Annotated in this window: 103 protein-coding genes, 1 tRNA gene and 1 other RNA gene (2 of these 105 cut by a window edge); 53 read left to right on the top strand and 52 right to left on the bottom strand. The window is 67.6% G+C overall.

Annotation, left to right across the window (positions count from 1 at the left end; all coding sequences use genetic code 11):
- The 4 genes in view from IB278_RS19940 to IB278_RS19955 are tightly spaced (at most 54 nt apart) and all read left to right on the top strand, a layout consistent with a single transcriptional unit that may run on beyond the window.
- On the top strand, nt 1-146 hold the 3' portion of the coding sequence (locus IB278_RS19940) for an AAA family ATPase (protein WP_192324992.1). The gene continues 1,006 nt to the left of window position 1, outside the view; only the last 146 of its 1,152 coding nucleotides appear in the window; its start codon lies beyond the left edge, outside the window; it ends in the stop codon at nt 144-146.
- Between the two features lie 54 nt (nt 147-200).
- The gene (locus IB278_RS19945) at nt 201-1,574 is read left to right on the top strand and encodes a CpaF family protein (RefSeq protein WP_192324994.1); all 1,374 of its coding nucleotides are present in this window, start codon (nt 201-203) and stop codon (nt 1,572-1,574) included.
- Between the two features lie 9 nt (nt 1,575-1,583).
- The gene (locus IB278_RS19950) at nt 1,584-2,576 is read left to right on the top strand and encodes a type II secretion system F family protein (RefSeq protein ID WP_192324996.1); all 993 of its coding nucleotides are present in this window, start codon (nt 1,584-1,586) and stop codon (nt 2,574-2,576) included.
- 12 nt (nt 2,577-2,588) lie between these two features.
- Nucleotides 2,589-3,497 carry a type II secretion system F family protein gene (locus tag IB278_RS19955; protein WP_192324998.1) on the top strand — a complete coding sequence of 303 codons (909 nt, stop codon included), beginning with the start codon at nt 2,589-2,591 and terminating at the stop codon, nt 3,495-3,497.
- Nucleotides 3,498-3,513: 16 nt separating this feature from the next.
- Here the strand turns inward: IB278_RS19955 and IB278_RS19960 are convergent, their stop codons facing one another.
- The 3 genes from IB278_RS19960 to IB278_RS19970 form a co-directional block, all read right to left on the bottom strand.
- Nucleotides 3,514-4,203: a response regulator gene (locus IB278_RS19960; RefSeq protein ID WP_192325000.1), complete on the bottom strand. Its 690-nt coding sequence runs from the start codon at nt 4,201-4,203 to the stop codon at nt 3,514-3,516.
- Nucleotides 4,204-4,221: 18 nt separating this feature from the next.
- Nucleotides 4,222-5,910: a sensor histidine kinase gene (locus tag IB278_RS19965; protein WP_145741651.1), complete on the bottom strand. Its 1,689-nt coding sequence runs from the start codon at nt 5,908-5,910 to the stop codon at nt 4,222-4,224.
- Between the two features lie 323 nt (nt 5,911-6,233).
- Nucleotides 6,234-6,309: transfer RNA gene (locus IB278_RS19970), tRNA-Ala, on the bottom strand.
- A 94-nt stretch (nt 6,310-6,403) separates the two neighbouring features.
- On the opposite strand from IB278_RS19970, the gene IB278_RS19975 reads away from it, so the two are divergent.
- Complete coding sequence (locus IB278_RS19975; protein ID WP_192325002.1) at nt 6,404-7,270, top strand: alpha/beta hydrolase; 867 nt, start codon at nt 6,404-6,406, stop codon at nt 7,268-7,270.
- A 12-nt stretch (nt 7,271-7,282) separates the two neighbouring features.
- On the opposite strand, the gene IB278_RS19980 is transcribed toward IB278_RS19975, so the two are convergent.
- Nucleotides 7,283-8,260, bottom strand: a complete 978-nt coding sequence (locus IB278_RS19980) for a GMP reductase (RefSeq protein ID WP_145741655.1) — start codon at nt 8,258-8,260, stop codon at nt 7,283-7,285.
- A gap of 343 nt (nt 8,261-8,603) precedes the next feature.
- On the opposite strand from IB278_RS19980, the gene azu reads away from it, so the two are divergent.
- Together azu and IB278_RS19990 are read left to right on the top strand one after the other, a co-directional pair.
- On the top strand, nt 8,604-9,065 hold the full coding sequence (gene azu / locus IB278_RS19985; protein WP_192325004.1) for an azurin: 462 nt from the start codon (nt 8,604-8,606) through the stop codon (nt 9,063-9,065).
- 58 nt (nt 9,066-9,123) lie between these two features.
- Nucleotides 9,124-11,553, top strand: a complete 2,430-nt coding sequence (locus IB278_RS19990; RefSeq protein ID WP_145741657.1) for a UvrD-helicase domain-containing protein — start codon at nt 9,124-9,126, stop codon at nt 11,551-11,553.
- A 23-nt stretch (nt 11,554-11,576) separates the two neighbouring features.
- Here IB278_RS19990 and IB278_RS19995 read toward each other — a convergent pair whose 3' ends face one another.
- Genes IB278_RS19995 through IB278_RS20005 form a run of 3 tightly spaced genes read right to left on the bottom strand, consistent with a single transcriptional unit; the run spans nt 11,577 to nt 13,867 of the window.
- Complete coding sequence (locus IB278_RS19995) at nt 11,577-12,401, bottom strand: BPSS1780 family membrane protein (protein WP_145741659.1); 825 nt, start codon at nt 12,399-12,401, stop codon at nt 11,577-11,579.
- Between the two features lie 10 nt (nt 12,402-12,411).
- Nucleotides 12,412-13,458, bottom strand: coding sequence for a homoserine kinase (locus IB278_RS20000; RefSeq protein WP_192325006.1), 1,047 nt, complete (start codon nt 13,456-13,458; stop codon nt 12,412-12,414).
- 43 nt (nt 13,459-13,501) lie between these two features.
- Complete coding sequence (locus IB278_RS20005) at nt 13,502-13,867, bottom strand: hypothetical protein (RefSeq protein WP_145741663.1); 366 nt, start codon at nt 13,865-13,867, stop codon at nt 13,502-13,504.
- Between the two features lie 97 nt (nt 13,868-13,964).
- Here IB278_RS20005 and polA point away from each other — a divergent pair, with 97 nt between their 5' ends.
- Genes polA through IB278_RS20020 form a run of 3 tightly spaced genes read left to right on the top strand, consistent with a single transcriptional unit; the run spans nt 13,965 to nt 19,017 of the window.
- A complete protein-coding gene (gene polA, locus IB278_RS20010) occupies nt 13,965-16,787 on the top strand; it encodes a DNA polymerase I (RefSeq protein WP_192325008.1) in 2,823 nt (940 codons plus the stop codon).
- A gap of 33 nt (nt 16,788-16,820) precedes the next feature.
- Complete coding sequence (locus IB278_RS20015; RefSeq protein ID WP_192325010.1) at nt 16,821-18,107, top strand: M20/M25/M40 family metallo-hydrolase; 1,287 nt, start codon at nt 16,821-16,823, stop codon at nt 18,105-18,107.
- A gap of 7 nt (nt 18,108-18,114) precedes the next feature.
- Entirely contained in the window at nt 18,115-19,017 is a 903-nt protein-coding gene (locus IB278_RS20020; protein ID WP_124957001.1) for a LysR family transcriptional regulator, read from the top strand.
- A gap of 18 nt (nt 19,018-19,035) precedes the next feature.
- On the opposite strand, the gene IB278_RS20025 is transcribed toward IB278_RS20020, so the two are convergent.
- Nucleotides 19,036-20,256, bottom strand: a complete 1,221-nt coding sequence (locus tag IB278_RS20025; protein WP_145741670.1) for a D-amino acid dehydrogenase — start codon at nt 20,254-20,256, stop codon at nt 19,036-19,038.
- 251 nt (nt 20,257-20,507) lie between these two features.
- On the opposite strand from IB278_RS20025, the gene IB278_RS20030 reads away from it, so the two are divergent.
- From IB278_RS20030 to IB278_RS20050, 5 genes are all read left to right on the top strand, one after another.
- Nucleotides 20,508-21,395 (top strand): transporter substrate-binding domain-containing protein, encoded by an 888-nt coding sequence (locus IB278_RS20030; protein ID WP_145741672.1) that lies wholly within the window; start codon nt 20,508-20,510, stop codon nt 21,393-21,395.
- Between the two features lie 112 nt (nt 21,396-21,507).
- Nucleotides 21,508-22,245: an aspartate/glutamate racemase family protein gene (locus IB278_RS20035; RefSeq protein WP_145741675.1), complete on the top strand. Its 738-nt coding sequence runs from the start codon at nt 21,508-21,510 to the stop codon at nt 22,243-22,245.
- A gap of 109 nt (nt 22,246-22,354) precedes the next feature.
- Nucleotides 22,355-23,254: a dienelactone hydrolase family protein gene (locus IB278_RS20040; protein ID WP_192325012.1), complete on the top strand. Its 900-nt coding sequence runs from the start codon at nt 22,355-22,357 to the stop codon at nt 23,252-23,254.
- Between the two features lie 105 nt (nt 23,255-23,359).
- A complete protein-coding gene (locus IB278_RS20045) occupies nt 23,360-24,238 on the top strand; it encodes a ZIP family metal transporter (protein WP_192325014.1) in 879 nt (292 codons plus the stop codon).
- A 139-nt stretch (nt 24,239-24,377) separates the two neighbouring features.
- Nucleotides 24,378-24,590, top strand: coding sequence for a hypothetical protein (locus IB278_RS20050; protein ID WP_145741681.1), 213 nt, complete (start codon nt 24,378-24,380; stop codon nt 24,588-24,590).
- Nucleotides 24,591-24,596: 6 nt separating this feature from the next.
- Here IB278_RS20050 and IB278_RS20055 read toward each other — a convergent pair whose 3' ends face one another.
- The 8 genes from IB278_RS20055 to IB278_RS20090 form a co-directional block, all read right to left on the bottom strand.
- Nucleotides 24,597-26,057 (bottom strand): N-acyl-D-amino-acid deacylase family protein, encoded by a 1,461-nt coding sequence (locus IB278_RS20055; protein WP_192325016.1) that lies wholly within the window; start codon nt 26,055-26,057, stop codon nt 24,597-24,599.
- Between the two features lie 12 nt (nt 26,058-26,069).
- On the bottom strand, nt 26,070-27,068 hold the full coding sequence (locus IB278_RS20060; protein ID WP_145741685.1) for an ABC transporter ATP-binding protein: 999 nt from the start codon (nt 27,066-27,068) through the stop codon (nt 26,070-26,072).
- The gene (locus IB278_RS20065; RefSeq protein WP_192325018.1) at nt 27,065-28,093 is read right to left on the bottom strand and encodes an ABC transporter ATP-binding protein; all 1,029 of its coding nucleotides are present in this window, start codon (nt 28,091-28,093) and stop codon (nt 27,065-27,067) included. Before IB278_RS20065 ends, IB278_RS20060 begins: the two co-directional genes overlap by 4 nt.
- A gap of 8 nt (nt 28,094-28,101) precedes the next feature.
- Nucleotides 28,102-29,010: an ABC transporter permease gene (locus IB278_RS20070; protein WP_225613028.1), complete on the bottom strand. Its 909-nt coding sequence runs from the start codon at nt 29,008-29,010 to the stop codon at nt 28,102-28,104.
- Nucleotides 29,011-29,018: 8 nt separating this feature from the next.
- The gene (locus IB278_RS20075; RefSeq protein ID WP_192325020.1) at nt 29,019-29,954 is read right to left on the bottom strand and encodes an ABC transporter permease; all 936 of its coding nucleotides are present in this window, start codon (nt 29,952-29,954) and stop codon (nt 29,019-29,021) included.
- Between the two features lie 21 nt (nt 29,955-29,975).
- Nucleotides 29,976-31,556: an ABC transporter substrate-binding protein gene (locus IB278_RS20080; RefSeq protein WP_192325022.1), complete on the bottom strand. Its 1,581-nt coding sequence runs from the start codon at nt 31,554-31,556 to the stop codon at nt 29,976-29,978.
- Between the two features lie 137 nt (nt 31,557-31,693).
- The gene (locus IB278_RS20085; RefSeq protein WP_192325025.1) at nt 31,694-33,139 is read right to left on the bottom strand and encodes a M81 family metallopeptidase; all 1,446 of its coding nucleotides are present in this window, start codon (nt 33,137-33,139) and stop codon (nt 31,694-31,696) included.
- Nucleotides 33,140-33,172: 33 nt separating this feature from the next.
- A complete protein-coding gene (locus tag IB278_RS20090) occupies nt 33,173-34,333 on the bottom strand; it encodes an NAD(P)/FAD-dependent oxidoreductase (RefSeq protein WP_192325026.1) in 1,161 nt (386 codons plus the stop codon).
- A 203-nt stretch (nt 34,334-34,536) separates the two neighbouring features.
- On the opposite strand from IB278_RS20090, the gene IB278_RS20095 reads away from it, so the two are divergent.
- The 3 genes from IB278_RS20095 (at nt 34,537) to IB278_RS20105 (ending at nt 38,018) form a co-directional block, all read left to right on the top strand.
- A complete protein-coding gene (locus IB278_RS20095; RefSeq protein ID WP_192325028.1) occupies nt 34,537-35,265 on the top strand; it encodes a helix-turn-helix domain-containing protein in 729 nt (242 codons plus the stop codon).
- 164 nt (nt 35,266-35,429) lie between these two features.
- Nucleotides 35,430-36,632 carry an MFS transporter gene (locus IB278_RS20100; protein WP_145741700.1) on the top strand — a complete coding sequence of 401 codons (1,203 nt, stop codon included), beginning with the start codon at nt 35,430-35,432 and terminating at the stop codon, nt 36,630-36,632.
- A gap of 114 nt (nt 36,633-36,746) precedes the next feature.
- Nucleotides 36,747-38,018: a M20/M25/M40 family metallo-hydrolase gene (locus tag IB278_RS20105; protein WP_192325030.1), complete on the top strand. Its 1,272-nt coding sequence runs from the start codon at nt 36,747-36,749 to the stop codon at nt 38,016-38,018.
- Between the two features lie 24 nt (nt 38,019-38,042).
- Here IB278_RS20105 and IB278_RS20110 read toward each other — a convergent pair whose 3' ends face one another.
- The 8 genes from IB278_RS20110 to IB278_RS20145 form a co-directional block, all read right to left on the bottom strand.
- Entirely contained in the window at nt 38,043-39,872 is a 1,830-nt protein-coding gene (locus IB278_RS20110; protein ID WP_192325032.1) for a DUF3300 domain-containing protein, read from the bottom strand.
- A 155-nt stretch (nt 39,873-40,027) separates the two neighbouring features.
- Nucleotides 40,028-40,675, bottom strand: coding sequence for a DUF3299 domain-containing protein (locus IB278_RS20115; protein ID WP_192325034.1), 648 nt, complete (start codon nt 40,673-40,675; stop codon nt 40,028-40,030).
- Between the two features lie 3 nt (nt 40,676-40,678).
- A complete protein-coding gene (locus tag IB278_RS20120) occupies nt 40,679-41,941 on the bottom strand; it encodes an ABC transporter permease (protein ID WP_192325036.1) in 1,263 nt (420 codons plus the stop codon).
- A gap of 1 nt (nt 41,942) precedes the next feature.
- Nucleotides 41,943-42,692, bottom strand: a complete 750-nt coding sequence (locus tag IB278_RS20125; protein ID WP_192325038.1) for an ABC transporter ATP-binding protein — start codon at nt 42,690-42,692, stop codon at nt 41,943-41,945.
- Between the two features lie 4 nt (nt 42,693-42,696).
- Complete coding sequence (locus IB278_RS20130; protein ID WP_145741711.1) at nt 42,697-43,275, bottom strand: DUF2796 domain-containing protein; 579 nt, start codon at nt 43,273-43,275, stop codon at nt 42,697-42,699.
- Complete coding sequence (locus tag IB278_RS20135; RefSeq protein ID WP_192325040.1) at nt 43,272-44,180, bottom strand: sulfurtransferase; 909 nt, start codon at nt 44,178-44,180, stop codon at nt 43,272-43,274. The genes IB278_RS20130 and IB278_RS20135 overlap by 4 nt, the downstream gene beginning before the upstream one ends.
- Nucleotides 44,181-44,218: 38 nt before the next feature.
- Complete coding sequence (locus tag IB278_RS20140; protein ID WP_192325176.1) at nt 44,219-45,136, bottom strand: DMT family transporter; 918 nt, start codon at nt 45,134-45,136, stop codon at nt 44,219-44,221.
- Nucleotides 45,137-45,161: 25 nt separating this feature from the next.
- Nucleotides 45,162-46,304, bottom strand: coding sequence for an aromatic ring-hydroxylating oxygenase subunit alpha (locus tag IB278_RS20145; RefSeq protein ID WP_145741716.1), 1,143 nt, complete (start codon nt 46,302-46,304; stop codon nt 45,162-45,164).
- A gap of 212 nt (nt 46,305-46,516) precedes the next feature.
- On the opposite strand from IB278_RS20145, the gene IB278_RS20150 reads away from it, so the two are divergent.
- From IB278_RS20150 to IB278_RS20165, 4 genes are all read left to right on the top strand, one after another.
- Nucleotides 46,517-46,783: an exodeoxyribonuclease VII small subunit gene (locus IB278_RS20150; RefSeq protein WP_012746712.1), complete on the top strand. Its 267-nt coding sequence runs from the start codon at nt 46,517-46,519 to the stop codon at nt 46,781-46,783.
- Nucleotides 46,780-47,697 carry a polyprenyl synthetase family protein gene (locus tag IB278_RS20155; protein ID WP_145741718.1) on the top strand — a complete coding sequence of 306 codons (918 nt, stop codon included), beginning with the start codon at nt 46,780-46,782 and terminating at the stop codon, nt 47,695-47,697. The genes IB278_RS20150 and IB278_RS20155 overlap by 4 nt, the downstream gene beginning before the upstream one ends.
- Before the next feature lie 38 nt (nt 47,698-47,735).
- Nucleotides 47,736-49,592, top strand: coding sequence for a 1-deoxy-D-xylulose-5-phosphate synthase (dxs, locus tag IB278_RS20160; protein ID WP_192325177.1), 1,857 nt, complete (start codon nt 47,736-47,738; stop codon nt 49,590-49,592).
- A gap of 111 nt (nt 49,593-49,703) precedes the next feature.
- Entirely contained in the window at nt 49,704-50,786 is a 1,083-nt protein-coding gene (locus IB278_RS20165) for a TRAP transporter substrate-binding protein (protein WP_192325042.1), read from the top strand.
- A gap of 114 nt (nt 50,787-50,900) precedes the next feature.
- On the opposite strand, the gene IB278_RS20170 is transcribed toward IB278_RS20165, so the two are convergent.
- Together IB278_RS20170 and IB278_RS20175 are read right to left on the bottom strand one after the other, a co-directional pair.
- The gene (locus IB278_RS20170; RefSeq protein ID WP_192325044.1) at nt 50,901-52,694 is read right to left on the bottom strand and encodes a TRAP transporter large permease; all 1,794 of its coding nucleotides are present in this window, start codon (nt 52,692-52,694) and stop codon (nt 50,901-50,903) included.
- Between the two features lie 13 nt (nt 52,695-52,707).
- Nucleotides 52,708-53,304, bottom strand: coding sequence for a TRAP transporter small permease subunit (locus tag IB278_RS20175; protein WP_192325046.1), 597 nt, complete (start codon nt 53,302-53,304; stop codon nt 52,708-52,710).
- A gap of 198 nt (nt 53,305-53,502) precedes the next feature.
- On the opposite strand from IB278_RS20175, the gene IB278_RS20180 reads away from it, so the two are divergent.
- Nucleotides 53,503-54,795 (top strand): SUMF1/EgtB/PvdO family nonheme iron enzyme, encoded by a 1,293-nt coding sequence (locus IB278_RS20180; protein WP_192325048.1) that lies wholly within the window; start codon nt 53,503-53,505, stop codon nt 54,793-54,795.
- A 99-nt stretch (nt 54,796-54,894) separates the two neighbouring features.
- Here the strand turns inward: IB278_RS20180 and IB278_RS20185 are convergent, their stop codons facing one another.
- The 3 genes from IB278_RS20185 to IB278_RS20195 all read right to left on the bottom strand — a co-directional run bounded on the left by IB278_RS20185 (nt 54,895) and on the right by IB278_RS20195 (nt 58,903).
- Nucleotides 54,895-56,334 carry an MFS transporter gene (locus IB278_RS20185; protein WP_145741732.1) on the bottom strand — a complete coding sequence of 480 codons (1,440 nt, stop codon included), beginning with the start codon at nt 56,332-56,334 and terminating at the stop codon, nt 54,895-54,897.
- A 35-nt stretch (nt 56,335-56,369) separates the two neighbouring features.
- Entirely contained in the window at nt 56,370-57,482 is a 1,113-nt protein-coding gene (locus IB278_RS20190; RefSeq protein ID WP_192325051.1) for a substrate-binding domain-containing protein, read from the bottom strand.
- Between the two features lie 65 nt (nt 57,483-57,547).
- Entirely contained in the window at nt 57,548-58,903 is a 1,356-nt protein-coding gene (locus IB278_RS20195; protein WP_012746721.1) for an aspartate aminotransferase family protein, read from the bottom strand.
- Between the two features lie 108 nt (nt 58,904-59,011).
- Here IB278_RS20195 and IB278_RS20200 point away from each other — a divergent pair, with 108 nt between their 5' ends.
- Nucleotides 59,012-59,959, top strand: coding sequence for a LysR family transcriptional regulator (locus IB278_RS20200; RefSeq protein ID WP_192325053.1), 948 nt, complete (start codon nt 59,012-59,014; stop codon nt 59,957-59,959).
- Nucleotides 59,960-60,235: 276 nt separating this feature from the next.
- Here the strand turns inward: IB278_RS20200 and IB278_RS20205 are convergent, their stop codons facing one another.
- Complete coding sequence (locus IB278_RS20205; protein WP_192325055.1) at nt 60,236-61,021, bottom strand: FadR/GntR family transcriptional regulator; 786 nt, start codon at nt 61,019-61,021, stop codon at nt 60,236-60,238.
- Nucleotides 61,022-61,216: 195 nt separating this feature from the next.
- On the opposite strand from IB278_RS20205, the gene IB278_RS20210 reads away from it, so the two are divergent.
- The 11 genes from IB278_RS20210 to IB278_RS20260 all read left to right on the top strand — a co-directional run bounded on the left by IB278_RS20210 (nt 61,217) and on the right by IB278_RS20260 (nt 71,518).
- On the top strand, nt 61,217-62,422 hold the full coding sequence (locus IB278_RS20210; protein ID WP_192325057.1) for an ABC transporter substrate-binding protein: 1,206 nt from the start codon (nt 61,217-61,219) through the stop codon (nt 62,420-62,422).
- A gap of 126 nt (nt 62,423-62,548) precedes the next feature.
- The gene (locus IB278_RS20215) at nt 62,549-63,409 is read left to right on the top strand and encodes a branched-chain amino acid ABC transporter permease (protein WP_145741744.1); all 861 of its coding nucleotides are present in this window, start codon (nt 62,549-62,551) and stop codon (nt 63,407-63,409) included.
- Nucleotides 63,410-63,417: 8 nt separating this feature from the next.
- Complete coding sequence (locus tag IB278_RS20220) at nt 63,418-64,380, top strand: branched-chain amino acid ABC transporter permease (RefSeq protein WP_145741747.1); 963 nt, start codon at nt 63,418-63,420, stop codon at nt 64,378-64,380.
- The gene (locus tag IB278_RS20225; RefSeq protein ID WP_145741748.1) at nt 64,377-65,147 is read left to right on the top strand and encodes an ABC transporter ATP-binding protein; all 771 of its coding nucleotides are present in this window, start codon (nt 64,377-64,379) and stop codon (nt 65,145-65,147) included. The genes IB278_RS20220 and IB278_RS20225 overlap by 4 nt, the downstream gene beginning before the upstream one ends.
- The gene (locus tag IB278_RS20230) at nt 65,144-65,857 is read left to right on the top strand and encodes an ABC transporter ATP-binding protein (RefSeq protein ID WP_145741750.1); all 714 of its coding nucleotides are present in this window, start codon (nt 65,144-65,146) and stop codon (nt 65,855-65,857) included. The genes IB278_RS20225 and IB278_RS20230 overlap by 4 nt, the downstream gene beginning before the upstream one ends.
- 34 nt (nt 65,858-65,891) lie before the next feature.
- Nucleotides 65,892-67,148, top strand: a complete 1,257-nt coding sequence (locus IB278_RS20235; protein ID WP_192325059.1) for a Zn-dependent hydrolase — start codon at nt 65,892-65,894, stop codon at nt 67,146-67,148.
- Nucleotides 67,145-68,617 carry a M81 family metallopeptidase gene (locus IB278_RS20240; protein ID WP_192325061.1) on the top strand — a complete coding sequence of 491 codons (1,473 nt, stop codon included), beginning with the start codon at nt 67,145-67,147 and terminating at the stop codon, nt 68,615-68,617. Before IB278_RS20235 ends, IB278_RS20240 begins: the two co-directional genes overlap by 4 nt.
- Nucleotides 68,618-68,711: 94 nt before the next feature.
- On the top strand, nt 68,712-69,467 hold the full coding sequence (locus tag IB278_RS20245) for an ABC transporter permease (RefSeq protein ID WP_192325063.1): 756 nt from the start codon (nt 68,712-68,714) through the stop codon (nt 69,465-69,467).
- Entirely contained in the window at nt 69,464-70,183 is a 720-nt protein-coding gene (locus IB278_RS20250; RefSeq protein ID WP_192325065.1) for a phosphate ABC transporter ATP-binding protein, read from the top strand. Before IB278_RS20245 ends, IB278_RS20250 begins: the two co-directional genes overlap by 4 nt.
- Entirely contained in the window at nt 70,180-71,040 is an 861-nt protein-coding gene (locus tag IB278_RS20255; protein ID WP_192325067.1) for a substrate-binding domain-containing protein, read from the top strand. The genes IB278_RS20250 and IB278_RS20255 overlap by 4 nt, the downstream gene beginning before the upstream one ends.
- A 100-nt stretch (nt 71,041-71,140) precedes the next feature.
- Nucleotides 71,141-71,518: a nuclear transport factor 2 family protein gene (locus tag IB278_RS20260; protein ID WP_145741762.1), complete on the top strand. Its 378-nt coding sequence runs from the start codon at nt 71,141-71,143 to the stop codon at nt 71,516-71,518.
- Between the two features lie 7 nt (nt 71,519-71,525).
- Here the strand turns inward: IB278_RS20260 and IB278_RS20265 are convergent, their stop codons facing one another.
- On the bottom strand, nt 71,526-72,662 hold the full coding sequence (locus IB278_RS20265) for a helix-turn-helix domain-containing protein (protein WP_192325069.1): 1,137 nt from the start codon (nt 72,660-72,662) through the stop codon (nt 71,526-71,528).
- Nucleotides 72,663-72,842: 180 nt separating this feature from the next.
- On the opposite strand from IB278_RS20265, the gene IB278_RS20270 reads away from it, so the two are divergent.
- From IB278_RS20270 to IB278_RS20300, 7 genes are all read left to right on the top strand, one after another.
- Entirely contained in the window at nt 72,843-73,340 is a 498-nt protein-coding gene (locus tag IB278_RS20270) for a (2Fe-2S)-binding protein (RefSeq protein WP_124956916.1), read from the top strand.
- Nucleotides 73,341-73,353: 13 nt separating this feature from the next.
- On the top strand, nt 73,354-75,738 hold the full coding sequence (locus tag IB278_RS20275) for a xanthine dehydrogenase family protein molybdopterin-binding subunit (protein ID WP_192325071.1): 2,385 nt from the start codon (nt 73,354-73,356) through the stop codon (nt 75,736-75,738).
- Between the two features lie 21 nt (nt 75,739-75,759).
- Nucleotides 75,760-76,551 carry an FAD binding domain-containing protein gene (locus IB278_RS20280; RefSeq protein ID WP_145741767.1) on the top strand — a complete coding sequence of 264 codons (792 nt, stop codon included), beginning with the start codon at nt 75,760-75,762 and terminating at the stop codon, nt 76,549-76,551.
- A 67-nt stretch (nt 76,552-76,618) separates the two neighbouring features.
- Nucleotides 76,619-77,521 carry an AAA family ATPase gene (locus IB278_RS20285; RefSeq protein ID WP_145741769.1) on the top strand — a complete coding sequence of 301 codons (903 nt, stop codon included), beginning with the start codon at nt 76,619-76,621 and terminating at the stop codon, nt 77,519-77,521.
- Between the two features lie 26 nt (nt 77,522-77,547).
- Nucleotides 77,548-78,762, top strand: coding sequence for a vWA domain-containing protein (locus tag IB278_RS20290; protein WP_145741770.1), 1,215 nt, complete (start codon nt 77,548-77,550; stop codon nt 78,760-78,762).
- A gap of 31 nt (nt 78,763-78,793) precedes the next feature.
- Complete coding sequence (locus IB278_RS20295; RefSeq protein ID WP_145741772.1) at nt 78,794-79,402, top strand: CoxG family protein; 609 nt, start codon at nt 78,794-78,796, stop codon at nt 79,400-79,402.
- A 14-nt stretch (nt 79,403-79,416) separates the two neighbouring features.
- The gene (locus IB278_RS20300) at nt 79,417-80,439 is read left to right on the top strand and encodes an XdhC family protein (protein WP_145741773.1); all 1,023 of its coding nucleotides are present in this window, start codon (nt 79,417-79,419) and stop codon (nt 80,437-80,439) included.
- A 13-nt stretch (nt 80,440-80,452) separates the two neighbouring features.
- Here the strand turns inward: IB278_RS20300 and mnhG are convergent, their stop codons facing one another.
- The 21 genes from mnhG to gyrA all read right to left on the bottom strand — a co-directional run bounded on the left by mnhG (nt 80,453) and on the right by gyrA (nt 102,854).
- Nucleotides 80,453-80,809 carry a monovalent cation/H(+) antiporter subunit G gene (mnhG, locus tag IB278_RS20305; RefSeq protein ID WP_145741775.1) on the bottom strand — a complete coding sequence of 119 codons (357 nt, stop codon included), beginning with the start codon at nt 80,807-80,809 and terminating at the stop codon, nt 80,453-80,455.
- Nucleotides 80,806-81,084, bottom strand: coding sequence for a K+/H+ antiporter subunit F (locus IB278_RS20310; RefSeq protein WP_021006334.1), 279 nt, complete (start codon nt 81,082-81,084; stop codon nt 80,806-80,808). Before IB278_RS20310 ends, mnhG begins: the two co-directional genes overlap by 4 nt.
- On the bottom strand, nt 81,081-81,572 hold the full coding sequence (locus IB278_RS20315; RefSeq protein WP_145741777.1) for a Na+/H+ antiporter subunit E: 492 nt from the start codon (nt 81,570-81,572) through the stop codon (nt 81,081-81,083). The genes IB278_RS20310 and IB278_RS20315 overlap by 4 nt, the downstream gene beginning before the upstream one ends.
- Entirely contained in the window at nt 81,569-83,227 is a 1,659-nt protein-coding gene (locus tag IB278_RS20320) for a monovalent cation/H+ antiporter subunit D (protein ID WP_192325179.1), read from the bottom strand. The genes IB278_RS20315 and IB278_RS20320 overlap by 4 nt, the downstream gene beginning before the upstream one ends.
- 44 nt (nt 83,228-83,271) lie before the next feature.
- Nucleotides 83,272-83,625, bottom strand: coding sequence for a Na+/H+ antiporter subunit C (locus tag IB278_RS20325; protein ID WP_145741780.1), 354 nt, complete (start codon nt 83,623-83,625; stop codon nt 83,272-83,274).
- Nucleotides 83,625-86,579, bottom strand: a complete 2,955-nt coding sequence (locus tag IB278_RS20330) for a monovalent cation/H+ antiporter subunit A (RefSeq protein ID WP_145741782.1) — start codon at nt 86,577-86,579, stop codon at nt 83,625-83,627. The genes IB278_RS20325 and IB278_RS20330 overlap by 1 nt, the downstream gene beginning before the upstream one ends.
- Before the next feature lie 90 nt (nt 86,580-86,669).
- On the bottom strand, nt 86,670-87,047 hold the full coding sequence (gene crcB / locus IB278_RS20335) for a fluoride efflux transporter CrcB (RefSeq protein ID WP_192325073.1): 378 nt from the start codon (nt 87,045-87,047) through the stop codon (nt 86,670-86,672).
- Nucleotides 87,048-87,078: 31 nt separating this feature from the next.
- Nucleotides 87,079-88,380, bottom strand: a complete 1,302-nt coding sequence (locus IB278_RS20340; RefSeq protein WP_145741786.1) for a TRAP transporter large permease — start codon at nt 88,378-88,380, stop codon at nt 87,079-87,081.
- Complete coding sequence (locus tag IB278_RS20345; protein WP_145741788.1) at nt 88,373-88,882, bottom strand: TRAP transporter small permease; 510 nt, start codon at nt 88,880-88,882, stop codon at nt 88,373-88,375. The genes IB278_RS20340 and IB278_RS20345 overlap by 8 nt, the downstream gene beginning before the upstream one ends.
- A gap of 21 nt (nt 88,883-88,903) precedes the next feature.
- Nucleotides 88,904-89,872 carry a TRAP transporter substrate-binding protein gene (locus IB278_RS20350; RefSeq protein WP_145741790.1) on the bottom strand — a complete coding sequence of 323 codons (969 nt, stop codon included), beginning with the start codon at nt 89,870-89,872 and terminating at the stop codon, nt 88,904-88,906.
- A 212-nt stretch (nt 89,873-90,084) separates the two neighbouring features.
- Nucleotides 90,085-90,549, bottom strand: a complete 465-nt coding sequence (locus tag IB278_RS20355) for a ComEA family DNA-binding protein (RefSeq protein WP_225613029.1) — start codon at nt 90,547-90,549, stop codon at nt 90,085-90,087.
- 27 nt (nt 90,550-90,576) lie between these two features.
- On the bottom strand, nt 90,577-91,755 hold the full coding sequence (gene lapB / locus IB278_RS20360) for a lipopolysaccharide assembly protein LapB (RefSeq protein ID WP_145741791.1): 1,179 nt from the start codon (nt 91,753-91,755) through the stop codon (nt 90,577-90,579).
- Nucleotides 91,745-92,083 carry a lipopolysaccharide assembly LapA domain-containing protein gene (locus IB278_RS20365; RefSeq protein ID WP_145741793.1) on the bottom strand — a complete coding sequence of 113 codons (339 nt, stop codon included), beginning with the start codon at nt 92,081-92,083 and terminating at the stop codon, nt 91,745-91,747. Before IB278_RS20365 ends, lapB begins: the two co-directional genes overlap by 11 nt.
- 45 nt (nt 92,084-92,128) lie before the next feature.
- Nucleotides 92,129-92,443 (bottom strand): integration host factor subunit beta, encoded by a 315-nt coding sequence (locus IB278_RS20370; protein WP_012746756.1) that lies wholly within the window; start codon nt 92,441-92,443, stop codon nt 92,129-92,131.
- A 71-nt stretch (nt 92,444-92,514) separates the two neighbouring features.
- Nucleotides 92,515-94,203, bottom strand: a complete 1,689-nt coding sequence (gene rpsA, locus IB278_RS20375; RefSeq protein WP_012746757.1) for a 30S ribosomal protein S1 — start codon at nt 94,201-94,203, stop codon at nt 92,515-92,517.
- Between the two features lie 230 nt (nt 94,204-94,433).
- A complete protein-coding gene (locus tag IB278_RS20380) occupies nt 94,434-96,446 on the bottom strand; it encodes a bifunctional 3-phosphoshikimate 1-carboxyvinyltransferase/cytidylate kinase (protein ID WP_192325075.1) in 2,013 nt (670 codons plus the stop codon).
- A gap of 1 nt (nt 96,447) precedes the next feature.
- On the bottom strand, nt 96,448-97,329 hold the full coding sequence (locus IB278_RS20385) for a prephenate dehydrogenase (RefSeq protein ID WP_192325077.1): 882 nt from the start codon (nt 97,327-97,329) through the stop codon (nt 96,448-96,450).
- Between the two features lie 14 nt (nt 97,330-97,343).
- The gene (gene pheA, locus IB278_RS20390; RefSeq protein ID WP_145741799.1) at nt 97,344-98,465 is read right to left on the bottom strand and encodes a prephenate dehydratase; all 1,122 of its coding nucleotides are present in this window, start codon (nt 98,463-98,465) and stop codon (nt 97,344-97,346) included.
- 24 nt (nt 98,466-98,489) lie between these two features.
- A complete protein-coding gene (serC, locus tag IB278_RS20395; protein WP_192325079.1) occupies nt 98,490-99,623 on the bottom strand; it encodes a 3-phosphoserine/phosphohydroxythreonine transaminase in 1,134 nt (377 codons plus the stop codon).
- 1 nt (nt 99,624) lies between these two features.
- Nucleotides 99,625-100,212 (bottom strand): DUF2059 domain-containing protein, encoded by a 588-nt coding sequence (locus tag IB278_RS20400; protein WP_124956859.1) that lies wholly within the window; start codon nt 100,210-100,212, stop codon nt 99,625-99,627.
- Nucleotides 100,209-102,854 (bottom strand): DNA gyrase subunit A, encoded by a 2,646-nt coding sequence (gene gyrA, locus IB278_RS20405; protein ID WP_145741802.1) that lies wholly within the window; start codon nt 102,852-102,854, stop codon nt 100,209-100,211. Before gyrA ends, IB278_RS20400 begins: the two co-directional genes overlap by 4 nt.
- Nucleotides 102,855-103,079: 225 nt before the next feature.
- Between gyrA and ompA the strand changes: the two genes are divergently transcribed.
- From ompA to IB278_RS20460, 11 genes are all read left to right on the top strand, one after another.
- Nucleotides 103,080-103,733 (top strand): outer membrane protein OmpA, encoded by a 654-nt coding sequence (gene ompA, locus IB278_RS20410; protein WP_192325081.1) that lies wholly within the window; start codon nt 103,080-103,082, stop codon nt 103,731-103,733.
- A gap of 126 nt (nt 103,734-103,859) precedes the next feature.
- Nucleotides 103,860-104,588 (top strand): bifunctional 2-polyprenyl-6-hydroxyphenol methylase/3-demethylubiquinol 3-O-methyltransferase UbiG, encoded by a 729-nt coding sequence (ubiG, locus tag IB278_RS20415; protein WP_145741805.1) that lies wholly within the window; start codon nt 103,860-103,862, stop codon nt 104,586-104,588.
- Nucleotides 104,585-105,253 carry an HAD-IA family hydrolase gene (locus IB278_RS20420; protein ID WP_145741807.1) on the top strand — a complete coding sequence of 223 codons (669 nt, stop codon included), beginning with the start codon at nt 104,585-104,587 and terminating at the stop codon, nt 105,251-105,253. The genes ubiG and IB278_RS20420 overlap by 4 nt, the downstream gene beginning before the upstream one ends.
- 12 nt (nt 105,254-105,265) lie before the next feature.
- Nucleotides 105,266-105,650, top strand: a transfer-messenger RNA (tmRNA) gene (gene ssrA / locus IB278_RS20425).
- Between the two features lie 81 nt (nt 105,651-105,731).
- Nucleotides 105,732-107,387, top strand: a complete 1,656-nt coding sequence (locus IB278_RS20430; RefSeq protein ID WP_225613030.1) for a class I SAM-dependent methyltransferase — start codon at nt 105,732-105,734, stop codon at nt 107,385-107,387.
- 41 nt (nt 107,388-107,428) lie between these two features.
- Nucleotides 107,429-109,165 (top strand): gamma-glutamyltransferase, encoded by a 1,737-nt coding sequence (gene ggt / locus IB278_RS20435; protein WP_192325083.1) that lies wholly within the window; start codon nt 107,429-107,431, stop codon nt 109,163-109,165.
- Nucleotides 109,166-109,223: 58 nt separating this feature from the next.
- Nucleotides 109,224-109,973, top strand: coding sequence for a pseudouridine synthase (locus tag IB278_RS20440; protein ID WP_192325085.1), 750 nt, complete (start codon nt 109,224-109,226; stop codon nt 109,971-109,973).
- An 81-nt stretch (nt 109,974-110,054) separates the two neighbouring features.
- Nucleotides 110,055-111,062, top strand: coding sequence for a YncE family protein (locus IB278_RS20445; RefSeq protein ID WP_192325087.1), 1,008 nt, complete (start codon nt 110,055-110,057; stop codon nt 111,060-111,062).
- Nucleotides 111,046-111,861: a polysaccharide deacetylase family protein gene (locus tag IB278_RS20450; protein WP_192325089.1), complete on the top strand. Its 816-nt coding sequence runs from the start codon at nt 111,046-111,048 to the stop codon at nt 111,859-111,861. The genes IB278_RS20445 and IB278_RS20450 overlap by 17 nt, the downstream gene beginning before the upstream one ends.
- 10 nt (nt 111,862-111,871) lie before the next feature.
- Nucleotides 111,872-112,846, top strand: coding sequence for a sterol desaturase family protein (locus IB278_RS20455; protein ID WP_145741815.1), 975 nt, complete (start codon nt 111,872-111,874; stop codon nt 112,844-112,846).
- A 38-nt stretch (nt 112,847-112,884) separates the two neighbouring features.
- Nucleotides 112,885-113,207 carry the 5' end (the start) of an EI24 domain-containing protein gene (locus tag IB278_RS20460; protein WP_145741817.1) on the top strand. 562 nt of this gene lie beyond the right edge of the window, so the window shows 323 of its 885 coding nt (coding positions 1-323); it begins with the start codon at nt 112,885-112,887; its stop codon lies off the right edge, out of view.

The raw sequence follows: 113,207 nt of genomic DNA on the forward strand, positions 1-113,207 counted from the left end.
ACGCCTCGATCAACCGCGGCGTGCCGCTGGCGGAAATGTCACGGGGCAGCGCGCTCTGCAAGCGGCTCGAGGAAATATCTCACACGCTCAGCCCACGTCCGAAGGAAGCGCCAGGCTTCATCGGCCGGCTCTTTCGCCGCGCCTGACTCCCGCGCTGCGCCCCGACGCATCTTCTTCCTCCAACAGCAAGGCAGGTCCACATGTCATTCAGAGAACAGCTCAATGCGATCGAAGCCGCGCCGGTGGCGCGCTCGCCGGCGCCGCCTGTGGCCGACGCGGCGCTTTCCTCCTTTGCCTCGGACTCCTACAAGCTCCTGAAGGAGCGAATGCACCTGAAGCTGCTCGACAGATTCGACCTGGCAGTGCTCGAAACCCTGAAGCCCGAAGTGCTGCGCCACGAGATTTCAACCATGATCGCCCGGCTGCTGCAGGAAGAGCCCGAGGCGTTGAACGACATCGAGCGGCGCACGCTGATCCGCGACATCCAGCACGAGATGCTCGGCTTCGGGCCGATCGAGCTGTTGATGGCCGACCCGACGGTGTCGGACATCCTGGTCAACTCGCACGACCAGGTCTACGTCGAGCGCCGGGGCCGGCTGGAGCTCACGGACGTGAGTTTCACCGACGAGAAGCACCTGCTGCGCATCATCGACAAGATCGTCTCACTGGTGGGGCGGCGCATCGATGAATCCAGCCCCATGGTCGATGCGCGGCTGCCGGACGGATCGCGCGTCAATGCGGTGGTGGCGCCGGTGGCGCTGGACGGTCCGATGATGTCGATTCGCCGCTTCGCGAAGATCCCGCTGAAGATGGAGAACCTGGTGAACGACCTGAAGACGCTGACGCCGCAAATGGGGCTGATGCTCGAAGGGCTGGCCGGCGCGAAGATCAACATGCTGATCTCCGGCGGCACCGGCGCCGGCAAGACGACCCTGCTGAACATTCTCTCGGGCTTCATTCCCGCCACCGAACGCATCATCACCATCGAGGATGCCGCCGAGCTCCAGCTCCAGCAGCCTCACGTGGCGCGCATGGAAACCCGGCCGATGAACATTGAAGGCAAGGGCGAGATCACGCAGCGCGCGCTGGTGCGCAATGCATTGCGCATGCGGCCCGACCGCATCGTGATCGGCGAGGTGCGCGGCGCCGAGGCGGTCGACATGCTGCAGGCCATGAACACTGGCCACGAAGGCTCGCTGACCACCATCCATGCCAACAGCCCGCGCGACGCGCTGGCACGGCTGGAGAACATGATCAGCATGGCCAATCTGAACCTGCCGCACCACTCGGTGCGCCAGCAGATCGCGTCGGCCATCACGGTCGTGATCCAGGTCCTGCGCCTGGTCGACGGCCGGCGCAAGGTCACCAGCATCCAGGAGATCACGGGCATGGAAGGCGAGGTGGTCACGATGCAGGAGATTTTCGCGTTCCGCCAGACCGGCATGGGCCCCGACGGTCGCGTGCGCGGCTACTTCCATGCCACCGGCGTGCGGCCGAAGTTCGTCGAGCGCTTGCACTCCTTCGGCGTGGTGCTGCCCGACACCATGTTCGATCCCGACAAGCACTACGAATAGGAGGCCGTCATGTTCGACAACCTGGTTGGTGACACGCTCATTACGCTGTCCGTGCTGGTCTTCGTGACGGTGCTGATGGTGATCGAGGGCCTGTACATGCTGTGGCGGTCCTACAGGGCCCCCGGGGTGCAGAAGATCGGCAAGCGGCTGCAGGCGCTCTCGGCCGCCACCGACCGCATCGCGCAGGCGCGGCTCGTAAAGGATCGCGTGCTCAGCGAGGCACCATGGATGCAGCGCGTTCTGCTGAAACTTCCTCGTGCCCACCGCCTCGACCGCTTCATTCTCCAGGCCGGGCTGGAGTGGACGGTGTCCCATGTGCTGCTGGCCTGTGCGCTGTCCGGCATGCTTGTTTTCTTTGCGACGGCGTCGCTTGCGAACCAGCCCGCGTGGATCGCCTTGCTGGTGGGAGCCACAGGAGCGGCGGTGCCGCTGCTCTACCTGAGCCACCGGCGCAGCCGCCGCCTGGCGCATCTCGAGAGACAGTTGCCGGACGCGCTGGACCTGGTGACGCGCGCGCTGCGCGCCGGCCATTCGTTCGCGAGCAGCTTGCAGATGATCGGCGAGGAAATGTCCGAGCCCATTGCGGGCGAGTTCCGCATGGTGGCCGACGAGGTCGGCTTCGGCGTCTCGCTGCAACAGGCGCTCACGAACATGAGCGAACGTGTGCCGCTCACCGACATGCGCTACTTCGTGGTGTCGGTGCTGATCCAGCGCGACTCCGGCGGCAATCTGACCGAGGTGCTCGGCAACCTGAGCCGGCTCATCCGCGACCGGCTCAAGCTGCTGGCGCGGGTGCGGGTGCTGTCGGCGGAAGGGCGCCTCTCGGCCTGGATTCTCGGCCTGATGCCCTTTGCGCTGACGGCGCTCATGAATGCCTTCAATCCGGCGTTCATGTCGCCGCTGTGGACCGACCCGATCGGTATCACGGCCGTCAAATACATGCTGGGCCTGATGGTGGTCGGCGTGCTGATCCTGCGCAAGATCGTGAAGATCCGTGTCTGAAGGAGAAATGCCATGTTGTTTCCCATCCTCGTGTTCGTGACCGTGTCCCTCGCCATCGGCGGATTCGCGATCTGGATGCTTCCCACGCGAACAGCGCAGCGCCTACGGGCTGTGGCTCCTTCGTCCGGCAAGTCAGCCTGGGTCGAGACCGCCGTCAAGGTCGTGGGCCCCTTTGCCCAGTTGTCGTCACCCACCGGCGAAGGCGAGACCTCGCCGCTGCGCTTGAAGTTCCTGAACGCGGGCATCCGTCACCCGGATGCGAGCCTGTTCTACTTCGGCCTGAAGACGCTGCTGCCGCTCGGCCTGGCCGGTCTGGCCTTTCTGTCCATGCGCATCGCCGGGGCGAACGAGGGGCTCACGACCCTGCTGTGGCTGGCGGTGGCTGCGCTGCTCGGCTGCTACCTGCCCAACATCGTGCTGCGCATGATGATCAAGGGGCGCCAACGCGAGATCTTTGAAAACTTTCCCGATGCCGCCGACCTGATGCTGGTGTGCGTCGAGGCGGGCCTCGGGCTCGATGCCGCCCTGGTCAAGGTCACCGAGGAGATCCGCGTCAACAGCGAGGCCCTGGCGCAGGAACTGCACTGGACCAATCTCGAGATGCGCGCGGGCGGCACGCGCGAGAAGTCGCTGCACAACCTTGCGCTTCGCACCGGCGTGGAGGAGATCGGCACCTTTGCCACCATGCTGACGCAGGCCGACCGCTTCGGCACCAGCATCGGCGAATCGCTGCGCGTGTTTTCCGACGACCTGCGCCACAAGCGCCAGGTCCGCGCGGAAGAGCTGGCCGCCAAGGTGCCCACCAAGATGCTTCTGCCCCTGGTGATTTGCATCTTTCCATGCATCTCGATGGTCATCCTCACGCCGGCGGTCATTCGCATGGTTCGCGTCATCGCGCCGATGCTCGTCGGAGGGCACTGAGCCCCGGCGCCCGCGCTCAATGGGCCGCGGCGTCGAGCTGGTGCTTGATCGCGTAGATGTAGAGCTCCAGCCGGTTCGCCACGTCGAGCTTCTGGTAGATCGACGTGAGGTGGTTGCGGAAGGTGTGCTCGGTCACGAACAGCCGCGAGGCGAGCGTCTTGTTCGCGGCGCCGCTGCCTTCCACCACGGCGCGGATGATCTGCCGCTCCTTCTGCGTCAAGCTCGCGATCCTGGCCGCTTCGGGGTCGGCCTTCACCGGCTTCTTCGGTGCGGTCAGTTCGGAGAACACGCGGCCCATGGCCTGCGCGTCGATGCACAGTTCGCCGTTGTGCACGCGCGCGATCGCATCGAGCACCTCTTCGGCGGACGCGTCCTTGCACAGCACGCCCCTGGCGCCGCGCAGCACGGCAAGGTCCAGCGTCTGCTGCTTGCGCTCGGCCGTGAGGATGAGCGCGCGCGAGACGTCGTTCGACAGCAGCTTGGGGAGAATGTCGAGGGAGCATCGGCCTCCCAGGTCCAGATCGAGCAGGATGACGTCGGGCACCACGTGCTCGGTCTGTTCCAGCGCCTGCTCGAAGCAGTTGGCGGTGGCGACGACCTTCATGCGCGGCTGCTCGCCGTCGATCAGCTTCGACAGGCCCCACAGCATGGTCTGGTGGTCGTCCACGAGCATGACGCCGATGGGGTGCGTTGTTGTGGCTTGCATGTTGACACCTTCGCCTTCCTAGATGGGTATTTCGATCAGTACGGCCGTGGCGCCGCCCGCGCCTTGGCCGACTTGCGCATGCCCGCCGAGGGCGGCTGCGCGTTCGCTGATGGAACGTGGGCGGAAGTCCGAGAAGTCCATGCCGCAGGACTCGTTTTCGATCCTGATCTGCAGCTTGCCGTCCGTGCAGCCGATGCGGATGCAGCCGCGGTGCGCGTGGGTGTGCTTGCAGATGTTGTTCAGCCCTTCGCGCACCAGCTGCAGCACTTCGGCCGTCATCCGGTCGTCCAGGTGGACGTCGCCATCGACCAGGATCTCCATGTCGATGCCGTAGAGCGTCTTGATGCGCGCGGCCTGGCGGTGCAGGTGCGGAAGAATGAACTCGCAGTGGCTTTCTCCGCCATGCTTGACGATGCCCGCATAGTGGCGCAGATCGGCCACCACACCCTCGGCCATGCTGGCGAGCTTGTCCAGGTCTTCGACCAGCGGGTTGTCGGCGCCTGCCTTCTTGCGCAGCGCGCTCAGTCCCAGCTTCAGGCCGATGTAGGGCTGGATCGCCGTGTCGTGCAGGTCCAGCGAGATCTTCAGGCGCTCCTTCGAGGCGGCCTCCGAGGCCATCCGGTCGAGCACCCCGATCGTCTCGATCACCGGAAAGACCTGGCTCATCATGTGCGAAAGGAACAGCGCATCGGACTTGCGGAACAGCCCTTCGTTCGTCGACACGTAGATGCGTCCCTCTCCCTGGCGCATCGGCAGCGGTGCGCTGATGAAGGAGCGCGCCTCCAGCATGGCGGCAACCGCAGCGCTGCGCCGAAGGCCCGGCTCGTCTTGCGGGTACCAGCGGCGCAGGCGCAGGTCGAAGGCATGGCCCTGCACGCACAGCCGGCTCAGCGGCCACGGCAGGCGGTTGCGCAGCACGATGTGGCCGGGGTTCAGCGCCATCAGCGGCAATTCGAAAGCCTGGTCGATGGTCTCGACGTCGACCGCCTCGCCCGCGTGGCTTTGCCTGAGCGTACGCATGACCCAGCAGCCATTGGCCGTGTCGCGCGTCAGGAGCACGCAGTGGCTTGCCTTGTAGAAGGCCAGCGTCTTCTCCAGGGTGCTGGCGATGGTGCGGGCCACGCCGAAGCGGGGGTTCGACAGCCGGCTCACCTGGCTCAGGAGGGACAGGCGCCGCCGCAGTTCGACCTTCGAGCCGCCCCAGTGCCCGATCATGTGGCCCAGCGCCAGCAGGAAGGTGGTGCGCATCAGCAGCTGCGGCGTGTCGTTTGCGAGGTTCGTTCCCAGGCCGCAGACGGCAAAAGAGGCTACCGAGGCCATGGTCACCCGGGCGCCTTCCTCGTATCCCCACCTGAAGGACGAGGTGAGGATGGCAAAGAAATAGAAGAGGAAATACAGGCTGCCACTGCCGCCGCTCGCGAAGACGATGAGCGTGAACCACAGCACGTCGAACCAATGGATGGCCTTGCCCTGGAAGTAGGGCTGGCCCTTTCGCGTGCAGATGTACACGCCGAGGCTGTAGAGCGCGTAGCAGGAGAACGTGAGCCAGACGGCGCTGCCTACGCGCAGTTGCGGATCGCGAAGGTCAACCGCAACCGCCAGCAGCGCCGACACCGACAGCACCAGCCGCATCCGCGACACCATGAGCGCATCGGCGGTGAGGCTGGAGTCGGTCCCGTAATCGGGGTCGATGGAATGGGCTTGCATGGCGCTTTTTTTTCAAGTGCATAGAGCGGCTCATGCCCTGCCAGCCAACCACGAAAAAACGCCCATGCCCCTGGGAAGGAAGCTGTGCGACGTAACACCTTGGTTCACTTTTGCGCCAAAATTAATATCTGCGAGGATTTCACATTACTACTTTTGTAGTCGAAAGCAATACTTTTCGGTTAACCCCGTTTGCAATGTGTACTTTTGTTACCGAATGATGCAAATTGCGGCCACCGGCCAGCAGATGTATCGGTGCCCAAGGGAGTGCCCATCGGCCGGGCAAAGAAAAAGGGCTCGGAAAGATCCGAGCCCTTCTGATGGGATGGTGGAGAGGAGGAGGATCGAACTCCCGACCTCCGCATTGCGAACGCGGCGCTCTCCCAGCTGAGCTACCCCCCCAACGCAAGCCGGATTTTAACCAGAACCCGCCCGGGAACGCATGGCCCGCATGCCAAGATGCGCGCTTCGAAAAAAGAAGGAAAGCACAACCCGCATGGCCTCGTACGAACCCGCCTGGCTGGAAGGCATGTACAACAATCTTGCGCGCGTGAAGGAGCACCCGGCGTACTTCGCCCGCTGGGGCCGCGACTCGCAAGCCGTGCGCGAAACCCTGCCCGGCCGGATCGACGTGCCCTACGGCCAGGGCGTGAACGAGACGCTCGACATCTTTCCGGCACCCGTGCCCGGCGCACCGGTGCTGGTGTTCATTCACGGCGGCTACTGGCGCGCGATGGACAAGCGGGACCATTCGTTCATTGCGCCCGCGTTCAACGACCGCGGCGTGTGCGTGGTGATGCCCAACTACGCGCTGTGCCCCGGAACGGCGGAAGCGCCCGTGACCGTGCCGGGCATCCTCATGCAGATGGTGCGCGCGCTCGAGTGGACCTGGCGCCATGCCGCGAGCTTCGGCGCCGACCCCTCGCGCATCACCGTGGCCGGGCACTCGGCCGGCGGCCACATGGCGGCCGCGCTGCTGGCCTGCGACTGGAAGGCAGTCTCGCCTGATCTGCCGGTGCGGCTGGTGCGCAATGCGCTGTCGATCTCGGGCCTCTACGACCTTCGCCCGCTGCAGCGCACGCCGTTCCTGGAAAACGTCCTGAAGCTCTCCGATGCGGATGCCCTGCGCGCCAGCCCGGCGCTGTGGCCGGCCCCAGCGCGCGGCCAGCTGCACGCGCTGGTGGGCGGCGACGAAAGCAAGGAGTTCATCCGCCACAACGCGCTGATCCGCGATGCGTGGGGCCGCAACGCCGTGCCCGTGTGCGAATCGCTGCCGGGGCTGAACCACTTCAGCATCGTCGACGCGCTGGCGGACCCGGCCCACAGGCTGCATCGCGGCGCGGCGCAGCTGCTGGAGGCCTGACCCGGCGAGGGCCTACATCAGCAGGTGCTCGCCTGCGTTGTCGCCGCCGAGCGTGACGTAGTTGACCTTGCGGATGTCCATCAGCGCGCGGCCGCCCGCGTAGCTGATGGAGCTCTGCACGTCCTGCTCCATCTCGATCAGCGTGTCGGCCAGCTTGCCCTTGATGGGCTCGAGGATGCGCTTGCCCTCGACGTGCTTGTATTCGCCCTTGTTGAAGTCGCTGGCGGAGCCGTAGTACTCCTTGAAGAGCGCGCCGTCGACCTCGACGGTGCGGCCCGGCGATTCCTCGTGCCCCGCGAACAGCGAGCCGATCATCACCATCGAGGCGCCGAAGCGCACGCTCTTGGCAATGTCGCCGTGGTCGCGGATGCCGCCGTCCGCGATGATCGGCTTGGTGGCCACGCGCGCGCACCACTTGAGCGCGCTGAGCTGCCAGCCGCCGGTGCCGAAGCCGGTCTTGAGCTTGGTGATGCAGACCTTGCCCGGGCCGATGCCGACCTTGGTGGCGTCGGCGCCCCAGTTCTCCAGGTCGATCACCGCTTCGGGCGTGCCGATGTTGCCGGCAATCACGAAGGAGCCCGGCAGCTTCTGCTTGAGGTAACCGATCATGTTCTTCACGCTGTCGGCATGGCCGTGCGCGATGTCGATGGTGACGTATTCGGGCACCAGGCCCTCGGCCGCCAACTGGTCGACGGTGTCGTAGTCGGGCTTCTTCACACCCAGCGAGATCGAGGCGAACACGCCCTTGCCGTGCATCTGCCTGACGAACTTCACGTTGTCCAGGTCGAAGCGGTGCATCACGTAGAAGTAGCCGTTCTGCGCCAGCCACAGGCAGATCGGCTCGTCCACCACCGTCTTCATGTTGGCCGGCACCACCGGCAGTCGGAAGCTGCGTGCGCCGAGCGTCACGCTGGCGTCGCACTCCGAGCGGCTTTCCACGCGGCACTTGCGCGGCAGCAGGAGGATGTTGTCGTAATCGAAGATTTGCATGAGAAACCAAGCTTCCTGTGAAGGGTGCGCCGCCGAACGATTTCGGCGGCGTGGGCGCTTGGTCCCGGCCCGGTCATTGGCGCCATGCAGGCACAAAAAAACCGGGCGACAAGAAACTTGGGCCCGGTGATTGATTATAGGGAGGTGGTGCTCCGCCTTCCTGCGCGCTTTCGTATAGACCTTATTCGCCGGCCGGTCTGCCCGGCCGGGCCGCGGCGGCGATGCGCAGCCCGCGGCAGTACCATTTGATGCAGATCAGTGCCGCGCGGCGGGCGCGCTCGACAATGCCGCTGGCGCAGCACGTCCTGCGCCCCGTTCATTTCTTCTTCTGGAGATCGTTCCCATGCTTCGCCGCCACCTCGCCGCCACCGCCGTTCTGGCGCTCGCTTCTCTCGCCGCTTCCTCCGCCTTCGCTGCCGACTGCAGCGTGGAGATCGAAGGCAACGACGCGATGCAGTTCAACAAGCCTGCCATCGAGGTGAGCAAGAGCTGCAAGGAATTCACCGTCAAGCTCAAGCACGTCGGCAAGCTGCCGAAGCAGGCCATGGGCCACAACTGGGTGCTTGCCAGGACGGCCGACGTGCAGGCGGTCGCCGCCGACGGCATCGCTGCCGGCCTGCCGCAGAACTATGTGAAGGCCGGCGACGCGCGCGTCGTGGCGCACACCAAGATCATCGGCGGCGGCGAAAGCGACAGCGTGAGCTTTCCGGTCGCCAAGCTGGGCGCGGCCGACAGCTACACCTTCTTCTGCTCCTTTCCGGGCCATTCGTCGATCATGAAGGGCACGCTGAAACTCGCGAAGTAAGAGGGCGCGGGCAACCCCGCCGCCGCGTCGGGACGCCCCGGCTTCCTACAATGCCGGGATGTCTCTTTTCGGCTCGTACGACGCCACTGCCGGCGCACCCCCATCCCCAGCGGCCGATTCGCCCCTGCTCGCCAACCTCAACCCGGAGCAGCGCGCCGCGGTCACCCTGCCTGCGGGCAATGCCCTGATCCTTGCCGGCGCCGGCTCGGGCAAGACGCGGGTGCTGACCACCCGCATCGCCTGGCTGCTGCAGACCGGCCAGGTCTCCGCCGGCGGCATCCTGGCCGTGACCTTCACCAACAAGGCCGCCAAGGAAATGATGACGCGGCTCACGGCGATGCTGCCCGTGAATGTGCGCGGCATGTGGATCGGCACCTTCCACGGCCTGTGCAACCGCTTCCTGCGCGCGCACTGGAAGCTGGCCAACCTGCCTTCCACCTTCCAGATCCTCGACACGCAGGACCAGCTCTCGGCCATCAAGCGGCTGATGAAGCAGTTCAACGTCGACGACGAGCGCTTTCCGGCCAAGCAGACCCAGTGGTTCATTGCCGGCGCCAAGGAAGACGGCCTGCGCCCGAAGGACGTGGAGATCCGCACCGAGGACGACCGCAAGAAGGTCGAGCTCTACCAGCTCTATGAAGAGCAGTGCCAGCGCGAAGGCGTGGTCGACTTCGGCGAACTCATGCTGCGCAGCTACGAACTCCTGCGCGACAACGACGCGGTGCGCGAGCACTACCAGCGGCGCTTCCGCCACATCCTGATCGACGAGTTCCAGGACACCAACCGCCTGCAGTACGCGTGGATCAAGATGATCTCGGGCAGCACCGCGGCGGGAGGCCAGTTCGTGCCGGGCCAGAACAACAGCGTGATCGCCGTGGGCGACGACGACCAGAGCATCTACGCCTTCCGCGGCGCGCGCGTGGGCAACATGGCCGACTTCGTGCGCGAGTTCGACGTGCAGCACCAGATCAAGCTGGAGCAGAACTACCGCAGCTACAGCAACATCCTCGATTCGGCCAACGAGCTCATCAGCCACAACAAGAAGCGCCTGGGCAAGAACCTGCGCACCGACCAGGGGCCCGGCGAGCCGGTACGCGTGTACGAGTCGCCCACCGACCTGGCCGAGGCGCAGTGGATGGTCGAGGAAATGCGCCAGCTCGTGCGCGACGGCTTCGACCGCAAGGAAATGGCCGTGCTCTACCGCAGCAATGCGCAGAGCCGGGTGATCGAAACGGCGCTCTTCAACGCCTCGGTGCCGTACCGCGTGTACGGCGGCCTGCGCTTCTTCGAGCGCGCCGAAATCAAGCACGCGCTCGCCTACCTGCGCCTGCTCGAGAACAAGGACGACGACACCAGCTTTCTGCGCGTGGTCAACTTTCCGCCGCGCGGCATCGGTGCGCGCACGCTCGAGCAGCTGCAGGACGCGGCGCGCACGGCGGGCCGCTCGCTGCACGACGCGGTGCATGCCGTCGGCGGCAAGGCGGGCTCGAACCTCACGGCCTTCGTCGCCAAGATCGACGTGCTGCGCGAGCAGACGCAGGGCGCCAGCCTGCGCGAGATCATCGAACTGGTGCTCGACCACAGCGGCCTCGTCGAACACTACAAGGCCGACCGCGAAGGCGCCGACCGCATCGAGAACCTGGAAGAACTGGTGAACGCGGCCGAGAGCTTCGTCACGCAGGAAGGCTTCGGCCGCGATGCGGTGGCGCTGCCCATCGACGAGCTGCGGCAGTCGCCCGCGAGCCAGGGGCTCGATCCGAACCGGCCCGTCATCGACGAGCCGCTCGCGCCCGATGCCGAAACCGGCGAAACGCTGAGTCCGCTGGCCGCCTTCCTCACGCATGCGGCGCTCGAATCGGGCGACAACCAGGCGCAGGCCGGGCAGGACGCGGTGCAGCTCATGACCGTCCACGCCGCCAAGGGCCTGGAGTTCGACTGCGTGTTCATCACCGGCATGGAAGAGGGCCTGTTCCCGCACGAGAACTCGATGAGCGATTTCGAGAGCCTCGAGGAAGAGCGCCGCCTGATGTACGTCGCGATCACGCGCGCGCGCAAGCGCCTCTACCTGAGCCATTCGCAGACGCGCATGCTGCACGGCCAGACGCGCTACAACGTGAAGAGCCGCTTCTTCGAGGAGCTGCCCGAAGGCGCGCTCAAGTGGCTCACGCCGAAGAACCAGGCCTTCACGCCCTCGGCCTTCGGCTATGGCGGCGGCTATGCGAGCACGCGCGGCGGCGGCGGCAGCTACAGCAGCGGAGGCGGCTACGGCGGCAGCAAGGACACTTTCGCGAGCCCGCCAGTGCCGCCGCAGAAGGCCGCGCCCTCGCACGGCCTGCGCTCGGGCATGCAGGTGTTCCACAACAAGTTCGGCGAAGGCACGGTGCTGTCGCTCGAAGGCACCGGCGACGACGCGCGCGCGCAGGTCAAGTTCGCGCGCCACGGCGTGAAGTGGCTCGCGCTGTCGGTGGCCAAGCTCACGCCGGTGTGAACGGGCGCCGGCCCTGAGGTCGATCAGCCCGGATCGAAGCTGTCGCGGAAGGTGAACCAGGTGGAGCTCAGCGACATGGCCGCGAGCACCAGTGCCGATCCCACGATCAGCACGTTGCCGATGAGGGCCGCGCCGCCGGCCGCCGCGCCCACGCCGATCAGCACCGTGGCGATGAGCCCCATGCCGATGCCCGCGAGAAGGAACACGCCGAACCACGCCAGCACGAAGAGGGCGTAGGCGCCGAAGTTGCGGAACAGCGCCACCACGCTGAAGAAGATGCTCTTGACCGGCTCCACGCCGTGCCAGTGCACGAGCGCCGGGGCGTGCCACATCGCCAGCGAGAGCGGCAGGTTCAGGCACATCAGGAACATGCGCGCCACCTGGAAGTCGCTGCTGGCCATGGTCTCGGCCGACGGCATGTCGTCGAGCAGGTAGGCGCGTGCCAGCTGGCCGCCGTCGATGAAGCTCGTGAGCAGCACGGCCACCACGAAATACGCCGCCGAGATCACGCCGAGCTTGACCAGCGAGCGCCACTCGGTGCGCATGGCGCCGGCCACCGCCACGAACATGGCGGAGCCGGTGGGCCGCTGCGCGTGGCCGGCGGTGCCGACGCCCTCTGCGTTGTCGGTGTAGGCCACCGAAGTGGCCACCATCAGTCCCAGCGTCATGAAGGGCAGCAGGACCGGCGCCAGCACGCTGCCCACCAGCGGCAGCAGCGACACCGTCGAAATCAGCGCCATCAGCAGGAAGAACAGCGAGATGAAGGCGAGCGGCTGCCGCCAGAAGGTCTTGAGCCCGAGGCGGACCCATTCGGCGCCGGTTCGCGCCGGCACGATGTGGAGTTTCATTTTTGAAGGGTCAGGCGGGCAGCGGCTCGAGCGACTGCGCCATGGCATGCGGATGGTTGGCGCGCTCGCGCAGCACGCGCTCGAAGTGCGCCGGGTCGTGCGGCTTGAGCATGCTGGCTTCGCGCGGCAGGTGGAAGTCCCACAGCCGAGAAATCCAGAAGCGCAGCGCCGCGGCCCGCAGCATGGCGGGCAGCAGGGCGCGCTCTGCCGCATTCAGCGGGCGCACGCTTTCGTAGGCCGCAAGCAGCGCGTCGGCGCGTTCGGCATCGTGCCGTCCGGTCGAGAGATCGACGGCCCAGTCGTTCAGGCACACGGCCAGGTCGAACAGCCAGGTGTCGGTGCCCGCGAAATAGAAGTCGAACACGCCGGTGAGGCGCGGCGCCGTGCCGGCCGTCTCGCCGGTGGCGAACATCACGTTGTCGCGGAACATGTCGGCATGCACCGGGCCGCGCGGCAGCGCCGCATAGGCCGAGGATTCGGCGATGTGGTTCTGGTAGGCGAGCTCGGCGCGCAGCAGCGCGGCCTGCGATTCGTCGACGTAGGGCAGCACCACCGGCACGGTGTCGTTCCACCAGGCGAGGCCGCGCAGGTTCGGCTGGATGCGCGGAAAGTCGCGCGCGGCCAGGTGCATGCGCGCGAGCAGGGCGCCCAGTTCGGCGCAATGGGCCGTGCCCGGCGCCAGTTCGCTGCGGCCCGAGAGCCGCTGCACCAGCGCGGCCGGCTTGCCCGCCACCTGGAGCAGCAGTTCGCACGGGGCGTTCGCGGGAATGGTCAGCGCATGGCCCGACGGCGGCTGGATGGCCGGGTCGGCCACCGGCTCGGGCACCGGCAGGCCGCGGCCCGCCAGGTGCTTCATGAGACAAAGGTAGTAGGGAAGCTGCTCGGCGCTCAGGCGTTCGAACAGCGTCAGCACGAACTCGCCGCTTTCGGTGGTCGCGAAGTAGTTGGTGTTCTCGATGCCGCCCTCGATGCCGCGCAGTTCGCGCAGCGGGCCGAGACCCAGGCGCTGCACGAGCGCGTCCGCCTCGCCGAACTCGACTTCGGTAAAAACTGCCATGGCGATGCTCAGCGTCTTGCTGCAGATGGAAGGCGCGGCACGGTCAGAACTTCATCACGTTCCAGACCCGGGCGCCGTTGCCGTTCGAGTTGGCATCGCCCGAACCCGCACGGGCGCCTGGATCGTTGGGCCGCACCTCGTAGCCCGGCACGTTGGCCTTGGGCTTCACGTTGATGCTCTGCGTGCGGCCGCCGTAGCGCACCTCGTCGACCGAGGCGCCGCTGTCTTCCGTGTGGATGTGCTCGACCTTCTGGTTGCGGCGGCCGTCGGCCTGCTCCTGATTTTGTAGCGGCTCGGCCGGCGCAGGCGTTGCGGCGGGCGCAGGCTGCGCCTGGACGGCGGCAACGGGGACGGCAAAGGCCAGCGCCAGCAGGATGCGGCGGGCGACCAGGAGTGTGGGGCTAGGCATGCAGGGATTGTAGGCGCGGGGGCGCTTTCGGGGTGTCGGCCGGCGGCGCTTGCCGGCGTGGTTCGGGATGCCGGTCCGGGCACGGCAAAATGGCCCGATGACCGACAAGAAAACGCTGCTGCTCGTCGATGGCTCGAGCTATCTCTACCGCGCCTTCCATGCCATGCCCGACCTGCGGGCCGTGCCCGGCGACCCGAAGAGCCCGGCGACCGGCGCCATCCGCGGAATGATCAACATGATGACGGCGCTGCGCCGCGAGGTGCGCGCCGACTATGCGGCCTGCGTCTTCGATGCGCCCGGCAAGACCTTCCGCGACGACCTGTACCCCGAATACAAGGCCAACCGCTCCCCGATGCCCGACGACCTGCGCAGCCAGATCGACCCCATCCACCAGGTGGTCAAGCTGATGGGCTGGCCGGTGCTCTGCGTGCCCGACATCGAGGCCGACGACGTGATCGGCACGCTCGCCAAGACGGCGGCGCAGCAGGGCATCGAAGTCATCGTGTCGAGCGGCGACAAGGACCTGAGCCAGCTGGTGGACGAGCACATCACGATCATCGACACGATGAACGGCAAGAAGCGCGACGTGGCGGGGGTCACGGCCGAATTCGGCGTGCCGCCCACCTTGATGATCGACTACCAGACGCTGGTGGGCGATGCCGTCGACAACGTGCCCGGCGTCGAGAAGGTCGGCCCCAAGACAGCAGCCAAATGGCTGCTCGAATACGGCTCGCTCGACGCACTGATCGAGCGCGCCGCCGAGGTGAAAGGCCAGGCTGGTGAAAACCTGCGCAAGGCCCTGGACAAGCTCCCGCTGAGCCGTCAGCTCGTCACCATCCGCACCGATTGCGACCTGGCCGCGCATGTGGCCGGCCTGCCTTCGCTCGAAGGCCTGCCGGTGGGTGCACCGCAGACCGCGGAGCTCAAGCCCTTCTACGAGAGGTTCGGCTTCAAGAGCCTGGTCAAGTCCCTCGAGGCGCTGGAAGTGCCGCCCGAGCTGATCGAAGAGAACATCAAGAAGCAGTTGGCCCGGGGCGCCGCGGCGAGCGCCGACCAGGGCGGGCTGTTCGACGAATCGGCCGAGCTCGGCGCGCTGGAGGCCGCTGCGCCCGCGAGCAACCTCAAGTACGAGACGATCACCACCTGGGAGCAGTTCGATGCCTGGCTCGCCAAGCTCGAGGCCGCCGAGCTGGCCGCCATCGACACCGAGACCACCTCGCTCGACGAAATGGTCGCGCGCATCGTCGGCGTGAGCTTCAGCATCGAGCCCGGCGCGGCGGCCTACGTTCCGCTCGCGCACAACTATCCCGACGCGCCCGCGCAGCTGCCCATCGACGAAGTGCTCGCCAGGCTCAAGCCCTGGCTCGAAAACCCCGCGAAGAAGAAGCTCGGCCAGCACATCAAGTACGACCGCCATGTGTTCGCCAACCACGGCATCGAGGTGCAGGGCTATGCGCACGACACCATGCTGCAGAGCTACGTGCTCGAGGCTCACCGGCCGCACGGGCTCGCGAGCCTGGCCGAACGGCACCTGGGCCGCAGCGGCATCTCGTACGAAGACCTGTGCGGCAAGGGCGCGCACCAGATCTCGTTCAGCCAGGTCGACATCGCCAAGGCCGCCGAATATTCGTGCGAGGACAGCGACCAGACGCTCGACGTGCACCTGGCGCTGCGGCCCCAGATCGAGCGCGACGAGAAGCTGCGCTTCATCTACCAGCTCGAGATGGATTCGAGCGAGGCGCTCTACCGCGTCGAGCGCAACGGCGTGCTGATCGATGCGCCCACGCTGGCCGCGCAGAGCCACGAACTCGGCACGCGCATCATGGCGCTCGAGCAGGAGGCTTACGAGATCGCCGGCCAGCCCTTCAACCTGGGCTCGCCCAAGCAGATCGGCGAGATCTTCTTCACCAAGCTGGGCCTGCCGGTGGTCAAGAAGACGCCGAGCGGCGCACCCAGCACCGACGAGGAAGTGCTCGAGAAGCTGGCCGAGGACTATCCGCTGCCGGCCAAGATCCTCGAGCACCGCGGCCTGTCCAAGCTCAAGGGCACCTACACCGACAAGCTGGGCCAGCTCGCCAACCCGCGCACCGGCCGCGTCCACACGCACTATGCGCAGGCGGTGGCGGTCACGGGGCGACTGTCGAGCAACGATCCCAACCTGCAGAACATCCCGATCCGCACGCCCGAAGGCCGCCGCGTGCGCGAGGCCTTCATCGCGCCGCCCGGCAGCGTGATCGCGAGCGCCGACTACTCGCAGATCGAGCTGCGCATCATGGCCCACATCAGCGGCGACGAGTCGCTGCTGCGCGCCTTCAGGGAAGGCATCGACGTGCACCGCGCCACCGCGGCGGAGGTGTTCGGCGCCACGCCCGACCAGGTGTCGAGCGAGCAGCGCCGCTATGCCAAGGTGATCAACTTCGGGCTCATCTACGGCATGAGCAGCTTCGGCCTGGCGCGCAACCTGGGCATCGAGACCAAGGCCGCGGCCTCCTACATCGACCGCTACTTTGCGCGCTATCCGGGCGTGAAGGCGTACATGGACGAGACCAAGGCGCTGGCCAAGGAAAAGGGTTATGTGGAGACCGTGTTCGGACGGCGCCTCTACCTGCCCGAGATCAATTCGCCCAACGGCCCGCGCCGCGGCGGTGCCGAGCGCGCCGCCATCAACGCGCCGATGCAGGGCACGGCGGCCGACCTGATCAAGCTCAGCATGATCAAGGTACAGAACGTGCTTGACGAGGAGAAGCGCGCCACCCGCATGATCATGCAGGTGCACGACGAACTGGTGTTCGAGGTGCCCGAAGCCGAGATCGAATGGGTGCGCACCGAAATCCCGCGCCTGATGGCCGGCGTGGCCGAGCTCAAGGTGCCGCTCCTGGCCGAGATCGGCATCGGTCCCAACTGGGACAAGGCGCACTGATCCCCACCCACTGAAGAAAGAAGAAGCACGCACATGACATTCCAGCCCCGCAAATTCTTGCTCGCCGCCGTTTGCGCCGCATGCCTTGGCACCGCGTTTGCCGCGCCCGATGCCCGCATCGCCTCGCTGGCCGCCAAGGAAAAGCCCGCGCTGCTCGAGACGCTGAAGGAGCTGGTCTCCATCGAATCCGGCAGCCGCGACCTCGAAGGCCTCGAGAAGATCTCCGAGCTCATCGCCGCAAAGTTCAAGGCCATGGGCGGCGAGGTCGAGCTGGTCGACACCAGCGCCGAGGCCTACCGCATGGAAGACACGCCCGAGAAGATCGGCCGGGCGGTGCGCGCCACCTTCAAGGGCACGGGCAAGAAGAAGATCATGTTGATCGCGCACATGGACACGGTCTACACCGTGGGCATGCTCGACAAGCAGCCGTTCCGCGTCGAAGGCGACAAGGCCTATGGCCTGGGCATTGCCGACGACAAGCAGGGCGTGGCCGTCATCACGCACACGGTGGCGATGCTGCAGGCGCTGAAGTTCAAGGACTACGGCACGCTCACGGTGCTGATCAACGGCGACGAGGAAATCAGCTCGCCGGGTTCGCGCGCGCTCATCACGCGGCTGGGCGGCGAGCACGATGCGGTGCTGTCGTTCGAGGGCGCCTCGGTCAAGGAAGACAAGCTCTCGCTGGCTACCGCGGGCATCGCCTCGGTCACGCTGAACGTCACGGGCAAGGCCTCGCACGCGGGTTCGGCGCCGGAGCTGGGCGTGAACGCGCTCTACGAGCTGTCGCACCAGATCCTGCAGATGCGCGACCTGTCCGATCCCGCCACCGGGCTCAAGATGAACTGGACCATCTCGCGCTCGGGCAGCAACCGCAACGTGATTCCGGCCAGCGCCACCGCGGGCGCCGACGTGCGCGTGCTCAAGGTGAGCGACTACGACCGCATCGAGCAGCAGGTGCAGGAGCGCGTGAAGAAGCAGCTGATCCCGGAGGCCAAGGTCGTGATGAAGTTCGAGCGCCGCCGTCCGCCGCTCGAAGCCACCGATGCCTCGCTGGCGCTTGCGAAGCACGCGCAGCAGATCTACAAGGACGAGCTCGGCCGGCCGCTGGGCGCCGACGACAAGGTGGCCGGCGGCGGCACCGATGCCGCCTTTGCCGCGCTCAAGACCAAGGCGCCGGTGGTCGAGCGCTTCGGCCTGCAGGGCTTCGGCGCGCATTCGGCCGATGCCGAGTACGTGCTGGTCGACTCCATCGAGCCGAGGCTCTATCTTGCAACCCGCATGGTGATGGACCTCTCGCGCAGCAAGGTCGCAGGCAACTGAGCCGGCCATGCGCCTGCGCCACATCGAGGTCTTCAACGCGATCATGCTCACGGGCAGCGTGAGCGCGGCGGCGCGGCTCATCAACATCACGCAGCCGGCCGTGAGCCGCACCTTGCAGCATGCCGAGCTGCAACTTGGCTTTCCGCTGTTCCAGCGCGCCAAGGGCCGGCTCACGCCGACCACCGAGGCGCTCACGCTCTATCCGCACATCGAGCGGCTGTTCGCGCAGCTCGACGAGGTGCAGCGCCTCGCGGCCAACCTGCGGGCGGGCAGCGACACCGGCGAGCTGCGCATCCTGAGCGTGCTGGCGCTGAGCTACGAGGTGCTGCCGCGCGCGCTCAAGGCCTTCCGCGAGAAGCATCCGGGTTATGCGATCACGGTGGAGTCGCTGCATTCGCCGCAGATCATGTCGGCGCTGCTGCTGCAGGAGGCCGACGTGGGCTTTGTCTTCAGCCCCGCGGTGCATCCCTCGCTCACGCAGGAGACGCTGGCCGACACGCGCATGGTGTGCATCGCGCCCAAGGGCATGCTGCCGCGCGCACTGGTGCGCAACGGCTCGGTGGCGCTGCACGACCTGGTCGACCGGCCGGTGATCGGCCTGGACAGCCGTGACCCGGTGGGCACCAGCCTGAGCCAGGCCTGCCGCCAGGCGGGCGTCGGCTTCCAGCAGGCGGTGGTCACGGTGCAGACCTACCACGCGGCGCTGTCGATGGCGCACCACGGCCTCGGCGTGGCGCTGGTCGACGGCTGCACGGCGCGCTCGGCGGACGCCGCCAAGGTCGACGTGCTCGCGCTGGAGCCGCACATCCCGGTGCCGGTGCGCGCCTTGCGTTTTGCGGGCAAGCCCGATTCGGTGGCGGTGCGTGGCATCACGCGCTGCATGCGCGAGGCGATCGAACAGGCGGCCTGAGGGCCGCAGCGGGGAAACTCAGGAGTCCGCGGACTCCAGCGCCTCGGCAATCCGCTGCGCCGAGCCGAAGGCCAGCGTGAAGCCCAGCGCGCCGTGCCCGGTGTTGAACAGCATGTTGGCCGGCGCGCTCGCCAGCCGCCCGATGATCGGCAGCCCCTTGGGCGTGGCCGGCCGCATGCCAGTCCACGGGTGCAGTTCCTCGAGCCGGCTTGCATGCGGGAAGACGGCGCGCGTGGCCGCGGCCAGCGTCTCGATGCGCGTGGCCGGAATGCTCGCATCGTGCCCCACCAGTTCCGCCATGCCCGCCACGCGCAGCCGCGAGCCGATGCGCGCGAACACCACCTTGCGGGCGCTGTCGGTCACGTTCACCGTGGGTGCGGCGCCCGGCGAAGGATCGACCTCCACCGTGATGCTGTAGCCCTTGAGCGGATACACCGGCAGGTAGGCGCCCAGCGCGCGCCCGAGCCGGTGAGAGGCCGAGCCCAGCGCCATGACGAAGGCATCGGCCTCGATGCTGCCGGCACTGGTGTTCACTGCCGCCACCCGGCCCTTGCTGCGTGCGAAGCCATGCACGTCGGTGCCGAGCAGAAAGCGCACGCCGCGTGCGCCGAGCACCCGCTGCAGTTCGGCGCAGACCTTGAGGCAGTCGGCCGCGCATTCGCTCGGCGTGTAGACCGCGCCCGCCATCTGGCCGCGGTAGCCCGCGAGTGCGGGCTCGATGGCCACGCACTCGTCGGGCGAGACGATGCGCTGCGCGCTGCCCATGGTGCGCTGCAGTTCGAGCTGCGCGCGCGCCCCGTCGAGCGAGGCCGCGCTGGCGTACAGCACCAGCTTGCCGGTGGCGGAAAAGTCGCAGTCGGGTGCCACGTCGGCTTGCATCGCCTCGAACCCGGTGCGGCTCAGCGCGGCCAGCGCGAGCAGCTGGGCCGTGGTGCTGCGGGAGGTCTGCGCATTGCAGGCAGCCATGAACGCCAACCCCCAGCGCCATTGCAGCGGATCGAGCTGGGGCCGCAGCTTGAGCGGCGACGAGGGCGAGAGCAGCAGCTTGGGCAGCTGCTTCCAGATCGACGGGTCGGCCAGCGGCTGCACGTACGAGTAGCTGAGCTGCGCGCCGTTGCCGCCGCTGGCGCCCGCACCGGGGGCTGCGCGGTCGACGACCGTGACTTGGTGGCCCCGGCGTTCGAGCTGCCAGGCGGTGGCCAGGCCCACGATGCCGGCGCCCAGCACACACACATGCATGAAGGCAACTTTCCGGGAGGGAGTGAAGAGGGGACGGCATCGACTGTAGGTGCACGCCGCGCCGGCCGGAAATGCCAAAAGCGTGGTGGCCCATAGCCAAAGCGCATGCCTTGCCGACTGCGTTTTCCTGGGGCGTTAACAGGCCCTACCCATAACCTTTGGGTATGGCCTAGGGTTCAATTGGAATTGTCGCGCTGTGTCACTCCTTCTTACACTGGCCGTTCTGTTCAACCAACCTGAAGAAGGCTCGCATGAAACTCTCCGCATTGATGGCCGCCGCTGCCGTGGTGCTGCTTACCGCCACCGGCGTCCAGGCCGCCGACACGCTGGCCAAGATCGCCGAGACCGGCAAGATCACGCTCGCCTACCGCGAGTCGTCGGTGCCCTTCAGCTACCTGGACGGCCCCAACAAGCCGATCGGTTTCTCGGTCGAACTCTCCAACGCCGTGGTCGAGGCGGTGAAGAAGAAGCTCAACAAGCCCAGCCTGCAGGTGCAGCTGATGCCGGTGACCTCGCAGAACCGCATTCCGCTCATCACCAACGGCACCATCGACCTGGAGTGCGGCTCCACCACCAACAACAGCGCGCGCGGCAAGGACGTGGCCTTTGCCGTCAACCATTTCTACACGGGCACGCGCCTGCTGGTGAAGAAGTCCTCGAAGATCAAGGACTACGCCGACCTCGCCAAGAAGACGGTGGCCAGCACCACCGGCACCACCAATGCGCTGGTCATGCGCAAGTACAACACCGAGAAGAACCTCGACATGGACATCGTGCTCGGCAAGGACCACGCCGACGCCTTCCTTCTCGTGGAAAGCGACCGCGCCATGGCGTTTGCCATGGACGACATCCTGCTGTACGGCCTGATCGCCAACGCCAAGAACCCTGCCGACTACGAGGTGGTGGGCGAGGCGCTGCAGGTCGAGCCCTATGCCTGCATGCTGCCCAAGGACGATCCGGCCTTCAAGAAGCTGGTGGACGACACCTTCATCGGCATGATGAAGAGCGGCGAGTTCGAGAAGCTCTACACCAAGTGGTTCATGTCGCCGATCCCGCCGAAGAACGTGCCGCTGAACCTGCCCATGAGCCAGCAGCTCAAGGACAACATCAAGGCGCCTTCGGACAAGCCAGCTACTTGAGCTCGCCCCCAGGCTGCGCGCACTTCGTGTCGCTTCGCCCACCCCCTACCGGGGGCAATACCAGCGGCCCGGCAAAGCCGGTTCCGCGGTATTCCTGAAACAGAGAAAGATCATGGCTTCCACGAACGTAGTTGGCATTCTGGGCGGCATGGGCCCCGCGGCGGGGGCCGACTTCGTCCGGCTGTTCGTGCAGGCCTGCGCGCAGCAGATGCGCGCGCGCGGGGAGCCGGTGCGGGACCAGTCCTTTCCGGAACACTGGCTCGCGCAGGTGCCGGTGCCCGACCGCACCGACGCGCTGGGCTCGGCCGAAAACGGCGCACACCAGCCGCTCGAGCCGATGCTGCAGGCGCTCGGGCGCCTGGCCGCGCTGGGCAGCCAGGCCGTGGCCATCGCCTGCAACACCGCGCATGCCTGGCATGACCGCCTGCAGGAGCGCTTTCCGCAGATCGAGCTGCTGCACATGGCGCGCGAGGTGGCGCGGCATCTGGCCGCGCAGGGCACGGGCAGCGTGGCGCTGATGGCCACCGAAGGCACCTACCGCGTGCGGCTCTACGAACAGGCGCTGGCCGAGGCAGGGCTCGACTGCCATGTGCCGCTGGCCGAAGAGCGCCGCATCATCACGCGCGGCATCTTCGACGGGGTCAAGGCCGGCAACATGCAGCTCGCCGAGGCCTGCTTTTCGCAGGTGGCGCTGCAGCTCGCGCAGCGCCACGGGCCGGTCACCATCATCATGGGCTGCACCGAGGTTCCGCTCGGGCTCCAGGGCTCGGCCGCCGTGGCCGGGCTGGACCTGGTCGACCCGGCGCAGGTGCTGGCCGCCGCACTGGCGCGCCGCGCCTACCGCGACTAGTCCGGCAGCAACCCTGCCGGCAGACGGGCCGGGCTGGTTTCGCCTACATTGCGGCGTGCGTTTTTCGCGCATGCCCTCCTTGTCCGACGATTCAACTGGAGCCCTACCCATGTCCCTTCGCGACGACAGCCGTTCCGATTTCGATTCGCTTCGCCCCGGCCAGAGCACAGAGCAGGGTGCCACGCGGCGCACCGCGCTCAAGGCCGCCATTGGCGTGGGCTACGCAGCCGCGGTCATGCCGGTCATGGCGCAGACCGCCATCAGCACCTCGGCCGAAGGCCTGAAGGCCGGCCCCGTCAAGTACACCGTCAATGGCTTCGAGGTGCCGGCCTATGCGGCCGCTCCGGCCGGCGAGACCGGCCTGCCCGTGATCCTGGTGGTGCAGGAAATCTTCGGCGTGCACGAATACATCGCCGACACCTGCCGCCGCTTCGCCCAGCTCGGCTACCTGGCGATCGCGCCCGAACTCTATGCGCGGCAGGGCAATCCGCGCGGCTATACCGACATCCCGAAACTGCAGGCCGACATCGTGAGCAAGGTGCCCGATGCGCAGGTGCTGGCCGACCTCGATGGTGCACTTTCGTATGCATCGGCCAATGGCGGCAACGTGGCCAAGGCCGGCATCACCGGCTTCTGCTGGGGCGGGCGCTTCGTGTGGCTCTATGCGGCCACCGGCAAGGTCAAGGCCGGCGTGGCCTGGTACGGCCGGCTGGTTGGCCAGCCGAGCGAACTCACGCCCAGGCACCCGATCGACATCGCGGCCAGCCTGCAGGCGCCCGTGCTCGGGCTCTACGGCGGCAAGGACCAGGGCATCCCCCTTGACACGGTTGATAAGATGAAGGCGGCCCTGGCCACCGGAACCCCGGCTGCCAAGGCTTCGAGCTTCGTCGTGTATCCCGAAGCAGGCCACGCGTTCCATGCCGACTACCGCCCGAGCTACGTGAAGAGCGCGGCCGAAGACGGATGGCAGCGCGCCACGGCCTGGTTCAAAGCCAATGGCGTCGCCTGACGACAGCCTGTAGCCATCCACCGCCGAAGGCCGTCCCCGTGACGGCCTTTCTCTTTTTATGAACGGTATCGGGCATCAATGCCCATCGACATTGCGCAAGCAGCTATGAATTTGATAGTGATCATCGTGGCGACCCTGGTTGCCGGCATCGGAAGCGTATGGCTGGCCGCATTGCTCTTGCGCGTGGGCGTTCGCAACGGTTCGGGCGGCGTGAATTCGCAGCACCTGCTGAGCCTGGCCGCGGGCGCGCTGCTGGCCACCGCATTCATGCACCTGTTGCCCGAAGCCTTCGAGAGCCGCATCGAGCCCGCGCTGCTGTTCGGCGTGCTGCTGTTCGGCCTGGTGTTCTTCTTCCTGCTCGACAAGGCCGAGCTCTGGCATCACGGGCACGAGCACCATCACGGCGATCACGGCCATGCCCACGATCACGGCCACGATCACGGCCATGCGCATGCCCACGCGCCCCGCATGGGCGGCGGCTGGGCGGTGCTCACCGGCGATAGCGTGCACTGCTTCGGCGACGGCATCCTGATTGCGTCGGCCTTCATCGCGGACATCCGCCTGGGCCTGGTGGCGGCCGTGGCCGTGCTCGCGCACGAGGTGCCGCACCACATCGGCGACCTGGTCGTGCTGCGCCAGAGCTCGGCCAACCAGCGTGCGGCGCTCGTCAAGGTGTCGCTGGCCGGCACCATGACCATGCTCGGCGGCATCGTGGGATGGTGGCTGGTCGACCAGCTGCACGGCTGGCTGCCGTACTTCCTGGTGCTGGCCAGCAGCAGCTTCGTCTACGTGGCGCTGGCCGACCTGATTCCCCAGCTGCAGAAGCGGTTGCCCGCGCGGCAGACCGCGGCGCAGATCGTGTGGCTGGTGGTGGGCATTGCGCTGGTCTCGCTGGTGAGCCGGCTCGCGCACGGCGAGCACGGGCATGACGGCCATGGCCTCGACGAAGGCCATGGGGAACACGGCCACGTCCACAAGGACTGAGGGCAGTGCCCGGCAAGTCAGGCGGCGCCGGGCGAGAAACTTTCCGACACCGACGCCGCGCCTCAGGTGAAGCGGAACGGCCGAAACAGGCGCACTATAGGGGTTCGTTCAGTCCAGTATCCAGTCTGAGGAGCCGATCATGATCAACGTCGACGCCACCGCGCGTTCCGCCTCGTTGCCCGACGAAGACGACGACAACACGCCAGCCGACGATTTCGAGGAAACCGACAGCGAAATCTCCGACGACCTGTCGGAGGAAACGGGCATCGATCTCACGGATGCGAGCGAGCTCGACGCCGACAACGTTCCGGCCGACGAGGAGTTCGACCGCGTGATGAACGCCCCCGACTGATTCTCGTCAGGCCGCCGTTTCGCGCCGCACGATCACCTGCCCGTTGCGCGCGCCGCTGTGCGCGCCGTGCTGCCAGGTGAGGGCGCCATTCACGATCACTGCATCGATGCCTTCGGCCGCCCGTGTCGGCGTCTCGTAGTTCGCGGTGTCGCGTACCGTGGCCGCATTGAAGATCACCACGTCGGCGTGGTGGCCCGGCTTCAAGGTGCCGCGCTCGTGCAGCCCGAAGTTGCGCGCGGTGAGCCCGGTCATCTTCCACACCGCCGTCTCCAGCGGAAACAGGCCGACGTCGCGGCTGTAGTGGCCGAGCACGCGCGGGAAGGTGCCCCAGAGGCGCGGATGCGGCTTCTCGCCGAGCGGGATGCCGTCGGAGCCGATCATGGTGTCCTCGAAGGCGAGGATGCGCTGCACGTCGTCCTCGTCCATCATGAAATAGATCGCGCTGCCGGGCGACAGCCGCTTCGCCGCCTCTTCGCCGGAGACGCCCCATTCGGCCGCGATGTCCTTCAGGTCGCGCCCCGCGCACTCGGGGCGCGGCACGCTCGACGCGATCAGCACCCGGCCGTCCATCATGCCCCGGTCGGTGCGGATCATGGTGGAACCCGCGGTGTAGGGATAGCAGTCGAGGCCAATGCACTGGTGGCGCATCGCTTCCTTGATGAAGGGCAGCGTCACCTTGCTCTTGCCGAAGTTCTGCGCGTTCTGCACCTTGTGGTGCGACACCACCACCGGAATGCCGAGCGCGCGGCCGATGTGGAAGGTTTCCTCCAGCGACTCCATCACGCGGTCCGCCTCGTCGCGCATGTGCGTCACGTAGAGCGCCTTGCGCGCGCTGAGCGGGCGGCCGACTTCGATGATCTCCTCGGTCGTCGCCTTGACGGCCGGCGGATAGAAGGTGCCGGTCGACAGGCCGATGGCGCCGGCCTGCATCGCCTCTTCGACCAGCGCCTGCATGGCGGCGATCTCGCTGTCGTTGGCGGGGCGGTCGAGGTCGGACATGGTCACGGCGCGCAAGGTCGAATGGCCGACCATCGCCGCCACGTTCACCGACGAGGGCGTGGCGCGCAGCGCATCGAGGTAGGCCGCGAAGGTCGTGAACCGGTCCTCCGGCGGCGTCTCGAGCAGGCTCAGCGGCATCGGCAGTTCCATGTCTTCGCGCAGCGGCGCGGCGCTGATGCCGCAGTTGCCCGCCACCACCGTGGTCACGCCCTGCGACACCTTGAACGGCATCTGCGCCTGCGAAAGAACGGCCTGGTCGTCATGCGTGTGCGAATCGATGAAGCCCGGCGCGACGATGCGGCCGGTGGCGTCGAGCGTTTGGTCGGCGGTGTGGCCAGCGAGATTGCCGATGGCCGCGATGCGGCCGCCCGAGATGCCCACGTCGGCATCGAAGCGCGGCGCCTTGGTGCCGTCGATCACGGTGCCGCCGCGGATCAGCAGGTCGTAGTGGGGTGTCTTGTCGCTCATCGGTGGGATCTTTCAGCGGAAGTGGCAGGCGACCCAGTGGCCGCCGATGGAAGACGAAGGCCGCTCGCTCAACTCGGGCGCTTTTTCCTTGCACACGGCCTGCGCCATCGGGCAGCGCGTGTGGAAGCGGCAGCCCGAAGGCGGATTGGCGGGGCTCGGTGGATCGCCCTGCAGCAGCATGCGGCGCGCGGGGGTGCGTGGATTGGGCACGGGTACCGCCGAGAGAAGGATCTCGGTGTAGGGATGCAGCGGCGCGGAGAACAGCGTGTTGCGGTCGGCAATCTCGACGATGTGGCCGAGATACATCACCGCTACGCGATGGCTGATGTGGCGCACCACCGCAAGGTCGTGCGCGACGAACAGGTAGGCAATGCCGAATTCGGCCTGCAGGTCCATCAGCAGGTTCACCACCTGCGCCTGCACCGACACGTCGAGTGCCGACACCGGCTCGTCGCAGACGATCAGCTTGGGGTTGAGCGCCAGCGCGCGCGCAATGCCCAGCCGCTGCCGTTGGCCGCCCGAGAACTCGTGAGGGAATTTCTTCGCCGCCTCGGGCCTGAGGCCCACGCGCGAGAACAGCCACTGCACGCGCTCGCGCCGCTCGGCGGCCGTGCCCGTGCCAAGATGGCTGAAGTTGCGCATGGGCTCGGCTACGATGTCGCCGGCCGTCAGGCGTGGGTTCAGCGAGGCATACGGGTCCTGGAAGATGATCTGCAGCTGGCGCCGGCGCAGCCGCATCTCGTTGGCGGAGAGCGTCAGCAGTTCCTCGCCCTCGAGCTGCACCGAGCCCGAGGTCGGCTCGACCAGCCGCATCACCGACTTGGCGGTGGTCGTCTTGCCGCAGCCCGATTCGCCGACCAGCGACAGCGTCTCGCCGCGCGCCACCGAGAACGAGACTCCATCGACCGCCTGGATCGCGGGCCTGGCCGGCCGCAGCCAGCGCTTGGGCGAGAGGTAGTGCTTGCGCAGGTTGCGCACCTGGAGCAGCGGCGCTGCGGTTGTCGTGGTCATGCGCTCACCTCGGCGGCCTTGGCCCATTGTTCTTCGACCGCGAAGCAGGCCACCACGTGGTCGTTGCCCTGCAGCGTGAGCTGCGGCGCCTCGGCGCGGCAGCGTTCGCGCGCCTGGCTGCAGCGCGCCGCAAAGGCGCAGCTGCGGCCCAGCTCGTGCGCGGCCGGCACCAGCCCCGGGATCTCGGCCAGCCGCGTGCTCGCGGTGTTCATCGACGGCATCGAGGCCATCAGTGCGCGCGTGTAGGGATGCAGCGGCCGGTCGAACAGGTCGACCACGTCGGCCTCTTCGACCTTCTTGCCGGCATACATCACGACCACGCGGTCGCAGCTCTCGGCCACCACGCCGAGGTCGTGCGTGATCATCACCACGCCCATGCCCAGTTCCTTCTGCAGCCGCTTGATGAGGTCGAGGATCTGCGCCTGGATCGTCACGTCGAGTGCGGTGGTGGGTTCGTCGGCAATCAGCACCTCGGGGTTGCAGGCCAGGGCCAGCGCGATCATCACGCGCTGGCGCATGCCGCCCGAAAGCTGGTGCGGATACTCGTTCACGCGCCGCTCGGGCTCGGGGATCTGCACCACGCGCAGCATTTCCACCGCGCGCTGCAGCGCTTCGCCGCGGCTGGCCTTCTGGTGCAGCTGCACTGTCTCGGCGATCTGCCGGCCCACGGTGAGCACCGGGTTCAGCGAGGTCATCGGCTCCTGGAAGATCATCGAGATGCGGTTGCCGCGGATCTGCTGCATCTCGTGTTCGCCGAGCTGCATCAGGTCGGTGCCGCGCAGGCGCACGGCGCCCATGTGGCGACCCGGCGGCGTCGGCACCAGCCGCAGGATCGAGAGCGCGGTCACGCTCTTGCCGCAGCCCGATTCGCCGACCACGCCGAGCGTGCGGCCCGCGCGCACGGTGTAGGACACGCCATCGACCGAGCGCACCACGCCGGCCAGCGTATGGAAATGGGTGCGCAGGTTGTCGACTTCGAGCAGGGGCTCGCCGGGCGCGAGCGCAAGGTGGGACATCGGTGCCATGGCGGGCCTCACAGCTGCCGCGCCAGGCGCGGGTCGAGCGCATCGCGCAGGCCGTCGCCGAGCAGGTTGATCGCCAGCACCGTGGCCGCCAGCAGCAGGCCCGGGTACAGGATGATGTGGAACGCCACTGCCACGAAGTTGCGGCCCTCGGCCATCATGTTGCCCCAGCTGGGCGTCTGCGCCGGCACGCCCACGCCGAGGAAGGACAGCGCCGCTTCCGTCAGCACCGCGGCGGCGGCCACGAAGGTCGACTGCACGATCAGCGGCGCCACCATGTTGGGCAGCACGTGCCGCAGCAGGATCACGGGCAGCCGCGTGCCCACCGCATGCGCCGCCTCGACATACAGCTGCTCGCGCAGGGTGAGCGCGAGCGAGCGCACCAGCCGCACCACGCGCGGAATCTCCGGCACCGTGATGGCGACGATCACCGTCGTGAGGCTGGCGCGCGTCACCGCCATGAGCGCAATGGCCAGCAGGATGCCGGGAATGGCCATGAGCCCGTCCATCACGCGCATCACCGGCCCGTCGGCCCAGCGCACGAAGCCCGCGATGAGGCCGATCAGCACGCCGAAGAAGGTGGCGAGCAGCGCGACCGAGGCGCCGACGATCATCGACACCTGCCCGCCCCACACGGCGCGGCTGAACACGTCGCGGCCGAGCGCATCGGTGCCGAACAGGTGTTCGGCCGAGGGCGGCTGCATGCGCGCGAGCGGGTCGATGTCCTGCGGATCGAAGGTGGCGATCCAGGGCGCGCCGATGGAGACCGCGGCCACTGCAACCAGCAGCAGCCCGCCGACGATCAGCGTCGGATGCTTGCGCACCCAGCGCCAGCGCGGCGGCACGAAGGGCGCATCGTCGGCCGCGGCAACGGGCGGCGCGGGCAGGGGGCTTTCACTCATCGGAAGTACGGTAGACATGGGGTCATCTAGTACGTGATGCGCGGATCGAACAGCCGGTAGCTCAGATCGATCAGCAGGTTGATCAGCACGTACACGCCGGCCGACAGCAGCAGCACGCTCTGGATCACGGGATAGTCGTGGCGCTGCACCGAATCGATCACGAGCCGGCCCACGCCCGGAATGGCGAACACCGTCTCGGTGACCACCACGCCGCCGATCAGGAGCGCGATGCCCACGCCCACCGTGGTGGCGATGGGAATGGCCGCATTGCGCAGCGCATGGCCCAGCACCGGCAGCACGCCCAGGCCCTTGGCGCGCGCGGTGCGGATGTAGTCTTCATGCAGCACCTCGAGCACGGTGGCGCGCGTCATGCGCGTGACGAGCGCGATGTACACCAGCGCGAGGTTCACGCAGGGCAGCACCAGGCCGCGCAGCCATTGGCCGGGGCTGTCGGAAAAGCGCACGTAGCCCTGCACCGGAAACCACGGCAGCTGGATCGCGAAGGCGTAGATCAGCAGGTAGCCCACCAGGAACACCGGCACCGAGAACGCGAGCACCGCGAACAGCATCACGAGCCGGTCGATCCAGCTGCCCGCGCGGTAGGCCGCGAGCGTGCCCAGCGGCACCGCCAGAACGAGCGTGATGGCCATGGTCAGCACCGCGATCGACACCGTGGGCTCCAGCCGCTGCGCGAGCAGCTGCGCCACCGGCACCTGGGTGAAGATCGAGGTGCCGAGATCGCCCGTGAAGAGCTTGCCCAGCCAGATTGCGAACTGCTGCCACAGCGGCAGGTTGAGGCCCAGCGCGGCGCGCAGTTTCTCGATGTCCTCGACCGAGGCGAGGTCGCCCGCGATCAGCGCCGCGGGGTCGCCCGGCGACAGGTGGATCAGCAGGAACACCACCACCGCCACCACGGCCATCACCGGCAGCGTCGAGAGAAATCGTCGGAGGATGTAGCCCATGGTGCCGCCGTGCGATGCCGCCTACTTGTCGAGCATCCAGACCGTCGGCATGCCGGCCCAGAGCTTGTCCGTGCCCTTGAGGCTCGCGCGCGCGGCAAACGCGGCCGTGTACTGGCCGGCGTTGATGTAGGGCACCGTTTCGTAGGCGCGGGCCTGGAAGGCGTCGAGGATCTCGCGGCGCTTGGCCTGCACGGTCTCCTTGAGCCAGGCGTTGCGCAGGTCGTCGAGCGGCTTGTCGCAGGGCCAGCCGGGCAGGGTGTTGCCGCAGGCCGCGCTCAGGTAGGCGTTGGTGATGGGGGAGTTGACGTCGAACTCGCCGGCCACCGTGACGTACATGTTCCAGCCGCCGGCCTCGGGCGCATCGCGCTTGGCGCGGCGCGCGCCGATGGAGGCCCAGTCCATGGTCTGCGCATCGACGTTCATGCCGATGCTGCGCATGGTCTGCGCGGCCATCAGCGCCTCGGCGTTGAGGTAGGTGACGTCGCTCGGCACCAGGATGGTGACCTTCTCGCCCTTGTAGCCGGCGTCCGCGAGCATCTTCTTGGCCTTGGCCACGTCGGCCTTGCGGTAGGGTTCGGCGCCCGCGGCGGTGTCGTTGGGGCTGCCGCAGATGAAGAAGGTCTGGCAGTAGCTCATGCGCATGTCCAGCGGATAGCCCATGGCCGCGACGATGCGTTCCTGGCTCACGGCCTGCAGCAGCGCCTGGCGCACCTTCGGGTTGTTGAAGGGCGGCAGCAGGTGGTTCATGACCAGGAAGCCCTGGTAGGTGCCGCCCGAGCCGATCTTCACGCCCGGGTCGGTGCGCAGCGGCGCGATGTAGTCGGGCGGCACTTGCTCCACCAGGTCGACCTCGCCGCGCTTGAGCGCCGCGATGGCGCTGTTGGCGTCGGGCAGGTAGAGCCATTCCACGCGATCGAAGCTGGTCTTCTTGCTGCCGGCCAGGCCGCTCGGCGCTTCGCTGCGCGGCAGGTAGTTGGGGTTGCGCACGAACACGGTCTTGTTGCCCGGCACCCATTCGTCGCGCTTGAAGATGAAGGGGCCGGAGCCGATCACCTCGGGCAGCGGCGCGGTGGCGGGCATCTTCGCGAGCCGCTCGGGCAGGATCACCAGCGGAAAGCTCGAGGGCTTGGCGAGCCCCTCGAGCACCAGGCCGAAGGGCTCGGCGAGCGTGAGCGTGAAGGTGCGCGCATCCACCGCCTTCCACTCGGCGCCGCCCGCCACCATGGCGCGGCCGATGCTGTCGCGTGCGGCCCAGCGCTGCAGCGAGGCAATCGCGTCGGCCGAGGTCACGGCGCTGCCGTCGGAGAACTTCAGGCCCGGGCGCAGCGTGAAGCTCCACTGTTTGCCGTCCTTGGAGGAGGTGTACTTCTCGGCCATCTGCGGCTGCGGCTTGCCGTTCGCATCCTGCGCGAACAGCGTGTCGTAGACCATGTAGCCGAAGTTGCGCGAAATGTAGGCGGTGGTGAAGGTCGGGTCGAGGATCTTCAGGTCGGCATGCGCCACCACCTTGAGCGTCTTGGGCGGCGCCGTCTGGGCGAGCGCCGGCAGGTACGCGGCCGAAAGCGCCAGGGTGGCAAGGGCTGCAAGCGTTCGTCGTTTCATCGTCGGTACTCCGATAGAGGCTGAAAAGAAGCGGGCCAGATTCATTCGCGAAACACCGCGGAACCGGCTTTGCCGGGCCGCTGGTGTTGCCCCCTGGAAGGGGGTTGGAGGCCACACGAAGTGGGCAAGCCTGGGGGTCATGCCGTGATCGGCCACTTGGGCAGGCGCGCCTTGCGGTAGGGCAGGGTGTTCAGGTCGAGCGTCACGGCGCCGGGAGCGCCGGCGTAGATCACGTGCTTCGCAACCTTCGAGTAAGAAGCGTAGAAGTGCTGCGACGACTTCACGACGATGATCTTCCTGGCCGCCAGGTCGCATCCGAGCTGCGTGAACAGGTCGGTGCCCATGGCCTGGTTGCGCAGCGTGACCAGCACGATCTCGATGCCGTTGGCCTCGACCAGCGCGCTGTCGCCCATGAGCGTGGGCGTGCCCGCCAGGCCCGTCATCACCAGGTCGTGCTTGAGCGCCTTCACGGTGCAGTCGAGGTCGATCGGGTCGCCCGAGAGCGGGCTGATCTTGCCGCCGATACGCATGGCCAGCTTCGCGCCCACGCCGGCATCGAAGGCGATGCGCACCGCGATCGGGTCCCACATCGGACCGATGGCCGCGTTCGCGATGCCGCGCTCGACCATGCGGCGCAGGATGAAGGTGGAGTCGCTGGCCGCGCCGCCGCCGGGGTTGTCGGCGCCGTCGGACAGCACTACCGGGCCACCGTCGAAGGCCAGCGCCTGGTCGAGCGAGGCGTCGATGCCCGGGTAGTCGATCGTGAGCCCGTCGCGCATGGCGATGACTTCGTCCGCGAGCTGGCGGGCGAGCGCATCGGCCTTGGCCTGGTCGCCGTCGGTGTAGACCAGCACCTTGGTGCCCATCTCGGCAACGTCGCCCCATGAGAAGCCGTGCGTGAGCGAGATCGACAGCACGCCGTCCCTGCCCTCGAGCGATTGCATGCGTTCGACGAACCCGCGCGCCGGCTCGCGCGAGGTGTGAACGGTAACGATCATGTCGCAGTCGACCATCGCGGCCACCGGCTTCACCTTGCCTTCGACCATTGCGGCGCAGATGTCCACCAGCTCCAGTCCGCGTTCGAGCACGTCGGTGTGCGGGTATTCCTTGAACGAGATCATCAGGTCGGCGTTGTCGACCATCTGGGGCGTCAGGTGGTTGTGCGGATCGAGTTCGGCGCCGATCACCACGCCGGGCCCGACGATCTGCCGCACGCGCGCGAGCAGATCGCCCTCGCAGTCGTCGTAGCCGTCGGCCACCATGGCGCCGTGCAGGCCGAGCAGCACCATGTCGACCGGCAGCACCGCGCGCAGGTCGGCCAGCAGTTCGTCGCGCAGCGTTTCGTAGGCGTGGCGCGTGGTGGTGCCGCTGGGCTGCGCGCCGGCCACCATGCCTTCGAACAGCTCCCAGCCGCGGTCGGCGCCGCGCATGCGCGCGGCCCACAGCGGGCCCGAGAACAGCGTCATCGCGTCCGGATGCTGGCCGGCCGGGAAGTAGCCGCGGTCCCTGAAGGAGGCGAGGCCGGTCGGCATCGGGCCGAAGGTGTTGGTTTCGGTGGCGAGGGAGGCGCTGAAGACACGCATGGGTTTGTCTCTGTGGTGGTGGGAGTGTTCTTGTCAGCCGGCTGCGACAGTGCGCAGCCGCTGCGGCCCGAGCATCTCGGCCGTGAGGCCGAAGCCCGCGATGCGTTCGGGCAGCGGCAGCCCGCGTGCCAGCGCGGCGCAGGCCTCGCCCATGGCCGCCGAGGTCTGGATGCCATAGCCGCCCTGCGCCGCAACCCAGAAGAAGCCCGGCGCGTCGGGATCGAAGCCGCCCACCAGGTCGCCGTCGGCCACGAAGGAGCGCAGGCCGGCCCAGGTGCGCGTGGGCCGGCGGATGGTGAGCGTGGTCGCTTCCTCGATGCGGTGGATCGCGAAGGCGATGTCCAGTTCTTCGGGCTGCACGTCCTGCGGCTCGACCGGGTCCGCATTGGCCGGCGAGCCGAGCAGCATGCCGGCATCGGGCTTGATGTACCAGCCTTCGTCGGCGCCGAAGACCATGGGCCAGTGTGCGACGCTGCTGCCTTCGGGCGGCGCGAAGATGAAAGCCGAGCGCCGGCGCGGCTCGATGCCGATGGGCTGCACGCCAGCCAGCTGCGCGATGGTGTCGACCCAGGCGCCCGCGGCATTGAGCAGCACCGGCGCTTCGTACACGGCGCCGCCAGCGGTCACGCGCCAGCGCTCGCCGATGCGCTCGATGGCCGTCACGCCGGCATCGCACACCAGCTTGCCGCCGGCCTGCCGCATGCCGCGCAGGTAGCCCTGGTGGATGGCGTGCACGTCCATGTCGGCGGCATCGGGTTCGTAGACCGCGCCGGCGACCTGCTCGGGCCGCAGGGCCGGCACCATCGCGAGTGCCTCTTCGCTGCCCAGGCGCGTGGCGCCGGTGTTCATGGCGCGCAGCACGTTCCAGTGGGCTTCGAGCTCCGGCAGGTGCTCGGTGCTCGCGACCATCATCGCGCCGCGTGGCGTGAGCAGCGGGTGTTCGGAAAAACCTTCGGGCGGATGCTCGAGAAAGGCGCGGCTCGCCATGGTGAGGGCGCGCACCTGCGCCGTGCCGTAGCTTTCCATGAAGAGCGCGGCCGAGCGGCCGGTGGAGTGGTAGCCTGGCTGGGCTTCGCGTTCGAGCAGGATCACGCGGGCGTGCGGCGCGAGCCAGTGGGCCACCGAAGCCCCGGCAATGCCGCCGCCAATCACAAGGTAGTCGGCCACCGTGGGTGCTTTGGAATTTGCAGTCATCGGCGAAAAGTGTAGGTAGAAATTTGCGGATACGCAAATAAAATAGAGGGCACCAAGGGGAAACCATGGTGCACCTGGTCGGTGAAATTTGCGTCAACGCAATTTGCGTATACGCAACTTCCGGGCCTGCACCGCCCGGGCCGCAAGGAACGGCGCGGCACCGGGCTGGCAGAATTGCGCTGCACCACAAGAGAAAGCCAAGCGTGAATCCACACACAGGGACCAAGCCGGGGACAAGGCCGAAGGACGAGGCGCCCACGCTGGACCGCACCACCTTCGGCCATCGCCTGCGCGCCGCGCGCAAGCGCTTCGGCTGGACGCTGGCGCAGCTGGCCGAGCGCTCGGGCGTGTCGATCACCACCATCTCGCGCGCCGAGCGCGGCCAGCTCGCGCTGGGCTACGAGAACTTCACCGCGCTCGGCCGTGCGCTGGAGATGGACATGAACGCCATGTTCGCGGGCGCCGGCGTCAAGCCCGCGCAGCTCGACGGGCCGGTCGTCACGCGCGCCGGCAAGGGCGTGGTGTACCGGGGCCTGTCGATCGCGTATGAATTCCTCGGCACCACGGCGGCCGGCAAGCAGATGAGCCCCATCGTGGGCACCGTGCATGCGCGCCGCATCCACGGCCCGGAAGACTTCGTGCGGCACTCCGGCGAGGAATTCGCCTACGTGCTGTCAGGCGAGATCGAGGTGCACTTCGACAACGGCGAGGTGGTGCGCCTGGCGCGCGGCGACTCGCTGTACTTCGACAGCCGCATCGGCCACGCCTATGTGAGCGTGAGCCGGCAGCTCGCCAAGATCGTGGGCATGACCACCGCGGAGAGCGGGCACATGAGGTCGGCGCGCGAGGCGCCTGAGCCGGGGCCGGAGCCGGAGCCGGAGCCGAAGCGCAAGGCCGCGGCAAGGAAGACCCGCCGCGGCCGGAAGGATTGAAAGGACGGCTCTTGCAAGGTGTTGACTGCGGCGCGGTGCCAACGCTATAGTCGCGGCCGCAGTCGCCCACGCGGCGCTGCCGTAAGCGTTACCGTCATCCAACGCGTCCTTTGTCGAGAGGATCCCAGCGGGGAATATCTCGATTCATAAAGACGCGCCTTGGCATGACATCACTTTTCTCATCCGCTTCCGTTCGCCCCCTCGAGACCCGTTCTGCTTTCACGGGGCTCGCCCCGGTGGTGCTGGCGGTCTTCCTCGGATTCCTTGCAATCAGCGTTCCGCTGGCCGCGCTCGCGCTCCAGGTGCGCGACCACCTGGGATTCGGCACGGCCACCGTCGGCTGGGCCATCGGCCTTCAGTCGCTCGCCACCTTGCTGACCCGCCACCAGGCCGGCACGCTCTGCGACCAGCGCGGCCCGCGGGCCGCTGTGCTTCTCGGCCTTCCGCTGGCCGCCTGTTCGGGCCTGGCCTATGGCTTGTCGAACGCCCTGCCCATCGATCCCGCTGCGAAGCTTGCCGTCCTGCTGCTGGGCCGGCTGTTGGCGGGCATTGGCGAAAGCCTGTTTCTCACCGGCTTGATGAGCTGGGGCATTGCACGCGTGGGCGCCGCCCGCACCGGACAGGTGATGTCATGGACGGGCATTGCCATCTACGCCGCGCTCGGGCTCGGCGCGCCGCTCGGGCTGGCCGTGCAGGCGTCGCATGGCTTCACCGGTGTGGGCGTGGCCGCGCTGCTGGCACCGATGCTGGCCTGGGCCATCGCGGCGCGCCTTCCGGCGGTGGCCGCGGCAGGCGGGCAGCGCGTGCCCTTTCATCGGGTGCTCGGACTGATCTGGCGGCCAGGTCTCGTGCTCGCGCTGGCGACCGTGCCCTATGCCGCGATGGCGGCCTTCCTGACGCTCGACTACGCCGCCCACGGCTGGCCGCATGCCGGCACGGCGCTGCTCGGCTTCGGTGTCGCCTATGTCTTCGTGCGGCTGGCCGGTTCGGGCCTGCCGGACCGCTTCGGCGCGACGCGCGTGGCCGTGGGTTCGTTGATTTTCGAGGCCGTGGGGCAGGTGCTCGTCTGGTGCGCCGCCACGCCCGCGATGGCCGTGTGCGGAGCCACGCTGACGGGGCTCGGCTTTTCGCTCGTGTTCCCGGCGATGGGCGTGCTGGCGACCCGGTCGGTGCCGCCGCAGCAGCGCGGCCGCGCGGTGGGCAACTTCATTGCGTTTGCGGACATCGCAATGGGGGTGACCGGACCCGCGGTCGGCATTGCGACGCAGTGGCTCGGGATCACGGCAGCTTTCCTCGTGGGTGCCGGCGCGACCTGTGCCGCGCTGTGCCTGCTGCCTTCCTTGCGGCTCGGCCGCAGCAGCGGCTAGCGGCGCGAAGCGCTACCGCATGGGGCCGCCATGGCACTGTCGCCGATTTGCAGCGCGCCGCGCTTCGGCTCGCTATGCTGGCGCCCGCCATCCACTCCAACAAAGAGAACCTTCATGACCATGCGCTCCTCGCCTTTCTTCGCCCTGCGCTCCATTGCACTGGCCTGCGGCCTCGTGTTCGGTGCCGCCGCCGCCGCGCATGCCGCGCCCGATGCCAAGCTGCTCGCCGCCGCTGAAAAGGCGCAGCCCGCGGTGATCGACAACCTCAAGGAAATGGTGCTGATCGAGTCGGGCAGCCTCAACGTCGACGGCCTGCTCAAGATGGCCGACGTGGTGGAAGCGCGCCTGAAGGCCGCCGGCTTCAAGACCGAGCGGCGCAAGGCCACATCCGGTGCGGGCGCCGACATCGTCATCGGCACCCTCAAGGGAACCGGCAAGCGCAAGATCATGCTGCAGGGCCACATGGACACGGTGTACGCCGCCGGCATCCTGAACAGCCAGCCCTACAAGGTCGACGGCAAGCGCATCTACGGACCGGGCATCGCGGACGACAAGGGCGGACTCGCGGTGATGATGGCTTCGCTGAAGATCCTGGCCGACGCGGGCTGGCGCGACTACGACACGCTCACGGTGCTCATGAACCCCGACGAAGAGGTGGGCTCGGTCGGCTCCGGCGAACTCATCGCAACCATGGCCGATCAGCACGACACGGTGCTGTCCTTCGAGCCCACCGCGGCCAAGTCGGTGGCCAAGGGCGAATCGCTGCTGCTGGGCGCGGCCGGCATCGCGCAGGCCACGCTCGATGTGAAGGGCCGCGCATCGCATGCAGGTGCTGCACCCGAGCTGGGCCGCAACGCCCTGTACGAGCTGTCGTACCAGCTGCTGCAGACCCGCGACGTGGCAAAGGACATTCCCGGCGTCGCACTCAACTGGACCGTGGCTCGCGCCACCGGGCCGATCAACCAGATCACCGAAAAGGCGCAGGCGCTCGGCGACATCCGCATCACGCAGCCTGGCGCCGAGAAGAAGCTCGAAGCCGCGCTGCAGGCGAAGATCGCGAGCGGCAAGCTGGTGCCCGACACCGAGACCACGCTCAAGGTGGAAGTGGGCCGTCCGGCTTTCGTGGCGGGCGAGAAGGGCCGCGCGCTGGGCGAGAAGGCGCAGGCCATCTACAAGGAGATCGATCGCGAGCTCGCGCTCACGCCAATGACCGGCGGCGGCACCGATGCCGGCTATGCAGGCCGCTCCGGCAAGGCCACCGTGGTCGAGAGCTTCGGCCTGGCGGGCTTCGGCTATCACGCGCGCGACGAATACATCGAGGTCGACTCGATCGTGCCGCGCCTTTATCTCGTCACCCGGCTGCTGACCGAAATCGGCAAGCAATAGCAGCGCGCGCCGCGGCGCTGCTTCTCAGGGTTGATCCTTGGGAGGTTCGCCGGGGCGGCCGGGTGGCCGGCGATGGGCGGCTGCGGCTGCGGCCGCATGCTGCTGGGCCTGCTGTTGGCGCTGGGCCGCCTGTTGCTGCTGCTGTTGTTGGTGGAGCTGGGCCTGTTGCTGTTGGCGCTGCTGCTGCATCGCCTGTTGTTGTTGCTGGCGCGCGGCTTGCGCCTGCTGTTCCTGCTGCCGGTGCATCTGCTCTTGCTGCTGCTGGCGGGCATGTTGCTGCGCCTGCTGCCGCTGCATCTGTTGCTGCTGCGCCTGCTGCTGCTGGAGCACGCGGGCTTGTTGCTGGGCTTGCTGCTGCTGTGCCTGCTGGCGCCGCGATTGCTCCTGCTGTGCCGACTGCCTTTGCTGCTGGCGCTCCTGCATGGCCTGCTGCTGTTGTTGAGCCTGCTGGCTGGCGGCGCGCGCCTGTTGCTGCTGGGCCGCCTGCTGCCGCCGTGCCTGGTCCTGCTGCTGTTGTTGAAGCAAGGCCTGCGGCGCCTGCGTGGGCGCGTTGTGTGCCTGCTGCCGTGCCTGTCGTTGCGCCTGCCGTTCTTGCTGTTCCTGCTGGCGCTGGCGGGCCTGCAACTGCTGGGCTTGTTGCGCGGCTTGCTGCTGTTCCTGCTGCTGGCGCATGAAGACTTGCTGCTGCCGTGCCTGCTGCTCCCGTTGTTGTTGCTGTTGCTGCGCGAACTGGGCGTTCTGTGGCGGGGGCAGGCTCGGCGCGGCCGCGAAATTGGGCGCGGGAGCGCCTGGCGGCAGGCTGCGCGGTGCGTTGTTGTAGACATTGCGCACGTTGTTGACCACGGTCGTCGAACGCGAGATGTAGGTGCTGTTGTTGTAGATCACGGCAGGCCGCGCATAGGCCGGCGGCACCGCGCGGTCGCGATCGCTATCGCGGTCACGGTAGCGCGGCGCACCCCAGTTCACATCCCAGGAGCGCCAGCCCCAGTCGTGCCGCTGGAGCGCGGCGCCCACGACCACGCCGAGCCCGAAGGTGAACGCGCCTGCCGCCGCCACCTGGCCGCGGCTGTAGCCAGGCGCAACCTCGACGGGCGGGGTGTACGCATAGCCGGGGTACACGGGCACGGGTTCGCCGTAGATGCGCTGCGGGTCGTAGCTCGGTACGTAGACCACGTCGGGCTGTGCGGGCTCGATGGTGATGAACTGCGGCGGCGGCTCGACCACGGCGGGGCCCGCGTAGACGGGCTGCATGTCAGGCGCCGGTGCGTAGTTGCGCGGTGTGGCGGCGCTGGCCACGCGCAGCTTGTCGTTGTTCTTGAGCCGGCCCGCCGCCGATGCGCGCTGGCGCATGACCTGGATCGCGTTCATCACGTCGGCCGGATCGTTGTAGTAGGCCTGCCCCAGCGCTTCGGTCCACGCGATGTTGCCGGCCATCTGGTCCAGCACCGGGCGGAATGCGGTGAGCGCCTTGACGCTCGGGTCCCAGGGCTGCTGGTTGGCCGCGTCGGCGAGCGCGCCGCCCTTCAAGGCCGCGTTCTGCACGAGCCAGCCGTGCGCCGCAGTGATCTGCTCGGGATAGGTGGCGCCGGCCAGCACTTGCGCCACCAGCTTGTCGGGGTACAGCGCGACGGGTGCGACCAGCTGGTAGAGCTGCTCGGCCGGGGGCGGCGTGTAGGCCGCGGGTGCGGGGGCAGCCGGCGCTGGTGTGGACGCCGCAGCCGCTGGAGGCGAGGGCGCGGGTGCCGGCACCGAAGGCGTGTCGGTCCTGTTGCAGCCAGCGATGGCGAGCGCGCCGGTGCACAGCGAGATCGTCAGGAGCCGCGCGAGCGGTGTGCGGCGCAGTGATGTTGTCATCTGGAGTTCCTGTGGGCGCAGAAGTCACGCCTTCGAAACTCTTCAACGGCGCGCTACCTGTAGCGACGACGCCAGCGTGCATCGTCGATGCAACGGTCTGTGTCGGTGTTGCGCCGCCTGTGCTGTCGGCGCAGAACCACAAGTCGCCAGAAACCCTACTTGGCCCCGCCCGTGTATTTGCTGACGCTCGTTGCGTTCACGTGGTAGCCGCTCACGCCCATCATCGAATCATTGCGCAGGGTCTGCAGCTTGCCGGTGACCCACACGGTGTCCATGGCGCGGAACTTGGCGCCCTTGGGCGTGACCACATGCAGGATCTGGTTGGCCGGCGGCGGCGGCGTATGGATGCAGGCGCCGAAGTAAGGCACGAGCAGGAACTCGGTGACTTCGCCCTTGGCTTCCTCGAGCGGCACGATGAAACCCGGGATCTTGATGTCCGCGCCGTTCATGGCCGGGTTGGTCGGCGCGTTGTTCGACACTTCCTGCATTTTCATGAGCAGCTCGTTGGCGCGCGGGTCGCCGTCGTTGAGCGCGCTCAGGTCCATGCCCTTGAATTCCTTGGCCGGGTCCCAGTCCTTGGGCACGAGTTCTTCCCAGGTGATCTGGCGCGGCTGGCCCGGCGCGGCCTTGGCCGCTGCGGCAGGTGCGGCAGGTGCGGCCTTTCCGCCGAGCGGGTTCGATGCGGTCGTGTCCTTGGGCGCCGGCTCGGCGGCCCATGTGGCGGCGGCCAGGCCGGCGCCGGCCAGCAGCATCGAAAGCCGCGTGAAAGCCTTGATCGTGGGGTTCTTCTTTGCGATGCGCATGGTTCAAATCCTCGGTGAGAGGCCGTCGGCAAGAGAGAGTCGGTAGGCCCGGATGCCGGGCAAGAGGCTCGCCAGCCAACCCGCGACCAGCAGGCTCGCCATCAGCAGCCATTCGTTCAGTGTAGGTGGCGAAAGGGTCAATGTCAGCCCGAACTGCGCCTGCAGCCATGGCGCGAGCAGGGCGATGCCGAGCACCGCCATCAGCACGCCGAAGGCCACGCCCAGCACTGTGACCATGGCGCCTTCGAGCGCAAGCAGCGCCAGCACATGGCGCAGGCCGGCGCCCACGGCGCGCAGCACGGCCAGCTCGCGCCGCCTTTCGTTGAGCCCGGCCATCACCACCGAGACCAGGCCCGCAAGGCTCACGAGCGCGACCAGTGCCGACATCAGCAGCAGGGCGTTCTCGCCGATGCCGATCACGCTCCACAGCTCGTCGAGCGCCACGCCCGGCAGGATGGCCATCAGCGGCTCGCCGGTGTAGGTGGAAATCCAGCGCTGCACGCCGAACACGGCGGAACGGTTCTTCAGGCCCACGAGCGCGGCCGTCACGTTCTTGGGCGTGAGATCGAACTTGCGCACCTGCTCGGCCGGGATCTTCACGCCCGGCATCGGCGCGCCGCCCACCCACTCGAGATGGATCGCTTCCATCGCCTCGAGGCCGATGTGCACCGTGCGGTCGACCGGCGTGCCGGTGCGCGCGAGCACGCCCACCACGGTGAAGGGCTTGTCGGCATGCTCGGACGCGTTGAGTTCGCCGCTGCCGTGCGCGAGCGTGATCCTCTGACCGACGTGGTAGCCGAGCTTGTCGGCCACTTCGGCGCCCACCACCGCATCGAACAGCGCGCTGAAGGGCTTGCCCTCGCGCAGCGCGAGCGGCTGGCGGTTGCCGTAGCGAAAGCGCGTGAAGTATTCGGGCGAGGTGGCGAGCACCGCGAAGCCGCGGTGCGAATCGCCCAGCGAAAGCGGCACCACCCAGTCGACGCCGGGGTGCGCGGCCAGCGCCTGCACGCTCTTCCATGAAATGTTGTTGGTGGCCGCGCCGATGCGGAACACCGAGTACAGCAGCAACTGCGTGGCGCCGGTGCGCGCGCCCACGATCAGGTCGGTGCCCGAGACGGACGAGGCGAAGTTCTCGCGCAGCTCGGTGCGGATGCGCTCGACGCCGAGCAGGAGGAAGGTCGACAGCGCGATCGAGAACACCGTGAGCGCCAGCGTGAAACGCCGGTTCCAGGCACTGCGCCAGGCAATGGAAAAGAGCGCCTTCATCTCACGCGTCCGCCGCCATGGCGGCAGGCGCCGCGCGGTTGATCTCGGGCAGCAGCACATGCCGCGCAAAGCGCTGCGCAATGCGCTGGTCGTGGCTCACGAAGACGAGTGCGCTGTTGTTGACTGCGCAGGCCGTCAGCAGCACGTCGAGGAAGGCTTCGCGCCGGTCTTCGTCGAGCGCGGAGGTGGGTTCGTCGGCAATCACCACCTCGGGCTGGCCAATGAGCGCGCGCGCCGCGGCCACGCGCTGCTGCTGGCCCACCGAGAGCTGCATTGCCTGCCGCTTCCAGAGGTTGTGGTCGAGGCCCATCTGCTCGAGCAGGTGTTCGGCCTCTTCGCGCGCGCTGCCGCCGCGCGCGGCCTGGGATTCGCGCCGCTGTGAGAAGCGGCAGGGCAGCAGCACGTTGTCGAGCACGCTCAAATACGGCAGCAGGTTGAACTGCTGGAAGATGTAGCCGACATGCGCGACGCGGCAGCGGTCGCGCGCGGCGCCCGAGAGCTGCGACCAGTCGTGCCCCAGCAGCATGACGCGGCCTTCGTCCGCCACCAGCACGCCGGCCAGCAGCGACAGCAGCGTGCTCTTGCCGCAGCCGCTCGGCCCGTGCAGGAAGACCGCCTCGCCCGCGGTGATGCGCAAGGCCTCGATGTCGATGCACGGCCTTGGCGTGCCGGGCCACGAGAAGCGCAGCCCTTCGGCGGCGAGCACCACGCGCAGCGGCGGCGCGGCCTCGCCCGGGGGGACGGTGCTCACGGCGTCACTTGCCCAGGTTCAGGCGAACGGGCTGGGTAGCTTGCGCACCGGCCGGGCGCTTGAGCTGGCGCTTGGACTGGCCTTGGGCAGTCGCAATCTGCACATCGATCTGGCGCGTGCCCTTGAAGGCGGAGAAAAGATTCACGTCGATGAACTTTGCTGCGGCCGCATGGGTGCAGTTGAACGAAATGGTGGCGTCGAGGTCGGCGTGGCCCGCGGGCTCGCCCGGGTCGGGGTTGCCCAGGCCCAGTGCGCTGGAGCGCAGCTCGACCGGGCCGAGCTTGCAGTTGGCGGCCGGGTCGATGGCAAAGAGCTTGTCGGCTGCGCGCAGCTGGGCGATGGCGTCTTCGGCGGTCTTCTTCTCGGCATCGGTCTTGGGCGCGCGCTCGAAGCCGACGATGTTGTCGAGCGGGGATTCCATGTCGATCACCACCGTGGGCCCGTCGACCGCCACGTCGAGCTTGAGTTGCCCATGCACGTGCGCATGCTGCTGCTGCGCCTGGGCGGAAAGAAAGGGGGCTGCGAACAGTGCCGCGGCCAAAGCGAAGCCGGATGAAATGCGTCGAAGTCGGGTCTTGCTCATGGTTCTGCGCCTTGCCGGGTCGGCAGCCCCGGCGTGTTGCTCCATTCGCTCCAGCTGCCGGCATAGAGCGCGGTCGTCCCAAGGCCCGCGATCTGCATCGCAAGCAGGTTGGGCACAGCGCTCACGCCGCTGCCGCAATGGTGGACGACCGTCGCCGGGTCGCGTCCCGCGAGCAGCGCTTCGAACTCGGCACGCAGTTGCGATGCCGGCTTGAACTTGCCGTCGGGGCCGAGGTTCTCGGCGAAGGGCCGGTTCACAGCCCCGGGGATGTGACCCGCAATCGGGTCCAGAGGTTCCACCTCTCCGCGATAACGCGCAGCGGCACGCGCGTCGATCAGGTTCTGGTCAGGCTGGCCGAGCCGGCGCGCCACGACGTCGGTGGTCACCAGTTCCACCAGCGGCTCGCCCATCACAAAGTTCGACTGGAAGTGCGCGGGCTCTTCGCGGTTCGTGACTTCGCCGCCCGCGGCCTGCCAGGCCTGCAGGCCGCCGTCGAGCACGGCCACCGCGTCGTGGCCCATCCACTTGAGCATCCACCAGAGCCGGCCGCAGTAGTTGGCGCCGTTGCGGTCGTACACCACGGCCTGCATGTCGTTGGAAAAGCCGATGCTCGACAGCCAGGCCGCGAATTTTTCGCGGCTGGGCAGCGGATGGCGTCCGCCCGAGGCCGGCACGCCGTCTTCCTGCGCGATGACCACTTCGCCCTGGGCGCCCGGCACGCCGTGCTTGGCGCTCAAGTCGGTGTCGAGGTTCGCATACACCGCGCCCGGAATGTGGGCGGCGGCATATTGCTGCGCGCCGGCTTCGGGCTTCATGAGATCGAAGCTGCAGTCGAACACCATGTGGGGCGCGTCGCCGGACTGCAACTGCTGGAGTTGTTCGACGCTGAGGAGGGTGGTGTACATGGCGGGGTTCCTTCGTTGTCGATGAGGGTCGATGCGGATCAGTGTTCTTCGGCCGGCGCCTTGGGCACTGCGCGCTGGCGCAGCACGGTGGCCGCGATGCCGCTCACGATGATGAGCGCCATGCCGGTCCAGCCGGCGGCGTCGATGCGGTCGTCGAACAGCACCACGCTGTACAACGCCGCAAAGATGATGCCGGAGTACTGCAGGTTGGCCACCACGAGCGTGCCGGCCTGCGTCTTGGCCGTGGCGTAGGCGCGCGTCATGCACAGCTGCCCGAGGGCGGCCAGCAGGCCGATCGGCAGCAGCCACAGCGCATGCTGCCACGTCCAGGAGCCTCCGCCCGAAAACCCCGTGGCCGCCGTGGCAAAGGCGCCTGCCACCGCGGAGCCCACCGCGAAATAGAACACCGTGCGCAGCTCCGGCTCGCCGATGCGCGACAGCGCCACCACCTGCATGTAGGCGAAGGCGGCCGTGAGGCCCGACAGCAGGCCCAGCATTCCCGCGAAGCCGTCGCTGCCGCTGACCGTGGGCTTGAGCATCAGCACCACGCCGACGAAGCCCGCGAGCACGGTCAGCGCGAGCGTGCCCTGCAGCGGCGGGCGCTCGATGCGGCCGTCGCGCCCCGGCACCGGCACCCAGGCCAGCAGCGCGCCGCCGACCAGGAAGGCCGCGATCCACACGCTGCTCATGTAGTTGAGCGTGACGGCCGTGGCCAGCGGCATGTGGGCAATGGCGTAGAACCACGCACCCAGCGACACCACGCCGATGGTGCTGCGCCAGGCGTGCATGCCGGGGTAGCGGGTGGCCATGGAGACGCCGCGGTTGCGCGCGAGAAACCACAGGAACACGATGCCGATCAGGCCGCGCCCGAGCACCATCTCGCCGCTGTTGAACCAGGCCGAGGCGATCTTCACGACCACGCTCATGGTGGCGAACAAAAAGGCGCCGAGCACCATCCAGAGCGCTTGCACTGTGTTCGGCTCAGGCGTTGTTCTGCATTGCGCTGCGGTACCACTCGTGGAACTGCTGCATGCCGTCTTCCATCGGGCTCTGGTAGGGGCCGCTCTCGTCGTCGCCGCGCAGCATGAGCGCGCGCCGGCCGGCGTCCATGCGCTCGGCGATCTCGTCGTCCTCCACGCAGGTCTCCATGTAGGCGGCCTGCTGGGCCTCGACGAATTCGCGCTCGAAGGCCACGATTTCCTCGGGGTAGAAGAACTCCACCATGTTGAGCGTCTTCGTGGGGCTCACCGGATGCAGCGTCGACACGGTGAGCACATGCGGATACCACTCGATCATCACGTGCGGATAGTAGGTGAGCCAGATGGCGCCGTACTTGGGCGGCTTGCCTTCGCGGTACTTGAGCAGCTGCTCCTGCCACTTCTGGTAGATCGGGCTGCCCGCGCGGCCGAGCCGGTTGGCCACGCCCACGGTCTGCACCGAGAAGTTGCGGTTGAACTCCCAGCGCAGGTCGTCGCAGGTGACGAAGCTGCCCAGGCCCGGGTGGAACGGGCCGACGTGGTAGTCCTCCAGGTAGACCTCGATGAAGGTCTTCCAGTTGTAGTTGCACTCGTGCAGTTCGACGCGGTCGAGCGCATAGCCCGTGAAGTCGAGGTCGGCGCGCGGGCCGAGTTCGGCCATGTCGGCCGCCACGTCGCGCCCCGCGCCATCGGGGCCGCGCTCGAACAGCAGGCCGTTCCACTCGGTGAGCGGATAGTTGTGCAGGTTGAGGCAGGGGTCCTGCTGGAAGTGCGGTGCGCCGATCAGCGTGCCGGTGGTGCGCGCGTCGCTTGCCGCATAGGTCCAGCGGTGCAGCGGGCACACGATGTTGCCGCCGGCCTGGCTGTCGAGCTGGCCGCGGCCCTGCAGGATGAGCGCCTGGCGGTGGCGGCACACGTTGGAGATGAGCTCCACGCCCTTTGGCGTGTGCACCAGCGCGCGGCCCTGGTGCTCCTGCGGCAGCGTATGGAAGTTGCCGGGCTCGGGCACGGCCAGCCGGTGGCCCACATAGCGCGGACCTTGCGCGAACAGCGTTTGCATTTCGCGCGCGTAGAGCGACTCGTCGAAGTACGCGGAAACTGGAAGTTGGCTCGTGGCCTGCTGCAGTTGAAGACTTAAATCAGACATGGAGGACCTGACCAAGCTCCCCACAGGGAGAAAAAAGAAAAGACGGAAGGCGCCGTCTGGAGGGCGACGGCCCGAAGAGTTGTGCCGGGTTGGCCGGCATGGGAACCTCGGATTGTACCCAAGGGGGCAGTGCAGTGCCCATGGCTTGCCGCATGCCGGCGCCCGTTTGCTTCCCCGTCCTAAAATGCGCGGTTTCACACTCGCTCCCTCGCATGCCCAAGGTCCCTTCTTCCGCCACGTCCAGCCCGGCCGCCACGCCCGATACGGGGCCGCTGCCGGCCAGCTACGAAGCCGGGCTCCAGGAGTTGGAACAATTGGTTGCAGAACTCGAGTCGGGCCAATTGCCGCTCGACCAGCTGCTCGGCAGCTACCAGCGCGGCGCGGCGCTGCTTGCCTTCTGCCGCGAAAAGCTCCAGGCGGTCGAAGACCAGATCAAGGTGCTCGATGCGGGCAGCCTCAAGCCCTGGACCGCCGAATGAGCGCGGTTAACGTGGCCGACTGGGACGCCGCGCGCCTGGCCAGCTGGAGCGACCCGCACCTGGCGCGCGTCGAGGCGGCGCTGTCGCGCTGGGTCGGCGTCGATGCGCCGGTGCTGCTTGGCGATGCCATGCGCTATGCCGTGCTCGACGGCGGCAAGCGGCTGCGGCCGCTGCTGGTGCTGGCCGCGAGCGAGGCGGTCGGCGGCAATGCGGCTGCGGCACTGCGCGCGGCCTGCGCAACCGAACTGATCCACGCCTACTCGCTGGTGCACGACGACCTGCCGAGCATGGACAACGACGTGCTGCGGCGCGGCAAGCCCACGGTGCACGTGAAGTTCGGCGAAGCCGACGCGCTGCTGGCCGGCGATGCGCTGCAGGCGCTGGCCTTCGAACTGCTCACGCCCGATGGCGACGAGATTCCCGCATCGATCCAGGCCACGCTGTGCCGGCTGCTCGCGCGCGCCGCGGGCAGCCAGGGCATGGCGGGCGGGCAGGCCATCGACCTGGCCAGCGTGGGCCTGGCGCTGGACGAAGCGCAGCTGCGTGAAATGCACCGCCTGAAGACCGGCGCGCTGCTGCAGGGCAGCGTCGAGATGGGCGCGGCCTGCGCCGGCGCCGTGGCGCCCGCGGCGCTGGCCGCGCTGCGCGACTATGGCGCCGCCATCGGCCTGGCGTTCCAGGTGGTCGACGACATCCTCGACGTCACGGCCGATTCGCAGACCCTCGGCAAGACGGCCGGCAAGGATGCGGCCGCCGACAAGCCCACCTATGTTTCGCTGTGGGGCCTGGACGGTGCGCGTGCGCAGGCAAGGCAGCTGCTGGCCGAGTCGCTCGCGGCGCTGGACCGCAGCGGCCTGGCCGACACTTCGGCCTTGCGCGCGCTGGCCCACATGGTCGTCGACCGCGACCGATGAACAACTCACAGATGGACAAGAAGACCCACGACGTTCCCATGGCTGCGCTGCTTCCCACGCTTCACGATCCATCGCCGATCCGCCACTACGACCGCGCCCAGCTCAAGCAGCTGGCGGCCGAGGTGCGCGCCTGCGTGCTCGACAACGTCTCGCGCACCGGCGGCCACCTGAGCTCGAACCTCGGCACCGTCGAGCTCACGGTCGCGCTGCACCATGTGTTCAACACGCCGCACGACCGCCTGGTGTGGGACGTGGGCCACCAGACCTATCCGCACAAGATCCTCACGGGCCGGCGCGAGCGCATGCCCACGCTGCGGCAGATCGGCGGCATCTCGGGCTTTCCGCAGCGCAGCGAGAGCGAATACGACACCTTCGGCACGGCGCACTCCTCGACCAGCATCTCGGCCGCGCTCGGCATGGCGATGGCGGCCAAGCAGAAGGGCGAGGACCGCCATTCCGTGGCCATCATCGGCGACGGTGCGCTCACGGCCGGCATGGCCTTCGAGGCGCTCAACAACGCCGGCGTGTGCGACTGCAAGCTGCTGGTGATCCTGAACGACAACGACATGTCGATCAGCCCGCCCGTGGGCGCGCTCAACCGCTACCTCGCGCAGCTCATGAGCGGCAACTTCTACGCCGCTGCCAAGAACGTCGGCAAGAGCGTGCTGCGCGCCGCGCCGCCGCTGTTCGAACTGGCCAAGCGCTTCGAGCAGCATGCCAAGGGCATGGTGGTGCCGGCCACGCTGTTCGAGCAGTTCGGCTTCAACTACGTCGGCCCCATCGACGGCCACGACCTCGATTCGCTGGTGCCCACGCTCGAGAACCTCAAGCACCTGGACGGCCCGCAGTTCCTGCACGTGGTCACCAAGAAGGGCCAGGGCTACAAGCTGGCCGAGGCCGACCCGGTGGCCTACCACGGGCCCGGCAAGTTCGATCCGCAGGTGGGGCTGGTCAAGTCCACGGCGGTGGCCAAGCAGACCTTCACGCAGGTCTTCGGCCAGTGGCTGTGCGACATGGCGGCGCACGACGGCCGGCTGGTGGGTATCACGCCGGCCATGCGCGAAGGCTCGGGGCTGGTCGAGTTCGAGCAGCGCTTTCCCGACCGCTACTACGACGTCGGCATTGCCGAGCAGCATGCCGTCACCTTCGCGGCGGGCCTGGCCTGCGAGGGCCTGAAGCCGGTGGTGGCGATCTATTCGACCTTCCTGCAGCGCGCCTATGACCAGCTGATCCACGACGTCGCGATCCAGAACCTGCCGGTGGTGTTCGCACTCGACCGCGCCGGCCTCGTGGGCGCCGACGGCGCCACGCACGCGGGCGCCTACGACATCCCGTTCCTGCGCTGCATTCCCAACATGAGCATTGCCTGCCCGGCCGACGAGCGCGAGTGCCGGCAACTGCTGTCGAGCGCCTACGAGCAGAACCACCCGGTGGCCGTGCGCTATCCGCGCGGGGCCGGCGCCGGTGTGGTGCCGCACCTCGCGCTCGACGCGCTGCCCTTCGGCAAGGGCGAGGTGCGCCGCGAGGGCCGGCGCATCGCCATCCTCGCGTTCGGCACCCTGCTGTATCCGGCGCTCGCGGCGGCCGAATCGCTCGACGCCACGGTGGTCAACATGCGCTGGGCCAAGCCGCTCGACGTCGAACTGCTGCTGCAGGTGGCGGGCACGCACGAGGCCATCGTCACGCTTGAAGAGGGGGCCGTCATGGGCGGCGCGGGCAGTGCGGTGCTCGAGGCGCTGCAGGCCGCCAACGTGCAAAAGCCCGTGCTGCAGCTGGGCCTGCCGGATCGGTTCATCGAACATGGCGACCCGGGCAAATTGCTCGCTTCCATCGGTCTCGACGCCGCCGGCATTGGAGCCTCGATCGCGCAGCGCTTCGGGGGCGTCGCAGGGTAAACCCCGGCCGGGCGCGTGTAAGCGTTTTTTACAATAACAAAGACTCACAAAAGTCGTCGACGCGGCCACAAGCCGCGTTTCGTTTTTTCCAATGCACTCGGAGTGAATTCAATGGATCGTCGTTCCCTCATCAAAAACGCCGGCATCGCCGGCGTTCTGGCCGCCGGCATTGCGCCCGCAGTTCATGCGCAGGCGGCCGTCCGCTGGCGCCTGGCATCGAGTTTTCCCAAGTCGCTCGACACCATCTATGGCGGCGCGGAAGTCTTCGCCAAGGCGGTCAAGGCCATGTCGGGCGGCAAGTTCGAAATCTCGGTCCATGCGGGCGGCGAGCTGATGCCTCCCTTCGGCGTGGTGGACGGCGTGCAGAACGGTTCGGTCGAGATGTGCCACACCGTGCCCTATTACTTCTACGGCAAGAACCCCGCGTTCGCGCTGGGATCGGCCATTCCGTTCGGCCTGAATTCGCGCCAGATGAACGCGTGGATGATGCACGGCAACGGCCGCAAGCTCATGAACGAGTTCTACGCCAAGTACAACATGGTGAGCTTCGCGGGCGGCAACACGGGCTGCCAGATGGGTGGCTGGTTCCGGAAGGAGATCAAGTCCGTGGCGGATTTCAAGGGCATGAAGATGCGCCTGGGCGGCGGCCTGATCGGCGACGTGATGACCAAGCTGGGTGCCGTGCCGCAAAGCCTGCCGGGCGGCGAGATCTACCAGGCGCTCGAAAAGGGCACCATCGATGCCGCAGAGTGGGTGGGACCGTACGACGACCAGAAGCTCGGCTTCAACAAGGTGGCGCCGTTCTACTACTACCCCGGCTGGTGGGAAGGTGGTCCGGAAGTGGACTTCTTCATCAATCAGAAGGCGCTCGACGGCCTCTCGGCCGAGAACAAGGCCATCGTGGAAGCCGCCGCGGCTGTGGCTTCGTCGGACATGCTCGCCAAGTACGACGCGCTGAACCCCATCGCGCTCAAGCAGCTGGTGGCTGCCAAGACCAAGGTGCTGCCGTTCTCGCAAGCCATGATGGACGCCGCCTACAAGGCTTCGCTCGAGGTGTATGCCGAGAACGACGCCAAGAGCCCCGAGTGGAAGAAGATCTACGCCGACTTCCGCAGCTTCCAGCGCGACCAGGTGCTCTGGTTCCGTTTTGCGGAATCGCGCTTCGACTCGTTCATGTCGACGCTCAAGCTCTGATCCGGAGTTCATCCGGCCAGCAAAAAGCCCCGCATCGCGGGGCTTTTTTTTGAGTCGCGAGAACAGAGGGCCGGGCGGGCGGGCCCCGCAGGGCCCGCGGCAGCAGCGGCCGGACTATTTCTTGCCGGCGTCCCGGTCGAGCTGTTCCTGCATGGCCTTCATCGGATCGTCTTCCGCGGCCGATGGCGCAGCGGGCGCTTCGCCGCCGGCCGGTGCCGAGGCGTCCGGCTGCGGCTCGGGTGCGGGCTGCGAATCGTCCTTGGGCATGTTGGCCTGCATCTCGGCGCCGATCTTGTCGAGGTCGACGGCGACCTCCTTGTCGAGTCCGCTCGAGACGATGGCCGGGAACGCGATGATCAGGCCGACCATGATGATCTGGATCAGCACGAAGGGCACCGCCCCCCAGTAGATCTGCATGGTGGTGACGGGTTCGATCCGTTCGTTCGTGACCTTGTCGTTGTAGGCCTTGGTGGGCGCCACGCTGCGCAGGTAGAACAGTGCGAAGCCGAAGGGCGGGTGCATGAACGAGGTCTGCATGTTCACGGCCAGCAGCACGCCGAACCAGATCAGGTCGATGCCGAGCTTGTGCGCCACCGGAGCCAGCAGCGGCACGACGATGAACGAGAGTTCGAAGAAGTCGAGGAAGAACGCCAGGAAGAAGATCAGCACGTTCACCAGGATCAGGAAGCCGAGCTGGCCGCCGGGCATGCCGGTCAGCAGATGCTCCACCCAGCGCGGTCCGTCCACGCCCTGGAACACCAGGCTGAAGATGGTCGAGCCGATCAGGATGAACACCACGAAGCAGGAAAGCTTGGTGGTGGTGTTGAGCGCCTGCTTGAGCAGGGCCATGCTCAGGCGCCCGCGCACCATGGCCATGATGAAGGCCCCGAGCGCACCCATGGCGCCGCCTTCGGTGGGCGTTGCCACGCCCAGGAAAATGGTGCCCAGCACCAGGAAGATCAGCAGCAGCGGCGGGATCAGCACGAAGGTCACGCGCTCGGCAATGCGCGACAGCAGCCGCAGCCGCAGCAGCCGGTTGGCCACGGCGATCAGGAAGGCCAGCATCACGCCGACGCACATCGACACCACGATGGTTTCGTCGGTGGCCACGCTGGTCACGGGCTCGCCGGTCCACCAGGTATGGACGTCGGCGATGTGCTCGGCAAAGAACACGGCCGCCGCGGTGGCAACGATGGTCAGCACCAGCAGCGACGGCAGGCCGCTGCTGCCGCTCGGCTCGCGGAAGGTGCGCGCCTCGAGCGGCAGGGCCGGCACCCACTTGGGCTTGAAGATGGCCAAGAGGATCACGTAGCCCGCGTACATGGCGGTCAGCATGAAGCCGGGCACGAACGCGCCCTTGTACATGTCGCCGACGCTGCGGCCGAGCTGGTCGGCCATGATGATCAGCACCAGCGAGGGCGGAATGATCTGCGCCAGCGTGCCCGAGGCCGCGATCACCCCCGAGGCAAGCCGCCGGTCGTAGCCGTAGCGCAGCATGATCGGCAGCGAGATCAGGCCCATCGAGATGACCGAGGCCGCCACCACGCCGGTGGTTGCGGCGAGCAGCGCACCCACGAAGATCACGGCCAGCGCCAGGCCGCCGCGCACGGGCCCGAAGAGCTGGCCGATCGAGTCGAGCAGGTCTTCGGCCATGCCGCTTCGCTCGAGGATCAGCCCCATGAGCGTGAAGAACGGAATGGCCAGCAGCGTGTCGTTCTGCATGATGCCGAACACCCGAAGCGGCAGCGCCTGCAGCAGTGCCTCGGGCAGCAGGCCGAGCTCCACGCCCAGGAAGCCGAAGAACAGGCCGCAGGCACCGAGGCTGAATGCCACCGGAAAGCCGAACAGCAGGAAGACGATCAGCCCCGCGAACATGATCGGGGCGAAGTTTTGCGTAATGAATTCCATGGGGTGCTACCGCTCAGCCTTTGGCGTTGGATTCGGCGAGCCGGCGGATCGACTCGGCCAGTTCTTCTTCGGCGGTCTTCTCTTCGCGCTTCTGCGTGGGGTCGTCGATGCGGCCCTGCAGGAAGGCGATGCGCTTGATGAGTTCGGACCAGCCCTGGAGCATCAGCAGCGTGAAGCCCAGCGGGATCATGGCGTAGATCGGCCAGCGGATCAGCCCGCCCGCGTTGTTCGACATTTCGCCCGAGCGGTAGCCCTGCAGGAAGAACGGAATGCCATACCAGAGGATGGCCAGGCAGACCGGCGTGAGGAAGAAGGCGAAGCCGATGATGTCGACCCAGATCTGGCCGCGCTTGGAGAGGCGGCTGAGGATCACGTCGATCTTCACGTGCTCCTGGTTCAGGAGGGTGTAGCCCGCGGCGATCAGGAAGGACGCGGCGAACAAGTACCACTGCACTTCGAGATAGGCGTTGGAACTGACATTGAAGACCTTCCGGACCACGGCATTCACGCCGCTGATCACGGTGGACGCAAGGATGAGCCAGATCACGTACTTGCCGATCTGGCCGTTGAGCCAATCGACCGCGCGCGAAAATCTGAGCAGGAAATTCATGCTCTTCTCCAGAGAGGAAATGGATGCTTGGATGCAGAAGCGGGCCGGGTCACGCCGGCGAGCGGCGGTCCGGGGGCTTTCGGCGGACGCGCGATTTTATCGGCGCCGGAAGCTGTTTTCGGACCGGGCCGGGCGGTGTATTCCCGTAGGCACGGGCGCAATGCGCCGCGACGGTACGGCGGCTCGCGATAATGAAACATGCCGTCGTCGCCGCCGCCCCTGTTGCCCGCGGGCTTGCCGCACTCCATCGATTCGCCCGACATGCAGCGCGCCGGCCGCGAGCTGCTCTCGCTGGCCCTGATCGATGCGCGCAACCATACGCTGCACCTGTTGTCGCTCTACGAAGAGGCGCTGGGCTCGCCCGCGCTCGCGGTGGAACGCACGGGCGATGCGGGCGTGGTGCCGCCGGTCTGGCTGGCCGGGCACATCGGCTGGTTTGCCGAATGGTGGATCGGGCGCAACACCCAGCGGGCCTTCGGTGCCGACTGTCCGGTGCGGCCGACCCGGCTGGCCGCCATCGAGCCCGGCGCCGACGACTGGTGGAACCCGGCCCAGGTACCGCCCGCGCAGCGCTGGTCGCCCGGCCTGCCGGACCTGGTCCAGACCAAGGCCTACCTGCTCGAAACGCTGGAGAGCACGCTCGAACTGCTCGAGCATGCGGCCGAGACCGATCCGGGCCTGTACTTCTACCGCCTCGCGCTCTTCCATGAAGACCTGCGCGGCGAGCAGTTCATCGTGATGGCGCAGACGCTGGGGCTGCCCCTGGGCATCGAGCCGACGCCCGCGGGCGTCACGCGCGAGCCGCTGCTGCTGCCGGCAACGCAATGGGAGCTCGGCCTGCCCGAGGGCTGCGGATTCGCCTTCGCGCAGGAGCAGGGCGCGCACCGGATCGACGTGCCCGAGTTCGAGATCGACGCCCAGCCCGTGACCTGGAACCAGTACATCGAATTCGTCGACGAAGGCGGCTACGACCGCGAGGAATTCTGGCATCCGGAGGGCTGGCGCTGGCTGGCCTCGCAGATCGAAGGGCGCCGCGGGCCGCGCCATGTCGAGCAGATCGGCGCCGCGCGCAACGGCACCGGCGGTTCGGTGCTGCAGCACCGCTTTGGTGCCACCGTGCGTGCGGCCGGCCACCACAGCGCGGTGCATCTGAGCTGGTGGGAGGCCGATGCCTGGGCGCGCTGGGCCGGCCGGCGCATCGCAACCGAGGTCGAATGGGAGATTGCGGCGCACACGGCGGCGCGGCGCGGATTCCGCTGGGCCGACGTGCACGAGTGGACCGCGGGCACGCTGCGGCCCTGGCCCGGCTTTCGCGCCGATCCGTGGAGCGCGGGCAGCGAGTTCGATCCCGTGCCCGCATTCGGCGAGGCGCGCGTGCTGCGCGGCGCTTCGTTCGCGACCCGCTCGCGCCTGCGGTCGCCGCGCCGCCGCAGCTTTGCACTGCCGGGCCGCGACGATGGATTTTTTGGTTTCAGGACCTGTAGTCTGTGATTCACCCCCGAAGCGGCGCACTTCGTGTCGCCGCCTCCCCCTCAAGGGGGCAACACCAGCGGCCCGGCGAAGCCGGTTCCGCGGTGTTTCCCGAATGGCTCAGCGAGGGTGTGGGTCCGACGACAGCGGCGGCGCCACTTCCTCCAGCGGCTTGCACTCCGCATCGGCCGCATAGCGCAGCGCCAGCAGCCCCGCGACGATGACCAGCGTGGCGCCGATCGCGTAGCCCACCATCACCGCGCCCCGGCTGCCGGTCTCGATCAATACGCCGAACAGCACGGGCGCCGCGAAGCCGCCCGCGCCCATGCCGATGGCGTAGAAGATCGCGATGGCCATGGCGCGCATCTCGAGCGGGAACACTTCGCTGACCGTGAGGTAGGCCGAACTCGCCGCGGCCGAGGCCAGGAAGAACACCGCCGACCAGCACAGCGCCTGGCTGCGCGCGTCGAGCCAGCCCATCATGAAGGCCCAGCCGGTGAACGCGAGCCCGACGCCCGCGAGCACGTAGGTCAGCGCGATCATCCTGCGCCGGCCCACGCTGTCGAACAGCGGACCCAGCAGCAGCGGCCCCAGCACGTTGCCAAGCGCGAACGGAAAGATGTAGAGCGCCACGTTGTCCTCGGCCACGCCGTAGAAGCGCGTGAGCACCAGCGCGTAGGTGAAGAAGATCGCGTTGTAGAAGAAGGCCTGCGAAACCATCAGCGCCACCGCGACCACGCTGCGCGCGCGATAGCGGCGCAGCAGCACGTGCGCCACCTCGCGCATCGACGGGCTGCGGTGGTGCCCGCCGCCGTAGGCCACGCGGCCTTCCGCCAGCGCCAGCGGACCGTGCTGCGCGCGGACCTCGGCCTCGATGGTCTCGACGATGCGCAGCGCCTCGTCGGAGCGGCCGCGCGACATCAGCCAGCGCGGGCTCTCGGGCACGTCGCGCCGCACCAGCAGGATGGCCACCGCCAGCACCGCGCCCAGCGCGAAGCCTGCGCGCCAGCCCCACACCGGGCCGATCACGCGCGGATCGAGCAGCACCAGGCTGAGCCCGGCCCCCAGCGCCGCGCCGATCCAGAAGCTGCCGTTGATCGCGAGGTTGACGCGGCCGCGCACCCGCGCCGGAATGAGTTCGTCGATGGCCGAGTTGATGGCCGCGTATTCGCCGCCGATGCCCAGGCCCGTGACGAAGCGGCACAGCGCAAAGAAGGCGAAGTTCGGCGAGAACGCGGTCGCCAGCGTGCCCAGCGTGTAGACCACCAGCGTGACCAGGAACAGCTTCTTGCGCCCGAGCCGGTCGGTCAGGCGGCCGAAGAGCAGGGCGCCGATCACCGCCCCGGCGATGTAGACCGAGCCCGACCAGCCGATCTCGCCGGCGCTGAGCCCCAGCGTGTCGGGCCGCTCGAGCACGGCGCCGATCGAGCCGACCAGCGTCACCTCGAGGCCGTCGAGCACCCAGGCCACGCCGAGCGCAATCACCACGCGCCAGTGCCAGCGCGACCAGGGCAGGCGGTCGAGACGGGCGGGAATGTCGCTGTGCACCGCAGCTGTCATGGACACAACCTTAACCCATGTGCCCGGGCGCCTCTTCAAGGCCCGTGGTGTGCCTTCTTCTCGCGCGCGAAGGTCCACCAGGGCAGCAGCGCGCGCAGCGACTGCACTTCGCCGCTGGCCGCGGCCTCATAGCCGGGCAGCGTCTCCAGCAGGTGCTGCCAGCTCGGGCTGCGCAGCACCGCCACCAGCGCCTGCATGGCGGGCTGGTCGAGCGCCGACTTGAGGCAGGCCAGGTGGTAACGCTCCCGCACCAGCGGCACGAAGTCGAGCCCCTCGGCGTGCGCGGCCGACTCGAGCCCGAGCCCCGCATCGGCCTGCCCGGACGCCACGGCATGCGCGACCGCGGCATGCGAGGTTTCGCTGCGTTCGTAGCCCGCGAGCGCGGAGGCATCGAGCCCGGCCTGTGCCAGCAGTTCGTCCAGCAGCAGGCGCGTGCCGGTGCCGATCGCCCGGTTGACGTAGCGCGCGCGCAGCCGCGCCGCGTCGGCCAGCGAGCGCAGGTTGAGCGGGTTGCCCGGCGCCACGAGCAGGCCCTGCGTGCGCCGCGCGAATCCGATCAGCTTGTGCTGCCCGGGCTTGAGCAGCGGCTGGTAGGTGCGCTGCGCCAGCGAGCCGCGCGGCGGGTGCTCCAGCGTGTGGAAGCCCGCCATCACGCAGCGGCCCTGGTTGAGCGCGCGGATCGCATCGACGCTGCCGGTGAAGTGGATGTCCAGGTGCAGCTGCGCGGTGCCCGCCGCATGCATGCGCAGCAGCGCGAGCGCGTCGTCGTGGCTCGCCTGCAGGCTCAGCACATGGGTGCGGTCGTCGAAGGCGAGGGCAAAGGCGCGCTCGAGTTCGGCGTGCAGCGCCTCGATCTGCGGTGCCAGCCGGGCCTGGGCCTGGCGCTCGGCCCACAGCAGCTTGTCGCCGAATTCGGAAAGCTGCGCGCGCTGGCCCTGCTCGCCCTGTATCAGCGGATGGCCGAGCGCCTGCTCCCAGTGCTTGAGCTCGCCCCACACGTGGCGATAGGACAGGTCGAGCGCGCGCGACGCGCCCGAGATGGAGCCGTGCTCGCGCACCGCCTGCAGGATCTGCATCAGCGGATTGCGGATCTGCCGCGATCCGCTGCGGCGGGGCCGGATCGCGTAGGAAAGATCGATCTGTTGCACGGGAGCTGGCGGGAAATGGAGGCCGGCTCATTATGCAGAGCCGTCCATTGCCCGCCCGCCGTGCGTCAGGCCGTCTCTGCGAGCGCGTCGCCCAGTGCGTTGACGAGGCGGTCGATCTCGGCCTTCTCGGCAATGAACGGCGGCGCGAGCTGAATCGTGTCGCCGCCGTAGCGCACGTAGAAGCCCTTCTTCCAGCAGTTCATCGCGATCTCGTAGGGGCGGCGCGCCGGCTCGCCCGGCAGCGCGGCAATCGTCAGGCCCGCGGCCAGGCCGTAGTTGCGGATGTCCGTCACGTGCTTGCTGCCCTTGAGGCTGTGCACGGCGTTCTCGAAGTGCGGTGCGAGCGCCTGCACGCGGCCGATCATGTCTTCCTTCTGCAGCACGTCGAGCGCCGCGATGCCGGCGGCGCAGGCCACCGGGTGCGCGCCGTAGGTGTAGCCGTGCGGGAATTCGAGCATGTAGTCGGGCCCGCCGGCCGCCATGAAGGTGTCGTAGATCTCCTTGCTGGCGATCACCGCGCCCAGCGGCTGCGCGCCGTTGGTCACCTGCTTGGCGATGTTCATGATGTCGGGCGTCACGCCGAAGGCATCCGCGCCCGTGAGCGCGCCGCAGCGGCCGAAGCCGGTGATGACCTCGTCGAAGATCAGCAGGATGTTGTTGGCCGTGCAGATGTCGCGCAGGCGCTTCAGATAGCCCTTGGGCGGAATCACCACGCCGGCCGAGCCCGCGAAGGGCTCCACGATCACGGCCGCGATGTTCGAGGCGTCGTGCAGCGCGATCAGGTCGAGCAGGCGGTCGGCCAGTTCGGCGCCGTTCTCGGACATGCCGCGCGTGAAGGCGTTGGCCGCGATTTGCGTGTGCGGCAGGTGGTCCGCTTCCACGGCCTGGCCGAACAGCTTGCGGTTGGCCGCGATGCCGCCCACCGAGATGCCGCCGAAGTTGACGCCGTGGTAGCCCTTCTCGCGGCCGATCAGGCGCGTCTTGCTGGCGAGGCCCTTGGTGCGCCAGTAGGCGCGCGCCATCTTGAGCGAGGTGTCGGCCGCTTCGGAGCCCGAGCCGGTGAAGAACACGTAGTCCAGGCCCGCGGGCGTGAGCTCCTTGATCCTGTTGGCCAGCTCGAACGAGAGCGGATGGCCGAACTGGAAGGCGGGCGAGTAGTCGAGCTTGGCGATCTGGCGGCTCACCGCCTCGGTGATCTCGGGGCGGCCGTGGCCCAGGCCTGAGCACCACAGGCCCGAGAGGCCGTCGAAGATCTTGCGGCCGTCGCCATCGGTGAAGTAGGCGCCCCTGGCCTCCACGATCATGCGCGGGTCGGCCTTGAAGTTGCGGTTGCCGGTGTAGGGCATCCAGTGCGCGTCGAGCCAGGCGGCGTCGGTGCGCAGGGCGGGCGTCGGTTCGATGGCGGGCGTTGCAAGGGTCATGGCGCTTCCCGCGCAAGGCGGGCTCCAGAAGGGTAATGAGGTGTGCCCATTGTTGGCAGAGCCTTCAGTGTGGAGAATGGCGCAATATCAATGTTCACTTGACATTTCATGCAAGTAAAGGCGAAAGCCCAAAACAGTGCCCGGAACCGCGCCGTATTGGGGCAGCTCAGCGACATGGACCTGCGCCTGCTCAAGGTGTTCAAGAGCGTGGTCGACTGCGGCGGCATGGCGGCGGCCGAGCTGGAGCTCAACATCGGCACCTCCACCGTGAGCCGGCATGTGAAAGACCTGGAGACGCGGCTCGGCCTGGTGCTGTGCCGGCGCGGGCGGGCGGGTTTCGCGCTCACGGCCGAGGGCCAGCGCGTGTATGACGAGACGCTGCGGCTGCTGGCCTCGGTCGATGCCTTTCGCGGCAGCATCGACGACATCCACAACCGCATGGGCGGCCAGCTCGACGTGGCGCTGTTCGACAAGACGGCCACCAATCCGAAGGCGCGCATCGGCGAGGCCATCGCGCGCTTCACCGAGATCGCGCCCGAAGTGCGGCTGGCCGTGCACGTGGGCTCCATCAACGCCATCGAGCAGGGCGTGCTCGAGGGCAACTTCCAGATCGGCATCATCCCGGCGCACCGCGCCTCCAAGAGCCTGGTGTACGCCGACCTGTTCGACGAGACGATGCTGCTTTATTGCGGCAAGGGACATCCGCTGTTCGGCAGCAACAACGCAAAGCTCACCTGGGCCAAGCTGCGCGAGCATCACTTCGCGGGGCTGGGCTACCACTCGCCCAACATGGAACTGAGCCACCGCGCCAAGCTGTCGCGCAAGGCCACGGGTTTCGATCAGGAGGCGATCGCGACGCTGATTCTTTCGGGGCGTTTTCTCGGTTTCCTGCCCGACCACTACGCGCAAGTGTTCGAGCAGCGCGGGCTCATGAAGCCCGTGCTGCCGGCGCGCTTCAGCTACGCATGCCGGTTCGTGAGTTTGCTGCGGCGTTCGCCCAAGCCTTCACGGGCGGTGCTGGCGTTTCAGGAGTGCCTGGAGAAGGCGCATGCCTGAATCCGGGGTGCGATCACGCCGACGGGGTGCCTTGCTCCGCGAATGTCCCCCGGCCTGCGGCCTCCTCCTTGATTTCGCTGCGCAAGGCACCCCATCGACGTGATCGCTGGTCAGAGCGGCGGGTGATCAGCCGGCACGACAGCCGCGCCTCTCGTGCACAGGGCATCGGGTGCTCCTCGCAGCGAAATAAAGGAGGAGGGCGAAGCCCGGGGGACATTCGCGGAGAGGAGTACCCGGTGGCCTGTGCACGCGCCCTGAACAACCGCGATCCAAAAATCAACGCTGCCCGCTAGGCAGCAGCAGATGCTTCGCCCCGATGTGCGCCTCCATCTCGTGCATGTGCGCCTCGGCATCGACCATGTGCTCGGCCATCAGCCGGCGCACCTCGTCTGCATCCTCCCGGCGATAGGCCGCCAGCAGCTGCGTGTGATAGTCGACGTTGGCCTCGCCGAAATGGTGGTGGTCCAGCGCCTTCTTGTAGACCACCAGGTCGCGCAGCAGGTCGTTGAGGAAGCGGCACATGAAGGACAGCACCGGATTGGGGCAGGCCTCGGCCAGCATGGTGTGAAACGCGAGCTCGGCCTCGCGTTGCGTGCGCAGCTCCTCCTCGTTGGTGGGCTCCAGCGTGCAGAGGCGCACGTTGGCTTCGAGCCGCTCGAAATGTTCGGGCGTCAGCTTGCCCACCACGCTCACGGCCAGCTCCGGCTCCAGCACCTTGCGCAGCTGGTAGATGTGGTGCCCGTCCAGGTGATGGAAATGCAGGAAATTGCGCAGCGGCTCCGACGCATGGTCGACCGACACCTGCTGCAGGTAGGCGCCGCCGCCGGGGCCGGTGCGGATGGAAACCAGCCCGCGCACCTCCAACGCCTTCAGCGCCTCGCGCACCGTGCTCTTCGAATAGCCGAAGAGCTCGATCAGTTCCTTCTCGTTCGGCAGCCGGTCGCCGGGCTGCTTGCGCTCGGCCACGATCCAGCGCTTGACGTCCTCGACGATGACGTCGGAGAGCTTCTGCCGCTTGGCGCGGGTGTGCCCGAAGGTCATGGCGTCCTGCGTCGATTTCATTCGTAAAGGGTGGTTTCGGGTGAGGTGAGGGCTCTGGAGCAGGTATCGGGCCCGGGCCTTCCCGGATTTTGGCACGGGCATTGCTAGCGGGTTTTTACCAGCATATTAATCATATTTATCCGCTTAAATTCGTTGCCGACTTCAGGCAGCACCTTTCTCTTACCTCCTCCTCCTCACCCACGTCCGGAGAATTCCATGCAACGCAGACACCTTCTTCAGCTCGCCGCCCTGTCGGCCGCTCCCGCTTCCCTGCTGGCCGGCCGCGCCGCCTTCGCCCAATCGGCCGATGCGATCCGCTTCGGCTGCCCGGTGCCGATGTCGGGCGCCTTCGCCGCCAACGGCAAGTTCGCCGACCTGGGCATGAAGCTGGCCATCGAGCAGTACGGCAGCGTGCTCAAGCGGCCCCTGGCCTACACGGTGCTCGACACCGAGGGCAAGCCGGCCACCGCGGTTCGCAAGGTGCAGGAAGCCTCGCAGCAGCAGGGCGCCAAGTTCTTCGCGGGCGGCATCCTGTCGTCGGAAGCGCTGGCCATGGGCAAGGAGGCCGAGAAGGCCGGCGGCGTCTTCATCACCACCGCGGGTGCCGACGAGATCACGGGCAAGGACTGCAACCCCGCCACCTTCCGCTGGTCGGTGCCCACCTTCGGCGCCATCGAGCAGACGGTGCGCCCGCTGATCGCCTCGATGCCGAAGGCCAGGCGCTGGTACACCATCACGCCGCAGTACGTGTTCGGCGAAGGCCTGCTGGGCGCGGCGAAGAACATCTTCCAGGAGAAGGGCATCGAGCACGTGGGCAACAGCTACCACTCGCTCAACGAGAAGGAGTTCAGCGGCTATCTCACCAACGCCATGGCCGCCAAGCCCGACGTGCTGCTGCTGCTGAACTTCGGTGCGCAGTCGTCGGCCGCGCTGCGCCAGGCGGTGAGCTTCGGCATGCACAAGAACATGACGATCCTCATGGCCTGGGCCTCGGGCCTGGAGCAGTTCGACGAGTTGGGCGCCGACCTGTGCGATGGCGTCTACTTCGGTGCGCAGTACTGGCACACGGCCGACACCCCCCTCAACAAGGACCTGGTGAAGCTCACGGCCGACAAGCTCAAGATCGTGCCCAACTACAGCCTCGCAGGCTCGTATGTCTGTACCAAGATCCTGATCGACGGCATCGTGAAGGCGGGCACTGTGGACCAGAAGGCCGTGATCGCGGCGCTCGAAGGCATGAAGTACGAAGGGCTCACGGGCACGGAAGAAATCCGCAAGGCCGACCACCAGGTCGTCAAGGACTACTACCTGCTCAAGGGCAAGGCCAAGTCAAAGATGAAGAACCCGGCGGACTATGTGGACGTGGTGAGTTCGGGCAAGTCCTTCCTTGCCGTCGACAAGACCGGCTGCAAATTGGGCTAACCCCCAGGCTTGCCCACTGCGTGTGGCCTCCAACCCCCTTGCAGGGGGCAACACCTGCGGCCCGGCAAAGCCGGTTCCGCGGTGTTCCTGGAAGGGAGGAGGGCCGCGCCACCACTACTCACCCCTATGACCGTCTACCTGCTCCAGACCATCAACGGCATCGGCATCGGCATGCTGTATTTCCTGCTGGCCGTTGGCTTGTCCATCGTGTTCGGCCTGCTGCGCTTCGTGAATTTCGCGCACGGGGCCTTCTACCTGCTGGGCGCCTACCTGTGCTTCCAGGCCATGCAGTGGGGGCTCGACTTCTGGGCCGCGCTGGTGCTGGTGCCGCTGTTCGTGGGCGCGCTCGGCTGGCTGGCCGAGAAGCTGCTGCTGCGCCGCGTGTATGCCAAGGCGCACGAGTTCCACATCCTCGTGACCGTGGGACTTGCGCTCGCGGTGCAGGAGATCGTCATCGTGTTCTGGGGGCCGCTCGGCAACAGCGTGGCCACGCCCGACCTGCTGCAGGGCGTGGTGATGTGGGGCAGCTTCATCTATCCCAAGTACCGGCTGTTCGTGATCGGCTTCACCGCCGTGCTGGCGGTGCTGCTGTGGTGGGTGCTCGAGGGCACGCGCCTGGGCAGTGCGGTGCGCGCGGGCAGCGAATCGACCGAGATGGTGTCGCTGCTCGGCATCAACGTGTTCCGCGTGTTCAGCCTGGTGTTCGCGCTGGGTGCGGCCACCGCGGCACTGGCGGGCGTGCTGGCCGCGCCGATCCGCGGCGCGGAGCCCTTCATGGGTGTGGAGGCACTCGGCGTCGCTTTCGTGGTGGTGGTGATCGGCGGGCTCGGCAGCTTCGGCGGCGCGCTGGTCGGCGGCCTCTTGATCGGCATCGTGCAGAGCCTCATGAGCACCATCTGGCCGCCGGGCGCGAGCCTGATGATCTACATCGCGATGGCAGCCGTGCTGCTGCTGCGCCCGCATGGCCTGCTCGGCCGCAGAGGATGAACGTCGCCATGACCAAGAAAACCACGTTCCTGCTGGCGCTCGTCGTCGCGCTGGGCCTGCCGCTGGTGCTGCGCTCGGGTTCGCTCGCGAGCGAAGTGCTCATCTACGCGCTCGCCGCCCTGGGCTGCAACCTGCTGCTGGGCTACACGGGGCTGCTGTCGTTCGGGCAGGGCATCTTCTTCGGGCTGGGCAGCTACACCATCGCGATCCTGCTCACGCGGCTTTCGCTGCCGATGCCGCTCGCCTTGCTTGCGGCCATCGCCATGGGCGCGCTCGGTGCGGCGGTGGTCGGCTGGGTCGCGATCCGCCAGCGCGGCACCTACTTCGTGATGCTCACGCTGGCCTTCGCGCAGATGTTCTATTTCGTGGCCTACACCGCTTCGGGGCTCACGGGCGGCGACAACGGGCTGCTCGACGTGCCGCGCCCCGCCTTCATGGACACGCCCTGGAAGTACTACGCCTTCGTGGCCGTGATGTTCCTCATCGCCTTCGGCCTGCTGCTGCGCGTGACCGATTCGGTCTTCGGCCGCACGCTGCTGGCCATCCGCGACAACGAGGACCGCGCCGCCGCGGTGGGCTACGACCTCAAGCGCTTCAAGCTGCTGGCCTTCGTGATCTCGGGCGCCGTCACCGGCCTGGCGGGCGGCTTGCACGCCATGATGACCGGCATCGCGCCGCTGTCGAATGCCGAGTACCACACGAGCGAGATGATCCTGGTCATCACCGTGATCGGCGGCACCGGCAACCTGTTTGCCTCGGTGCTGGGCTCGGCCTTCTATGTGCTGCTGGCCGATTGGCTCTCCACGCTGTGGCCGCGCTGGCTGCTGTTGCTGGGGCTGATGTTGATTGCGGTGAGCATCGGCATGCAGCGCGGCCTCTGGGGCCTGGGAGAAAGCGCATGGCGCCGCGTGTTCCGCAAGGCGCCGCCTTCCGCGCCGGCCGTGCCCGGCGCGCGGGGAGAAAAAGCATGACGCAACCCATCCTCATCGAAGCCATCGGCGTCACCAAGCACTACGGCAAGTTCGCCGCGCTCGGCGGGGTCGACCTGAAGATCAAGCGCAACACCGTGCACTCGGTGATCGGGCCGAACGGCGCCGGCAAGACCACGCTGTTCCACATGCTCACGGGCACCGGCACCACCACGGGCGGCCGCATCCTGTTCGACGGCCACGACGTGACGCACGAGCCCGACCACAAGCGCGTGCAGCGGGGCATGGCGCGTTCGTTCCAGGTGACCAGCCTGTTCGCGAGTCTTCCGGTGCGCGAGAACCTGCGCGTGGCGGCGCAGGGCATCGCGCCGCGCCAGGCCATGAACTGCTGGCGCACACCGGTCGGCGAGCGCGCTTGCGCCGAGACGGTGGCCGAGGTGCTGGAACGCGTGGGCCTGCAACGGCTGGCCGACGTGCCGGCGAGCGAGCTGTCGCACGGGCAGCAGCGCCGCCTGGAGGTGGGCATGGCGCTCGCCGCGAAACCCAAGGCCATCTTCCTCGACGAACCGACCTCGGGCATGGGCATCGACGACCTCGACGACATGAAGCGGCTGATCCGCGGCCTGCGCGATGCGCACACCGTGGTGCTGATCGAGCACAACATGAACATCGTGATGGACATTTCCGACACCGTCACCGTGATGCAGCTGGGCCGCGTGCTGGCCGAGGGGCTGCCGGGCGACATCCGGTCCGATGCGCGCGTGCGCACGGCCTACCTGGGCAACATGATCACGGGCGGCAAGGCATGAGCGGGAAGAACATCCTCGAAGTCGAAGGACTGCACGCGCACTACGGCAAGAGCCACGTGCTGCAGGGCGTGTCGATGACGGTGGGCGAGGCCGAACTGGTCACGCTGCTGGGCCGCAACGGCGCGGGCAAGTCGACCACGCTCAAGAGCATTGCCGGCGCGGTCATGCCCACCGGCGGCCGCGTGCGCTTCCAGGGCGCGGACATTGCGGGCCTGCCGCCGCACCGCATCGCCACGCGCGGCGTGTGCCTGGTGCCCGAGCACCGCGGCGTCTTCAAGCTGCTCACGGTCGAAGAAAACCTGCTGCTCGGCCAGCGCCGCGATTCGCCCTGGCAGCTGGGCGACATCTACCGCATCTTCCCGCGCCTGAAGGAGCGGCGACGCAATGGCGGCGGCCAGCTCTCGGGCGGCGAGCAGCAGATGCTGGCCATCGGCCGCGCGCTCATGAACCATCCGCGGCTGCTGATCCTCGACGAGCCGGTCGAAGGGCTCGCGCCGGTCATCGTGGAGGAAATCGTCGCGCAACTGAAGACCATCAAGGCGGCCGGCGTGGCCATCCTGCTGGTCGAGCAGAACCTGGAAGTCTGCGTGCAGCTGGCCGACCGCCACTACATCCTGGAGCAGGGCGTGATCGTGCACGAGGCCGGCAATGCGGCCTTCATGGCCGACCACGATGTGAAAGACCGCTATCTGGGCGTGGGCCTTGCTTGAGGCTTCGCGCATTCCTTCTTCTTTTTGCAAAGCCATGAACTCACCCACCCAACTGCGCATCAACGGCGACCGTCTCTGGAGCTCGCTGATGGAACTGGCGAAGCTCGGCGCCACCGAGAAGGGCGGCGTCTGCCGCATCGCGCTGACCGAACTCGACCGCCAGGGCCGCGATCTCTTCAGCCGCTGGGCGCGCGAAGCCGGCTGCGAGGTGCGCGTCGACCGGATCGGCAACATCTTTGCGCGCCGCGCCGGCCGCGACAACACGCGCCCGCCGGTGGTCACCGGCAGCCACATCGACACCCAGCCCACGGGCGGCAAGTTCGATGGCAACTATGGCGTGCTGGCCGGGCTGGAAGTGATCCGCAGCCTCAACGATGCCAAGGTCGTCACCGAGGCACCGCTGGAGATTGCCGTGTGGACCAACGAGGAGGGCTCGCGCTTCGTGCCCGTGATGATGGGCTCGGGCGTGTTCGCCGATGCCTTCACGCTCGAGCATGCGCTGGCGCAGCGCGACAACGACGGCATCAGCGTGGCCGAGGCGCTGGCTTCCATCGGCTATGCGGGCAGCGCGCCGGCGTCGGCCGCAGCATCGCCCGTGGGTGCGTATTTCGAGGCGCACATCGAGCAGGGGCCGGTGCTCGAGGCCAACGAGCGCGTGATCGGCGTGGTCGAGGGCGCGCTCGGCCAGCGCTGGTACGACGTGGTGCTGCAGGGCATGGAAGCGCATGCCGGCCCCACGCCCATGGAGCTGCGCAAGGACGCGCTGCTCGCGGCCTCCGAACTGGTGATCGAGGTCAACCGCATCGCGCTGGCCCATGCGCCGCATGCGCGCGGCACCGTGGGCTGGATCGACAACTATCCGAATTCGCGCAACGTGATCCCGGGCCGCGTGAAGCTCAGCGTCGACCTGCGCGCGGCCGACGACGTGGTGCTGTCGGCCATGGACGCCGAGCTGAAAGAGGCGGTGCAGCGCATCGCCGCCAAGGGCAAGGTCGAGGCAACGGTGGAGCAGGTCGTCTACTTCCCCCCGCAGCCTTTCACGCCCGCGCTGGTGTCGGCCATTCGAGAGGCCGCGCAGGCGCAGGGCATGACCTGGATGAACGTGATCAGCGGCGCGGGCCACGATGCGGTCTACCTCGCGCGCGTGTGTCCCACGGCCATGATCTTCGTGCCCTGCCTCGATGGCATCAGCCACAACGAGATCGAGGATGCGCAGCCCGGCCATCTCGAGGCCGGCTGCAATGTGCTGCTGCAGGCGATGCTGCAAAGCGCGGGAGTCGCGTCGTCATGAAGGTGCTGATTGCGCGGCTCAACCACGAGACCAACACCTTCTCGCCGGTGCCCACGCCGCTCGCGGCCTTCGGCCCTGACGGCCCGACGTTCGGCGAGCAGGCCTATCGCGACAACAAGGGCATGCGCACCGCGATGTCCGCCTTCATCGACCTGGCCGAGCAGGCCGGCGCCACGCTGGTCACGCCGGTGTCGGCCTCGGCCAATCCGAGCGGGCCGGTCGATGCCGCAGCCTACACCACGCTCACGCAGTGCATCGTGGATGCGGCGCCGGGCTGCGACGCGATCCTGCTCGACCTGCACGGCGCGATGGTGGCGCAGAACAGCGTGGACGGCGAAGGCGATCTGCTCGTGCGGCTGCGTGCCGCGGCGCCCGGCGTTCCCATCGGCGTGGCACTCGACCTGCATGCCAACGTCACGCCCGCGATGGTCGGCAATGCCGATGTGATCGTCGGCTTCAAGACTTATCCGCACGTCGATATGTACGAAACCGGCGAGCATGCCGGCCGCCTGCTGTTCGACCTGCTCGCGGGGCGCAGCAGGCCGGCGATGCGCTGGCACCCGCTGCCGCTGATGGCGCACACGCTGCGCAGCGCCTCGTTCACCGGCGCGATGCAGCGCGCCATCGAGGCGGCGCGCGCGGCCGAAGCATCGGAGTCGCTTGCGGCGTCGATCTTTGCCGGCTTCTCGCTGTCGGACATCGAGGCACCCTGCATGAGCGTGGTGGTGGTCGATGCCGAATCGCCCGAGCGCGCGCAGGCCACGGCCGACCGGATCGCCAGGCAGATGTGGGACGAGCGCGAGGCGTTCATCTACCGCAGCGAGCCGCTGGCCGAGTCGATCGCGCGGGCCAAGGCCATCGCCGGCGGCGCGACGCGCCCGGTGCTGCTGCTCGACCATGGCGACAACTGCATGTCGGGCGGCAGCTGCGACACCATGGACGTGCTGCAGGAGGCGCTGGCGCAGGGGCTCGACGGCATCGGCGTGGGGCCGCTGTGCGACCCCGAGGCGGTGGCCGCGCTGGTTGCGGCGGGCGAGGGCGCCAAGGTGACAGTGGCGCTCGGCAACAAGGTGTCGCTGGCAGGCATCGGCCTGTCGAAGAAGCCCGTGACGCTGACCGGCACGGTTCGCACCATCGGCAACGGCGAATACGTGATCACCGGCCCCACCTACACCGGCCAGCGCAGCAGCATGGGCCGCACGGTGCTGTTCGACATCGGGCCGGCGCGCATCGTGGTGACCGAGCGCACGCAGGAGCCCTGGGACATCGGCGTGTTCGAATGCGCGGGGCTCGATCCGCGCAAGGAACGTTTTTTGCTGCTCAAGTCGCGCATGTACTGCCGGCCGGTGTTCGAGCCGCTTTCCGCCGCGCTAATCGAGTGCGACAGCCCGGGCGTGACCAGTTCGGACTACGGCCTGTTCCCGTTTTCCCGGGTCCGCAGGCCGGTGTTTCCACTCGACGCGATCTGAACCGAAGGTGGCGGGTCTACCTATGCAAAGAATTGCATAGGTAATTGGAGGTACACCCCGATACTCCGGCGCTTCCATCCATGAAGCCCACCGCGTGAACACCTTTGCCCAGAGCGCCGTCGCGGCCTGGCAGCTGCTCGTGTCCGGCGATCCGGTGCTGCTGGCCATCGTCGGGCGTTCGCTCGCGGTCAGCGCCAGCGCCTGCGTGCTGGCCTGCGGGCTGGGCCTGCTGCTGGGCGCCTGGCTGGGCGTGGCGCGCTTTCGCGGCCGCGCCGGCCTGCTCACGCTGCTGAACACCCTGCTGGCGCTGCCGTCGGTGGTGGTCGGGCTCGTCATCTATCTGCTGCTGTCGCGTTCCGGCCCGCTCGGCTTCCTGGGCTGGCTGTTTTCGTTCAAGGCCATGGTGCTGGCGCAGACGGTGCTGGTGCTGCCGGTGGTGACGGCGCTCACGCGCCAGGCCATCGAGGATGCCGAGCGCGCGCATGGCGAGCAGCTGAGCTCGCTCGGCGCCAAGCCTCTGGTGCGGGCGCTGCTGCTGGTCTGGGACGAGCGCTACGCACTGCTCACGGTGCTGATCGCCGCCTTCGGCCGCGCGGTATCGGAAGTGGGCGCGGTGATGGTGGTGGGCGGCAACATCGACGGCTTCACGCGCGTGATGACCACCGCCATCGCGCTCGAAACCAGCAAGGGCGACCTGCCGCTGGCGCTGGCGCTGGGCATCGTGCTGTTGGGCGTGGTGCTGGTGCTCAACCTTGCGATTGCCGCCGTGCGCGGCTGGCGCGAACGGGTCGACGGCGGGGGCGGCGCAGGCGGCATGGCGGTCTGGTGGCGGCCGGAGGCGCGCCCGTGAACGAACACGCGCAGCTCGCGAGCGTGGATGCCACCGTCTTCGCGCTCTATGGCGTCGACGTTCGCCTGGGGCGGGTGGCGGCGCTGCAGGGCGCGACGCTGACCATCGCGGCCGGCGAGCGCGTGGCGCTCATCGGCGCCAACGGCAGCGGCAAGACCACCCTGCTGCGGCTGCTGCACGGCCTGGTGCCGCATGCAGCAGGGAGCTTCACCAGCGCCGCGCCGCGCCGGCAGCAGGCCATGCTGTTCCAGCGCCCGCACATGCTGCGCGCCTCGGTGACGGTCAATGTGGCCCTGGCGCTGTGGCTGCGCGGCATGCGTTGGCGCGATGCCCGCCGCGCCGCCATTCCGGCGCTGGCGCGCGTTGGCCTGGAAGACCTGGCCGAGCGCAACGCCCGTGCCCTCTCGGGCGGCCAGCAGCAGCGCGTGGCGCTGGCGCGCGCCTGGGCGCTGCATCCGGCGGTGCTGCTGCTCGACGAGCCCACGGCCAGCCTCGACCCGACTGCCAAGCGCGAGGTCGAGACGCTCATCGCCGAAGCCGCCGCCGGCCGCACGCTGGTGTTCGCGAGCCACAACCTCGGCCAGGTGAAGCGGCTGGCGAGCCGCGTGGTCTACCTCGAACACGGCCGCGTGCTGGCCGACCTGCCCGTGCACGATTTCTTCCATGGGCCCCTGCCGGAAGAGGCCCGCCTGTTCGTCAAAGGAGAGTTGGCATGAATCCGTTCCTCAAGCAGCACCGCGCAAGCGCGGGCCTCCGCGCCTCGCTGGCCGTTGCGGTCTTCTTCGTCGCAGCCGGCGTCGCGCGCGCCGAAACCATCACCATGGCCTCGACCACGTCCACCGAGCAATCGGGCCTGTTCTCGCACCTGCTGCCGGCATTCAAGAAAGCGAGCGACATCGATGTCAAGGTGGTGGCGGTGGGCACCGGCCAGGCCATCGACATGGCCAAGCGCGGCGATGCCGACGTGCTGTTCGTGCACGACACCGCGGCCGAGGAGAAATTCGTGGCCGAGGGCTTCAGCGCCAGGCGCTACCCGGTGATGTACAACGACTTCGTGCTCGTGGGGCCGCAGGTCGACCCGGTCGGCGCGAAGGGTGGCGACATCGTCGCCGCGCTGAAGAAGATCGCGGCCGCCAATGCGCCTTTCGTGTCGCGCGGCGACAAGAGCGGCACCGACGCGGCCGAGCGCCGCCTCTGGACGCAGACCGGCGTGGCCGAGGCGGGGCAGCCGGTGCCCAACGAGCGCAAGGGCACGGGCTACAAGGAATGCGGCTGCGGCATGGGGCCGGCGCTGAACATCGCGGCCTCGTCGGGCGCCTACGTGCTGGCCGACCGCGGCACCTGGCTCAGCTTCAAGAACCGCGCTGGCCTGGCAGTGCTGGTCGAGGGCGACAAGCGGTTGTTCAACCAGTATGGCGTGATGGTCGTGAGCCCGGCGAAATTTCCCTCGCTCAACAGCAAGGGTGCGCAGAAGTTCGTCGACTGGGTGATCTCGCCGGCCGGGCAGCAGACCATCGCGGCCTACAAGATCGGCGGCGAGCAGCTGTTCTTTCCCAACGCATCGGCGAACTGAGGCCATGACCTGCGAGGTCATCGACGCCGCGCGCGCCCGGCGCGACCATTCCTTCACCCCGCGATGTTGCGGGCCGAACCCTCGAAAGGAAATGGTCATCATGAACACCGCCGCACACGACGCCGCCGCCATTGCCCAACGCTACATCGCGGCCTGGAACGAAACCGATGCCGCGCGCCGCGCCCAGCTGATCGAAGCCGCCTGGACGGCCGATGCGCACTACGCCGACCCGCTGGCGCAGGCCAACGGCCGCGACCAGATCGGCGCGCTGATCGGGGCCGTGCAGCAGCGCTATCCGGGTTTCCGCTTCAACCTGTTCGGTACGCCCGAGGCGCACGGCGACAACCTGCGCTTCTCGTGGACCCTGGGCCCGAGCGGCGCCGAAGACCTGATCCAGGGCACCGACTTCGCCCGGCTCGATGCCGGCAGGCTGCAGTCGGTGACCGGCTTCCTCGACAAGGTGCCGGTCGGGGCCTGAACGGGCTTCAGTCCGCGGAGCCGGAAGCACGGCCGCGCCACAGCTTGCGGTAGACCGTGGCGCGGCTGATGCCCAGCGTGCGCGCGGCCTCGGCCACGTTGCCGCGGGCGTCGGCCACGGCCTTGCGGATCAGGGCAGCCTCGACGTCGCGCAGCCGCGGCCGGGCTTCGGCCACCGCGACGGCCGGACTCTTGCCGCCGCGCTGGGGCCGGACCTGCACGCGCAGGCCGGACCACAGCGGCACCTCGAGCACGGCGTCGCCGCGGCGGGCCGCATCGAACAGCATGTCCAGCGGCGTTGCGAACAGGTCGTTGCAGTGCAGCGCGTGCTGGGCACGCGCCAGCGGCTGGTGCAGCATCTGGCGCGCCGCGGCATTGGCGCCCGCAACGGTGCCGTCGGCGTCGATGCACAGAAGCCCGTCGGTGGCCTCGCCGCGCGGGCAGCCCGGCCACGAGAGATGCAGCCGCAGCTCGCAGGGCTGGTTCAGCACCAGCACGTTCTCGATGCTGCGTGCAGACAGCGTGGCCAGGTGCCGCAGCTCCGGCCGCTCCACCGCCTGCACGCCGGTCAGGTCGAGCATGCCGATGCAGTCGCCCCGCGGGCCGAACAGCGGCGCCCCGGCGCAGCTGTAGATGCTGGTGTCCTCGAAGAAGTGTTCGCCGCGGTGCAGCCACACCGATTCCTGCTCGGCCAGCGCGGTGCTGATCGCGCTGGTGCCGACCGCGCGCTCCGACAGGTCGACGCCCACGCGCGCGATGTTTCGGGCGTAGCGGCTGTCGGTGTCGGTGCCGTCGGGCAGCGGGCCCACGTCGACCACGATGCCCTCGGCATCGGTCAGGACGGCGAAGTAGCGCGTGTCGGCAATGGCGCGCGACAGCCGCTCGATCACCGGCCGGGCCGCCAGGACCAGCGCGCGGTTGCGCTCGGACGCCTCGCGCTCGGCCGCTTTGGCCACCGGTTCGAAGTTGATCCGCTGCTGCGGCTGCAGCCCCGCCTGCAGGCAGCGCTCCCAGGAACGCAGGATCCATGGCTCGATGCGCGCCGCGCCCCGCGAGCGGGGGGCTTCGCCGTGGATCAGCTCCCGTCGGGCCTGCGCAATGGCGGCGGAACGTTCGGGCAGGGGCGCAACGATGGAGGCGGACATCGGGTCGGTTCGCTCGGGTGGGGCGGTTTTTTCAGACTTGCCGGGGCCGCAAGTTGTTTCATTTTGAGAATTTCGTACGCGCTGCGCAAGCGTCGAGGGTTTTGCCTAGGATAGTGCACGGGGCCGGCATCCAAGATGCCTTTCGCTGAACCAGCCATCACCTTCAACGGAGACAGCCAAATGCAGGTAGCTTTCACGGTCAACGGCCGACCGGCCACGGTCGACGCACCCCCCAATACCTTCCTGGTGCACGCCATCCGCGAGCATCTCCACCTGACCGGCACCCATGTCGGCTGCGACACCGCCCAGTGCGGCGCATGCACCGTCCACATGAACGGGCGCGCGGTGAAGTCGTGCAACATCCTGGTCGGGCAGGCCGCCGGCGCGCAGATCACCACCATCGAGGGCATCGCCCAGCCCGACGGCACCATGCACCCCATGCAGGCGGCCTTCAAGGAATGCCATGGCCTGCAGTGCGGTTTCTGCACCCCGGGCATGGTCATGAGCGCCATCGACCTGTGCACCCACCATCCCAAGTCGAGCGAATCGGAGATCCGCGAACTGCTCGACGGCAACCTGTGCCGCTGCACGGGCTACCAGAACATCGTGAAGGCCGTGCAGATGGGCGGCGAGGCCATGGCCTCGGGCACGCCGGTCAAGACCACCGCCACGGCGTGAAGGGAGCAACATCATGGGTGCCTCCGACTTCTCGAACCTGCCCCACATCGGCGAAGCGCTGCGGCGCAAGGAAGACTATCGCTTCCTGACCGGCGCGGGCAACTACACCGACGACATCACGCTGGCCAACCAGAGCCATGCGGTCTTCGTGCGCTCGCCGCACGCCCACGCCGTCATCAAGTCGGTCGACACTGCCGAGGCGCTCAAGATGCCCGGCGTGGTCGGCATCTTCAGCGGCAAGGACATCGAGGGGAAGATGGGGGGCCTGCCCTGCGGCTGGCTCATCAACAACCCCGACGGCACGCCCATGAAGGAGCCGATGCACCCGATCCTCGCGATCCACAAGGTGCGCTACGTGGGCGACCATGTGGCCATGGTGGTGGCCGAGACCGTCGAGCAGGCCAAGAATGCGGCCGAGGCCGTGGTGGTCGACTACGACGTGCTGCCCGCGCTCGTGAGCGTGGGCGACGCGGCGAAGAAGGCAAGCGGCGTCACGCTGCACGACGAGGCCCCCGACAACCAGTGCTACAAGTGGGCGCTGGGCGACAAGGCCGCCGTCGATGCGGTGTTTGCCAATGCCGCGCACGTCACCAGGCTCGACCTCGTCAACAACCGGCTGGTGCCCAACCCGATCGAGCCGCGCGTGGCCATCGGCAGCTACGCCCGCGGCACCGACGACTACACGCTGTATGTGTCCAACCAGAACCCGCACGTCGAGCGCCTCTTGATGACGGCCTTCGTGCTGGGGCTGCCCGAACACAAGGTGCGCGTGATCGCGCCCGACGTGGGCGGCGGCTTCGGCTCCAAGATCTTCCTGTATGCGGAGGACGTGTGCCTGACCTGGGCCGCCAAGCAGCTCAACCGCAACATCAAGTGGACGGCCGAGCGCTCGGAGTGCTTCCTGTCCGACGCGCACGGCCGCGACCATGTGAGCCACGCCGAAATGGCGATGGACAAGGACGGCAAGTTCCTCGCGATGCGGGTGCACACCGACGCCAACCTCGGCGCCTACCTGTCGACCTTCTCGACCGCAGTGCCGACCATCCTTTACGCCACGCTGCTCGCGGGCCAGTACTCCACGCCGCAGATCTACGTCGAGGTCGATGCCTGGTTCACCAACACCGCGCCGGTCGATGCCTACCGCGGGGCGGGCCGGCCCGAGGCCACCTACCTGCTCGAGCGGCTGGTGTCGCGCTGCGCCTGGGAAATGAACCTGGGCCAGGACGAGATCCGCAAGCGCAACTTCATCACCACCTTCCCCTACCAGACCCCGGTGGCGCTGCAGTACGACACGGGCGACTTCCACGCCTGCATGGACAAGGCCCGCGTGCTGGCCGATGTGCAAGGCTATGCGCAGCGCAAGTCGGCCAGCGAGGCCGCGGGCAAGCTGCGCGGCATCGGCTACTCGAGCTACATCGAGGCCTGCGGCATCGCGCCGTCGAACATCGCCGGGGCGCTGGGCGCGCGGGCCGGCCTGTTCGAATGCGGCGAGATCCGCGTCCATCCGACTGGCAGCGTGACGGTGTTCACCGGCTCGCACAGCCATGGCCAGGGGCACGAGACCACCTTTGCGCAAGTGGTGGCGGCGCGCCTGGGCATTCCGGTGGACAACGTCGACGTGGTGCATGGCGACACCGGCCGCGTACCCTTCGGCATGGGCACCTACGGCTCGCGCTCCATCTCGGTGGGCGGCGCGGCCATCATGAAGGCGCTCGACAAGATCGAGACCAAGGCCAAGAAGATTGCCGCGCACCTGATGGAGGCGAGCGATGCCGACATCGAGTTTGCGAACGGCGAGTTCACGGTCAAGGGCACCGACAAGAAGATCCCGTTCGGCCAGGTGGCGCTCACGGCCTACGTGCCGCACAACTACCCGCTCGACAAGCTCGAGCCCGGCCTGAACGAAACCGCCTTCTACGACCCCACCAACTTCACCTTCCCGGGCGGCACCTACATCTGCGAGGTCGAGGTCGACAAGCAGACCGGCGAGGTGCGCGTGGACCGTTTCACCGCGGTGGACGACTTCGGCACCATCATCAATCCGATGATCGTCGAGGGCCAGGTGCACGGCGGGCTGGTGCAGGGCATCGGCCAGGCGCTGCTCGAGAACTGCGTGTACGACAACGAGACCGGCCAGCTGCTCACCGGCAGCTTCATGGACTACGCCATGCCCAGGGCCGGCGACTTTCCGCAGTTCAAGCTCGACACCGTGTGCACGCCGTGCACGCACAACCCGCTGGGCACCAAGGGCTGCGGCGAGGCGGGCGCCATCGGCTCGCCGCCGGCCGTGATCAACGCCGTGCTCGACGCGCTGGCGCCGCTGGGCGTCAAGGACTTCGACATGCCCGCATCGGCCAGCCGCGTCTGGGAAGCGATGCAGGCGGCCGCCTCCCACTAGAACAACGAAGGAACCCACACCATGTACGCCTTCACACTCGAACGGCCGGCCACCGTGGCCGACGCGGCCAAGCTCGTTGCAGCGGGCGCCAAGCCGCTGGCCGGCGGCCAGACCTTGCTCGCCTCCATGAAGCTCAGGCTGTCGGCGCCCGAGCAGCTCGTGGACCTCGGCGGCATCAAGGAGCTCACCGGCATCAGGAAGGACGCCGGCACGATCACCATCGGTGCGATGTCGCGCCACCTCGACGTGGCCAACAATGCCGACGTGAAAGCCGCCTTCCCTGCGCTGGCCGACCTGGCCGGGCGCATCGGCGACCGGCAGGTGCGCGCGATGGGCACCATCGGCGGCTCGGTGGCCAACAACGATCCGGCCGCCTGCTACCCCAGCGCGGTGCTCGGTTCCGGTGCAACGGTCATCACCTCGAAGCGCGAGATCGCTGCGGACGATTTCTTCCTGGGGCTGTTCACCACGGCGCTGGAAGAAGACGAGCTGATCACCGCCATCCGCTTTCCGATTCCGAAGCGCGCCGTGTACGAGAAGCTGCGCCAGAAGGCATCGAATTTTCCGCTCGTCGGCGTGTTCCTTGCGCAGTTCGACGGCGGCGTGCGCGTGGCCATCACCGGCGCGGGCAACGGCGTGTTCCGCCACGCGGGGCTCGAAGATGCGCTCAACAAGAGCTTCACGGCGGCAGCCGCCGCGGCCGTGAAGATCGACGCGAGCGAGCTCAACAGCGACCTGCATGCCTCGGCGGCCTACCGTGCCAACCTGATCAGCGTGCTCACGCAGCGCGCCGTCACCAAGGCGCTGGGCTGAACGAGACAGCACCGCCGCTTGCAGGCCGGAAGGCGCGACACCCCTGCGTCTTCCGCTACGCTTCGCCATGACCTTCCCGACCATCGATTCCCTCTCCGAAGGCTTGATGCAGGCCGGCTACTTTGCCGACCGCCGCCTGGCCACGGCCGTGTTCCTCGCGCTCAGGCTGCAGCGCCCGCTGCTGCTCGAGGGCGAGCCCGGTGTCGGCAAGACCGAGCTGGCCAAGGCACTGTCGACCGCGCTCAACCGCGAGTTGCTGCGCCTGCAGTGCTACGACGGGCTGGAGCAGCGCGAGGCGCTCTACGAATGGAACTACGCCGCGCAGCTCCTGCACATGCGCGCGGCCGAAGCCGCAGGTGCTGTACGAGACATTGAGGCCGAGGTCTACCAGCCGCACTACCTGATCCGCCGCCCGCTGCTGCAGGCCCTGCAGACGCCCGCGCCCGGCGCCGTGCTGCTGATCGACGAAGTGGACCGCGCCGACGAGCCCTTCGAAGCCTTCCTGCTCGAATATTTGGGCGAGTATCAGGTCAGCATTCCCGAGCTCGGCACCGTGCGCGCTGTGGTGCCGCCGGTCACCATCCTCACGAGCAACCGCACGCGCGAGCTCAACGACGCGGTGAAGCGGCGCTGCCTTTACCACTGGCTCGACTATCCGGAGCGCGAACGCGAACTGGCCATCGTGCGGGCCCAGGTGCCGGAGGCCGGCGAGAAGCTCTCGGCCCAGGTGGCCGCGTTCGTGGCGCGGCTGCGCGATGCGCCCTTCGTCAACGCCTTCCAGCGTGCGCCCGGCATCGCCGAAAGCGTCGAGTGGGCGAGGGCGCTGATCGCGCTCGACACCGTCGAGCTCGATCCCGAAGTGGTGGTCGACACCGCCGGCATCCTGTTCAAGCAGCGCGACGACGTGGCAGCGCTCACGCACGAGCTCGCATCGGAGCTGCTGAAACCCGAGGAGCCGGTCGCGCCCTGAGCGCGGCCGACGGTCGAGGCGCCCGCATGGCCGGCATCCAGCAACTCGGCGACGTACGCAGCGGCAAGCTGGCCGGCAACATCACGGCCTTCGGCCGCGCGCTGCGCCGCGCCGGCGTTCGCACCGATGCCATGCGCATTGCGCTGGCCGCCGAAGCGGCCACGCTGGTGGGCGTGGAAAGCAGGCTCGACCTGAGCGCCGCCATGGAAGCCGTCATGGTGAGCCGCGAGCAGGACCGCATGGTGTTCCGCGAGCTCTTCGACGCCTGGTTCCGCGACCCCGAACTCGCCAACAAGCTGCTCGCGCAGATGCTCCCGAGCGCCGAGGGCAAGGCCGAGCCCTCGAAGCGGCGCCCGCGCGTGCGCGAGGCCCTCACGGCGCCGCGCGATCCCGCCCGCCCGGCCGCGGTTGCCAAGCCCGACAAGGAGGTCGAGTTCGATGCCGCCATGACATCGAGCGATCGGCAGCGCCTGCAACATGCCGACTTCAATGCGCTGGGCGCGTCCGAGTACCGGCTGGTGGAACGCCTTGCGCGCGATGTCACCTTGCCCATTCCTTCGCTGCCGTCGCGCCGATTGCGCGCGGCCAACGATGCAGGTTCGCAGCATGCGCGCATGCACTGGCCTGGCGTGCTGCACGAAGCGGCGCGCACGGGGGGCGAAATACTTCGCCTGCCGAAGCTGAGCCGCCGCGAGCAGCCCTTGCCGCTGCTGGTGCTGGTCGACGTGTCGGGCTCGATGGAACGCTATGCGCGGCTGCTGCTGGCCTTTCTGCATGCGTCGACGCGGCGGGCCGGGCGGCGCGACGTGTTCGCCTTCGGCACCCGCCTGACCGACCTCACACCGGCCTTCCGGCTGGCCGACACCGATGCGATGCTGGCGGCCGCCGGTCTGGCCATCGACGATTTCGCAGGCGGCACGCGGCTCGGCAGTTCGCTGGCCGAGCTTCGCCATGCGAACGCCCGCCGCCTGACTGGCCGCCGCACGCTGGTGCTGGTGATCAGCGACGGACTCGACACCGGCGAGCCGGCGCTGCTCGAAAACGAGCTGCTCTGGCTCAAGCGCCACTCGCGCCGCCTGCTGTGGCTCAACCCGCTGCTGCGCTTCGAGGGCTACGCCCCTTTGGCGCGTGGGGCCAGTGTGCTGCACCGGCATGCGGATGCGATGCTGGCGGTCCACAATCTCAGTGCCCTCGAACAGCTGGCCGCCAGCCTTGCCGCCCTCATGCGGTCCGGCCGCTAGTGCCTCACGGAAGGAAAAAAGGAAAACCACCATGGAAATGCTCGGCAACCGCCGCCTCGGCGTCACCCAACAACAGGCCTGGGAGGCGCTCAACGATCCCGAGACGCTCAAGAAGTGCATTCCCGGCTGCGACAAGTTCGAACTCACGGGCGACAACCAGTACAGCGTGGCGCTGGCGGTCAAGATCGGCCCGGTGTCGGCCAAGTTCAGCGGCAAGGTCGCGCTGTCGGACATCGTGGCGCCCGATGGCTACAAGCTCAGCTTCGAGGGGCAGGGCGGCGTGGCGGGCTTTGCCAAGGGTTCGTCCAGCGTGACGCTGCGGCCGCTGGACGGCGCCGCCGAGGCCGCGCCGGCGCCGGCCGGCTGCGAGCTCGACTACACCGTGCAGGCGCAGGTCGGCGGCAAGATCGCGCAACTGGGCCAGCGCCTGATCGATGGCGCCGCCAAGTCGACCGCCGACGATTTCTTCAAGCGCTTCGAGGCCGAGATGCAGAGCCGCTACGGTCCGCCGCCGGCCGCCGCTGAAGCGGCCGAGGCGCCCACGGAAAAGGCCGGCATGATGTCCGGCCTCATGAAGAAGATGGGGCTCGGCAAGAAGGACGACAAGGATGCGTCCGCCGCACCGGGCGACGCCGGCTAGGAACGGATCAGGCAATGGAAAATCTCGACGTCATGGTGCTGCGCACGCTGCGCGACTGGCGGCGTGCCGGCAAGCGCGCGCTGCTCACGACCGTGGTGCGCACCTGGGGCTCCTCGCCGCGGCCGGTCGGCTCGATCATGGCGCTGGCCGACGACGGCGCCGTGGTGGGCTCGGTCTCCGGCGGCTGCATCGAGGATGACCTGATCGCGCGCTACAGCCATGCGCACGGCAACGGCGAACAGGTACCCCTGGGCGCGCCGCCCGTGCTCGTGAAGTACGGCATCACGGCCGACGAGGCGCACCGCTTCGGGCTGCCCTGCGGCGGCACGCTGGAGCTGCTGCTCGAATACGACCCCGACGCGGCCGCGCTCGATACGCTGGTGGCCCAGCTCGAGCAGGGCCGGCTCATGCAGCGCACCGTCACGCTTTCGACCGGCGCCGTGCGCCTGGCCGAAGCCACCGCGCCCGACGAACTCAAGGTGAATGACACCGAGCTCACCAACACCTTCGGCCCCGAATACCGCATGCTGCTGATCGGCGCCGGCCAGCTCGCCGAATACCTTGCGACCATGGCCAGGTTCAGCGGCTTTGCCGTGACGCTGTGCGACCCGCGCGCCGAATACCGCACCGCATGGACGCTGTCCGGCGTGGAGATCACGACCGAGATGCCCGACGATGCGGTGCTGGCCTTCAAGCCCGATCGCCGCAGCTGCGTGGTGGCGCTCACGCACGATCCCAAGCTCGACGACCTCGCACTGCTCGAGGCACTGCAGAGCGAAGCCTTCTACGTGGGCGCGATCGGCTCGCGCCGCAATGCCGAGGCGCGGCGCGCCCGCATGATCGAGCACTTCGGCCAGACCGCCGAATCGCTCGCGCGGCTGCGCGGCCCGATCGGCATCTACATCGGCAGCAAGACGCCGCCCGAGATCGCGGTGAGCGTGATGGCCGAGATCCTGGCCGTGAAGAACGCGGTCACGCTGCCGCGCGAAATGGAAGTGGCGCGCGCCAAGGGCCTGCAGCAGCTCGCGATGAGCTGACGAGGCGCCGGTTTCAGCCCGACTTGGCCGCCGGCGGCACGTCGCCGCCCTTTTGCCGCTCACGGAAGAGCGCGGCGCGCATCAGGAAGATGGTGGTGATGGGCGCCGTGAGCGCAATGAACAGGACGATCAGCACCGCGTGCAGGAAGAGGCTGAAGCCCTGCACCGAGAAATAGACGATGGTGGCGATCGTCATGCACCACACGCCCACCGTGGCGCCGAGCGTCGGCGCATGGATGCGGCGGAAGAAGGTGGGCAGCCGCACGAGGCCGAAGGAGCCGATGGCGGCAAAGGCCGCGCCCAGCACCGCGAACACGGCGGTGACGATTTCCGCCCACAGCGGCAGCGGCCCCACGATGAAGTCGCTCATTCGATCACCTCCCCGCGCAACAGGAACTTGGCCATGGCGGTCGACCCGACGAAGCCGAACAGCGCCGTCAGCATCGCGGCCTCGAAGTACACGTTGCTCGCATAGACGATGCCCAGCACCAGCATCATCAGCATGCCGTTGATGTAGAGGCAGTCCAGCGCCATCACGCGGTCTTGCGCGCTCGGGCCCACCAGCAGCCGCGCCAGCGCGCAGAGCATGGCCACGGCCAGCAGCAGGAGCGCGAGTTTCAAGGCCCAGAAAAGTACAGGCGTCATGATTCGAAGATCTCCATCAAGGGGTGCTCGTAGCGCTGCTTGATCATGGCGATGAAAGCGGCATCGTCGTCGACGTCGAACACATGGATCAGCAGCGTGCTGCTGTCGAACGCGATCTCGCCCCAGGCGGTGCCGGGCGTGAGGCACATGATCATGGCCAGCACCGCGAGCCCGTTCGGATCGCGAAGATCCAGCGGCACGTGGATGAAGCGCGAGGCGATGCGCGAGGTGCGGCGCGTCAGCAGCCGCCGCGCCACGAAGAGCGCCGATTCCAGCATGTCGGCCAAGGCCCGGCCCGCGAGCCGCAGCGCCACCCAGGGCTTGCGCATGCGCACCGTGGCTGGCCGCAATCCCTTGGTGAGCAGCGGAACCGCAATGGCCAGCACCGCGGCCGCCAGCAGCGTGGCCGGGTCGAGCGACTGGTTGAGCAGCAGCCACACCGCAAACAGCGCCAGCGAGAGCGGCGGCGAAGGCATCCAGCGCTTCATGGTGCCGGGCCTTTCGCGGGCGCCGCCGGATTGGGCACCTGCCGCGCGCCCATCACGGCATTGCGGTAGGCGGTGGGCGTGCGCAACCCTTCGGCGGTGGTGATGGCGTGGCGCATGACGGGGCCGGCCCAGACCGTGAGCGCTACGCTGGCCGCGAGCAGTCCGGCCACCGGCAGCACCTCGAGCGCGGGCAGCGCCGGCATGGTGGGATGCGGCTGGGTCCAGAAGTGGCGCATGCCGGTGCGGCTCAGCGCAATCAGCGCGAGCAGTCCCGAGACCACCAGCAGCGCCAGGAAGATCCACGCGGGCAGCGAGGTACCGCCGGTGGAGAAGGCGCCCGACAGCATCGCGAACTTGCCCACGAAGCCCGACAGCGGCGGCAGGCCCGCGAGCAGCAGCGTGCAGCCGATGAAGCTCAGTCCCAGGAAGGCCACGCCGGCGGGAATGGCGCGGCCGTAGAGTGCCTGCGCCTCGTCATCGAGGTTCACGTCGTCGAGCACCCGCAGGTCTTCCGCCAGGAACGGCGCGTTGCCCGCCTTTTCATGCGGTGCCACGCTCATGCCGGCGTTGCGCCAGCGCTCGATCATGTCGGTCAGCAGGAAGAAGGCGCTCACGGCCAGCGTCGAGCTCAGCAGGTAGTAGAGCGCGCCGGCCCACACGGCCGGCTCCCCGAGCCCGATGGCCGCGAGCAGCGTGCCCGCCGACACCAGCACGCTGAAGCCCGCGAGATTGGAGAGCCGCTGCGTGCCCACGATGCCGATCGCGCCCGCGAACAGCGTCGCCAGCCCGATCGCGAGGAGCGCGGGTTGCCCGAACGCGGCCGAGCTGCCGGCATCCGGTGCGAAGAGCAGCGTCCACAGCCGCAGCAGCGTGTAGATGCCGAGCTTGGTCAGCAGCGCGAACACGGCGCCCACCGGCGACACCGCCGCGCTGTAGGCCGGCACCAGCCAGAAGTTGAGCGGCCAGGCGCCGGCCTTGGCGAAGAACGCGGTCGCGAGGATCGCGGCCGCCGCATGCACGAGGCCGCGGTCGGCCGGCGCGAGCTGCGCGATGCGCATGCCGAGGTCGGCCATGTTGAGCGTGCCGGTCGCGCCGTAGAGCAGTGCCGCACCGATCAGGAAGAGCGACGAGGCGGCCAGGTTGATGGCGATGTAGTGGAGCCCGGCCTGCACCCGCAGCCGGCCCGAGCCATGCAGCAGCAGGCCGTAGGAGGCCGCGAGCATCACCTCGAAGAAGACGAACAGGTTGAACAGGTCGCCCGTGAGGAAGGCGCCGTTCAGGCCCATGAGCTGCAGCTGCAGCAGCGGATGGAAATGCACGCCCGCGCGGTCCCAGCGCGAGGTTGAATAGATCGAGGCCGCAAAGGCAACCACGCCCGTGAGCGCCACCATCATGGTCGACAGCCGGTCCGCCACCAGCACGATGCCGAAGGGCGCCTGCCAGTTGCCCGGCAGGTAGACGCCGACCGAGCCGGGGCCGTCGCCGGTCTCGGGCGCATTCACCCAGCGCAGCAGCGCCAGCGCCGCCAGCAGTCCCACCAGCCCCGAGATCACGCTCAGCGCCGACTTGGTGCGGCGCCGGCTTTCGCCCAGCAGCAGCATCAGTGCGGCCGTGAGCAGCGGCACGAGGATCGGCACCGCGACGAGGTGCGGCATGCCGAACTCGAGCAGCCGGTCGAGCAGCTGGACCAGTTGTCCCGTCACTCCGCCGCCTCCTGCCGCTCTTCGCCGTCCACGTGGTCGGTGCCGGTGAGGCCGCGCGAGGCCAGCAGCACCACGAGGAACAGCGCCGTCATTGCAAAGCCGATCACGATCGCCGTCAGCACCAGGGCCTGCGGCATCGGGTCGGCGGTGTTGGCCAGCGTGGCGGCGATGCCATGGACCAGCACCGGTTCGCTGTCGAGCTTGAGCCGCCCCATGCTGAAGATGAACAGGTTGACCGCGTACGAGATGAGCGTGAGGCCCATGATCACCTGGAAGGTGCGCGGCCGCAGCAGCAGGTACACGCCCGAGCCGGTGAGCACGCCGATGGCCAGTGCGAGCACGATCTCCATCAGCGCGCTCCTTCCGGTGTTGCGCCGGCGGCCGCGGCAGCTGCCTCGGCTTCCTTCTCGCGCTGCTCGTCGGCCCAGCGGTGGCTGCGTATCGACTGGTGGGCCAGCGCGGTGAGGATCAGCATGGTCGCGCCCAGCACCAGTGCGAACACGCCGATGTCGAAGAACAGGGCACTCGGCACGTGCAGCTCGCCCAGCACGGGAAGGTGCAGGTGCGCGGTGTGGGTGGTCAGGAACGGATAGCCGAACAGCACCGCGCCGCTGCCCGTGGCCAGCGCGAGCAGCAGGCCGGCGGCGATCCAGCGGCGCGGATAGATGCGCAGGTGCTCTTCCACCCACTCGGTGCCCGAGACGATGAACTGCAGCACCAGCGCCACCGACATCACCAGTCCCGCGACGAAGCCGCCGCCGGGCGCGTTGTGCCCGCGCATGAAGAAATAGACCGACACCAGCACCGCAAGCGGCAGCAGCAGGCGCACCAGCACGGCCGGCACCATCAGGTAGCCCACCGCCGTGTCCTTGGCCAGGCGCGGGTTCAGCAGGTCGCTGCTTCCGTCGTCGGCCTGCGCGCGCTGCTGCACCGGCAGGGCCATCGATTCGCGCGCCGGCCGGAAGCGGCGCAGCAGTGCATAGACCGTGAGCGCGACCACGCCGAGCACGGTGATCTCGCCGAAGGTGTCGAAGCCGCGGAAGTCGACCAGCATCACGTTGACCACGTTGGTGCCGCCGCCCTCGGCCAGCGCATGCTCGAGAAAGAAGGGCGAGATGCTTTGCGGAAACGGCCGCGTCATCATGAGCCACGCCAGCGCCGCCATGCCGCCGCCGACGCCGGCCGCCACCAGCAGGTCGCGTCCGCGCCGGCCCCAGGGGCGCAGCCTGGCGCGCGCTGGCTGCACCGCATCCTTGCTGCGCATCGGCAGCCAGCGCAGGCCCAGCAGGATCAGCACCGTGGTCACGGCCTCCACCACGAGCTGCGTCAATGCCAGGTCGGGTGCCGAGAACCAGATGTAGGTCACGCAGCACACCAGCCCGGCGCCCGAGGCCAGCATCAGCGCGGCCAGGCGATGGAACTTGGCCTGCCACGCCGCCGCCAGCGCGCAGGTGCCGCCGATCAGCCAGGTCATTGCGAACATCGGCGAGAAGGGCAGCAGTTCGCGCTCGCCGCGGGCGACCGGTGCCGTCCAGAGCGACACCGCGGCGCCCGCCGCCGCCGCCGCGATCAGCAGCAGCAACTGCGACTGCATGCGCCGCGTGCCCAGCAGGCGGCGGCTGCGCCGGCCGGCCTCGCTGAGCTGCGCGAGCAGGTGTTCGAAGATGGCCTGGCCGTCGAAGCGGTGCAGGAGCGGCGTGTGTTCGAGCTTGCCCTCTGCGCGGCGGCGGCGCTGCGACAGGTAGAGCGCCATGCCGCCGGCCAGCGCCACGAAGCTCATCGCCAGCGGCAGGTTGAAGCCGTGCCACACGGCGAGGCTGTATTCGGGCAGCACGCCGCCGACCACCGGCGTGGCGGCCGCCGCCAGCAGCGCGCCGATCGACCAGGCCGGCGCCACGCCCACCACCAGGCAGACCAGCACCAGCAGTTCGACCGGCACGCGCATCCAGTGCGGCGGCTCATGCGGCTGCCTCGGTACCTCGGGTCCGCAGGGCGGGCCGAAGAAAACGTCGAACACGAAGCGCGCCGAATAGGCCACGCTGAAGACGCCCGCGATGGTGGCAATGACCGGAAGGCTCAGGTTGATCCACGGCGTCGCCTGGATGAACACCGTCTCGGCGAAGAACATTTCCTTCGAGAGAAAGCCGTTGAGCAGCGGCACGCCGGCCATCGACGCGCTTGCGATGATCGCCAGCGTGCCGGTGATCGGCATCAGCCGCAGCAGGCCGCTGAGCTTGCGGATGTCGCGCGTGCCGCTCTCGTGGTCGATGATGCCGGCCGCCATGAAGAGCGATGCCTTGAAGGTCGCGTGGTTGATGATGTGGAACACGGCTGCCACTGCCGCGAGCGGGCTGTTCAGGCCGAGCAGCAGCGTGATGAGCCCGAGGTGCGAGATGGTCGAGTACGCGAGCAGCGCCTTCAGGTCGCGCTGGAACATCGCCACGAAGCCGCCGAGCAGCAGCGTGATCGCGCCCGCGCCGCCCACCAGCCAGAACCACTGTTCGGTGCCCGACAGCACCGGCCACAGCCGCGCCATCAGGAACACGCCGAGCTTCACCATGGTCGCCGAATGCAGGTAGGCCGAGACCGGCGTGGGCGCCGCCATGGCGCGCGGCAGCCAGAAGTGGAACGGGAACTGTGCGCTCTTGGTGAAGGCGCCGAGCAGTATCAGCACCAGGGCCGCGGGATAGAGCGCATGCGCGCGGATCTCGTTGCCCGATGCGAGCACCACGTCGAGCTCGTAGCTGCCCGCGATGCGGCCCAGCACCACCACGCCCGCCAGCAGGCAGAGCCCGCCGGCACCGGTGACGGTGAGCGCCATGCGCGCGCCGCGCCGCGCGTCGCGCCTGTGATGCCAGTAGCCGATCAGCAGGAAGGAGAACAGGCTGGTGAGCTCCCAGAACAGCACCAGCTGGATCAGGTTGCCAGAGAGCACCACGCCCGTCATCGCGCCCATGAACGCGAGAAAGAACGAGAAGAAGCGCGGCACCGGATCGGACGCCGACATGTAGTAGCGCGCATAGAGCACCACCAGCGCGCCGATGCCGAGCACCAGCATGCAGAACAGCCAGGCGAAGCCGTCCATGCGGAACACCAGGTTGAGCCCGAATTCGGGCAGCCATGCGATCTCCTGACGCAGCACGTTGCCGCGCGCGATCTGGGGAAAGAACCATGCGGTCTGCAGCGCGCAGCCCAGCGCGACGAGCCCCGCCAGCGTCGACTCCCGGTTGCGCGCGTTCGACGGCATCAACGCGGCCAGCACGCTGGCAACAAAGGGGAGTGCGACGAGAAAGACCAGGGGCATTGCGGTCGATTCTATCGACCGGCCCCTTGGAAAATTCTCCTGGAAACCCGCGAAGATCGACGGCCTTGGGCCTCGCGATGAGGCGGCCCGTCAGCCCGCCAGCGCCTGCACGCTGCGTATGCCCAGCCAGGTCAGGAACAGCGATCCGCCGAGGTGGGCTGCTGCCGTGAGCAGTGCCACGCCCGGCCGGCCTTCGAGAAGCATGGTCACGACCTCGGCCGAGAAGCTCGAGAAGGTGGTCAGGCCGCCGAGAAAGCCCGTGACCAGCGCGAGCCGCCAGGCCGGATCGAGGTCGGGCAGCAGATGGAACAAGGCAATGGCCGCGCCGATGAGGTAGCCCCCGATCAGGTTGGCGGCCAGCGTGCCCCAGGGCATGAGTCCGCCCGCGCCGAACCAGAGCGCGAGGCCCCAGCGCGCGAGCGCGCCCACGGAGGCACCCATGCAGATGGCAAGAATCGGAAGCAGCATGGGCCTATTGTCGGGGCACGGCTGGCGCTGTTCAGGGCGCCATCTGTTGCGGCAGCCAGGTGACCAGTTGCGGCACGAAGTAGATGATCAGCACGGCCGCCACCATCAGGAAGAACATCGGCAGCGTGACGCGCGCGATGTAGAGCAGGTCTTTTCCGGTCATGCCCTGCAGCACGAACAGGTTGAAGCCCACGGGCGGCGTGATCTGGGCCATCTCGACCACCAGCACGATGAAGATGCCGAACCACACCGGGTCGATGCCGGCGGCGTTGACCGTGGGCATGATGACGCCCATGGTGAGCACCACCATCGAGATGCCGTCCAGGAAGCAGCCCAGCACCACGTAGAACGCCGCGAGCATCACGATCAGCTGGAACTTCGAGAGCCCGAGCGAGCCGATCCATTCGGCCAGGTGGCGCGGCAGGCCGATGTAGCCCATGGCGAGCGTGAGGAAGGCCGCGCCCGCAAGGATCAGCGCCATCATGCAGTAGAGCCGCGTGGCGCCGAGCAGCGCTTCCTTGAAGCTGTGCCAGTTCAGCGAGCCCTGGGCGCCCGAGATGACCATGGCCCCGACCACGCCCACGGCCGCTGCCTCGGTGGCGGTGGCAATGCCCGCGTAGATGGATCCGAGCACCGACAGGATCAGCAGCGCGACCGGGATCAGCGACATCGAGGCCTTGAGCTTCTCGGTGAAGGGCAGCTTGGCATCGGCCGGCGGGATGCGGTCGGGGTTGCGCAGCGCCCAGAACACGATGTAGCCCGAGAACAGCAGCGCGAGCAGGATGCCCGGGATCACGCCTGCAATGAACAACCGGGCGATCGACACGTCGGCGCTCACGCCATAGACGATCATGATGATCGAGGGCGGAATCAGGAGGCCCAGCGTGCCGGCGCCGGCCAGCGTGCCGATGACCATGTCGTCCGGATAGCCGCGGCGCTTGAGCTCGGGCAGGCTCATCTTGCCGATGGTGGCGCAGGTGGCCGCGCTCGAGCCCGACACCGCCGCGAACACCGCGCAGCCCACCACGTTGGTGTGCAGCAGCCGGCCCGGCAGGCTTTGCATCCAGGGCGCGAGGCCCTTGAACATGTCTTGCGAGAGCCGTGTGCGGAACAGGATCTCGCCCATCCACACGAAGAGCGGCAAGGCGGTGAGCGTCCAGCTCGAGGCCGAGCCCCAGATGGTCACGGCCATGGCATCGCCCGCGGGCCGCGACGAAAAGATCTGCATGGCGATCCACGCCACGCCGGAGAGCGTGAGGCCGATCCACACGCCGCTGCCCAGGATCAGGAAGAGCGCGGCGATCAGCAGGGCCGCAACGGCAATGTCACTCATGGCGCAGGGCCTCCGTCTCGACCGGCTTGGCCGGCCTGCCGCGCCACTCGATCACGAATTCGTCGAAGGCCGCGATGGCGAACACCAGCGCACCCACCGCCATCGAGAGCTGCGGCAGCCACAGGGGCGTGGCGTCATTGCCGGTGGAGATGTCGTGGAAGTCGTATGACTGGAATGCCAGCCGCGCGCTGTACCAGGCGAACAGCACCGCGAGCAGGGCGCCTGCGCCCATGGCCCAGCGCTCCAGCCAGCGCTGTGCTGCCGGCGGCAGGTTCTGCAGCACCAGCGTCACGCGGATGTGCTCGCCGCGCTTGAGCGTGTGGGCGAGCGCAAGGAAGCCGGCGCCGGCCATCAGGTAGCCGGCATAGGCATCGATGCCCGGAATGTTGAAATGAAGCTGCCTACCGGCGATGGAGAGCAGCACCATCACCAGCAGGCCGATCATGAAAAGCGCCGCCAGGGCGGCGGCGCTGTTGTAGAGGAAATCGAGCGTCTTTCGCATCGGTGGCTGCTCGGTGTTGCGTCACATCTTCTTGTACGCGTCGACCACCGCCTGGCCCTCGGCCCCGGCCTTTTCCAGCCATTCCTTGAGCATGGTGTCGCCGACCTTCTTCATGTCGGTCTTGAGTGCCGCGGAAGGCACATGCACGGTCATGCCATTCTTCTTGAGCAGGTCCAGGTACTCGAGGTTCTTCTTCTTCGAGAGCTCCCAGCCGCGTTTCTCGGCATCGGCGGCGGCCTTGAGTACGGCGTCCTGCGTCGGCTTGTCGAGCGCGTCGAAGGCCTTCTTGTTCATGAGCACCGCGTTCTTGGGCAGCCAGGCCTGCGTGTCGTAGAAGTTCTTGATGTATTCGTAGGTCTTGGTGTCGTAGCCGGTGGAGCCGGAGGACATGTACGACTCGATCACGCCCGTGGCCATGGCCTGCGACAGCTCGGCCTGCTGCACCGTCACCGGCTGTGCACCGACCAGTTCGCCGATGCGCGCGGTGGCGGGACTGTAGGCGCGCCACTTCACGCCTTTGAGGTCGGCGGCCGAAGCGATTTCCTTCTTCACGAAGATGCCCTGCGGCGGCCAGGCCACCGTGTAGAGCAGCACGATGCCCTGCTCGGCCAGCTTCTTTTCGAGCACGGGCTTCTGCGCCTGATAGAGCTTCCAGGCGGCGTCATAGCTGTCGGCAAGGAAGGGGATGCCATCGGCGCCGAACATCTGCCATTCGTTCTGGTAGTTGACCAGCAGGATCTCGCCGAGTTGCGCCTGTCCGCCCTGCACCGCGCGCTTGATCTCGGGCGCCTTGAACAGCGACGCATTGGCGTGCACGGTGATCTTGAGCTTGCCGCCACTGCCCTTTTCGACATCGCTCGCGAACTGGGTGATGTTCTCGGTGTGGAAGTTGGTCGCCGGGTAGGCGGTGGGCAGGTCCCACTTGGTCTGCGCGAAGGCTGCGGCGCCAAGGGTGAGGCCCGCCAGGGCAATGCCGAACTTGTGATTCATGAGCGCTCCGGAACGTATGAAAGTGAAAACGAACGCGAGCATACGTGCAAATTCCGGGCCACTCCTGAGGCATTTCCCTGCCACGCGGCGCTGCGCAGCGGCCTGCCTTGCTGCTGCGGTGCACGCAAAAAAGCCGCCCTGCGGCGGCTTTCACAGTGTTGCGGGGCATGCCGCGCGCGCGGCATCGGCCCGCAGGCCCCGGGGCGTTTCGATCAGGGCTTGGCCGGCTTGGCAGCGGCTGCCTTGGCGGGCTTTTCCGCCTTGGCGGCAACTGCTTCGCCTGCGGTGCCGCCAAAGGTTTTGCCGTTCACCGTGAGTCCTTCGGCCGACAGCTTCCCGGCCTTCTTTTCCTTCACGCCTTTCACGCGTTGCATGAAGTCGGGCCAGTCCTTGAACTCGCCTTCCTTGCGTGCGTCGAGGATGCGCTTGGACATTGCAGGACCGACGCCCTTGATGCCGTCGAGATCGGCCGCCGTGCCCTTGTTGACATCGACCGCGGCGAACGAGGCAGCCGCCAACAGCATGGCCATCACGGCCAGGATTTTCTTCAGCATGATTTTCAAACTCCCTGATTTGTTGAGATCACAGTTCGCCGGCAGAAGACGCCGGCTCGCGTTCAACGGTTCAGGGAAAGGCGCGTTGACGGTCTCGCGCCCTGTGGGAGGCGCGTTCACCATTGTTCCGAAAGGTGTTCGGAATGTGGCTCAGAGCTCCTCGACACGCCGCGGCGGATAGCTGTCCCAGGCCTGGCATCCGGGGCAGTGCCAGAAATGCTGGTGCGCCTCGAAGCCGCATGCGGCGCAGCGGTAGCGCATCAGCGGCCGGGTGGCCTGGTCGAGGGCCCGCTGCACCTGCGGGTGGAACTGCTCGTGCTCGAAGCGCTCGCCGGCAAGCCAGCGCGAGGCGGCAACCAGCGAGGGCTGCTGGGCGAGGTGCGCGATGTAGCCGTCGCGCGGAGCGAGCGGCTGGCCGTTGGCGGCCGGAATCGCGCTGGTCGGCGAGCCGCCGAGCGCGATCAGCGCTTCGAGCACGTCGATCGAGGGCGAATCGTCATAGTGCCTTTGCAGCAGCGCGAGTGCCTCGCCCTCGCGGTGGGCGGCGACCGCGGCCTGCTGCAGCGCAGCGGCATACAGCGGCAAGGCGAGCGGGGCGGTGTCGCTCAGCGCGACGAGGGTGTCGAAGGCCTTGGCACCGTCGCCATTGCGCAGTTGCAGCGTGGCGGAGTCGATGGCGGGGCGGGGCGCCTGCGGGGCCAGCGCGACCGCCTCGGCAAGCAGCCGGCCGGCCGCGGCCAGGTCGCCGGCCGCCACCTGCTCGGAGGCTTGCTCGCAGAGGTGATGGGCTCGGCGCGTGCTGTAGCTGGCCTGGTCAGACTCGTCGAGCTTCTGCGCCACCGCGGCGGCCTGCGCCCATTCGCGCGAGCGCTCGTAGATGGCCAGCAGTGAAAGCCGCGCCTCGTTCTCGTAGCGCGTGCCCTCGAGTTTTTGCAGCGCGGCTTCGGCGCGATCGAGCAGTCCGGCGCGCAGGAAATCCTGTGCCAGCGCGTGCTGGGCGCGCTCGCGGTCGCTGCGGCTCAGGTCGCCGCGCCCCAGCAGATGCTCGTGCACGCGCACCGCGCGCTGGTATTCGCCGCGCCGGCGAAACAGGTTACCCAGCGCGAAGTGCAGTTCCTGCGTGTCGGGATCGTTCTGCACGGCCTCGATGAAGGCATCGATGGCCTGGTCCTGCTGTTCGTTGAGAAGAAAGTTGAGGCCGCGGAAATACGCCTTTGGGGCTTGCCGGTTCTCGAGCTTGAGCTGCCGGATGTCGAAGCGCGAGGCGAGCCAGCCCAGCACGAAGGCAACGGGCAGGCTGATCAGCAGCCAGCTGGGATCAAAGTCCATGTTGGCGTACGGTGGGTAGGTCGGTGGCGGAAATGGACGGCGGCGGCGCTGCCGGGGCAGGCGTGGATGACGCAGGCGCCGCGGCTTCGTCGCCGCGCGCAGCCGGAACCTGCGCCGCCGCCGCACGGTGCTTCCACCATCCGGGCAGCATGCCGAGCGCGCCCACCACGAGGCCGCCGGCGAAAGCTGCGAGCACGACGAGCACCAGGGGCGCGCGCCAATGCGTGCCGAAGAAGAAATAGACGGTCGCGTCGTGCTGGTTGTTCAGCGCGAAAGCAAAAAGCGTAAAAAAAATGGCTGCCTTGAGCAGCCACAGGAGGTATTTCATAGCCGTTCCCGTTGCCGGGAGCATTCTACGTTTGCATCCATGCGATCAGGCCTTGCGGCCCTTGGCGTCGAGCTCGGCGGTCTTGGCGTCGACGGCCTCGCGCAATGCCTTGCCCGGCTTGAAGTGGGGCACCCGCTTTTCGGGGATCTGAACGCTTTCGCCCGAACGCGGGTTGCGGCCGATGCGCGGCGGACGCCGGGTGACCGAGAAGCTGCCGAAGCCACGGATCTCGATGCGGTGCCCGCGCACCAGCGCGTCGCTCATCGCGTCCAGGATGGTCTTGACGGCGTATTCGGCATCGCGGTGCGTCAGCTGTGCGAAGCGCGCTGCGAGTTCTTCGACGAGGTCAGAGCGGGTCATAGGCCAAACAAAAACGTGGACGAAAAAAAAGACAGAGCGGCCCCAGGGCCTGCTCTGTCTTCGGGGGCAGCTTACTTGCTGTCGTTGTTGTCGAGCTTGGCGCGCAGCAGGGCGCCCAGGCTCGTCGTGCCCGCGTTTTCGCGTGCCGACTGCTGGCTCAGGTTGGCCATGGCGCCTTGTTCGTCGACCATGTCCTTCTGCTTGATGGACAGCTGGATGTTGCGGGTCTTGCGATCCACGTTCACGACGATGGCGGTGACTTCGTCGCCTTCCTTGAGCACGTTGCGGGCATCTTCGACGCGGTCGCGCGAGATTTCCGAAGCACGCAGGTAGCCGATGATGTCTTCGCCGAGGTCGATTTCAGCGCCGCGGGCGTCAACCGTCTTGACCTTGCCGGTCACGATCTGGCCCTTGTCGTTCACCGTGGTGAAGGTGGTGAACGGGTCGCTGTCGAGCTGCTTGATGCCCAGCGAGATGCGCTCGCGGTCGACGTCGACGGCCAGCACGATCGCTTCGACTTCCTGGCCCTTCTTGTAGTTGCGAACGGCGGTTTCGCCGGCTTCGTTCCACGAGAGGTCCGAGAGGTGCACCAGGCCGTCGATGCCGGCAGCCAGACCCACGAACACGCCGAAGTCGGTGATCGACTTGATCGGGCCCTTGACGCGGTCGCCACGCTTGGTGTTTTGCGCGAACTCTTGCCACGGGTTGGCCTTGCACTGCTTCATGCCCAGGCTGATGCGGCGCTTGTCTTCGTCGATCTCGAGGACCATGACTTCGACTTCGTCGCCCAGCGAGACGATCTTGTTCGGAGCGATGTTCTTGTTGGTCCAGTCCATTTCGGAGACGTGCACCAGGCCTTCGATGCCGGGTTCGAGTTCGACGAACGCGCCGTAGTCGGCAATGTTCGTGACCTTGCCGAACAGGCGGGTCGATTGCGGGTAGCGGCGCGAAACGCCCATCCACGGGTCGTCGCCCATTTGCTTGAGACCCAGCGAGACACGGTTCTTCTCGGTGTCGAACTTGAGGATCTTGGCGGTGATTTCCTGGCCGGCCTGAACGACTTCGCTCGGGTGGCGGACGCGGCGCCATGCCATGTCGGTGATGTGCAGCAGGCCGTCGATGCCGCCGAGGTCCACGAACGCACCGTATTCGGTGATGTTCTTGACCACGCCGCGCACGACTGCGCCTTCCTTCAGGGTTTCCATCAGCTTGGCGCGCTCTTCGCCCATGCTGGCTTCGACCACGGCACGGCGCGACAACACGACGTTGTTGCGCTTGCGGTCGAGCTTGATGACCTTGAATTCGAGGGTCTTGTTCTCGTACGGGGTCAGGTCCTTGATCGGACGCGTGTCGATCAGCGAGCCCGGCAGGAAGGCGCGGATGCCGTTGACGAGCACCGTGAGGCCGCCCTTGACCTTGCCGCTGGTGGTGCCGGTGACGAAGTCGCCCGATTCCAGGGCCTTCTCCAGGGCGAGCCACGAAGCGAGGCGCTTGGCGGTGTCGCGCGAGAGGATGGTGTCGCCGTAGCCGTTTTCAACGCTGCCGATGGCAACGGAAACGAAATCGCCGGCCTGGACTTCGAGTTCGCCCTTGTCGTTCTTGAACTCCTCGATCGGCACATACGCTTCGGACTTGAGGCCGGCGTTGACCACCACGTGGTTGTGTTCGACGCGCACGACTTCGGCCGTGATGACCTCGCCGGTGCGCATTTCGGAACGCTTCAGGGACTCTTCGAATAGGTCGGCAAAAGATTCAGACATTGATGGTTCCTTCCGTCAGGCAGGGTTGGCAGTCGCTATTGCGAAATTGCGTGCGGCTGCTGTAGGTCTGGAGACGGCGGTTTTGTGGGCGTGAGCCCGGGTTGGTTGAACAACCAGCAGGCCGGTGCGCTGTCGCGCGAGAAGAGCCTGCTGGAGCGGTATGCGCTGCCCCGGAATCCGGTTGGCGCGAGCCCTTCAGGCGGGCCTGAAAGGCTGTGGCTTCCAACCGCTCAAGCGGGCTTGAACGGCTGCTTTTCCTGCCACCAGTTCAACACCTGGTCGATCGATTGCTCGATGGACAGCTGGGAGTTGTCGAGGTGGCGGGCATCCTGCGCCGGCCTGAGGGGAGCGACGCTGCGGGACGAATCCCTGGCGTCGCGTGCTTCCAAGTCGGAGCGAAGACTGTCAAGTGTAGTTGAAATACCCTTTGAAATCAACTGCTTATGCCGGCGTTCGGCCCTCTGGGCGGCGCTGGCCGTGAGAAAGACCTTGAGCGCCGCGTCGGGGAAGATCACGGTGCCCATGTCGCGGCCGTCGGCCACCAGGCCCGGGAGCTGCCGAAAGCGCTGCTGCAGGGCCAGAAGCGCCTCGCGCACCGCGGGAAGCGTGGAGACGCGGGAGGCGTCCATGCCGGCGGCTTCGGTGCGGATTTCGTCGCTCACGTCCTCGCCGGCCAGCAGCACCTTGCCCTCGGTGAAATGCAGGGGCAGGGCGGCCGCCAGGGCGGCGATCTGCGTCTCGTGCTGCGGCTCGGCGCCGAGCCCGGCGCGCCGCATGGCCAGGCCGGTCACGCGGTAGAGCGAGCCCGAATCCAGGTAGTGGTAGCCCAGCAGGCGCGCCACCTCGGCTGCGAGCGTGCCCTTGCCCGAGGCGGTGGGGCCGTCGATGCAGATCACCGGCACCTCGGGCGCCTCGGCCACCGAGAACAGCGTTTCGAAATAGTCCGGGAAGGTCTTGGCAACGCAGTGCGGCTCCAGGATGCGCACCGGCAAGCCCGCCGGGTTGAACGCCGCGAGCGAGAAGCACATGGCCACGCGATGGTCGTCGTAGGTGCGGATGCTTGCCGCCTGCCAGCCCGAGCGCTCCAGAGGATGCACCCGGATGAAATCGGGGCCGGATTCGACCGTGGCGCCGAGCTTCCTGAGCTCGTTGGCCATGGCGTCGATGCGGTCGGTTTCCTTGACGCGCCAGCTGGCGATGTTGCGCAGGGTGCTCGGGCCGTCGGCATAGAGCGCCATCACGGCCAGCGTCATCGCGGCATCGGGGATGTGGTTGGCGTCTAGGTCGATGGCCTTGAGTGGCCAGGCGCCGCGGCGCACGTCGAGCCAGTTCGGCCCGCTGTCGACCTGCGCGCCCATTTGCCGCGCCGCCTCGATGAAGCGGATGTCGCCCTGGATCGAATCGGCGCCCACGCCTTCGATCCGGATGCTGGCCTGTCCGGAAGCGCCTGTGGCAATGGCGCCGAGTGCTATGAAATAGCTGGCAGACGAGGCGTCGGCCTCGACGTGGATGTCGCCCGGCGAGCCGTAGCGGCTGCCCGCGGGGATGGTGAAGCGCTCCCAGCCCTCGCGACGCACCGCAATGCCGAAGCGCGCCAGCAGGTTGAGCGTGATCTCGATGTAGGGCTTGGAGATCAGCTCGCCGACCACTTCGATCACGATGTCCTTCCGGGCTGCGAGTGGCAGTGCCAGCAGCAGCGCGGTCAGGAACTGGCTCGAGACGTCGCCGCGCACCCGGATCGGGGCGTCCAGCACCAGCGCGCCGTGATCGACCGGCCGGATGCGCAGCGGCGGGTAGCCAGGGTTGCCCAGGTAGTCGATGCGGCAGCCGAGCTGGGTCAGCGCATCGACCAGGTCGCCGATCGGCCGCTCGTGCATGCGCGGCACGCCGCTGAGCTCGAAATCGCCGCCGAGCAGCGACAGCGCGGCGGTCAGCGGACGCATCGCAGTGCCGGCGTTGCCGAGAAAAAGCGGCAGCAACGGGCCACCGGACTTCAGCTGGCCGCCGATGCCGGTGATGCGCAGCGTGCTGCCCGCTGCATCGATGCCGCAGCCGAGCGCGCGCAGCGCATCGAGCATCACGCGGGTGTCGTCGGAGTCGAGCAGGTCGTGGACGGTGGTGGTTCCGCTCGCCAGCGCGGCCAGCAGCAGCACGCGGTTCGAAATGCTCTTGGAGCCCGGCAGCCGCACGGTGCCCGAAGCCCCGGCCAGTGCGGGAATGTCGAGGAATGCCGTCGAGAACATGTCAGGAGTCCTGGGAGGCGTCGGTGTTGGGCTGCCAGGCGGCGCGGACCTTGCTGGCGGCGGCGATCGAATGCTCCAGCGCCTGGGCGTCGCCGGCCGTGACCAGCGCCTCGAGCTCGAGCAGCGCCTTGCGGAATGCCTGCGATTGCAGCAGCACCTGCTCGCGGTTGGCGAGCAGCACGTCGCGCCACATGACCGGATCGCTGGCCGCAATGCGCGAAAAATCGCGAAACCCCGGCCCTGCAAGGCGCAGGAAATCGTCGCCCTGCGGTTGCGCGATCAGGGCGTTGAGGTAGGCAAAGGCCAGCAGGTGCGGCAGGTGGCTCACGGCCGCGAAGGCGCTGTCGTGCTCCTCGTGCGTCATGGTGACGACATTGGCGCCGATGCCGCTCCAGATCTGCGAGGCGCGCTGCACGTTCGAGCGCAGCGTGGCCTTGACCGGTGTCAGCACGACCTTGCGGCCGGCGTAGAGCGAAGCTTCGGCGTGCTCGATGCCGGACACTTCCTTGCCGGCGATCGGATGGGCCGGGACGAAGTGGGCGAACTGGTCTTGCAGGCCGTTGCGAGCGGCTTCGATCACGTCGCCCTTGGTCGAGCCCACGTCCATCACGAGCGTATCGTTCGAAATGCCGTGGCGGATGGCCTTGAAGGTGGCTTCCGAGGCCGCCACCGGCACCGCCAGCAGCACGAGGTCGGAACCCGAGACCGCCAGCAGCGCGGAAGGCGCCGCCACGTCGATCACGCCGAGCTGGCGCGCCCGCTCGGTGGTGGAGGGCGACTTGCTGTAGCCGACCACGCGTTTCACGAGCTTCGCGCGCTTGAGCGCGAGCGCGAAGGAGCCGCCCATGAGGCCGCAGCCGATCAATCCCAATTGCTCGAACATGGTGCTTGTCCGGCTCAGGCTTTGACAGGGTAGGCGCCCAGCACCTTGTAGAACGCGCAGAGACCGCGCAGCTCGGCCAGCGCCGCAGCCACGTTGGGCTGCGAGGGATGGCCGTCCAGGTCGATGTAGAAGTAGTACTCCCACTGGCCGGTGCGCGCCGGGCGCGACTCGAACCGGGTCATGGACACGTTGTTGACCTTCAGCGGCACCAGCAGGTCGTGCACGGCGCCGGGACGGTTCGGCACCGAGACGATCAGGCTCGTGCAGTCGCGCCCCGAGGCCGGCGGCATGGCCAGCGTCTGCGGCAGGCAGATCACGGAGAAGCGGGTGCGGTTGTACGAATCGTCCTGGATCGCATGCGCCACGATGTGCAGGCCGAATCGCGTGGCGGCGCGTTCGCCAGCCAGTGCGGCCCAGGCCGGGTTGGTGGCCGCGAGCCGCGCGCCTTCGGCGTTGCTCGAAACGGCGCGCCGCTCGGCATTGGGCAGGTGCTTCGACAGCCAGGTCTGGCACTGCGCCAGCGCCTGCGGGTGGGCCAGCACGGCCTCGATGCCCTCGAGCGTATTGCTGCTGCGCAGCAGATGGTGGCGCACCAGCAGGCTGACTTCGCCGACCACGTGGGTGGGCGAATGCAGGAACAGGTCGAGCGAGCGCGTGACCACGCCTTCGGTCGAGTTTTCGACGCCCACCACGCCGTACTGGGCGCTGCCGGCCGCCGTGGCGTGGAACACCTCGTCGAAGCTGGCGCAGTAGATCAGGTCGGCGGCGCCGCCGAAGTATTCGATGGCGGCCTGTTCGCAGAAGGTGCCCTCGGGGCCGAGCACGGCGACCCGCTGCGGCGATTCGAGCGCCAGGCAGGCCGACATGATTTCGCGCCAGATGGCGGCCACATGCAGGTCCTTGAGCGGGCCCGCATTGCTCTTTTGCATCTTCTCGATGACCTGGGCCACGCGGTCGGGGCGGAAATACGGGGTGCCTTCGCGCTTCTTGACCTCGCCCACCAGCTCTGCCACGTGGGCCCGCTCATTGAGCAGGCTGAGCAGTTGCTGGTCGAGCGAATCGATCTGCACGCGCAGACCGGCAAGGCTTTCGGAGTTGTCGGGAGAGGAGGGCGGTGTTGGAGCGGAGGCGGTCATCGGTGCGAGCAGCTGGGCATGCGCCTAGGCATGCGATCGCTCGAATTCTCGCATGTAGCTCACAAGTGCTCGTACACCTTCCAGCGGCATGGCGTTGTAGATGCTCGCGCGCATGCCGCCGACCGACTTGTGGCCCTTGAGCTGCAGCAGGCCGGCCTCGCGCGCGCCGGCCAGGAAGGCGTCGTTGCGGCTTTCGTCGCGCAGGAAGAACGGCACGTTCATGCGCGAACGGCAGTCCGGGTCGATCTTGTTGAGGTAGAACGAAGAGGCGTCGATGAAGTCGTACAGCAGCTTCGCCTTGGCAATGTTGCGCTGTTCCATGGCGGCCACGCCGGTCAGCGCGCCTTCGGTCTGCTGCAGCAGCCACTGGAACGTCAGCCCCGCCATGTAGATGCCCCAGGTCGGCGGGGTGTTGTACATGGACTTGTTGTCGGCCACGATCTTGTAGTTGAACGCGCTGGGGCAGATCTCGAGCGCGTGCCCGAGCAGGTCGTCGCGCACGATCACCAGTGTGAGCCCGGCCGGCCCGAGGTTCTTCTGCGCACCGCCGAAGGCCAGGCCGACACGGCGCCAGTCGACGCTGCGCGAGGCCACGTGTGACGAAAAATCGATGACCAGCGGCGCATTGCTGCCAAGGGCCGCGAGGTCGGGCAACTGCTGGAACTCGATGCCATTGATGGTCTCGTTGGTGCACAGGTGCACGTACGAGGCCTCCTTGCTGAGCTGCCAGGTCGAGGGATCGGGCAGCCGCGTGTGGTGGTCGCCGGCGTTGCTGGCGGCGATGTTCGCCGTGCAGTAGCGCTGCGCTTCCTTCTGCGACTTGATGCTCCAGCTGCCGGTGATGACGAAGTCGGCGGCAGTGCCGCGCGACAGGTTCATCGGCACGATGGCGTTCTCGCCAAGGCCGCCGCCCTGCATGAAGAGGATGTGGAAGTGCTCCGGCACGGCCAGCAGCGTGCGGATGTCGGCTTCGGCCTGGGTGCAGATCGCGCCGAATTCCTTGCCGCGATGGCTCATTTCCATCACGCTCATGCCGCTGCCCTGCCAGTCGAGCATCTCGGCGGCGGCGCGTTGCAGCACCGCCTCCGGCATGGCGGCCGGACCGGCGGAAAAGTTGTACGGGCGCGTGCCGGCCGGCTGGTGCTGCTGTGGAGTCACGTCACTTCTTGGCGGGAGCCTTGGCCGGTGCCTTGGCGGGAGCGGCGCCTTGCGAGCCGCCGGTGGGTGCACCCAGGGCCTTGGCCACGTTTTCGTCGAGCGCGCGCATCTTCGGCTCGATGGTGGCGCGGGTGTCGCTCACGAGCTTCTCGGTCAGCGCGGTCTGCATCTTGGGGTTGAGGTCCTGGTACTTCTTGCTGAGCGGCGAGTTGATCCAGGCCAGCAGTTGCTTGAGCTCGTCTTCGCTGAAGTTCTGCTCGAGCAGCGGGGTCAGGGCTCCGGGTGCCAGTTGCACGGCCTTGTCGCGCACGATCGGATACGCCTCGTCGAAGTACTTCTTGAGTTCGGCGTCGGCAGCCTTGGCGGCCGATTCGCGCTTGGCTTCGGGCACTTGCGTCTGCAGATACTGCGAGCCGGCTTGCGCGATCGGGGCGCTCGATTGCTCGACCAGGCCGCGGGCCAGCGATTCGATGCCGGGGCGCTGCACGTCGATGAACTGCTTGATGAGCGCAGCCTTGTCCTGGGCCATGGCGGCCATCGAGCTGCCGGCCAGGGCGACGGTCAGAAGTGCGAGCTTGAATTTTTTCACTGAGGATTCTCCGTTGAAGATGAGGAAGTATCGTCTGCGCCAGGCTCACTCTCGCCGTTGGCGTCGTTTTCGACGATACGTTGTAGCCCGCTGAGTTTGGCGCCTTCGTCGAGCCCGATCAGCGTAACGCCCTGCGTTGCGCGACCCAGCTCGCGAATCTCGGCTACCCGGGTGCGCACGAGCACGCCCTTGTCGGTGATGAGCATGATCTCATCGTCCGCATGCACGAGGGTGGCGGCAACGACCTTGCCGTTGCGCTCACTCTGTTGAATCGCAATCATGCCTTTGGTTCCGCGGCCGTGGCGCGTGTACTCGGTAATGCTTGTGCGCTTTCCGTAACCATTTTCCGTGGCGGTGAGAACGCTCTGCTGCTCGTCCTCGGCCACCAGCATCGCGATCACGCCTTGCCCCGGGTCGAGCGACATGCCGCGCACGCCGCGCGCGTTGCGGCCCAGCGGGCGCACGTCTTCCTCGTCGAAGCGCACGGCCTTGCCGCCGTCGCTGAACAGCATCACGTCGTGCTTGCCGTCGGTGAGTGCGGCACCGATGAGGTAGTCGCCCTCGTCGAGGTTCACGGCAATGATGCCGCCCTTGCGCGGGTTGTTGAATTCGTCGAGCGTGGTCTTCTTGACCGTGCCCATGGAGGTGGCCATGAACACGTACTGGTCGGCCGGGAAATTGCGCTTCTCGCCGGTCAGGGCGAGCGCCACGTTGATCTTCTCGCCTTCCTGCAGCGGGAACATGTTGACGATGGGGCGCCCGCGCGAGCCGCGCGAACCCGCCGGCACTTCCCACACCTTGAGCCAGTACAGCCGGCCGCGGTTGGAGAAGCACAGGATGTAGTCGTGCGTGTTGGCGATGAAGAGCTGGTCGATCCAGTCGTCTTCCTTGGTGACGGTGGCCTGCTTGCCGCGTCCGCCCCGTTTTTGCGCGCGGTACTCGTTCAGCGGCTGGCTCTTGATGTAGCCGCTGTGCGAAAGCGTGACCACCATGTCGGTGGGCGTGATCAGGTCTTCGGTCGAGAGGTCGTAGGCGCTGTGCTCCACCAGGCTGCGGCGCGCGCCGAGCTTGGACTGGCCGAACTCCTGCTTGATGGTGCCGAGTTCTTCGCCGATGATGACCGAAACCCGCTCGGGTTTGGCCAGGATGTCGAGCAGGTCGTCGATCTCGGCCATGACCTCCTTGTACTCGGCAACGATCTTGTCCTGCTCGAGGCCGGTCAGGCGCTGCAGGCGCATCTGCAGGATTTCCTGGGCCTGCGTTTCCGACAGGCGGTAGAGGCCATCCGAGCCCATGCCGAATTCGCGTTCCAGGCCCTCGGGGCGGTAGTCGTCGGCATTGACCACGCCGCCGTCCGCGCGCGAGCGCGTGAGCATCTCGCGCACCAGTTTGCTGTCCCAGCTGCGGGTCATCAGTTCGGCCTTGGCGACCGGCGGAGTGGGCGACTCGCGGATGATGCGGATGAACTCGTCGATGTTGGCCAGCGCCACCGCCAGGCCTTCGAGCACGTGGCCGCGTTCGCGCGCCTTGCGCAGCGTGAAGACGGTGCGGCGCGTGACCACTTCGCGGCGGTGCTGCAGGAAGACCTCGATCAGGTCCTTCAGGTTGCACAGCTTGGGCTGGCCGTCGACCAGCGCCACCATGTTGATGCCGAAGGTGTCCTGCAGCTGGGTCTGCTTGTACAGGTTGTTGAGCACCACCTCGGGCACCTCGCCGCGCTTGAGCTCGATGACCAGGCGCATGCCCGACTTGTCGGACTCGTCCTGGATGTGGCTGATGCCCTCGATCTTCTTTTCGTGCACCAGCTCGGCCATGCGCTCCTGCAGTGTCTTCTTGTTGACCTGGTAGGGGAGCTCGTCGACGATGATCGCCTGGCGCTGGCCGCGGTCGATGTCCTCGAAGTGGCACTTGGCGCGCATCACGACCTTGCCGCGGCCGGTGCGGTAGCCATCCCGCACGCCATTGATGCCGTAGATGATGCCGGCGGTCGGGAAGTCGGGCGCCGGCACGATTTCCATCAGCTCGTCGATGGTGGCCTGCGGATTGCGCAGCAAGTGCAGGCAGGCGTCCACCACCTCATTGAGATTGTGCGGCGGAATATTGGTGGCCATGCCCACCGCAATACCGCCGGAGCCATTCACCAGCAAATTCGGCAGTTTGCTCGGAAGGACCTTTGGTTCTTTTTCGGAGCCGTCGTAATTGTCTTGGAAATCGACAGTTTCCTTGTCGATATCGGCCAGCATTTCGTGTGCAATTTTGGCCAGCCGGATTTCCGTATACCGCATTGCGGCCGCATTGTCTCCGTCGACCGACCCGAAGTTGCCCTGGCCGTCGACCAGCATATGGCGCATGGAAAAGTCCTGCGCCAGCCGCACGATGGTGTCGTAGACCGATTGGTCGCCATGCGGGTGGTACTTGCCGATCACGTCGCCCACGATGCGGGCGGACTTCTTGTAGGCCCGGTTCCAGTCGTTGTTGAGCTCGTGCATGGCATACAGCACGCGCCGGTGCACAGGCTTGAGGCCGTCGCGCGCATCGGGAAGCGCCCGGCCCACGATCACGCTCATGGCGTAATCGAGATAGCTGCTGCGCATTTCCTCTTCGAGACTGATGGGCAGGGTTTCTTTGGCGAAGGAGGTCATTGAGCAAGAGGCTGGCGGCAGGAAGGCGAAATTTTACGCTCTGAGGGGTGTCGCACCGCCGCAACACAAGGCCGCTATTCCGCCTCCGTCCTACGCTTCCGGGGTGTCCAGCGGCCTGTTTGCCAAAGACCCTATGGCACAATCGCCTCAACGTTTTGGGTGGTGGTCACTTAAAGCGTCCTTGATTCGCAGCGCGGCTGCGGCTTTTTCCCCAAGAGGAGAACCATGAAGAAACTGAATAAAGTGGCGATGATGTTTGCAGTCGCTGCGCTCGCCACTGCCGCCGGCGCGCAGACCCGTGTCACCGCTGCGAACGGCGGTCCTACGATCGACAACTGGCAAAACGGCACCGGCGAACTGGTTTGGAAGAACGGCACGAACGAACTGTGCTGGCGTGATGCCAACTGGACGCCGGCTACGGCCGCCGCCGGTTGCGACGGTGCTCTGGTTCCGGCTCCCGCCGTTACGCCTCCTGCCGCTGTGACGCCGCCTGCTGCTGTGACGCCGCCGGCCGTGGCTGCTTCGAAGGTCACCTTCGCTGCCGATGCATTCTTCGACTTCGACAAGTCGGTTCTCAAGCCCGAAGGTCGCGCCAAGCTGACCGACCTGGTCTCGAAGATCCGCGACGTCAACCTCGAAGTGATCATCGCCGTGGGCCACACCGACTCGATCGGTTCGGACGCCTACAACCAGCGTCTGTCGGTGCGCCGCGCCGAAGCCGTCAAGGCCTTCCTGGTCTCGAAGGGCATCGAACGCAACCGCGTCTACACCGAAGGCAAGGGCGAGAAGCAGCCTGTTGCGGACAACCGCACCAAGGAAGGCCGCGCCAAGAACCGCCGCGTGGAAATCGAAGTGGTTGGCACCCGCGCCAACAAGTGATTCGATTGAATCGCTAAAAGAAAACCCCGCCTCGGCGGGGTTTTTTTATGCCCACTGAATTTCTTCGGGCGCGGATGCGGTACCCGTGGATGCTCGCCGGCGCATTCTCCGTTTCATAATCACGGCATGACAGATCATGTGAATGCCGACCCGGCGGAACTCGCCAAGTTTTCGGAGCTTGCCCACCGCTGGTGGGATTTGGACAGCGAATTCCGCCCGCTCCATGAAATCAATCCATTGCGACTGGAATGGATTGACGGTATTGCGCCGATTTCGCAGCGCCGGGTGCTCGATATCGGCTGCGGCGGCGGCATTCTGGCCGATTCGATGGCCCGAAAGGGCGCGGACGTGCTTGGCATCGATCTGGCGAGCAAGGCGCTCAAGGTGGCGCGCCTGCATGCCCTCGAAGCCGGAACCCAGGGCGTCAAGTACCGGGAAGTCAGCGCCGAGGCGCTGGCTGCGGAGCAGCCCGGCAGCTTCGACGTCGTCACCTGCATGGAAATGCTGGAGCACGTGCCCGAGCCCGCGTCGATCGTCCAGGCCTGTGCCACGCTCGTCAAGCCGGGCGGCTGGGTGTTCTTTTCCACGATCAACCGCAACCTGAAGTCGTTCATGCTTGCGATCGTCGGTGCCGAATATGTTCTGGGCATGCTGCCGCGCGGCACGCACGAGTACGCGAAGCTGCTGCGTCCCAGCGAACTGGCGGCCCACTGCCGCGCCGCCGGCCTGGACCTGCGGCACACGCGCGGCATGGAACACAACCCGCTGACGCGGCGGTATTGGCTCAGCGCCGACACCAGCGTCAACTACATGTTCGCCACGCAGAAGCCGGCGCTGTCGGGTTCGCAGACGTGACGGCCGCAGCCATCCAGGCCGTGCTGTTCGATCTGGACGGCACGCTGATCGACAGCGCACCCGATCTCGGCGCCGCGGCCGACAAGATGCGCACGGATCGCGGGCTCGAGTCGTACCCCCTGGAGCGCTATCGGTTCATGGCGGGAGCCGGTGCCCGGGGCATGCTCGGTGTGGCTTTCGGCATCACGCCCGAAGCGCCGGAATTTCCTGCGTTGAGGGAAGAGTTCTTCGTCGCCTACGAAAACCGCATGCTGCTCAACACGCAGGTGTTCGACGGGGTGCCATCGCTCATCGATGCCATCCGGGCGCGCGGCCTGGCCTGGGGGGTGGTCACCAACAAGTCGGCACGCTTCACCGATCCGCTGACGCGCGCGATTCCGCTTTTCGACAGTGCCGGCGCGATCGTGAGCGGCGACACCACGCCGTACGCCAAGCCGCACCCCGAGCCCCTGCATGAAGCGGCACGCCGGCTTGGAATTCCATCCAGCGCCTGCATCTACGTGGGGGACGACGAACGCGACATCATCGCAGGCCGGGCCGCGGGCATGCGGACCATCGCGGCTACCTATGGTTACATGGGGCCGCAGGCGGACGCCACCCTCTGGGAGGCCGATGCCGCAATTACTTCGCCCCTGGAGCTCTTGCAATTCCTCAACCCGGCCTAAAATGGTGGGCTTGGGGCTGCACTGGTTTCGACGTGGGTTCGGAGTCGCAGCGGGGCATGTCGAGCTGAATGCGCTCGTAAAACAGATTCAAACAAACTAACTGCAAACGACGAACGTTTCGCACTCGCTGCTTAATTGCCAGTGAGCCTTGCAACAGTTGGCCGATGGGCTGGGCAAGGGGGTCTGGAGCAATCCTGACCTCCCGGCTGCAAGGATAATTACATGGGCTGGCTCCGATCCGGGTACCTTGGGTCGGGGCGAGAAAATAGGGTGCTGGCGTCCGGTTTAGCGTGTGACTGCGCGACTCCGGAAGCGAGACTCAAATCAGATCACTAAACATGTAGAACTGCGCGATGAAGGCTTGCGGACGGGGGTTCAAATCCCCCCAGCTCCACCATCCACCGCAAAAAGCCAACCTTCGACGGGTTGGCTTTTTTTTGCCCGACGCGAGGCTATAGTCAGCGGGAGCTGACACACCATGGCCGCTGTTTCTCCTTGGCAAAGGGTGCTGCGGCCGGCCTCGATTCCAAAGGACGCCGTGCCCGATTCACTGACCTCCACGCTCACGAGCTACTACGACGCGGTGCCCTACGAGTCGCACCCTTTCCCGCAAACCGCCGTAGAGCACCTGGAAGCCATTGCCTTTCTGTTCGGCCTCGAAGCACCGGCCCCATCCACCGCGCGCGTGCTGGAACTCGGCTGCGCGGCTGGCGGCAACCTGATTCCGTTTGCGGCGCGCCACCCCGAAGCCAGCGCCCTGGGCCTCGATCTGTCGACGGTGCAGGTCGCGCAGGGCCGCGAGGCCATCGCGCGTGCCGGGCTGTCGAATGTGGAGCTGCGGGCATTCAATCTGGCCGAGATCGATGCATCGTTCGGCCAGTTCGACTACATCATCTGCCACGGCGTCTACAGCTGGGTGCCGGGGCCGGTGCAGGACGCGATCCTGCGCGTGTGCTCGGAGAATCTGGCACCCGATGGCGTTGCCTATGTCAGCTACAACGTCTACCCCGGCTGGAAGGCGAGGGAGATCGTGCGCGACGCGATGATCCTGCGCGGCGGCCCGCGTGACACGCCGGAGGAAAAGCTGTCCTATGCGCGCGGCATGCTCGAATTTCTCGAGCAGTCGGCGCGACCCGGCAGCGTGCTCGGCAAAACGCTCGAGGAAACGATGCCGATCGTGCGCGGGGCCAACGGCTCCTACCTGCTGCACGAGTTTCTCGAGCCCTGCAACGCACCTTGCTATTTCAAGGAGTTCGTGGCGCGCGCCGAGGCGAATGGCCTCGGCTACCTGGCAGAGGCAGAGCCGTCGACGATGTTCGTCCAGAACTACGACGAGAAGGTTCGCGAGCCGCTGCTGCGCGAGTGCGGCGGCAGCCAGGTCCTGATGGAGCAGTATCTCGACTTCCTCGTGAATCGCACGTTCCGCCAGACGCTGCTGGTGAAGCAGGGCCGCGCCGGAGACATCCGCTACCGGTTGGACCCAGCCCGCATCAGCGGCTTCGAGTTTGCCGGCGTGTTCTCCGCTGCGGACGGCAGCGCGCTGACGCTCGATGCGCGCGAGCAGCCATGCAATGCGCTGCGCAACCTGACGGTGACGCTGCGGCTGCCGGTGCACAAGGCCCTGGCGCAGGTGCTCGAAGCGCACTACCCGGCCAGCGTGTCATTCGAGCGGCTGGTTGCCGCGGTACTCGCGCTGCTGGGCGAGCCGCGTTCGTCGGTCGAGCCGGCAGTGCTGTCGATGCTCGAGGAACTGGTGATCCTCGGCGCCGTGCGCGTCCGGCGCGCGCCGGTGCACGCCGCCGCGGAGGTCTCTGCCTTGCCGCGGGCGCTGCCGTCGGTGCGCAGTGCGCCCGGCCTGGCGTTGTCGGCCGGAAGCGCGGCGAACGTCTGCAACCAGTGGCACGAACTCGTGGGGCTTTCAGCGCTCGAGCGCTGCCTGTTGCCGCTGCTCGATGGCGCGCATTCGCACGCCATGCTGGCCGACCACCTGGCCAACGAAGTGGATGCCGGCCGCCTGCGCTTCATCCAGAATGACAAGCCGCTGACCGATCCAACCGTCCTGCAGGAATTCGCACGGCAGCAGGTGGTGCTTGGCCTGGCGGCCCTGCGGCGCAAGGCGCTGCTCGTCGCATGACCGTTACCGTTCCCATCGAACTCAAAAGAGGAAATTCACCCATGCAGACCCTCCACTGGACTCCGAACTTGCGCACCGCCGTGGCGGCGGCGCTCCTGCTCGCGGGCGCTAGCGCCTCGAACGCTGCGTCGCAGGCGCCTGTAGCGGCCGAGCACGGCATGGTCGTGAGCGCGCAGCACCTGGCCACCAAGGTCGGCGTCGATGTGCTCAAGCGCGGCGGCAACGCCGTCGATGCGGCGGTGGCCGTGGGCTACGCGCTGGCGGTGGTCTATCCGGCGGCAGGCAACCTGGGCGGCGGCGGCTTCATGACCGTGCAGCTGGCCGATGGCCGCAAGACTTTCCTCGACTTCCGCGAGAAGGCCCCGCTGGCCGCCACGGCCAACATGTACCTCGACAAGGACGGCAACGTCATCAAGGGTTTGAGCACGAACGGGCATCTTGCGGTCGGCGTGCCGGGCACGGTCTCGGGCATGGAATACGCGCGCGAGAAGTACGGCACCATGAAGCGCGACCAGCTGATCGCTCCCTCGATCCAGCTGGCCGAAAAAGGCTTTGCGCTGGAGCAGGGCGACGTCGACATGCTGCGCACCTCCACCAACGACTTCAAGAAAGATGCCGTTTCCGGCGCCATCTTCCTGAACAAGGGCGAGCCCTTCGCGGTCGGCCAGAAGCTGGTGCAGAAAGACCTCGCCAAGACGCTGCGCGCCGTCAGCGCCAAGGGTGTCGACGGGTTCTACAAGGGCTGGGTCGGGCAGGCGATCGTGGCATCGAGCCAGGCCGGCAAGGGCATCATCACGCAGGCCGACCTCGATCAGTACAAAACCCGCGAGCTCGCGCCGGTGGAGTGCGACTACCGCGGCTACCGCGTGGTTTCGGCGCCGCCGCCGAGTTCGGGCGGTGTGATCATCTGCGAGATGCTCAACATCCTCGAGGGCTATCCGCTCAAGGACCTGGGCTTTCGTTCGGCCGAGGCCGTGCATTACCAGATCGAGGCCATGCGGCACGCCTACGTGGACCGCAACAGCTACCTGGGCGACCCCGACTTCGTGAAGAACCCGCTCGAGCGCCTGCTCGACAAGGGCTACGCCGAGAAGATCCGCGCCGCCATCGACCCGAAGAAGGCCGGCGTCTCCAAGGACATCAAGCCCGGCGTCGCGCCCCACGAAGGCAGCAACACAACGCACTATTCGATCACCGACCAGCAGGGCAACGCGGTGTCGGTCACCTACACGCTGAACGACTGGTTCGGCGCCAAGGTCACGGCCGACAAGACCGGCGTGCTGCTGAACAACGAGATGGACGACTTCACCTCGAAGGTCGGCGTGCCCAATCTCTACGGCCTGGTGCAGGGCGAAGCGAACAAGATCGAGCCGGGCAAGCGCCCGCTGAGCTCGATGAGCCCGACCATCGTCTCGAAGGACGGCAAGCCGGTGTTCGTGGTCGGCACGCCCGGCGGCAGCCGCATCATCACGGCGGTGCTGCACACCATCCTGAACGTGGTCGACTACGGCATGAACGTGCAGGAGGCCGTCGACGCGCCGCGCTTCCACCAGCAATGGCTGCCGGATGTCACCAACGTCGAAACCTTTGCGCTGAGCCCCGACACCCGCAAGATCCTGACCGACATGGGCCACAACCTGGGCGTGCCCCAACCGGCCAACCACCTGGCGGCGATCATCGTCGGTGCGCCGTCGCTGGGCGGCAAGCCGGTGGGCGCCAACCGCTTCTACGGCGCGAACGATCCGCGCCGCAACACCGGCCTCGCCGCCGGGTACTGATCCTGCAAACTCAGGGGGCGGTCGTGCCACGCCGGCGCGGCCGCCTTTTTCATTTCCCATGCATCTGCAAGACATTCTCTACACCCAGGGCTTCGGCACACGTCGCGTGTGCGCGGGGCTGGTTCAACAAGGCCACGTGACCATCGCGGGCGAGGTGGTGGACGATCCTTTCGCCGACCTCGATCCCGAAGGCCTGCTTTTCACGGTGCAGGGCACCGAGTGGGCGTACCACGAGAAGGCCTACCTGATGCTGCACAAGCCCGCCGGCACCGAGTGCTCGCAGAAGCCTTCGACCTACCCGAGCATCTACACGCTGCTGCCGTCGCCGCTGCGGCTTCGGCCCAACAAGGGCGCGGTGCAGGGCGTGCAGGCCATCGGCCGGCTCGACCAGGACACGACAGGGCTGCTGCTGCTGACGGACGACGGCCAGTTCATCCACAAGATGGGTTCCCCCAAGCACCATGTGCCCAAGGTCTACGAAGTCACGGCCAAGCACCCGGTGGACGCTGTCCAGATCGAAAAGCTGCTGGCCGGCGTGGTGCTCGACGACGATCCGAAGCCGGTGCGCGCGGCGGCCTGCGAGTCCGACAGCCCGCTGCACCTGCGGCTGACGCTGACCGAGGGCAAGTACCATCAAGTCAAGCGCATGCTGGCGGCGGTCGGCAACCGGGTCGAGGGGCTGCACCGTTCCTGCATCGGCGACCTGGCGCTGCCGGGCGACCTGGCGGCCGGCCAGTGGCGCTGGCTCACGGCCGAGCAGGTCGCGGCGCTGCGGGCGCCCGCCAAGCCCCCGAAAGCGCCGAAATAAGGCAAGAAAGCGCGTGGTCCCGGTCAGCCAGTCTTAAGGCGCGGCCGTTAAGATTCCCAGCTCTCTCTCGGAACCTTTCCCTTGCGATTTCCTGCCCGACCGAATGGCCGCTTTCCGGCCTTCCTGTTTTCATGCCTCGCGGTCTGGCTGGCGCAAGCCGCCGCCGCCGCACCGCCTGAAGCCCCGCCGATCTTCGTGCTCAATTCGCTGGACGCGAGCGTCAGCGTGATCAGTCCGACCGACTGGACCGAAAAGCAGCGCATCGCCACCGGCAAGGAGCCGCACCACCTCTACATGACGCCCGACGAAAAGTCGGTCATCGTGGCCAATTCGGCGGGCGATTCGCTCACTTTCCTGAACCCCAGGACGGCCGAGGTGCAGCGCGTGGTCTACGGCATCATCGATCCGTACCAGCTGCAGTTCTCGCGCGACATGAAGTGGTTCGTCACCGCGGGCAACCGCCTGAACCACGTCGACATCTACCGCTGGGATGGCAAGGACCTGAAGCTGGCCAAGCGCATCGCATCGGGCAAGACCCCGAGCCACATCTGGATCGACAACACCAGCACCATCGCCTACGTGACGATGCAGGACAGCGACGAGCTGATCGCCGTCGACCTGCCCACCCAGACCGTCCGCTGGCGCGTGGCCACCGGCGCCATGCCGGCCGACATCTTCGGCATCCATAACGACAAGACCCTGCTCGTGGGCCTGACCGGCAGCGATGGCGTGCAGGTGTTCGACGTGGCCGGCGCCGAGCCGAAGCTGGTCGGCAAGATCCCGACCGGCAAGGGCGCCCATGCCTTCCGCTCGGCCGGCGACGGCAAGAGCGTGTTCGTGAGCAACCGGGTGGCCAACACCATCAGCCGGATCGACCTGGCGACGCTGAAGGTCGGCGCGGTCTACCCGGTGCCGGGCGGGCCCGACTGCATGGACGTGTCGGCCGACGGCAAGACGCTGTATGTCACCTCGCGCTGGGCCAAGAAGCTCAGCGTGGTGGACCTGGTGAACAACAAGCTCGTGCGCCAGGTCAACGTCGGCCGCTCGCCGCACGGCGTCTGGACGCTGGACCATGGCAAGCGCACCTAGCCGCAGCGGCCGGGCCGCAGCCCTGCTGGCGATCGCCCTGGCGGCGGTGCCGGCTGCCTGGGCGCAGCAGCAGGGCGCTTCCTGCGACAAGCCGGTTTACCTGACCTTCGACACCGGCCACATGGGCGTGGCGCCGCTGGTGGCCGACGTGCTCAAGCGCCAGAACGTCCGCGTCACTTTCTTTGCCGCCGCCGAGCGCACCCAGACCGACGGCGACAGCCTCGACAGCCACTGGGCGCCGTGGTGGAAGGCGAGGGCGGCCGAAGGCAACGAATTCGCCTCCCACACCTACGACCACGCATACTGGCGCGGCGACCTCAAGGGCGTGGCGCCGAGCTTCCGCATCAAGCCCACGGCAGGGGCGCTGGCGGGGCGCGAATTCACCTGGAGCGCGGCCGAATACTGCGCCAACATCGGCAAGGCCTCCGATCGGCTGGCTGCCATCACCGGCAAGAAACCGCTGCCGCTGTTCCGTGCACCGGGCGGCAAGACCTCGCCCCGGCTGCTGGCGGCGGCCAAGGCCTGCGGCTTCGAGCATGTGGGATGGTCGCCGGCCGGCTTCCTGGGGGACGAGCTGCCGAGCGAGAAGTTCAGCAATGAAAGGCTTCTTTCGCAGGCGCTGGAGAGCATCCGCCCGGGCGACATCCTGCTCGCGCACCTGGGCATCTGGTCGCGCAAGGATCCGTGGGCGCCGGCCAATCTCGAACCGCTGATCGTCGGCCTCAAGGCCAGGGGCTTCTGCTTCGAGACGCTGCGCCAGCATCCGCAGTACCGCGCCTGGATCGCATCCCACCCCTGAGGCTGCCGCCATGACGGATTGGTTGACGGACGCTTTTTCCGCGCTGCAGGGCTGGTTCTTCGAGGCGCTGGTCCAGCCGCTGGTGTTTGCGGTGGGCCTGGGCGGCTGGACCGAGGATGCCTTCGACGCCACCGGCTGGCTGCTGGTCGGGTTGATCCAGGTCGTGGTGCTGCTCGCGGTCATCGGGCCGCTGCAGCGCTGGCGCGCCGTCGAGCCGGTCACCGACCGCCGCGCGATCCGCATCGACGTGCTCTACACGCTGATCCATCGGTTGGGCCTGTTCCGGCTCGCGATGTTCTTCACGCTCGAGCCGCTCTTCGACGAGGCCATCGGCTTCGTGCGTACCGCGGGCTGGGGCACCTTCCACCTCGACGAGGCCTGGCCCGGCGTGACCGACGTGCCGTGGGTGGCCTTTGCGATCTATCTCGTGGTGCTCGACTTCGTGGGCTACTGGATCCACCGCGGCCAGCACCAGTTCAGGTGGTGGTGGGGCCTGCATTCGCTGCACCATTCGCAGCGCCAGATGACGATGTGGAGCGATGACCGCAACCACCTGCTCGACGACATCGTCCACGACACGCTCATCGTCATCGTCGCGCAGTTGATCGGCGTGGCGCCGGGGCAGTTCATTGCGTTCGTGGCGTTCACGCAGCTCAGCGAAAGCCTGCAGCACGCCAACCTCAGGCTCGGTTTCGGCGCCATCGGCGAGCGGCTGTGGATCAGCCCGCGCTTCCACCGGCTGCACCACAGCATCGGGCTGGGCCACGAATCGCGGGGTGCGCATACGCTGGGCGGGTGCAATTTCGGCGTCTTGCTGCCGTGGTGGGACATGCTTTTTCGCACCGCGAACTTCGAGGAGCGCTACGACCCCACCGGCATTCGCGACCAGGTCGAGCCCGGCGCGGACGGCCGCGTGCGCGACTACGGGCGCGGCTTCTGGGCCCAGCAGTGGCTCGGGCTCAAGCGGATGGCCGGCCGCGGCTGAGCGCCGGTCCCGAACCGGCCCGGTTATCCTCGCACCCAATGCGCCTGCTCCTCGATTCCTTCTGGCGCGCGGTCGCCTATTGCATGCTGCCGCGCGTGATCGTGCTGTCGCTGCTGCCGCTGGGCCTGATGGTGCTGCTGGCCGCAGGCTTCGGCTATTTCTACTGGGACGCGACCGTCGCCTGGACCCGCGACGCGCTCGACGCCTGGCCGCTGCTGTCGAGCTTCTGGAGCTGGATCGGGCGGCTCTTCTCGGGCGACGTCACGGCCGTGCTGGCGCCGCTGGTGGTGGTGTTTGCCGCCACGCCGGTGATCGTGGTGGTTTCGCTGCTGATCGTGGCCGGGCTCATGGCGGGCCCGCT

The sequence above is a fragment of the Variovorax sp. VRV01 genome (genome assembly GCF_014852545.1).
GTDB lineage: Bacteria > Pseudomonadota > Gammaproteobacteria > Burkholderiales > Burkholderiaceae_C > Variovorax > Variovorax beijingensis_A.

Bases quoted from the DNA above. Each gene is read 5' to 3' on its own strand.
- IB278_RS19945 (WP_192324994.1), top strand. From the start codon at position 201: ATGTCATTCAGAGAACAGCTCAATGCGATCGAAGCCGCGCCGGTGGCG.
- IB278_RS19950 (WP_192324996.1), top strand. From the start codon at position 1,584: ATGTTCGACAACCTGGTTGGTGACACGCTCATTACGCTGTCCGTGCTG.
- IB278_RS19955 (WP_192324998.1), top strand. From the start codon at position 2,589: ATGTTGTTTCCCATCCTCGTGTTCGTGACCGTGTCCCTCGCCATCGGC.
- IB278_RS19960 (WP_192325000.1), bottom strand. From the start codon at position 4,203: ATGCAAGCCACAACAACGCACCCCATCGGCGTCATGCTCGTGGACGAC.
- IB278_RS19965 (WP_145741651.1), bottom strand. From the start codon at position 5,910: ATGCAAGCCCATTCCATCGACCCCGATTACGGGACCGACTCCAGCCTC.
- IB278_RS19975 (WP_192325002.1), top strand. From the start codon at position 6,404: ATGGCCTCGTACGAACCCGCCTGGCTGGAAGGCATGTACAACAATCTT.
- IB278_RS19980 (WP_145741655.1), bottom strand. From the start codon at position 8,260: ATGCAAATCTTCGATTACGACAACATCCTCCTGCTGCCGCGCAAGTGC.
- azu (WP_192325004.1), top strand. From the start codon at position 8,604: ATGCTTCGCCGCCACCTCGCCGCCACCGCCGTTCTGGCGCTCGCTTCT.
- IB278_RS19990 (WP_145741657.1), top strand. From the start codon at position 9,124: ATGTCTCTTTTCGGCTCGTACGACGCCACTGCCGGCGCACCCCCATCC.
- IB278_RS19995 (WP_145741659.1), bottom strand. From the start codon at position 12,401: ATGAAACTCCACATCGTGCCGGCGCGAACCGGCGCCGAATGGGTCCGC.
- IB278_RS20000 (WP_192325006.1), bottom strand. From the start codon at position 13,458: ATGGCAGTTTTTACCGAAGTCGAGTTCGGCGAGGCGGACGCGCTCGTG.
- IB278_RS20005 (WP_145741663.1), bottom strand. From the start codon at position 13,867: ATGCCTAGCCCCACACTCCTGGTCGCCCGCCGCATCCTGCTGGCGCTG.
- polA (WP_192325008.1), top strand. From the start codon at position 13,965: ATGACCGACAAGAAAACGCTGCTGCTCGTCGATGGCTCGAGCTATCTC.
- IB278_RS20015 (WP_192325010.1), top strand. From the start codon at position 16,821: ATGACATTCCAGCCCCGCAAATTCTTGCTCGCCGCCGTTTGCGCCGCA.
- IB278_RS20020 (WP_124957001.1), top strand. From the start codon at position 18,115: ATGCGCCTGCGCCACATCGAGGTCTTCAACGCGATCATGCTCACGGGC.
- IB278_RS20025 (WP_145741670.1), bottom strand. From the start codon at position 20,256: ATGCATGTGTGTGTGCTGGGCGCCGGCATCGTGGGCCTGGCCACCGCC.
- IB278_RS20030 (WP_145741672.1), top strand. From the start codon at position 20,508: ATGAAACTCTCCGCATTGATGGCCGCCGCTGCCGTGGTGCTGCTTACC.
- IB278_RS20035 (WP_145741675.1), top strand. From the start codon at position 21,508: ATGGCTTCCACGAACGTAGTTGGCATTCTGGGCGGCATGGGCCCCGCG.
- IB278_RS20040 (WP_192325012.1), top strand. From the start codon at position 22,355: ATGTCCCTTCGCGACGACAGCCGTTCCGATTTCGATTCGCTTCGCCCC.
- IB278_RS20045 (WP_192325014.1), top strand. From the start codon at position 23,360: ATGAATTTGATAGTGATCATCGTGGCGACCCTGGTTGCCGGCATCGGA.
- IB278_RS20050 (WP_145741681.1), top strand. From the start codon at position 24,378: ATGATCAACGTCGACGCCACCGCGCGTTCCGCCTCGTTGCCCGACGAA.
- IB278_RS20055 (WP_192325016.1), bottom strand. From the start codon at position 26,057: ATGAGCGACAAGACACCCCACTACGACCTGCTGATCCGCGGCGGCACC.
- IB278_RS20060 (WP_145741685.1), bottom strand. From the start codon at position 27,068: ATGACCACGACAACCGCAGCGCCGCTGCTCCAGGTGCGCAACCTGCGC.
- IB278_RS20065 (WP_192325018.1), bottom strand. From the start codon at position 28,093: ATGGCACCGATGTCCCACCTTGCGCTCGCGCCCGGCGAGCCCCTGCTC.
- IB278_RS20070 (WP_225613028.1), bottom strand. From the start codon at position 29,010: ATGTCTACCGTACTTCCGATGAGTGAAAGCCCCCTGCCCGCGCCGCCC.
- IB278_RS20075 (WP_192325020.1), bottom strand. From the start codon at position 29,954: ATGGGCTACATCCTCCGACGATTTCTCTCGACGCTGCCGGTGATGGCC.
- IB278_RS20080 (WP_192325022.1), bottom strand. From the start codon at position 31,556: ATGAAACGACGAACGCTTGCAGCCCTTGCCACCCTGGCGCTTTCGGCC.
- IB278_RS20085 (WP_192325025.1), bottom strand. From the start codon at position 33,139: ATGCGTGTCTTCAGCGCCTCCCTCGCCACCGAAACCAACACCTTCGGC.
- IB278_RS20090 (WP_192325026.1), bottom strand. From the start codon at position 34,333: ATGACTGCAAATTCCAAAGCACCCACGGTGGCCGACTACCTTGTGATT.
- IB278_RS20100 (WP_145741700.1), top strand. From the start codon at position 35,430: ATGACATCACTTTTCTCATCCGCTTCCGTTCGCCCCCTCGAGACCCGT.
- IB278_RS20105 (WP_192325030.1), top strand. From the start codon at position 36,747: ATGACCATGCGCTCCTCGCCTTTCTTCGCCCTGCGCTCCATTGCACTG.
- IB278_RS20110 (WP_192325032.1), bottom strand. From the start codon at position 39,872: ATGACAACATCACTGCGCCGCACACCGCTCGCGCGGCTCCTGACGATC.
- IB278_RS20115 (WP_192325034.1), bottom strand. From the start codon at position 40,675: ATGCGCATCGCAAAGAAGAACCCCACGATCAAGGCTTTCACGCGGCTT.
- IB278_RS20120 (WP_192325036.1), bottom strand. From the start codon at position 41,941: ATGAAGGCGCTCTTTTCCATTGCCTGGCGCAGTGCCTGGAACCGGCGT.
- IB278_RS20130 (WP_145741711.1), bottom strand. From the start codon at position 43,275: ATGAGCAAGACCCGACTTCGACGCATTTCATCCGGCTTCGCTTTGGCC.
- IB278_RS20135 (WP_192325040.1), bottom strand. From the start codon at position 44,180: ATGTACACCACCCTCCTCAGCGTCGAACAACTCCAGCAGTTGCAGTCC.
- IB278_RS20140 (WP_192325176.1), bottom strand. From the start codon at position 45,136: ATGGTGCTCGGCGCCTTTTTGTTCGCCACCATGAGCGTGGTCGTGAAG.
- IB278_RS20145 (WP_145741716.1), bottom strand. From the start codon at position 46,304: ATGTCTGATTTAAGTCTTCAACTGCAGCAGGCCACGAGCCAACTTCCA.
- IB278_RS20150 (WP_012746712.1), top strand. From the start codon at position 46,517: ATGCCCAAGGTCCCTTCTTCCGCCACGTCCAGCCCGGCCGCCACGCCC.
- IB278_RS20155 (WP_145741718.1), top strand. From the start codon at position 46,780: ATGAGCGCGGTTAACGTGGCCGACTGGGACGCCGCGCGCCTGGCCAGC.
- dxs (WP_192325177.1), top strand. From the start codon at position 47,736: ATGGCTGCGCTGCTTCCCACGCTTCACGATCCATCGCCGATCCGCCAC.
- IB278_RS20165 (WP_192325042.1), top strand. From the start codon at position 49,704: ATGGATCGTCGTTCCCTCATCAAAAACGCCGGCATCGCCGGCGTTCTG.
- IB278_RS20170 (WP_192325044.1), bottom strand. From the start codon at position 52,694: ATGGAATTCATTACGCAAAACTTCGCCCCGATCATGTTCGCGGGGCTG.
- IB278_RS20175 (WP_192325046.1), bottom strand. From the start codon at position 53,304: ATGAATTTCCTGCTCAGATTTTCGCGCGCGGTCGATTGGCTCAACGGC.
- IB278_RS20180 (WP_192325048.1), top strand. From the start codon at position 53,503: ATGCCGTCGTCGCCGCCGCCCCTGTTGCCCGCGGGCTTGCCGCACTCC.
- IB278_RS20185 (WP_145741732.1), bottom strand. From the start codon at position 56,334: ATGACAGCTGCGGTGCACAGCGACATTCCCGCCCGTCTCGACCGCCTG.
- IB278_RS20195 (WP_012746721.1), bottom strand. From the start codon at position 58,903: ATGACCCTTGCAACGCCCGCCATCGAACCGACGCCCGCCCTGCGCACC.
- IB278_RS20200 (WP_192325053.1), top strand. From the start codon at position 59,012: ATGCAAGTAAAGGCGAAAGCCCAAAACAGTGCCCGGAACCGCGCCGTA.
- IB278_RS20205 (WP_192325055.1), bottom strand. From the start codon at position 61,021: ATGAAATCGACGCAGGACGCCATGACCTTCGGGCACACCCGCGCCAAG.
- IB278_RS20210 (WP_192325057.1), top strand. From the start codon at position 61,217: ATGCAACGCAGACACCTTCTTCAGCTCGCCGCCCTGTCGGCCGCTCCC.
- IB278_RS20215 (WP_145741744.1), top strand. From the start codon at position 62,549: ATGACCGTCTACCTGCTCCAGACCATCAACGGCATCGGCATCGGCATG.
- IB278_RS20220 (WP_145741747.1), top strand. From the start codon at position 63,418: ATGACCAAGAAAACCACGTTCCTGCTGGCGCTCGTCGTCGCGCTGGGC.
- IB278_RS20225 (WP_145741748.1), top strand. From the start codon at position 64,377: ATGACGCAACCCATCCTCATCGAAGCCATCGGCGTCACCAAGCACTAC.
- IB278_RS20230 (WP_145741750.1), top strand. From the start codon at position 65,144: ATGAGCGGGAAGAACATCCTCGAAGTCGAAGGACTGCACGCGCACTAC.
- IB278_RS20235 (WP_192325059.1), top strand. From the start codon at position 65,892: ATGAACTCACCCACCCAACTGCGCATCAACGGCGACCGTCTCTGGAGC.
- IB278_RS20240 (WP_192325061.1), top strand. From the start codon at position 67,145: ATGAAGGTGCTGATTGCGCGGCTCAACCACGAGACCAACACCTTCTCG.
- IB278_RS20255 (WP_192325067.1), top strand. From the start codon at position 70,180: ATGAATCCGTTCCTCAAGCAGCACCGCGCAAGCGCGGGCCTCCGCGCC.
- IB278_RS20260 (WP_145741762.1), top strand. From the start codon at position 71,141: ATGAACACCGCCGCACACGACGCCGCCGCCATTGCCCAACGCTACATC.
- IB278_RS20265 (WP_192325069.1), bottom strand. From the start codon at position 72,662: ATGTCCGCCTCCATCGTTGCGCCCCTGCCCGAACGTTCCGCCGCCATT.
- IB278_RS20270 (WP_124956916.1), top strand. From the start codon at position 72,843: ATGCAGGTAGCTTTCACGGTCAACGGCCGACCGGCCACGGTCGACGCA.
- IB278_RS20275 (WP_192325071.1), top strand. From the start codon at position 73,354: ATGGGTGCCTCCGACTTCTCGAACCTGCCCCACATCGGCGAAGCGCTG.
- IB278_RS20280 (WP_145741767.1), top strand. From the start codon at position 75,760: ATGTACGCCTTCACACTCGAACGGCCGGCCACCGTGGCCGACGCGGCC.
- IB278_RS20285 (WP_145741769.1), top strand. From the start codon at position 76,619: ATGACCTTCCCGACCATCGATTCCCTCTCCGAAGGCTTGATGCAGGCC.
- IB278_RS20290 (WP_145741770.1), top strand. From the start codon at position 77,548: ATGGCCGGCATCCAGCAACTCGGCGACGTACGCAGCGGCAAGCTGGCC.
- IB278_RS20295 (WP_145741772.1), top strand. From the start codon at position 78,794: ATGGAAATGCTCGGCAACCGCCGCCTCGGCGTCACCCAACAACAGGCC.
- IB278_RS20300 (WP_145741773.1), top strand. From the start codon at position 79,417: ATGGAAAATCTCGACGTCATGGTGCTGCGCACGCTGCGCGACTGGCGG.
- mnhG (WP_145741775.1), bottom strand. From the start codon at position 80,809: ATGAGCGACTTCATCGTGGGGCCGCTGCCGCTGTGGGCGGAAATCGTC.
- IB278_RS20310 (WP_021006334.1), bottom strand. From the start codon at position 81,084: ATGACGCCTGTACTTTTCTGGGCCTTGAAACTCGCGCTCCTGCTGCTG.
- IB278_RS20315 (WP_145741777.1), bottom strand. From the start codon at position 81,572: ATGAAGCGCTGGATGCCTTCGCCGCCGCTCTCGCTGGCGCTGTTTGCG.
- IB278_RS20320 (WP_192325179.1), bottom strand. From the start codon at position 83,227: ATGCCGCACCTCGTCGCGGTGCCGATCCTCGTGCCGCTGCTCACGGCC.
- IB278_RS20325 (WP_145741780.1), bottom strand. From the start codon at position 83,625: ATGGAGATCGTGCTCGCACTGGCCATCGGCGTGCTCACCGGCTCGGGC.
- IB278_RS20330 (WP_145741782.1), bottom strand. From the start codon at position 86,579: ATGCCCCTGGTCTTTCTCGTCGCACTCCCCTTTGTTGCCAGCGTGCTG.
- crcB (WP_192325073.1), bottom strand. From the start codon at position 87,047: ATGCTGCTTCCGATTCTTGCCATCTGCATGGGTGCCTCCGTGGGCGCG.
- IB278_RS20340 (WP_145741786.1), bottom strand. From the start codon at position 88,380: ATGAGTGACATTGCCGTTGCGGCCCTGCTGATCGCCGCGCTCTTCCTG.
- IB278_RS20345 (WP_145741788.1), bottom strand. From the start codon at position 88,882: ATGCGAAAGACGCTCGATTTCCTCTACAACAGCGCCGCCGCCCTGGCG.
- IB278_RS20350 (WP_145741790.1), bottom strand. From the start codon at position 89,872: ATGAATCACAAGTTCGGCATTGCCCTGGCGGGCCTCACCCTTGGCGCC.
- IB278_RS20355 (WP_225613029.1), bottom strand. From the start codon at position 90,549: ATGGTGAACGCGCCTCCCACAGGGCGCGAGACCGTCAACGCGCCTTTC.
- lapB (WP_145741791.1), bottom strand. From the start codon at position 91,755: ATGGACTTTGATCCCAGCTGGCTGCTGATCAGCCTGCCCGTTGCCTTC.
- IB278_RS20365 (WP_145741793.1), bottom strand. From the start codon at position 92,083: ATGAAATACCTCCTGTGGCTGCTCAAGGCAGCCATTTTTTTTACGCTT.
- IB278_RS20370 (WP_012746756.1), bottom strand. From the start codon at position 92,443: ATGACCCGCTCTGACCTCGTCGAAGAACTCGCAGCGCGCTTCGCACAG.
- rpsA (WP_012746757.1), bottom strand. From the start codon at position 94,203: ATGTCTGAATCTTTTGCCGACCTATTCGAAGAGTCCCTGAAGCGTTCC.
- IB278_RS20380 (WP_192325075.1), bottom strand. From the start codon at position 96,446: ATGTTCTCGACGGCATTCCTCGACATTCCCGCACTGGCCGGGGCTTCG.
- IB278_RS20385 (WP_192325077.1), bottom strand. From the start codon at position 97,329: ATGTTCGAGCAATTGGGATTGATCGGCTGCGGCCTCATGGGCGGCTCC.
- pheA (WP_145741799.1), bottom strand. From the start codon at position 98,465: ATGACCGCCTCCGCTCCAACACCGCCCTCCTCTCCCGACAACTCCGAA.
- gyrA (WP_145741802.1), bottom strand. From the start codon at position 102,854: ATGACCTCCTTCGCCAAAGAAACCCTGCCCATCAGTCTCGAAGAGGAA.
- ompA (WP_192325081.1), top strand. From the start codon at position 103,080: ATGAAGAAACTGAATAAAGTGGCGATGATGTTTGCAGTCGCTGCGCTC.
- ubiG (WP_145741805.1), top strand. From the start codon at position 103,860: ATGACAGATCATGTGAATGCCGACCCGGCGGAACTCGCCAAGTTTTCG.
- IB278_RS20430 (WP_225613030.1), top strand. From the start codon at position 105,732: ATGGCCGCTGTTTCTCCTTGGCAAAGGGTGCTGCGGCCGGCCTCGATT.
- ggt (WP_192325083.1), top strand. From the start codon at position 107,429: ATGCAGACCCTCCACTGGACTCCGAACTTGCGCACCGCCGTGGCGGCG.
- IB278_RS20440 (WP_192325085.1), top strand. From the start codon at position 109,224: ATGCATCTGCAAGACATTCTCTACACCCAGGGCTTCGGCACACGTCGC.
- IB278_RS20450 (WP_192325089.1), top strand. From the start codon at position 111,046: ATGGCAAGCGCACCTAGCCGCAGCGGCCGGGCCGCAGCCCTGCTGGCG.
- IB278_RS20455 (WP_145741815.1), top strand. From the start codon at position 111,872: ATGACGGATTGGTTGACGGACGCTTTTTCCGCGCTGCAGGGCTGGTTC.